We start from the raw sequence: 115,343 nt of genomic DNA on the forward strand, positions 1-115,343 counted from the left end.
TGCGCGATGCGCGTTACAGCATGCTGCGCGGTTATTTCCACGGCGCCGACGACATGGAAGATGACGACGGTCCCGAGCAGGTGCGGCTACAATCGGTGCCGGTCGACGAAAAGGCCGACGCGGTCGGTCGCACGCTCGCGGAGCTTGGCCTGTTCGAACTGGGCGTCGAGGTGACGGCGATTCGCCGGCACGGGATTCGCGGCGTCGAGCCCGACCCCGAAACGCGTCTGCGTGCGAACGACATCGTCGTGCTGCGCGGGCTGCCCGAGGCGCTGGCCGAGGCGGAAGAGCGGCTGTCGAAACATCGGCGCGCGGGCGCAGCGCTCGCCTGACCCGCCGAACTGCCGGGCGGCCAGCTGCCGCCGGACTACACTGAACGGCCACACTGCGGCCATCAAACTGGATTACCGGGAGACATCATGTCCAATGCGCCTGCCAATGCGTCGCTCAACGCGCCCGTCAGCGCGCCGCTCGACGCGGCCGGGTTCGTGAGAAGCCAGATCCGGACGGTGCCTGACTGGCCGCAGCCAGGCGTGCAGTTTCGCGACATCACGCCGCTGCTGCAGCATCCGAAAGCGATGCGAGTGCTGATCGACCTGTTCGTGCTGCGCTACATCGATGCGAAGCTCGACTATGTCGCGGGCCTCGACGCGCGTGGCTTCATCATCGGGCCGATTCTCGCTTACGAACTGAACCTTGGTTTCATCCCGATCCGCAAGCTCGGCAAGCTGCCCTACAAGACGGTATCCGAGTCGTATCAGCTCGAATACGGTTCGGCGACGGTGGAGGTCCATGAAGACGCATGCGGGCCGGGCGACCGCGTCGTGATCGTCGACGACCTGATCGCGACCGGCGGCACGATGATGGCCGGCAAGAAACTGCTGGAGCGTCTTGGTGCGGTGGTGGTGGAGGGCGCGGCGATCATCGATCTGCCGGAACTGGGCGGCGCGCGTCTGTTGCGCGAGGCGGGCCTGCCGCTCTACACGGTCACCGAATTCGGCGGCCACTGACGCACGCTGCGCACATCCAGAACGGAGACTTCGAACGATGCCCAATTTCGTCCTTTTTCTTGCGACGTCGATCGCGATCACGCTGGCGCCTGGCCCGGACAACCTGCAGGTTCTCGCGCGCGGCATCTCGCAGGGGCGCGCCGCCGGCTTCGTGGCCGCACTCGGTTTTGCCGCGGGCGTAACGTTTCACACGACGCTCGCAGCGCTCGGCGTGGCCGTATTGCTGCGTTCGTCGCCCATGGCGTTTCAGGCGATCAAGCTGGCGGGCGCCGCGTACCTGATCTGGATCGGCATCAAGGCGCTGCGCAGCCAGGGGCTCGCGACGGCCCATGAGCGTCCGCCGCAGCCGCTCCTGTCGGTGTTCCGGCAGAGCGTGCTCGGCAACATGATGAATCCGAAGGTGACGCTCTTTTTTATCGTGTTCCTGCCGCAGTTCGTCGACCCGCACGGCGCGCAGGGCGTCACGTTGCAGATGCTAGAACTGGGCCTGTTGTTCATGCTGCAGACGGTCGTCATATTTTCGCTGTTCGGTGTCTGTGCGGGCATGATCGGAAGTTGGCTGCGACGCCGCCCGCGGCTTGGCGTGTGGCTCGACCGCCTCGCGGGCGCGACCTTCATCGCGATCGGCATTCGCGTTGCGTTGCGCGACTGAAGCGGGAGAGCGGCCATGACTTTGCCTTGTATCAGCGCGGCGCGCCGCTTCGACGCACGCGCGCACGAGCCGTTCTGGATCGACGCGCAGCAGGTTGGCTGGATCCGCGCGAGCGACGTGCCGCTGCTCACGCGATGGCCCGATGTATTCGATATCGACGGTGCGGGCGTGACGCTGTCGGCGCGGTTCGATACGGTGGATCTGCGCAGCGCGGCACTGGGCGCCGTGATCGGCGCGCTCGCGGCGGATGGCCGGATTCCCGGCTGGCGCGACGAGACCTATGCGATCCGCAATGCGTTCGATGCACCGCCGCTCGCGTACATCGAGCGCGCGGCATCGCGCTTCTTTGGCACGACGACGTACGCGGTGCACCTGAACGGCGTCGTAGAATATGACGATCGCGCGCCGCAATTGTGGATAGCTCGCCGCAGCGACACGAAGGCGACCGATCCGGGCATGTTGGATAACGTGGTCGCAGGTGGCATCGGTTGGGGCTTCGGTATCGAGGCGACCATCATCAAGGAGTGTTGGGAAGAAGCCGGCATTCCGGAAGAAATTGCCGCTCGCGCGGTGGCGGGGCGCACGGCTCATGTGTTGCAGTCGATCCCCGAGGGCACGCAGGCCGAGCAGATTTTCATCTACGACCTTGCGTTGCCGGTCGATTTCGCGCCGCGCAATCAGGATGGCGAAGTGGGCGAACACCGGCTCGCGCGCATCGACGAAGTGGCGCGCTGGATCGAAGAATCCGCAATGACGGTCGATGCGAGCCTTGCGACGCTCGATTGCCTGCTGCGTCGGCGCTGGATCGACGAGGAAGCCTGTGCGGGTATTGAGGCATTGTTTGTGCCGCCGGTTTTCTAGCGTCCGGCGGCGTGCGCTGCACGGTCACCCTGAGCTGAATTGAATTGAACTGATTACGGATTGAAGAAGGGAGTTACCCAGGTCATGTCGACCGAACACAGCTTTATTCTCAAGCTGTCGTGCGCCGACCGGCCCGGCATCGTCCATGCGGTGTCCGGCTTTCTGTTCGAGCGCGGCAGCAACATTCTCGACTCCGCGCAGTTTGGCGACAGCCATACTGGCGAGTTTTTCATGCGTGTGCATTTCCAGCAGGTCGGCGGCGATCCTGGGCTGGACGTGTTGCGTGAATCGTTCGATCCGCTGGCGGAGCAGTTCGGTATGCGCTGGGAGTTGCACGACGCGTCAGTGAAGCCGCGTGTGGTGATCATGGTGTCGAAGATCGGTCACTGCCTGAACGACCTGCTGTTCCGCTATCGCACTGGGCAGTTGGGAATCGAGATTCCCGCAATCATTTCAAATCACAAGGAGTTTTATCAGCTGGCTGCCAGCTATGACATACCATTTCACCACTTTCCGCTGACCGCGTCGACGCCGGATGCGAAGGCTGCCCAGGAGGCGCGGGTGCTTGAAGTGATCGATGAGCACAAGGCGGATCTGGTGGTGCTTGCACGCTATATGCAGATTCTTTCACCGCAGTTGTGCGACCGGCTGAAGGGGCGGGCGATCAATATTCACCACTCGTTCCTGCCTAGCTTCAAGGGAGCCAAGCCGTACTATCAGGCTTTTGATCGTGGTGTTAAGTTGATTGGTGCGACTGCGCACTATGTGACTACGGATCTCGATGAAGGTCCCATCATTGAGCAGGAAGTCGAGCGCGTTGATCATAGTATGACGCCGGAGCAGCTTACGGCTATCGGGCGTGATGTCGAGTGTGTGACGCTCGCGCGGGCGGTTAAGTGGCACGTCGAGCATCGGATTGTTTTGAATGGCAGTAAGACGGTGGTGTTTCGATAATTGCTGCGCGGGCTTTAGGGGTTGGTTGTTTTGTCTGGTACGTTGGCCTTTCCTTGATTTGCTTGTGGTCTATTAGCGTTGCCCCTGTGCGGGGCAATGCTCTCAACTTAAGCCCCATTCGATCAAGCGAGCTTGTACGCGAGATGGAAATGGGGCTTGGCTTTTCTGGGCGGTCGAGGATAGGAGCGTGCGTGCTGGATGCGGCATCGGTTCTGGTGGATGAGCGCAAGTACCGTGGCGAGGCCATCCAGACAGTGGCGGACGCGCAGAAGGCACGCGCCGAGGATGGGCTTGAGTGCGCCCAGTGCGTACACCCGGTTAGGACGGCTGGCACATTCATCGTCGTGCGAGGCATCAAGGTCGCTGAGCAGTGTGCACAGGTTGTCAGCGAGGATTTTTGCGCCGAGGTCCTGCTGCAATGCCAGGTAATCGAGCCCTGTCACGGCCTCCAGTCGCAGCCGGTGCTTGAGGCGTTTGAACGCTTCCTCGACGCGCCAGCGCTGATGATAGAGCGCCCCGAAACACGCAGCCGGATACCGCTGGCCGTCGAGCAGCGAGGTCATCAGCACACGCACGCGACCGCTGGGCGTGACGTCCCGTATCAGGCGCACGGTGCTCGGCGTACGCGCCAGTTCATAGTCGCGGGCATCCTGCTCGCCGGGCGCATCCAGCGTCACGATGCGCTCGGCTTTACCGCTGCGGGTAAAGTCGGCAACGCACTTCCAGTTGCGTGCATCGACGCGCATGCAGAACGGGATCTCGCGCTGCGCCAGCGTGGCCACCATCGTGTTGCCGATATAGCCCCGATCGAGCAGCAGCAGATCGGTATGCGGCTGCAGCACGTCCAGCGCTTCGAACAGCATCTGCCGCTCGGCGCCGTCGGCGGGATGGAGCGCGGCGTACAGCGTCAGCTCGGGCCCGGGCAGGAACAGCGCAAACGCGAAGTGATCGGCGCGCAGTTCATGGCCGCGACGCGTGCCTACACGCAGGCGGCTACCGTCGGCGGCGACCAGCCTCAGGCCGTTCCAGCGCATCGAATCGATATGGGGTTGGGCCAGCGAAATCAGGTGAGCGCGGGCCAGTTCGAACAGCTCGGCCGACAGTCCCCGACGCGCCTTGCTGAAAGCCTGTGCGCTGACCGCGCGGGTACGGCCGCCGCGCTCGTCCAGTGCGCCAAACAGCGCGTCGAGTTCGGCCTGCACGCTGGCACACATGCCCGACATCATCAGCGCGGCCATGCGCGGCAAGGTCAGTATGCGATTGCGGGTAAAGGCGCGGGGAGAACGACGCACGCGATCGGCGAGCGCCGGGTCGAACAGGAAATCGGAGAACTCAGACAGAAGCCGCGAGGACGCTGGTATTTGAGTTCATATCGTTGATTTATCAGGGAGTTATTGAATGAAGTTTACAGGGCCAATGCCTCGTTTACAAGCTCTTTGAGGCTTAAGTTGAGAGCATTGCCCCGCACAGGGGCGACGCTAATAAACCACTAACAAATCAAGGAAAGGCCAAAAAACAAAAGCAGGCCGCCAGAAAAAGGCCACCGCCTCACACCAACCGAAGATAAATCAGCTCCCGCTTGATGTAGGCATAAAAAATTGGAGCAGCGATCACGCCGGTAATGCCAAAAGCAGCTTCCATCACAAGCATGGCGACGAGCAATTCCCAGGCGCGAGCCTCGATCTGACCGCCAATAATCCGTGCATTGAGAAAATACTCAAGCTTGTGAATCAGGATCAAAAACACAAGCGACATGACAGCAGCCGTAAAGCTTACCGATAAGGCAATCGCAACGATCAGCGTATTGGAGATCAGATTCCCGATCACCGGTAGCAAGCCGACAATGAACGTTACGAGCACAAGCGTCTTCGACAATGGCAGCCGCTGATGAAACAGCGGCAGAACCAGCAGCAGGAACAAGCCAGTAAACGTCGCATTGATTGTCGAAATCTTGATCTGCGCAAAGACAATGCGCCGGAACGCATCGGCAAACCTCGCAACGCGCGTCACAAACGCGGTCGACAGCGGCAAGCGCTGCATCTGCCGCTGGGCACCGACCGCGATGATCGCCCCGATGATCATCCCGATTACGACATGCCCGAAGATGCGTGCAGCGCTCTTGCCGCCCTGTTGCAGCATATTCGCGTGCTCATGCATCAGCATGGTCGCCTTGGTCTTCATCTGCTCGGTGTCGACCGGCAGATAGTCGGCGACAGCAGGCGGAATCCGGCCGCGGGCCTGGTCGACCAGTTGCATCATCTGTTCGAGTAGTTTCTGCACGCTCGGCACGTCCTGCTCGAAATGTTCGATGATGCCGATCGTAAGGCCCGTCAGCCCGCCGACGATCACGGCCGACAGCAGCACGACCGATATCCACCGTGCCCAATGGCTCGACACGCGCCGCTCGATGAGCGGCGATATCGTATGGACAAGCTGGTAGACGAGCATGCCCGCGAGCAGCGCGCCCAGAAGCCCCAGTTCCAGCACGGCCCACATTGCCAGGAGCGCGACCGCGTAGCTGCCGATCTCCACGGCAGACAGCTTCGGCAGGCTCATATCGCTCGTCAGCCTGACCGGGCGCGCGCGCAGATCCTGCACCTGCCCTTTTTCGGACGCCTCATTTCGCTTGGTCATGGCTTTCCCGTCTTCTACCTATGGTGATTCGCAGGCTTTATTTTGTTGCGGCCGCCTGACGCTTGAGCAGCGGCGCCAGATACTTTCCGGTAAAACTTGCCCTCGACCTCGTCACCTGCTCCGGCGTGCCCTGGGCAATGATCTGTCCGCCGCCCGCGCCACCTTCCGGCCCGAGATCGATCACCCAATCGGCGGTTTTGATCACGTCGAGATTATGCTCGATGATGACGACCGTATTGCCCTGATCGCGTAACCGGTGAATCACTTCCAGCAGCAACGCGATATCGTGGAAGTGCAGACCAGTCGTCGGTTCGTCGAGGATATACAGCGTGCGACCGGTATCACGCTTGCTCAGTTCCAGCGAAAGTTTGACGCGCTGGGCCTCCCCGCCCGACAGCGTCGTCGCCGACTGCCCCAGCCGGATGTAGCCGAGACCCACATCCAGCAGTGTTTTCAGCTTGCGCGCCACCACCGGCACCGGCTTGAAGAACTCGTATGCGTTTTCGACCGTCATGTCGAGTACTTCGCTGATGTTCTTGCCCTTGTATTGAACGTCGAGCGTTTCGCGGTTGTAGCGCTTGCCGTGACAGACGTCGCACGGCACGTACACGTCCGGCAGAAAGTGCATCTCGACCTTCAGCACGCCGTCGCCCTGACACGCTTCGCAGCGCCCGCCCTTCACATTGAACGAAAAGCGCCCCGGGTCGTAGCCACGCTCCTTGGCGGCCGGTACACCCGCGAACAGTTCACGGATCGGCGTGAAGAGTCCCGTATAGGTGGCAGGGTTCGAGCGCGGCGTTCGGCCAATCGGCGACTGGTCGACGTTGATGACCTTGTCGAAATGTTCGAGGCCTTCGATGGCCTCGTGCGGCGCCGGTTCGGCGGCCGAGCCATAGAGGTGACGGGAGACCGCGTGATACAGCGTGTCGTTGATCAGCGTCGACTTGCCGGAGCCGGATACGCCTGTGACGCAGGTCAGGAGGCCCACCGGCAGGTCGAGGGTGACGTGCTTCAGATTGTTGCCGTACGCCTCGACGATGCGCAGCCGCCGTTCGTCGGGTTGCTTGCGGTCGTCCGGATACTCGATTCGCCGGGCGCCCGACATGTACTGCCCGGTCATCGACGCCGGGTCGGCCTGCACCTGTCTGGGTGTGCCTTCGGCGATCACCATGCCACCGTGTTCACCGGCGCCCGGACCCATGTCGACCACGTAGTCGGCCATGCGGATCATGTCCTCGTCGTGCTCGACGACGATCACCGAGTTGCCCAGGTCGCGCAGATGCTTGAGCGTCGAAATCAGCCGGTCGTTGTCGCGCTGGTGCAAGCCGATCGACGGTTCGTCGAGGACGTACATCACGCCGGTTAGTCCGGAGCCGATCTGCGACGCGAGACGGATGCGCTGCGCCTCGCCGCCCGACAGCGTTTCCGCGCTCCGTTCGAGCGACAGGTAATCCAGCCCGACGTTATTCAGGAACATCAGGCGCGCGACGATTTCCTTGATGACCTTGTCGGCGATCTCGCGCTTGGCGCCTTCGAGCCGCAATGTCTGGAAATAGCCGAGCGTGTCGCGCAACGGCCAGCCGCTCACTTCGAAAATGCCGCGCGCGTCACCGTCGGCGCTGATGCGCACGAAACGCGCCTCACGACGCAGGCGCGTGCCTTCGCAGGCGGGGCATGCCTGGTTGTTCTGGTATTTGGCCAGTTCCTCGCGCACCGCGACCGAGTCCGTCTCGCGATAGCGGCGCTCCAGATTCGGGATGATCCCTTCGAACACGTGCTCGCGAATCGATGTGCGCCCGCGCTCGTTCATGTACGAGAATGGAATGGTCTCTTTGCCCGAACCGAACAGCAGGATCTTGCGGATCTTTTCCGGCAGGTCTTCGAAGGCGACGTCGATGTCGAACTCGTAGAACGCGGCGAGGCTCTGCAACATCTGGAAGTAAAACTGGTTGCGCCGGTCCCAGCCTTTGACCGCGCCGGCCGCCAGCGACAGCGATGGATGCGCAACCACCCGCTTCGGATCGAAGAAGGTGATCTGTCCGAGACCGTCACATTCCGGACACGCGCCCATCGGGTTGTTGAACGAGAAGAGTCGCGGCTCCAGTTCCTGCAGTGAATATGAACAGATCGGGCAGGCGAACTTCGAGCTGAACAGATGTTCCTTGCTGGTATCCATTTCGAGCGCGATCGCGCGACCGTCGGCGAGGCGCAACGCCGTTTCGAACGATTCGGCGAGACGCTGCTTCATGTCGGGGCGCACTTTCAGACGGTCGACGACGACGTCGATCGTGTGCTTGTCGTTCTTCTTCAGCTTCGGCAGCGAATCCACTTCGTAGATCTTCGCGACACCTTCGTTTGCCGTGCCGCCGCCCGAGCTCACGCGAAAGCGGATGAAACCCTGCGCCTGCATCTCCTCGAACAGCTCGACGTGCTCACCCTTGCGGTTCGCCACAACCGGCGCAAGGATCATCAGCTTCGTTTCCTCCGGCAGCGCGAGCGCGGCATCCACCATCTGCGAGACGCTTTGCACCTCGAGCGGAATTTCGTGGTCGGGGCAGTACGGCGTGCCGACCCGCGCGTACAGCAGGCGCAGGTAGTCGTGAATTTCGGTGACGGTACCCACCGTGGAGCGCGGATTGTGCGACGTGGCCTTCTGCTCGATCGAAATGGCAGGCGACAGCCCCTCGATCAGGTCGACGTCGGGCTTTTCCATCAGTTGCAGGAATTGCCGCGCGTAGGCAGACAGACTTTCGACGTAGCGCCGCTGTCCTTCCGCATAGAGCGTATCGAAGGCCAGCGATGATTTGCCTGAGCCGGACAGGCCGGTAATCACGATGAGCTTGTGACGCGGCAAGTCGAGATTGACGTTCTTCAGGTTGTGGGTGCGTGCCCCACGGATACGGATTTGTTCCATGAACCTGGCGGAAAGTGAAGAAGGCTAAACCTGCTACTATAACGACTTTTCGAGACCGTCGTTACAGCTTCCCGACAGCGTCCGAAAGGCGCGAGGCAGGTTGTAAACACCGCGGTCAGGCGCCGCGGCGAACGGGTTTCAGGCCTCCCATCTGGGGATGTTTCCCGCGACTGCAAGGCAGCAGCGTCGCGCTGTTCGAAGCGCCGCGCCGTATGCTGCAGGCCGCCCGCGTTACGCCACCCGTTCATTCGAATATCGTTCCCGATGTCCAATCCGTCCGCCACATCTTCACGCATGAGCGCGCCTGAACTGCGCGCGACCGTGTCGCTCGCAGGGATTTTCGCGCTGCGCATGCTGGGTCTCTTCATGATCATGCCGGTGTTTTCGATCTACGCGAAAACGATTCCCGGCGGCGACAACGTGCTGCTCGTCGGTATCGCGCTGGGTGCGTATGGCGTCACGCAATCGCTGCTCTACATTTTCTACGGCTGGGTGTCTGACAAGGCTGGCCGCAAGCCGGTGATCGCTACCGGCCTGCTGATTTTCGCGCTCGGCAGTTTCGTCGCGGCGGGTGCGCACGACATGACATGGATCATCGTCGGGCGCGTGATTCAGGGGATGGGCGCGGTGTCGTCGGCGGTGATCGCGTTTATCGCCGATCTGACCGCCGAAGAGCATCGCACGAAGGCCATGGCGATGGTCGGCGGAAGTATCGGCGTGTCGTTTGCCGTGGCGATCGTCGGCGCGCCGATCGTGTTCCACTGGGTCGGCATGAGCGGGCTGTTCGCGCTCGTCGGCGTGTTTTCGATCCTCGCCGTCGGCGTCGTGCTGTGGGTCGTGCCTGATGCGCCGAGGCCCGTGCACGTACGCGCGCCGTTTGCGGAAGTGCTGCATAACGTCGAACTGTTGCGCCTGAACTTCGGTGTGCTCGTGCTGCACGCCACGCAAACCGCGTTGTTCCTCGTCGTGCCGCGCATTCTCGAGGCGGGCGGCTTGCCGGTCGCCTCGCACTGGAAGGTTTATCTGCCGGTGATGGGGCTTGCGTTCGTCATGATGGTGCCGGCCATTATCGCGGCTGAAAAGCGCGGCAAGATGAAAGCGGTATTACTCGGTGCGATCGCGCTTATCCTGATCGGCCAGTTGTTGCTGGGCCTCGCGCCCCATACCATTCTGAGTGTGGCGGCGATCCTTTTCGTCTACTTCCTCGGCTTTAACGTGCTCGAGGCGTCGCAGCCGTCGCTGGTGTCGAAGCTTGCTCCGGGCACACGCAAGGGCGCGGCCGCCGGCGTGTATAACACCACCCAGTCGATCGGGCTTGCAATGGGCGGCATGCTGGGCGGATGGCTGCTGAAAGTGGACGGACAAAGCGCCGTGTTTTTCGCGTGTTCGGCGCTGGTGTTGTGCTGGCTTATAATCGCCGCAAACATGAAGCAGCCGCCACGCAAGGCGTAGCAGAACTTACCCGGCGGATGGCTGCCGCGCAGTTTTCGATCTTCGGTCAGCCGGACCCTACGATGAAAACATGCGCTGCCGCCCCGCCTGAAACGGAATCAACTGGAGAAACTCATGGCATCCGTGAACAAGGTCATTCTCGTCGGCAATCTCGGAGCCGATCCCGAGGTCCGTTATCTGCCGAGCGGCGACGCTGTGGCCAACATCCGTCTCGCGACGACTGACCGCTACAAGGACAAGACATCAGGCGAAATGAAGGAAGCGACGGAATGGCATCGCGTGTCGTTCTTTGGCCGCCTCGCGGAAATCGTGAACGAGTACCTCAAGAAAGGTTCGTCGGTGTACATCGAAGGCCGCATCCGCACGCGCAAGTGGCAGGCGCAGGACGGTACGGACCGGTACTCGACGGAGATCGTCGCTGAGCAGATGCAAATGCTGGGTGGCCGCGGCGGTTCGATGGGCGGCGGCGGTGACGACGGCGGTTATAGCCGTGAGCCGTCGGAACGTAGCGGCGGTGGCGGCGGTCGTGCTGCTGCGGGCGGCGGTGCTCCGCGTGGCGGTGCGGGCGGCGGTGGGTCGAGCCGTCCGAGCGCGCCGGCAGGCGGCGGGTTCGACGAGATGGATGACGATATTCCGTTCTGACTTCTCGTAACCGAAAAGTGTAAAGATCAGCCCCGCTCCACAGCGGGGTTTTTCTTTTATATCCGTTTCCCGCTCTCGCCTATGCGGCCGAGCCGCTCCACCCAAGCCGCGAGTTCACCGTACTCGGATGGCACATCGATCTGCTGAAGCCGGCGAACTGTGCCGCGCGCGCGAGCAGGAAGACCGGCGCATTACCGCGTACGTCGTATCGCTCGATGAGGCGGCGCTGGATGGCGTGATCAGCGATCGGAGGGTGTCGTCACCGGAGGTAAAGGTGCAGGCAGTGGCGCCCGGGCTTGCGCACTGGTTCAATCACCAGACGCATCATCGCGCGCAGGTCCATACGATGCTCACCAGCCTCGCTGGCAAGGCACCGTCACTGGACCTGCTGGTGTATCAGCGGATGTGGGCCGAAGGGCTTAGGTGAAGCGAAGTTCCGGACTGTCGGCGGCGGGCGGAAACACACACCACTGACCGTCTGCATGCCTGAAGAAAAACAGGGCGCGTGACCCGGCGGGCAACGACGTCTCGACACACACGTAACGTCTGCGACCCCGCCGTGTGCGGCTGAACTGGGTCACATGAACCGGAATCGTTGGCCCCGGTGCAAGCCATTTCTCGACCTGTCGGCGCAGGGACAGCTCATTGGAGTTTTTCATGTTGGGCTCCAGCAAACACATCCTGACGCGTACTGCGTGAATCTTCTTGTGGGTCCACAGGTTCCTGCTCTTTTTCATTCAGGACGCGATCCAGTTCTTCGCTGGCCGCCGCCGCCCTGAGCATCCGGCAATGGGCTGAATGCCGCATGTCGGAAAGCAGATGAACAAGTTGCCGCGCTGTTCTGCGTTTCATGGCTACCTCCCCGCACCGCACACCAAACTTAAGAAAGCACTTTAACTATAGGTCCGAACTGGCCGCTGGTGTTAATGTTTGGCGAAATAGCAACAACTGGCGTTGTATCGGGCGCAGACTTTTGTCTGTCCACGCGTCTCCAATGTGCTCGTGCGACGCGTCGCGGTCTGTACGCTCCCGAGCGCACAAACACAGCTGTTGGCTGAAATTTTTGATGCTCAACCGCATTGGGCTGCCCCCTGTCTGTATATCGACAGAACCTTCGTTATCTTTAACAAAGCATGTTTCGTTCCTGCCTTGTTCTCGTCACGACGAGATGTGAAGTCTCGCGCAGCTGCTGCCGCTCCGGCTAACCGGGCGACGCCCGTTACGCTGGAACGTCGTGTACAAGCTAGCGGTTCAGATGCATCAGCGCATCGCGCATCGGCTGACTTGAGATGACGATCGGTCCGGTAAACGGCGTATCGAGATCGACGATTACATAGACCGCCGAAGCAATTGACAGTGCACCGAGTGTGATCGTCACCATTGCGAGCGCATTGCGCGGCGCGATCAGACCGAACGACAGGAAGATCACGAACAGCCAGAAGGTCAAGGTCTTGAAGAACGGTTGCGAAATCGAGCTGTGCGCTTCCTCGATCAGCTTCCAGCGAGCCTGCCTCAGGGCGAGGAATTGCGCGAGACTGTCATCGGCCAGACGCTGGTTAAACGCGTCGTGCGAGCTGAGCCCGCGTATCTCGCGTTCGATCATATCGAGCATGTCTCCGAGGGTGACGCTCTCCAACTGCTCAGGGTTGCCACCCTGCGAGATGTCTTTGGGGTAGTCGTTACCGGGAGGAAGCGGCTCCTGGGGCCACGTCGACGCAATGGCGGCGGCGGTGTATGCGCGCAGCAGAGTGCGTGCCCGATCCGTATCCGGACCGTAGTCACGCAGTCTGACGTTCAGCTGGATCAGGTCGGCGGCGTAGGCGCGGAAATCGTTACTGGCGGTGTCGAAGCTGGCCTTGGCGGAGGCGGTCATCAGACCGAGCACGAGCGCCGCGAACGTCACCAGCATGCCGATCACCAACTGAATCAGCTGTACGGTTTCGTGCGCCTTGTGCTCTTCGGGCAGCATCGGCCGGACGAGAACGCCGACGCCGGTGCCCGCCAGAAGCAGGACGAACACGATCAGTGCGGACACCACCTCGGCCATGCGCGTGGGCTCCAGGGAAAGGACGCGAAAAGCGATGCTTCGCTACTTTCCGCTAACGCGGCGGCGCGGACAAGCCCGGACGCGCCGCCGCGCAAGGACGACGCATCGCGTGCACAGGAGCCAAGAGCGCCGATGGAGAAGCGTCCGCGCGCGGCGCAAAGACCTCGCCCGAAAAACGTTTGCAATCGTCAAATGAGATGGTTATTGTATGCAAAATTCAAAATTACGTGCGGCGGTAAAGAATATGGGGAAACTTCAACGTTCCCACGCTGCCCGGCTCGCTCGCGGGCAGCGAAGCGGGTCTCATCAAGGCAGGCGCGCCACATCGTCCGGGCGGCGCGCAGGCTGCAATCGATTTCCTCGCCAGCAAGGAGGCGTATCACCATGACATCGATGGAATCTCTCGCGGCGCGCTTTATCGAAGCGCGTCGCACGCACACGCTGATCGACAGCCTCCCTGAGGAGCTGAAACCTGTCAGCCCCGCTGACGGGTATCTCGTGCAGCGCCTCACCATCGCCGGCCTCGGCGGCGGCGCGGGCTACAAGATCGGCGCGAAGTCGCCAACCGATGAGCCGCAATGCGCGCCGCTGCCCGCATCGAAGGTGTTCGGCGCCGCCAACGGCGTGCATCGGGCCGACTATGCGCGCACCGGACTCGAACTGGAGATCGCGTTCAGCTTTGCCACCGACATCGACCGCACGTTTGCCGAACGCACCGACGATATTCTCGATGCGATCGACACGATGTCCGTCGTGGTCGAGGTGGTCGACAGCCGCTTCAAGGCGTGGCCGCAGGTAGACAAGCTCGCGCAGCTGGCGGACCTGCAGAACAACGGAGCGCTCGTGACCGGCGACACGGTTCGTTACGACCGCCGCTTCGACTTCGTTGCACCTGAGGTCCGCTTTTATAGCGGCGAGCAGGAAATCTTCAGCGGACGCGCGAGCAATCCGGCGGGCGATCCGCGCCGGCTGATCGTGTGGCTCGTTGGGCGGGCGTTGCAGGGTGGGCAGACGATTCCCGCGCGTTCGATGCTGACCACGGGCTCGTACACCGGAATGTACTTTCCCGAGGGACCGGGCAGGGTGCGCGGCGCGATTGAGGGCATCGGCAGCATCGAGTTCGATCTCACCTGACAGAAACCGCAAACGCAGAAAGTTTTCAGGACGAACCTGCTCGCGACGAGACGACCGCGGAGTATGGGTAAGTTCGCGACCCGTAAAGTTTTTTGCGAACGCGCCGACAACCAGTCATGTTGCGTCCGCTTAACACAAAAGGCGGACGGCGCAGGGCAGCCGGGATGCAGCGCGGCGATCTCGGCGCCGCGCACCTGCGCGCCCGAACCTGCCGGGCGGCACCATGGAGACGAAAGCATGTTGAAGAACCTGTCGATTCGCGCGTACCTGAGCCTGATGATCGCCTTCTTCGGGGTCGTGCTGCTCATCGGCGCGGCAGCCGGCCTGTTGTCGCTGCGCGCCAGCAACGAATCGCTGCAGCAGATGTACACGGTCGATACGCCCGCGGTCGCGGATCTCGAAGGCAGCGCCGGACAGTTGCTGCGTCTTCGGCTGGCGCTTGCGACGTATGCATCGCTGGTCGACCTGAACGACCAGGACGGTGCGAATGCGGTGCTGAAGCGCTTTGACCAGTATCTGAAACTGTCGAACGATCGCCTTGCCCACTATCTGGGCCGCGCGGGTACGGACCCGGATGAGCAGCGCCTCATCAAGGACATGCAGGACAAGCGCGACGCGTTCCTGCACGAAGGGGTCGATCCGGCGCTCGCGGCGTTGAAGTCCGGCGACAAGACTGCCTTCCAGCAACTGCAGGCGCACAAGCTGCCGGCGCTGTACAACGGCTATGAAAAAGCCATGCTCGTGCTGGAGAAGCTGCAGCTCGACCATGGCGAACAACGCTATGAGGACGCGCAGGACCGCTTCAACGTGGTCAGCATTGCCGTCGCGGTGGGCATGTTGCTGACGCTGCTCTTCGCGTGGTTCGGCCGGGTCGCGCTGGTGCGGGCCATCGTACATCCGGTCAACGCCACGATCGCGCAGTTCCAGCGCATTGCGGACGGCGACCTGACGGGCCGCGTCGCGGTGAACGGCGACAACGAAATGGGTCGCCTCGCGGCCGCCCTGCGCAAGATGCAGGACTCGCTGATCGCGACGGTCAACACGGTGCGCAGCGGCACGGAGTCAATCGATACCGGCGTCAGCGAAATCGCCTCGGGCAACACCGACCTGTCGCAACGCACCGAAGAGCAGGCAGCCTCGCTCGAAGAAACCGCTGCGAGCATCGAGGAACTCACTTCGACGGTCAAGCAGACGGCCGAAAACGCGAAGCAGGCCAGCTCGCTCGCGCAGGGTGCATCGACACTCGCGGCGCAGGGTGGCGACCTGACGCAGCAGGTGGTGGGCACGATGAGTCAGATCGTCAGCGACTCGCGCAAGATCGGCGACATCATCGGCGTGATCGAAGGCATTGCGTTCCAGACGAACATTCTCGCGCTCAATGCGGCAGTCGAAGCGGCCCGTGCCGGCGAGCAGGGACGCGGCTTCGCGGTCGTCGCGAGCGAAGTGCGCTCGCTCGCCCAGCGCAGCGCCGCTGCGGCGAAGGAGATCAAAGGCTTGATCAGCCATTCCACGGCGCGCGTCGTCGAGGGCGAGGACCTGGTCCAACGCTCGGGTACGACGATGACGGAGATCGTCAACGCGATCGCCCGCGTCAGCGCAATCATGAGCGAAATTGCCGCGGCGGCGTCGGAGCAGAGCACCGGTATCGATCAGGTCAATCTGGCCGTCGCCCAGATGGACGAGGTGACGCAGCAGAACGCGGCGCTCGTCGAACAGGCTGCGGCTGCTGCCAGTTCGCTTGAAGATCAGGCGCGGCGTCTGACAGCGGCGGTCGCGGTGTTCCGCACCGACGCAGGGTCGGCGGCCAGCGCGCACGCCCGCCTGAAGGAGCGTCCGCGTGGCGCGGCGCGTCTTCCGGTGCCCGCGGCGTCCTGATTGCAACGGACTCCCGCTCAGTGCGCCCGTTCCCGGCGGCGTGCCGGGTCGACTTCCGCGCGGCAGCGCCCGCGCTAGCTGAAAAGCCGGGTGAGCGCGGCACGCGCGTTGGTGACGAGTTCGGTCTCGCCGATCCGGCCCGGCAGCAGATGAAACTCCACGGCCGGTAGCACCGGCAGGCGCACCGTCGGCGGACACGCCGCGAGACCCGCACCGATCGACGACTCGTTCAGACACGAGATTCCGAGGCCCGCCTTCAGCGCGAGCTGAAGCCCCGCTACGCCCGATGCGGAATGTGAAATCAGATACGGCACCTTGCGTTCGTCGAGCAGCTTCACGACAAAGCGCTGCAACTGGCAAGTGCCCGGTAGCAGCACGAGCGGATACGGCGTCGAGATGCGCGGGTCGGCGTCTGCCGACGTGACCCACACCAGCTTTTCGCGCCGGATCACTGAACCCTTCAACCGTCCGCTGCCTGCGGCCGCGCGACGGCTGTCCTGCGTGGCGATCCGCAACGAAAGACCGATGTCGAACGTCGCGCCGTCGCCGGCGTCGCTGTCGATCACCGCGCTCGGCAGCACCGTCACATGCAGACGCAGACGCGGATGCTGCTCCGAAAAGCTCTTCAGCACACGTGCGATTTCGTGCGGGCGATAGTAGTCGGTGATTGCGATGCGCAGTTCGCCGTCGAGCGACCGCCCCTGCAGGTCTTCGAACGCTGCCTCGCTCATCGCGATGATCCGGCGTGCGTGTTCCAGCAGCTTCGTACCGGCGGGCGTCGCGGTGACGCCCTGCTTGCTGCGCACGAAAAGCGGCTGGCCGGCGCGTTCCTCGAGCTTTTTCAGCTGTTCGCTTACCGACGACTGAGACAGGAACACCCGCTCCGCTGCCGCCGAAACCGTGCCGGCTTCCGCGACGGCAACGAAAGTGCGCAACTGGCCCAGATCGAATCCGCGCTGGCTCATGATTCGGAATCTCCGATGGAAGTCATCTTATTTTCCAGCTTTTCCGATACATGGTCCAGCCGTAGCATCACCTCGATTCGATCGCTTGGGGAGGTCATATGGGCAGCAGTTTGTTGCAGGCCGCGCGTGAGCCGCGCGGACCCAGCCATCGGTGGAAGGTGCTGGGTGTCGGCTTTGCGGCGAATGCGAGTTTTTCCGCGGCTTTTTCCGGCATTCCGACGACCGCTGTGTTTATCCGTTCGGGCTATCACGTCGGCAACCACGAACTCGGCATGCTGTTAGGCATGCTCGGGCTGGGCATTGCGGTTAGCGAGTTGCCGTGGGGTTTGCTGACCGATCGCTGGGGTGACCGGCGCGTCCTGCTGCTGGGTCTGGGATTGACGGCGGCAGCGCTCGCCGCGATGGCTGCGTTCGTTTCACCTGGCGCCGCGCATGCGCCGGGCGTCGTAGCGCTGGCGGTGGGGTTGTTGCTGGTCGGCGTGCTCGGCGGCAGCGTCAACGGCTCGAGTGGCCGGGCGGTGATGGCGTGGTTCCGGGAAGGTGAGCGCGGCCTTGCGATGAGCATCCGGCAAACGGCAGTGCCCGCGGGCGGGGGCCTCGGGGCGATGGCGTTGCCGGCGCTGGCGGCGTGGCACGGCTTTACGATGGTGTACAGCGTGCTGGCCGGCCTGTGCGCGCTCACGGCTGCGTTCGCATGGCTCTGGTTGCATGAGCCCGAGCCCCCGGCCGCCGAGCGTGCAGCGGGTGCTGCGACTGCCGACGCGTTGCTAGCGGGCGAGCCAGCTAGCTCGCCACTGCTCGACATCGCTATCTGGCGCATGGCGCTGGGAATGGGCGTGCTGTGCGTACCGCAGTTGTCGGTGATTACGTTTGCCACCGTCTTCCTGCATGACTTCAGTCATGCGGGCGTGTTGATCACCAGCGTGACCATGGCGGCGGTGCAGACCGGTGCGGCGGTGATGCGCGTCTGGAGCGGACACTGGACGGACCGTCGGGGCAACCGCCGCGCCTACATGCGTGCGTGCAGCCTGATTATCGCGCTGGCTTTCGCGCCGCTCGCGCTGCTTGTCGCGGGTGTGCCGGCGCCGCATCCGCTGATGGCGGTCGCGTTCGCAGCGATGATCGTGCTGGGCGGCGTCTGTGCGTCGGCATGGCATGGTGTGGCTTATACGGAGCTTGCGACGCTTGCAGGTACCCATCGCGCCGGCACCGCGCTGGCGATCGGCAACACGTGCGTGTTCATGACGATGTTTCTGACGCCCCTCGCGATTCCGCTGGTTCTGTCGGTCGGCTCCTGGCCGGCTGTCTGGGCGATGGGCAGCCTGTGCGCGCTGATTGCGCTGCCGGTCTTTCCGCGCGCCGTGATCGCGAGGTGCGTGGTGCGGGCCGGTGCATGAGCGTGCATTCGTTCCCGCAAGGGCGTCCCTGGCCGAATGGCCATTTCTCATCCGATTCAGAAATCTCCAATTCCTGGTCTTTGCACGCGGTGGTCTGATTAGGCGCGCCTCTCCTGCCGCGGCTCCCAGAGCGACGCGGCGGGCAGGCTTCCTCGCAGTGCGTTCCCTGACGCGCTGCATACCGGCACCGATATGGAGAGAACATGGTCAACCTTCGAGTCGTCCTGGCGGACGACCATCCTTTCGTCCTGATCGGCGTGCGCGCGGCGCTTGAGCTGCACGACGGCATTACCGTCGTGGGGGAGGCCTCCGGTCCCACGTCGCTGATCGCACTGCTTGGTACCACGGCCTGCGACGTGCTCATTACCGATCTGACAATGCCGGAGCCGGGAGCCTTTGGCGAAGACGGTCTGCGTCTCATACGGCGCGTCCGCCGCGAATGGCCTTCGGTGCGTATCGTCGTGCTGACGGGTCTCACGAACGCGGGCATCCTGCGCTCGATCATGGCCGACGGGGTGCCTGGCGTACTCAACAAGATCGAGTCGATGGAAGAACTGGCCGCAGCGGTCCGCGCTGCGGGACTCGGCCGAACCTACGTCAGCAAGTCGATTCGCGACACGCTCGCGCAGGCGGGCACCGGGGCGACCGCCCTCGCATCCGTGCCGCGATTGTCGCCGCGAGAAACCGAAGTGCTCGGTATGTTTATGCGCGGTCTGACGATCAGCGAGATCGCGCGCAAACTCGACCGTAACGTGCGAACCGTCAGCCGGCAAAAGCGCGATGCGATGGCGAAGCTCGGCGTGAACAACGATCCGGGTCTCTTCGCGTTCGTACGCGCACACGGCATGGGTTGAAACCACATTCGATCACGGCGCCAATCGTGAGAGCACAACGAGACTGAAGCCATTTCAGAGCAATCTTATGTCTGTCGGTTAGCAAATACCTGATTCTCGTCATGTCAGGTCGACTGCCCCGCGAAAGGGCCATCGGCGTGCAAGACCTGCGGAGAAGAGATTCATGACTGCCTGTCACGGTGTCGCTGCACAGATATCACCAATACCACCGATACCACCGATACGCGCCCTCATCGCGGACGACCATCCCCTTATCCTGCTTGCGATGGAAAACCTGCTGTCGGGTTTTCCAAACATGGAAATCGTCGGCCGCGCATCGGATTCGAATGAACTCTTTGCCGAGGCGGAACGTGTTGCGTGCGATCTGGTCGTGATGGATCTGCATATGCCAGGCGGCGCACACGGAGACGGAATCGAGGCGGTCGGACGCTTCAGGGCGCGCTTCCCGCAGCTCGCGCTGGTGGTTCTCACCATGGAGTGCGAAGCCGACGCATTGCAGAAGACGGTTGCTTTCGGCGCGAATGCGGTGATCAGCAAACGCGATCGTATTGACCTGATTCACGTTGCGATCGTCACGGCGCTTGCGCGCGAGAGCTATCTCGGTCCGGCGGTGCGAACGCAACTGGCGGACGCATCGCGGGAGCGGCGTCTCGATCAGGTTCGCCAGTTGCTCTCGCGGCGGGAGATGGAGGTATTCACACACTACGCCGCCGGGCTCGGTGTGACGGAAATCGCCGCGCAGCTGGGGCGCAGCGTCAAGACCATCAGCGCGCAGAAATGCACGGCGATGAAAAAGCTCGCACTGCATAGCGATGTCGAACTGTTCCGCTTCGCAGTGGACCACGGCGTGGTAACCGACGCTCTCTCGCAGAACATGCGCTGACCCGGCGCCTCGGCGCCTCGGTCGATATCCAGCCGCGATCGGGGAACCGCGAGACACGGACTGGGCCGGGGCCGCTGGTGGGCCGAGCCGGGACGCGCAATCACACGAGCACAACGGGATGAAAGACACTATTCGCGTCATCATTGCGGACGACCACAGTTGCGTGCTCCGGGGCGTCGGCAGCCTGTTACAGGCGGCGCCGCACATATCGCTGGTCGGCGAGGCGGCCAGTGCGCAGGCGCTAGCCGAACTGCTCGACAGTCGGCCTTGCGACGTGATCGTTTCCGACATCGGCATGACAGGCATGAACGGCGAGGGTACCGCGGCGTTGTTATTGCGCAGGGTGCTGCGTGGCGGGCGCTATCCATCCGTGGTGGTGCTCACGATGATCCATCACGCGCGCACGCTGATGGGGTTGATGCATCTGGGGGTAACGGCGATAGTCGACAAACGCGACGTTGCAGGTTCACTGACCGAGGCAATCGAATGTGCCTTCTCAGGCACGATCTATCTTTCCGGGCATGCATGCAGGGCCTTGAGCGCAGTGGACCGGATGTCGAACGTCAAGGTGGGCGTTCTGAGTGCCCAGGAATGGAAGGTGTTTCAGATGTATGCGCATGGAATGACCATCCGCCAGATTGCGCAGAATCTCGATCGCAGTGGCAAAACCATCAGTACGCAAAAGCGCAGCGCGATGCGCAAGCTCGGGCTTGAAACGGAGATCGAACTCGCTGACTACGCGCGTCAGATCGGTTTGACCTGAGTTGCAGTGTCAGGCGTCCTTGGAAACTCTGGGTAGGTGGGTCAAGGAAGATGGGACGATTTAAGAATGTTCCGATTAGTCAGATCAACGTTGCGCCCCATACTTTGGGTGTGCACAGTGGTAGGAACTGGTGCGTATCTCTATCTCACTTTAATTTAGATATGCGAATGACGTGAGTGGTGATACAACCCCCCTTCAAGACTGCGTTGAGCGGCGCTGTGACTTCATGCCGACATAAATACATGAGGAGGGCAGACGTGCTGAGCCTGGGTAAGCGATTGGCGGCCAAAGCGCTGCGAGCTTGTGCGCCGCTGCGAAGCGAGGTGGGCTGGTGCGAGTCCACAAGACGGGAATTCGCCGGGCAGTTGAAATTCTGGCAATCAATGGAAAGCGTGCCGTACCCGCTTGTCGCGAAGGATCTCGATGGGCGCTACATCGCCGTCAACCGCGCGTACGAGGAATCAACCGGCCTGCCGCGGGAGGCTGTCATCGGGCGAACGAGTCTCGAGGTACAGGCGTGGGGCGCATTGAATAGCAAGAATCTTGACCTCATTACACGGCGGACTTTGGAAAGCGGGCAGTGGCAACAGGTGGAACTGGAGTTCTCGGGGAACGCAGGAGAGGTTCACCGCGGCGTGTTCTGCTCGTGCATGTGCGCCGGGATCGACGGCATGCCGCCGTATATGCTTGGCGCCGTGGTGGATATCTCTGCCGATGTTTCCGCAATATCCACAGAAGTGGTTGTGCGCGATACGGAGCGTCGTCTGTATGAAATGACCCGGTTTTTGCCTGCCGTGGTGTTCCAGCTGCGCCGCGATCCCGATGGCGCGTATTCATTCCTTTGCATTGGCGGCGACAGGCGAAGCCTGCTGGGTGGCGACTTCGGCGCCCTGAGAAACCCTGGCGTCGATTTCAGCTGGGTGCACGCCGAAGACCTGCCGCTCGTTATGGCAGAGCTCGAGCGCTCGGCAGCTTCGGTGGAACCGGCGCACGTCGATTTTCGCGTCGACGGCGGGGCATCCGGCTTCCGCTGGGTGCGCGCGGAACTGGTGCCGCGCAGGGAGCCTGACGGCGCCGTCGTGTGGAGCGGCTATTGCGTCGACGCGAGCGTCGAGCACGCCCGTGCCGAAGAGCTGGCACGTGCGCGCGACTTCGCCGAGGCGGCATCGCGCGCGAAGGACGACTTCCTTGCGATGATGAGTCACGAAATCCGCACACCGATGAACGGCGTACTCGGTTTGCTCGAGGTGCTGGAGCGGACGCCGCTCAATGCGGATCAGGGTGAAATGCTGCGCATGATTCACGAGTCCGCAGGCGCGCTGCTGCAGATTCTCGATGATCTGCTCGACTACTCGAAGATCGAAGCGGGGCGCCTGACGATCGAATCGGAGCCGATCGACGTGCGCGACCTCGTCGATAACGCTGTGGGTTTGCTCGCGGGTCAAGCGCATGAAAAGGGGTTGAAGGTGCGCGTCGATGTCGAACCGGGCATCGCGGCGTCGCTGCGCGGCGACAGCGTGCGGTTGCGTCAGATCCTGTTCAACCTGCTCGGCAATGCAATCAAATTCACGCCGGCCGGCGCGGTTGACGTGCGCGTGGCGCTCGACGGACAGACCGAGGCGGTCCAGACCGTCACCATCTCCGTCGAGGACACCGGCATCGGCATCGAGCCGCACGTCCAGGCACAGCTGTTCGAGCCTTTCGTGCAGGCGGAGTCATCGACCACGCGGCGCTTTGGCGGCACGGGCCTCGGGCTCACGATCTGCCGCAAGCTGGTCGACCTGATGGGCGGCACCATGGAGTTGCAGAGTCAGCCGGGCGAGGGGACGCGCATCGCCATCCGGCTCGCAATGCCTGTCGAGGCGCGGCACCATACCGCTGGCCGGTTGCGTGGCAGCTATGGCGTCGTCGTGACCGGCGATGCGCATGTCGCGCAGGCGCTCGTGCATTTTGGGCAGGCGCTCGGTATCCGGTTGCGCTTCGTATCGCCGGATGTATTGAGGCGCGGCCCCCATGCGGCACTTGCCGGCTCGGATCTGATTTTTGTAGCCGACGGGCTGGAGATACCTACCGAGGCCCTGCAGCTCAGCCGCGTGATCCGTCTGACGGAAAAGCCGAAGATGACGGGTTATCGCGTCGTGGACGAGACTGTCCGTCTAAGCGTGAACCCGATTTCCTGGCGAGGCCTCGGTGCTGCCTGTGCTGCCGCACTGAGCGGCCTGCCCGCCATCCCGGTGCGCACGGTCGGCAAGCTTGAATCAGGTCTGGCCGCGCCGGATCGCGAGCGCGCAATCGCCGGTGGGCGGCTGGTGCTAGTTGCGGAAGATCACCCCGTCAATCAGGAGCTGATCCGCCATCAACTGGCGCTGCTGGGTTTCGCATGCGACGTGGTGAACGATGGCGCGGAGGCGCTCGTCGCGCTCGGCCGCACCCGCTACGGCTTTCTCATCACGGACTGCCATATGCCGAATCTGTCCGGCTACGAGCTCGCGCGTCAGATCCGTGAGCGGGAAAGCGAGCGTGAACGGGAGCGGCACGATGGGGTGCCCCGTCTCCCGATCCTCGGCATCACGGCGAATACGGCGCCGGAGGATCTGCGGCTATGCCGCGAAGCAGGCATGGACGATTGCCTGGTGAAGCCGACGCGCCTTGCAACGTTGCGCGACCACCTGGCCAGGTGGTTCGGCGGCGACAGTGCGCGGCAGCCGGGTGCGCCAGCCCATACCGGCGGCCAACCGACGGCGGGAGCCACGACGGCGTCCACCTCACGCGGTACGTCAGTTGCAGACACTCGCGCATTCGTTCCTGTCGACCTTCGTCATATGGAACGACTCTGGGGCAGCGAATCGACCGTCAAGGGGCTGCTGGCCGCGTTTGTACTGGCGGTCCGGGACGATCTGCGCGCGTTGCCGCCACTGCTTGCGGGCGTCGAAAACGGCAACGTCGATGCCCTGAGGGCGTGGCATCACCGGGTCGCGGGTGCGGCGGGCGTGCTGCAGTATCCGCCGCTGATCGAACTCCTTGAAGCGTACCGTCGCGGCATGAACGACTGGTCCCCCGGGCAACTGCGCGCCGAGGGGCTATCGCTAGTGGCGAAATGCGAAGCGCTGCTCGACGGCATCGAGGAGCAGTCCGCGCTGATGGCATAGCGAGGTAGCGCGCCTGGCAAAGCGCAAATTCGCTACCGGCTGGCACACATCGACGATGTGGAGTTGCTCGACTCAGCCTCGACAGAGGGAAAAACGCGCGGTGAAAGAGAAGTCAGGACGAAAAAAAACGCGGCCGAAGCCGCGTTAAAGGTTTGGAGACATCCTTCGATGAAGGAGTCGCTTCTCGCTTGTAGAAGCGTACATAATCTGCGCGCAAAAATTGAGATCGAATCGCGCAATTAACTCTTGGCATATACGCAAGGATGCTTGAGCGATGGGCCGCGAGGCGGAGAGAAGCGGCGAACGGCAGCGGGGATTTTGCACTAATATGTGACGGCTCCGCGCGAGCGCTGCTGTCGATCGCTTAACGTGCGTTGCCATACCAAGAGACCAGGAGAACAAAATGATTGCGATTCGCAAGCTGAATCTGGCTTTCGTGCTGTGGGCGCTCGCATCAGGGGCGGCATTCGCGGATACCGTCGCGCTGAAGGCGGATCTGGAACCTTCGAGCGAAGTGCCGCCGCGGGTGAGTCACGGGCACGGCGATCTGAACGCCACTTTCGATACGTCGACGAAGTCGCTGCAATGGACTATCACCTACGAGGGCCTGTCGGGTCCGGTGACGATGGCGCATTTTCACGGTCCCGCCCCGGTCGGTCAGAATGCAAAGGTTCAGGTACCGATCGGCAAGGGCGCACTGGCGAGCCCGATCAAGGGATCCGCGACGTTGACCGATCAGCAGGTGACGGATCTGATGGCTGGCCAGTGGTATTTCAACATCCATACCGCGGAAAATCCGAGCGGCGAGATTCGCGGTCAGGTTTTGCCGGCAAACTGACCTGACGGGCCAACCGGCCGGAGGATCACGGCGGACTACTGGATCGGGGAGGCCGTCGGCTGTTCGACCCAGGCGCGCGACACGGATTAGAAGCTGCCGATCATCAGTTCGAGGGCAATCGAACGTAACATGACAGACTGGTTACCGTTCGTGGAGGTTGCCCCGATGAGCTGGCAAAGTGCGTTTGCGTGCTGGTTCCTGCGCAGGCGGTTCTATCCGCAGACACTCAGCACCACGATCAGCGTGGAACATGCCCGCGAGACGACGGCGAAGCGGATCTGGTCGCCTCGCGTACCGCGCGGTTGGGTGTTGCGGGAGCAATATGGCATCGATGATGCGCCGCTGCGCGGTGAATGGCTCGAACCGCTCGCCGCCCCGAAGCGGCCGGCGCCCGCGCGGACCATTCTCTATTTCCATGGCGGCGGCTACTACTTCTGTTCGCCGCGCTCTCATCGTTCGCTGGTATTCGAGCTGGCACGGCGAGCCAATGTCCGTACCTTCTCGCTCGATTACCGCCTTGCACCGGAGCACCGCTTTCCCGCGGCACTCGACGACTCGGTTGCCGCATACCGCCAGCTACTCGCCGCAGGCACGCCCGCTGAATCAATCGTGATCGCGGGGGATTCGGCGGGCGGCGGACTTGCACTGGCCACGCTTGTCGCGTTGCGCGACGCGGGCGATGCCTTGCCCGCGGGTGGCCTGCTGTTCTCGCCATGGACTGATCTCGCCGCGACCGGCGAGACCATTCGCACCAACGACGGTGTCGACCCGATGTTCAGCGGCCCGGCAATCGCCCGCGCCGCCCAGGTCTATCTAGGCGACACGCCCGCCACGCATCCGTACGCATCGCCGCTGTATGCTGGCCTTCACGGTCTGCCGCCGCTTTTCGTGCAGGCGGGTAGCACCGAGGTGCTGCTCGACGATGCGCGCCGCGTGGCGGAGCGCGCGCGTGCAGCTGGCGTGTCAGTCGAGTTCGAGATCTGGCACAACATGCCGCACGCCTGGCAGATCTTTGCACCATTCATTCCCGAGTCCCGCGAGGCACTCGATGGCGCTGCCGCCTTCGTCAATCAGGTTGCGGCGCCGTGTGCGTCTCAGCCGTCGAGCGAAACGTCGATTGCCTTATAGGCGGATTCGACCGCAGGCTGCCCATAGTGGCGCTCGAGCCGACGCACGGTGAAATGGCCGTGCGCCACCTGCTGGAAATGGTCGATGAATACGGTATTGACCATCGCGCCCAGCACGGCGCCGATCGCCGGAATCGACTTCGCCGCGATCTGTTCGCTCACCTGCACCGAGAAGCGCGCTGCGATCGCGTTGAGTAACCGCAGGAGCGCCGCCGAGCCGTGCGCCGTCACGCCCTTTGTGGTGATTTCCGAGGTCGCTCTCGATACCGCCTGAGCCAGTGCGCCGCGCACGATGAAGTAGCCGAGGTCGGCGTCGTCGTCGGCCTTCGACGCGCCGCCCATCCCGAGTACGGTCAGGCACTGCAGTTGTGTATCGACGCTCGACAGGTCCTCGCCTTCGCTGCGCGCGATATCGCAGATCGAACGGAACATCAGCGTGGTCGTCACGGGCAACTCGACTGGCAGCGCAAACAGGCCGAACGCGCCGCCCGCCGCGCCGGTGGTTGCCACGGCGAACTTGTGCAGCAGGTTGCTCGGTTTGTCCGGTGCAGCGATTGCCTCCCCGCCGTTGTTGCGCCCGAGCGTGCGCAACGCAATCTGCAGACACTTGCGCAGTGCCGCCTGGGTGGCGTCATTCACCTTCTCGCTGGCGATGGCCGGCATTTTCGCGAGCAGCTTCTCGAGCGGCGCGCCGACGATGCTCGCCAGCTTCATCGTCAACGCCGGACTTTCGAGTTCGTGTTTCGCGCGGCGCAGCGCTTTCAGATCCTCGGTCGACAGTTCCTGTGCGGCAAGGGGAATGGATTCCATGGAGCTCCATGACTACGGGTCGATCGGTCGATGAATGAGGCGCTAGCGGCGCCGGCTGAGCCAGTTTAGAGCCTTGCTGCGTGGTATGATTCCCTATTCGTTGACGCGTCAACCATTGCGCCTACAAAAATGGCCGTTCATACCGCTGCTCACCATTCGAGTGGGCAAGTCTTACCTTTCCGGGAATCGCTGATGGCGATGCTCGGCGTGTCCTTTGTGACGATGCTGGTCGCGCTTGACCAAACAGTCGTCGGCACCGCGCTGCCGACCATTGTCTCCGAACTCAAAGGCTTCGAGCTTTACGCTTGGGTCGCGACGTCCTATCTGCTCACCTCGGTAATCACGGTGCCAATCTTCGGCCGACTCGGCGACTACTACGGTCGAAAGCCGTTCGTGATCGCGTCGATCGTTGTGTTCACCGCTGCTTCCGTGCTGTGCGGCATGGCGAACAACATGCTGTTTCTCGTGCTCGCGCGCGGGCTGCAGGGGATCGGCGGCGGCATGCTGGTGGGCACCGCGTTCGCGTGCATTCCCGATCTGTTTCCCGATTCCGTGGTTCGTCTGCGCTGGCAGGTACTGATGAGTTCCGCGTTCGGCATCGCGAATGCCGTGGGGCCGTCGCTGGGCGGCTTTCTCACGCAGTACTACGGCTGGCGCTCGGTGTTCTACGTCAATCTGCCGGTCGGCTTGCTGTCGCTGTTTTTCGTGTGGCGCTTCCTGCCGCATCTGCGGCACGTCGAACACGAAGGCAAGATGAAGCTCGACTGGCCAGGTGCCCTGCTGATCGCGGTGTCGCTCGGCTGTCTGCAACTGTTCGTCGAAAGGCTGCCGAAGCATGGCGTGAGTGTTTTAGCGCTGGGCCTGCTGGGTGTCAGCGTGGCGTCGGCCTGGGCGCTGTGGAACTGGGAGAAACGCTTCCCGCAGCCGATTCTTCCCGTCGACATGTTCCGCAACAAAAGCCTTGCCGCGCTGTTCACGCTGGCCGTGCTCGGCGGTTTCACGATGTTCTCGCTACTCTTCTATGCGCCGCTGTTGTTTCAGGGCGGCTTCGGCATGGCGCCGAAAGAAGCGGGGCTCGTCATTACGCCGCTCGTCGTGTTCATCACGATCGGCAGCATCGCCAATGGCCGGCTCGTGTCGCGGCTGCGCAATCCGAATCTGATGCTGTACGTCGGCTTTTCGCTGCTCGCGGTGGCCTGTCTCGGCGTGGTCATCGCGACCCGCTCGATGCCGCGCGGGCTCCTGATGACGTTCATGATCCTCGGTGGTCTCGGTCTCGGTTTCGTCATGCCGAACCTGACCATCTTCGCGCAGCAGACCGCTGGCCGAGAACATCTCGGCATCGCGACCGCGCTGTTGCAATCGCTGCGGATGATCGGCGGGATGATCGGGACGGCGCTCACCGGCACGCTGATCGGCCATATGTACGCGAGCGGCGTGCGCAGCGCGCTCGAGCGCGCGAGTGCGACGCAGTGGTTCGTCGATCTGAGCGACCCGCAGATCCTGATCAATCGCGACGCCCAGTCGACGCTGGTCAGCCAGTTGTCCCACACCGGTCACGACGGCGCACTGCTGCTCGAAGCGGCGCGCGAGGCGCTGGTTGCGTCGATTCACATGGGCCTTGCGCTTGCAGCAGTGGTGGCGGTCGTCTCGGTCTGGCAAAGCCGTCGTGTACCGCCCATCAAGCTGCAGCGCCGCATCGAGCCGGTTGTGCACGCCGACTGACTTTTCGACCTTCGTATCATCGACACATCATGGAAGAACAGGACCGCGTCGCCATCGTTCAGCAATTCGGCCGCACATACCGGGCGTTCATGTCGGCGTTCGAGGCGCAGGTCGGCCATCCGATGCCACGGTGGCGCATTTTGCTGGCCCTGTACGGGCAAAGCGGGGAGATGTCGCAAAAGAGGCTGGTGGAGCGTCTGCGTGTCGACCCGGGCGCGCTGACACGGCAGCTGAAAACGCTCGAAGGGATGGGATGGATTGCGCGCAGCATGGACGAGCGCGACAACCGCATCACTAACGTCAAGCTGACCGAGGAAGGCCGCGCGGCAATCGAGGCGAGTATGCCGCGCCGCAACGCGTTCCTGCACGAGACCATGGCGAGCCTGCCGGATGACGCACTCGCTGCCCTGTCCAGCGCGTTGACGATGCTCGAAGCGCGCATCGGGGAAGTGGCCGCCACGCTGCCTGCCAAACTGCTGGAAAGCGTGACACGCTAGAAGAAAACGCCGGGCAGTCCCGGCGTTTTGTTCAGGTGCGCGATGCGCCCGAAACCGCGTCAGAAGAATGTCTCGATGACTTCGGTGACGCGATACGACGGATCGAGCACCAGCAGCTGACGCCATTTGTCGAACGTCAGGCACGGATGCGAGATATCGAACGCGATCATGTCGCCGACCTTCAGGTCCGCCCCAGCGGGGATTCGCAGATACGCGTGCTGATCCATCAAGCCGAAGATTTCCCAGCCTTCGCTCGCAGCGATGTCGCGCGGTGCTTCGGTGCCCGGGCGGTAGTGCCTGGCCGGTTCCGGCATGCCGGCATCGAAGGCTGAATCGCGCTTGCCGAGACCGATGATCGCGCGGTCCGGCTCGGGAATCGACTGCACGTAGGCCCACAGTTGCAGTGCTGGCAGTAACCCTTCGCCCATTTTCTTTGCGACGGGGTTGCGGGCGAAGATCTCCGTCTGCGCTTTCTTGTAGATGCCGACGTCGTGCGTCAGATAGCAGCCGGGGCGCAGCACGATTTCGACCTCGCCTGCCTTCGTCGCCTTCGCGAATTCTTCCGCGACCACGTCGTACCAGGCCGAGCCCGCGCCAGACAGGATCGCCGGCGTGCGAGCGAAACGGCCCTCGCTTGCGAGCGTGCGCGTGATGTCGACCGCGCCGCGCAGAAATTCGCGGACTTCACCTTCCTCTTTCAACACGCCTTCGTAGAGTTCGACGCCGGCAAGCTTCAACGCCTCGGGATAGCGTGCGATTGCTTCGAGCACCGCATTGCGTTGCGCGTTGTCACGCACGCCGGTGCGGCCGCCCGGCACGCCGAGTTCGAGCAGCACCTGCAACTCCTTGCGCACCGAGCCGAAGAATTCGCCCAGTTGCTCGACGCCTTCCGCCGAATCCACGAGGCAGAAGAACTCGAACTCCGGGTCGCTCAGCAGTTCGGCGACCATCAGCATGTTGCGCCGACCGACCAGCTGGTTTGCCATCAGCACGCGCTTGACGCCGCCGTGATAAGCCGCGCGTACCTGATGCGCGGTGGCAAGGGTGATGCCCCAGGCCCCCGTTTCCAGCTGACGGCGGAACAGTTGCGGCGCCATCGTCGTCTTGCCGTGCGGCGCGAGTTTGACGCCGTATTCCGCGACGAACGCCTGCATCCATTTCAGGTTGTGCTCGATGCGATCGGCATACAGCACGGCAGCCGGCAGGCTCACGTCTTCATTCAGCAGATTCCACTCAAGGCGTGCGGCGTCCGTTAGCTGGATACTGGCGCCCGGAACCATGCCCAAGCCCTTGCTATAAGGATCAATCGTTGCGCCCTGATAGTTTGTAACTTTCATGTACTTCCACTCCATCGTCCAGTTAAATCGAATCGAAGTTGACTTTCCTATGTTACAGAAAGTAGGATGTTTCAAGAAATGTTATTTAATACCAAGCTGGATCCCAGCCCGGTAGTCATCGGGGGGCTTCCAGGTCGTTCCCCGGCCGTTCCCGGTTTTGCCACGGAACATGCGATATAACGGCACCGTTTGCCGTTCACACAGTTCTTCATGAATTCCACTGCCGAACCGCTCACTTTCGATATCGTCGCCCGCATTGCCGAGTGCGCGCCGGAGTTGCGTTCGGCGGAGCGGAAGGTGGCGGCGTTGATCCTCGACGATCTGACCGGCGCGTCGCGCGCGAGCATCGGGGCGCTGGCCCAGCAGGCTGGCGTCAGCATCGCGACGGTCACGCGCTTTGCAAAGGCGGTCGGTTGCCGTGACGTCCGTGAACTGAAGTTGCGCCTTGCCCAGGCCGCAGCGGTCGGGCAGCGCTTCCTGCAACCCGGCAAGCCCGCGGATGCGCCCGAACCGCTCGCCACCCGCGTTTTCGATGAACTGCAGATGGCCCTCGCGCATAACCATCAACTGCTCTGCCAGGCACCGGTCGCCGGAGCCGCAGCCGTGCTGCGCGACGCGCGGATGATCTATGTGTTCGGCATGGGCGGCGGCTCCACCGCGCTCGCGGATGAAATGCGTTTTCGCCTCGTGCGTCTGGGCCGTCCGGTGGCGAGCTATCAGGATAGTTTGCTGCAGCGCATGGTGGCGAGCACGGTGTCGCGCGACTCCGTGGTGCTCGCGCTGTCGACCACCGGACGCGTGCCGGAGATGGTGGAGAACTGCCGCATCGCGCGCGGCTACGGTGCGACGCTGATTGCGCTGACTGCACCCGCTTCACCGCTCGCGAAGCTGGCCGACTGGGTGATTCCGATCGTCGCCTTCGAAACCGATTTCATCTACAAGCCGTCGTCGTCGCGTTACGCGATGATGATGGCGCTCGATGTGCTTGTTACCGAGCTTGCCGTCAGTCAGGGCGACGAGAGCCGCGAACTGCTGCGCCGCATGAAACACGCGCTCGACACCCACCGTGGTGGCGGCGAACGACAACCGCTAGGAGATTGATCCATGCATTCGCATCCCGAAGCCGCCGATACGCTGATCGTCGGCGCGCAGCTTTACGATGGCACGGGCGCGCCGCCGGTCGAGCGTGACGTCGCGGTGCGCGACGGCAAGATCGTCGCGATCGGCAACCTGTCGAACTGGCTGGCCGAAGAGGTGATCGAGGCGAACGGCCGCGCGCTTGCGCCGGGTTTCATCGATGTCCACACGCACGACGACACCCATGTGATCCGCTCGCCGCAAATGCTGCCGAAGATCACGCAGGGCGTGACGACGGTGATCGTCGGCAATTGCGGGATCAGCGCTTCGCCGGTGGCGCTCAAGGGCGATCCACCCGATCCGATGAACCTGCTTGGCGAGCGCGACGCGTTCAGGTATCCGACGTTCGCGGCGTATGTGGAAGCGGTGAACGCGGCGCGGCCGGCGGTGAACGTTGCCGCGCTGATCGGGCATACGGCGCTGCGCAACAACCACATGGACCGGCTGGACCGCGCTGCGACGTCGACGGAAATCGACGGTATGCGTGTGCAGCTTGAAGAGGCGCTGTCGAATGGCGCGCTTGGGCTGAGCAGCGGGCTTGCGTACGGCTCGGCGTATGCGTCGCCGACAGAGGAAGTGATGGCGCTGGCGGAACCGCTGGCTTTGGCCGGTGCGCTATACACGACGCACATGCGTACCGAGTTCGACGCGATTCTCGATGCGATGGACGAGGCTTATCGCGTTGGCCGGCATGCTCGCGTGCCGGTGATCATCTCGCATCTGAAATGCGCGGGGCCGTCGAACTGGGGGCGCAGCGCCGAGGTGCTGGATTCGCTTGAGGGTGCGCGTCGTTTGCAGCCGATCGGCTGCGATTGCTATCCGTACAACCGCAGTTCGTCGACACTCGACGTGAAGCAGGTGACGGGCGACATCGACATCACGATCACCTGGTCCGAGCCGCATCCGGAGATGGCGGGCATGCTGGTGAAGGACATCGCGGCAGAGTGGGGCGTAACGCAGCAGGAGGCGGGCAAGCGGTTGCAACCGGCGGGCGCGGTGTATCACAACATGTCGGAGGACGACGTGCGGCGCATCCTGTCGCACCCGGCGACGATGGTCGGCTCGGATGGCCTGCCGAACGATCCGTTGCCGCATCCGCGCTTGTGGGGTGCGTTTCCGCGCGTGCTTGGGCACTATGCACGCGATGCGGGCCTGATTCCGCTGGAAGAGGCCGTGCGCAAGATGACGGGGTTGTCAGCGCGGCGCTTCGGGCTAACACAGCGCGGCGAAGTGCATGTGGGTTATCACGCCGATCTGGTGCTGTTCGATCCGGCGCGGGTGCGCGACGCAGCGACCTTCGAGAAGCCCCAGCAAGCGGCGGAAGGTATCGATGCGGTGTGGGTGAATGGCGTGCTGTCGTACCGTGACGGGCAGCCGACTGGCGAGCGCGCCGGGCATTTCGTTGCGCGCGGGGCAGCATCGCGAGGCGACGCGCACGGAGCGTTCTGATTTTTCTGCTTTTGTTTTTGTTGACTGTCGTGCGTTGACGGTCTGGGTTGAATTTCGAGGAGTGAACTGATGAAGCGATATGGCGTAGAAGGTGGTAAGGGTACTGGCGGGCAGCATATGCCTTTTGCACGTGCCGTCGAAGCGGATGGCTGGCTGTTCGTGTCTGGTCAGACGCCGATGGAAAACGGCGAAGTGATTAACGGTGGCATTGTTGAGCAATCGCACAAGGCGATTCAGAATGTGTTCGCTATCCTCAAGGAAGCAGGGTATGGGGCTGAGCACGTCGTTCGATGCGGTGTCTGGCTCGATGATCCTCGCGATTTTGCTTCCTTCAATAAGGTTTTTCGGGAGTACTTTGGGGAGAATCCGCCTGCGCGGGCTTGTGTTGTTTCCAGTATGGTGATTGATTGCAAGGTTGAGGTTGATTGCGTGGCGTATAAGGTGCCGGCTGGCAAAGCTTGATTTTTTGTTTTTTGCGTTGCCGTCCCTTGATTTGCATTTGGTGCAAATCAAGGGACGGCAAAAAACCAGAACCTTATTGCCGCGCAGTGCGCAAATTATCCGGCATAGGCAAATTAAAGTTAGTCCGAAACGGATTGATATCAAGCCCCCCGCGGCGCGTATACCGCGCATAAACCGCGAGCTTCACAGGCTGACATGCCTTCAAGACATCGACAAAAATCCTCTCCACACACTGCTCATGAAACCCGGTGTGATTCCGATAGGAAATAATGTACCGCAGCAGTCCTGCCTGATCGATCTGCGGCCCGACGTAATGAATCTGCACGCTGCCCCAATCGGGCTGCCCGGTCACCGGGCAATTCGACTTGAGGAGATTGGAGAACAGGGTCTCTTCAACCGGAGCCTCATCGAACGCCGCGGTCAAAAGAGAAGGATCAGGGTGATAAACATCCGTATCGAGATCGAGCCGGTCCAGTGACAACCCGTCAAACTCCTCGAGCGCCAACTTGCCAAACTCGGCCGGCGGTGCGAGATGCACGGAAACACTCGCCCCGCTCGCAGCGGAAACGTCGCGCTTGATGGTCTCCCGCACGACATCGATCGATTCAAACGGAGTCTGCGCGAACGACCCAAGATAAAGCTTGAACGACTTGGACTCGACGATATTCGGTGAATCCGCAGGCACAAAAAAAGTCGCCACGGCAATCTGCGGCTTGCCCCGCGCGTTCAGCCACGAAAGCTCGTAAGCATTCCAGATGTCAGTGCCAAAAAACGGCAGCCGCGCTCCGATGCCGATCGCCTCGCGCGCATTGCTGCGTGCGATCGGAAAGAGCAGTGACGCGTCGTACTGTTCGGTGTAAGCGGCGGGTTTGCCAAGCGGCGATTGTTCGGGTGTCATGATGCGTTCACGATGCCACTTACGACGTGCCCGGTCGCCGTAACGACACGGGCCGATTCGCAGTGGCGAATTTGGTCGTCGAAGAAAAAGTCCGGTTCGAACTCGCGCAGGAAATCTCCCTTGTCGAGTCCGCCGAGGAACATCGCTTCGTCGATTTCGATGTTCCAGGCCATCAGTGTCCTGATCGCCCGCTCGTGCGCCGGTGCCGATCGCGCGGTGACCAGCGCGGTCCGGATGTGCATCGGGGCGGCTTCGTCCGCGAGCTTCTGCAGACGGTGCAGCGCTTCGAGCAGCGGCTTTAACGGACCGTCGGCAAGCGGCAGATGCTTGTTGTCGGTCTCGTGACCGACGAATGCACCCAGGCCTTCCTGCTGAAAAATGCGTTCGGCTTCGTCGGAAAACAGCACGGCGTCGCCGTCGAAGGCAATGCGGATTTCGTCCGGATACTTGCTCGCCATTTTCGCCGATTCCGGCAACACGCGCGCGGCGGGAAACCCGGCCGCCAATGCGTCGCGCACGTCTTCCTGGTTGGCGGACAAAAACAGCGCCGCGTTCAGCGGCTTCAGGTAGCTGAACGGCGCACGTCCCCGAGTGAACACGCCGCGCTCGATTGCGAGGCCATGCTCGCGGCAGGAACTGAACGCGCGCAACCCACTGATCGGATCGCTGCGCGACAGGATCACGACTTCCACGCGATGCGCGCCCGCGTTCAGCGCGAGCAGCTTGCGGATCAGCGCAAACGCGACGCCCGGGCGCGCCGGCACATTCAGGCGCTCGCGCTGCAAGGCTTCGTACGCCTGCAGGTCGCCTGTTTCATACACGCGGTTTTCTTCCTCGAAGTCGAACAGCGCGCGCGATGAGATCGCCACGACCAGCTTGTCTTCAAGCGAAAAAGCCATAGGTTCAGTCCGGACGCGTCAGGCGAGGAACAGCCGGTAGACCGGATTCGCGCTTTCTTCCCAGTACGGATAGCCGAGCGTCGTGAGAAAGCGGGCGAATTCGCCGTCTTCCGTGCCGGGCACCTGAATGCCGACCAGGATCGAGCTGTAGTCCGCGCCCTGGTTGCGGTAGTGGAACAGGCTGATATTCCAGTCCGGCGCCATCGACGACAGGAACTTCATCAGCGCGCCCGGCCGCTCCGGGAATTCGAAGCGGAACAGCCGCTCGTCGTGCGCGAGCGGCGAACGGCCCCCCACCATGTAGCGGATGTGCTGCTTCGACAGTTCGTCGTTCGTCAGGTCGACAGTGGCGAAGCCGTGCGCCTCGAACGCCTTCGCGATCTCCGCCGATTCGCCGCGATTGCGGATCTGTACGCCCACAAAGATGTGCGCCGAACGCGCATCGGCGATCCGGTAGTTGAATTCGGTGACGCTGCGGGTGCCGACCACATCGCAGAAGCGCCTGAAGCTGCCGCGCTCTTCGGGGATCGTCACGGCGAACACCGCTTCGCGGGCCTCGCCCACTTCGGCACGCTCGGCGACAAAGCGCATCCGGTCGAAATTCATGTTCGCGCCCGAGGTGACCGCGATCAGCGTCTGGTTTTCGATCCCTTCGCGTTCCGTGTACTGCTTGGCGCCCGCCACCGCCAGCGCGCCCGCCGGTTCGAGCACGCTGCGGGTGTCCTGGAAGACGTCCTTGATCGCGGCGCACAGGGCGTCGGTATTCACCAGCAGCACTTCGTCGAGATACGCGCGGCACAGGCGGAAGGTTTCCTCGCCGACCAGCTTCACCGCGGTGCCGTCCGAAAAGAGGCCCACCTCGGTCAGCGCGATGCGCTCCCCGGCTTTCAGCGACTGCGCCATCGCGCAGGAATCCTCGGTCTGCACGCCGATCACCCTGATCTCGGGCCGCACCGCCTTGACGTAAGCGGCCACGCCCGCCGCGAAGCCGCCGCCGCCGATCGGCACGAAGATCGCGTGGATCGGGCCCTGATGCTGGCTCAGGATTTCCATCGCCACGGTGCCCTGGCCGGCGATCACGTACGGATCGTCGAACGGGTGGACGAAGGCGAGGCCGCGCTCCTCCTGAAGCTTCACGGCATGCGCGTAGGCGTCGCTATACGATTCGCCGGCCTGCACGACTTCGACCGTCGGGCCGCCGTGGGCGCGCACCGCGTCGACCTTCACCTGCGGCGTCGTCACCGGCACCACGATGATCGCCTTCACGCCAAGCCGTGCCGCCGACAGCGCCACACCCTGCGCATGGTTGCCCGCCGACGCGGTGATCACGCCGCGCTGCAGCGCGTCGGCCGGCAGATTCACCATCTTGTTGTAGGCGCCGCGCAGCTTGAACGAGAAAACCGGCTGATTGTCCTCGCGCTTCAGGTACACCGGATTGCGTAGCCGCGCCGACAGATTCGGAGCATGTTCGAGCTCCGTCTCGCGAGCCACGTCATAGACGCGGGCGGTCAGGGTTTTCTTGAGGTAGTCGTGGGAGGCCATGCGGGAGGCGCACGAAGCGCTTTGCGGGACGGAAAAGGTTAATGATAGCGCCAACCGCCTCCGCTCTGGCCGCAGCCATACCTTTGCAGCGCCTTTGCCCGGCTTTTGCCTGTTCGTTTGGCCGACCGTCCGGTTGGCTTTCGCGTCTACGAAATGGATGGTCCGTACCAGTGCTTTATCCGTCGGGAGGGCGGTTGCAGCGCGATCCGACCTCCGGCGCGCACCCGGATCATGCGTTAGAATCCCATTTTGGAACAAGGATCGGAAGATGCACTGGCAGCCCCGGATCGACCATTTGATGCCCGCACCGCGTGAGTCCCGTCCCGCGGCGCAGCGGCACGTCCGGCATGCACGATCGTGTAGCTGCTGAGCGCCGCGAGGCAGCCGATGTGTGTCGCCCGTCGTTCGTGCTTCGCTCACCAACAAAATTTCCAGAATTGCGCCCCACGCGCACCGTCGGCAGGCGCCTCACCTTTGAGCGCGCTTCGCTGACCCACCGAGTCGTCCAAACATGAACGCACCTCAAGTCTTCGATCCGCACGGCGCCGCCGCCGCGGTGTCCCTCGATCTCGAACCGCGCCTGCGCGAAATTCCCTATAACTACACGTCGTTTTCCGATCGCGAAATCGTCATCCGCCTGCTCGGCGACGAAGCGTGGGCCGCGCTGGCCGAACTGCGCGCCGAGCGCCGCACCGGCCGCTCGGCACGGATGCTTTACGAAGTGCTCGGCGATATCTGGGTCGTGCGCCGCAATCCGTACCTGCAGGACGACCTGCTCGACAATCCGAAGCGCCGCGCGCTGCTGATCGAGGCACTCAACCACCGTCTGGCGGAGATCGAGAAGCGCCGCCGCGCCGATCTCGTCGAGCATGGCGACGAAGCCGGCGTGGATCGGGCGGCGAGAGTCGAGACGCTGGTCGCCGCGGCGCGCCGCGCGGTTGCGGATTTCGCCAGCGAGTTCGACAAGACCGCCGACCTGCGCCGCCGCGCGACGAAGGTGCTGGGCCGCCGGACACAAAAGGACAACATCCGTTTCGATGGGCTGTCGCGTGTCTCGCATGTCACGGATGCGACCGACTGGCGTGTCGAGTACCCGTTCGTCGTGCTGACACCGGATACCGAGGCTGAGATCGCCGGCCTGATCAAGGCCTGCTTCGAACTCGGACTGACGGTGATTCCGCGCGGCGGCGGCACGGGCTATACGGGGGGTGCTGTGCCGCTCACGCCGTTCGCGGCCGTCATCAACACCGAAAAGCTCGAACAGCTCGGCGCGGTCGAACTCACGGAACTGCCGGGCGTCCCGCGCAAGGTGGCGACGATTTTCTCAGGCGCGGGCGTTGTTACGCGGCGCGTCACGGAAGCGGCCGAACAGGCCGGCTATGTGTTCGCGGTCGACCCGACTTCGCTCGACGCATCCTGCATCGGCGGTAACGTCGCGATGAATGCAGGCGGCAAGAAGGCTGTGCTGTGGGGCACCGCGCTCGATAACCTCGCCTGGTGGCGCATGGTCGACCCGGAAGGGAACTGGCTCGAAGTCACGCGCCTCGACCACAACATGGGCAAGATTCACGATATTCCGGTCGCGCGCTTCGAACTGAAGTGGTTTGACGGCGAGTACGCGCCGGGCGAAAAGCTCCTGCGCACGGAATGGCTCGACATCGAGGGCAAGCGCTTCCGCAAGGAAGGTCTCGGCAAGGACGTCACGGATAAATTCCTGGCCGGCCTGCCCGGTATCCAGAAGGAAGGCTGCGACGGCCTCATCACGTCCGCGCGCTGGGTGCTGCACAAAATGCCGGCTCACACGCGTACCGTTTGCCTCGAATTTTTCGGCCAGGCGCGCGATGCGATTCCGAGCATCGTCGAAATCAAGGACTACCTGTTCGAAACGTCGAAGCAGGGCGGCGCGATTCTCGCGGGCCTCGAACACCTCGACGAGCGCTATCTGCGCGCGGTCGGCTACGCGACCAAGTCGAAGCGCAATGCGTTTCCGAAGATGGTGCTGATCGGCGACATCGTCGGTAACGATGCGGATGCGGTTGCGCACGCGACGTCCGAAGTCGTGCGCATGGCCAACGGCAAGAGCGGCGAAGGCTTCGTTGCCGTCAGCGCCGAGGCGCGCAAGCGCTTCTGGCTCGACCGCAGCCGCACCGCTGCGATCGCGAAGCACACTAACGCGTTCAAGATCAACGAAGACGTCGTGATTCCGCTCAACCGGATGGGCGAATACACGGATGGCATCGAGCGCATCAACATCGAGCTGTCGATCAAGAACAAGCTGCAGTTGATCGACGCGCTCGAAGCGTTCTTCAAGGGCGGCAAGCTGCCGCTCGGCAAGAGCGACGACGCAAATGAAATCCCGAGCGCGGAGCTCCTCGAAGATCGCGTGCAGCAGGCGCTCGATCTGCTGAAAAACGTGCGCGCGCGCTGGGAATTCCTGCGCGACAAGCTGGATCTGTCGCTGCGCGAGGCGCAGCATTATCTGGTCCAGCTCGGCTACGAGGCGCTCGCGGAGAAATTCGCGGACCGCGTCGATGCGCAGCCGGAAGCAACGGTTTTCCACGTGACGCAGGACCGTACGGTGCGGGTGTCGTGGAAGCAGGAGATTCGCGCCGAGCTTCGGCTGATCTTCAACGGCGGCGAATTCAAGCTGATCCTCGACGAGGCGCAGGCGATCCACAAGCAGGTGCTGCGTGGCCGCGTGTTCGTCGCGTTGCACATGCACGCGGGCGACGGCAATGTTCACACGAACATCCCCGTCAACTCCGACAACTACGAGATGCTGCAGGACGCTCACACGGCGGTCGCGCGCATCATGAAGCTCGCGCGCTCGCTCGACGGGGTGATTTCCGGCGAGCACGGCATCGGCATCACGAAGCTCGAGTTCCTGACCGAGGAAGAAATCGCTGAATTCCGTGCGTACAAGCAGCGCGTCGACCCGCAAGGGCGCTTCAATGCAGGCAAGCTGCTCGCGGGCGCCGATCTGCGCAATGCGTACACGCCGAGCTTTGGGCTGATGGGTTACGAATCGCTCATCATGCAGCAGTCCGATATCGGCGCTATCGCCGATTCGGTGAAAGACTGTCTGCGCTGCGGCAAGTGCAAGCCGGTGTGCGCCACCCACGTGCCGCGCGCGAACCTGCTGTACAGCCCGCGCAACAAGATTCTCGCCACGTCGCTGCTGGTCGAGGCGTTTCTGTACGAAGAACAGACGCGCCGCGGTGTATCGATCAAGCACTGGGACGAATTCAACGATGTCGCCGACCACTGCACGGTCTGTCACAAGTGCGTGACGCCGTGTCCGGTGAAGATCGACTTCGGCGATGTCACGATGAACATGCGCAACCTGCTGCGCAAAATGGGCAAGAAGAAGTTCAATCCGGGCAACGCGGCCGGCATGTTCTTCCTCAATGCGACCAATCCGCAGACCATCAACCTTGCGCGCACCGCGATGATGGGCGTGGGCTACAAGGTGCAACGCCTCGGCAATGACGTGCTGAAGAAGTTCGCGAAGAAGCAGACGGCCCACCCACCCGCGACCACCGGCAAGCCGCCGGTTGTCGAGCAGGTGATCCACTTCATGAACAAGAAGATGCCGGGCAATCTGCCGAAGAAGACGGCGCGCGCACTGCTCGACATCGAAGACAACAAGATCGTGCCGATCATCCGCAACCCGAAGACGACCACGTCCGATTCGGAAGCGGTGTTCTACTTCCCGGGCTGCGGCTCGGAGCGTCTCTTCTCGCAGGTCGGTCTCGCGACACAGGCAATGCTCTGGGAGGCAGGCGTGCAAACCGTGCTGCCGCCGGGCTATCTGTGCTGTGGTTATCCGCAGCGCGGTTCGGGGCAATTCGACAAGGCCGAGAAGATCGTTACGGATAACCGCGTGCTGTTCCATCGCGTGGCGAACACGCTGAATTACCTCGACATCAAGACGGTCGTGGTGTCGTGCGGCACGTGTTACGACCAGCTCGCCGGCTACGAATTCGAAAAGATTTTCCCGGGCTGCCGGATCATCGATATCCACGAATTTCTGCTTGAGAAGGGCATGAAGCTGGAAGGCGTGAGTGGGACGCGCTACATGTATCACGACCCCTGCCACACGCCGATCAAGACGATGGACCCGGTGAAGCTCGTCAACGAGCTGATGGGCGCGGAGCACGACGGCTACCGGATCGAGAAGAATGATCGCTGCTGTGGCGAATCGGGCACGCTTGCGGTGACGCGTCCGGACATCTCGACTCAGGTCCGCTTCCGCAAGGAAGAGGAGATACGTAAGGGCGCAGCGAAGCTGCGCGGTATCCCGCTCGTTGCAGAGGCCCGCGCGAATGCCATCAATCCGGCGAATGCGTCTGCGGGTGCCGCTGGTGCGCCCGATGGCCTGGCGATGAAGGCGGGCGATGGTTCCCGGCCCAATGGCGCGGGCGGTGCGAACGGCGCACCGGTCGTCAAGATCCTGACGAGCTGCCCATCCTGCCTGCAAGGCCTGTCGCGCTACAACGAAGACGCGGGCACCGAAGCCGATTACATCGTCGTCGAAATGGCGCGTCATGTGCTGGGCGAGGACTGGATGGCCGATTACGTCCAGCGTGCGAACAATGGCGGAATCGAGCGCGTGCTGGTTTAATGGCACGGCCGACGTATCCATTCGGGGATGATGATGGGTTGTGTATTTTGCCGTGAGGATGGCGGTGATGTGCTCTGGCAGGATGACACACTGCGTGTCGTCCTCGCCGACGAACACGATTACCCGGGCTTTTGCCGGGTGATCTGGAACGCGCACGTCGCCGAGTTTTCGGATCTCGCCGCGGGCGAGCGCGACCGCGTGATGCGGGTCGTCTACGCAGTAGAGCGAGCGATGCGGCGCGTGATGCAACCGGTCAAGGTGAATCTCGCGAGTCTTGGCAACCAGGTGCCGCACGTGCATTGGCACGTGATTCCGCGTTTTTCCAACGACGCCCATTTCCCGCTGCCGATCTGGGCACCCCGTCAACGCACGGTGTCCGAGGTGCTGCTGTCTTCGCGCCGCGCGCAGGCAACGCTACTGCGCGAAGCGGTGCGCAACGAAATAGAACAGGCTTTGGCCTGAGGTCATCATGAGCGGACTTACTCCCGAGACGCCGGTCCCGACCGGCGTGGTCGTCCACGCGCTGTCGCGCGTGCTCGAACTTCAATATGCCGACGGCAACAGCTACCGCGTGCCGTTCGAATTGCTGCGCGTCTATTCGCCATCTGCCGAAGTGCGCGGGCACGGTCCAGGTCAGGAAACGCTGCAGACCGGCAAGCGGGACGTGACGATCGTGTCGCTGGAAGGCGTGGGTAACTACGCGCTGCAGCCGACCTTCTCTGATGGCCATTCGACCGGCCTTTACTCCTGGGATCTGCTGTACGACATCGCCATCCATCAGGATGAACTCTGGCGCGAGTATCTCGACAAACTTAAGGCGGCAGGCGTCGATCGCGACGCGCCGATGTCTGCCTCCGGCGCGGCGCACCGCGACGGGCACGGACATTGCCACTGAATCTGCATTCCACTGGTACGATGCGGCCCTGACTGCCGCGACATTGCGGCGCAACAAAGAATACGCGAAAGGACGAGCGCGATGAGCAAAACCCACTTCGGCTTTCAGACAGTCGACGAACAGGAAAAAGCGAAGAAGGTGGCGGGTGTGTTCCACTCTGTCGCCACCAACTACGACCTGATGAACGATCTGATGTCGGGCGGGTTGCACCGGGCGTGGAAGATTTTCACGATCGCCCAGGCGAATGTGCGTCCGGGCTTCAAGGTGCTCGACATCGCAGGCGGCACGGGCGACCTGTCGAAAGCCTTCGCGAAGCAAGCCGGCCCGACGGGCGAGGTCTGGCATACCGACATCAACGAATCCATGCTGCGTGTGGGCCGCGATCGTCTGATCGACAAGGGCATCATCACGCCCGCACTCCTGTGCGACGCCGAAAAGATCCCGTTCCCGGACAACTACTTCGATGTGGTGACCGTCGCCTTCGGCCTGCGCAACATGACGCACAAGGACATCGCGCTGGCGGAAATGCGCCGTGTGCTGAAGCCCGCCGGGCGGCTCCTGGTGCTCGAGTTCTCGAAAGTGTGGGACCCACTTAAGAAGGCTTACGACGTATATTCATTCAAGGTGCTGCCATGGCTTGGTGACCACTTTGCGAAGGACGCCGAAAGCTACCGCTATCTGGCCGAATCGATCCGCATGCACCCGGACCAGGAAACTTTAAAAACGATGATGGAAAAAGCTGGCCTCGATGGCGTCAAATATTACAATTTGTCAGCTGGTGTGGTAGCTTTACATGTGGGGACGAAATACTAGCGTCCTAAATTATTGTTTTTAAAGGAAAGTGCAAAATGTCCGATTCAAGTTTGTTATCTTCCCGTAAGAATTCGAGGTCATGGGCAAGGAGAATCGGACTGTTAGCCATGGTCGGCCTGATCATGGCGGGCACGCTCGCTTCTCTTGATGCGGAAGCGCGCCGCATGGGCGGTGGCCGAAGCTTTGGTCGGCAGTCAACTACGGCGCAACGTCAAACGACGCCGCCTGCCCAACCCGCACAACCCACCCAGCAATCCGCGCAGCCTGCGCAGCCGAAGCCGACGCCGGCCGCCGCGCCCACGCCTGCTCCCGCGCGTTCGCGCTGGCTCGGACCGATCGCGGGCCTCGCTGCCGGTCTCGGTATTGCGGCGTTGCTTTCGCATTTCGGCCTTGGCGAAGCGTTCGCCGGCGCGATGGCCAACTTCATCGTGATTGCGCTGATTGCCATGGTGGTGATCTGGCTGATCCGCAAGTTCGTCGCGCGCAGGCGCAACGCCGGCATGCCGGCGTACGCAGGCAGCGCCGGTTCGCCGACGCTCAACGCGGGCGGCACCGGCTACTCTCAGGAGCCGAGTTTCACGGCGCCGCCGTCGGGCCCGTATCTCGCTCCGCAGGGTAATCCGCTGACCACGCCGGACATCGCCGCGGCGCCAGCCGTGCCCGCGAACTTCGACGCGGAAGCCTTCGTGCGCAACGCGAAGGTTTACTTCGTGCGTCTGCAGGCCGCCTGGGACGTCGGCAACATGGAGGACATCCGCGAATTCACCACGCCGGAAATGTTCGCCGAGGTAAAGGTGGACCTCTCTTCGCGCGGTGCAGAGGAGAACCAGACGGACGTCGTGCAACTGAACGCCGAACTGCTGGGCGTCGAAGACCGCGGCACTGAATATCTGGCGAGCGTGCGTTTCTCGGGCCTGATCCGCGAAACGGCCGGTGCAGCGGCCGAGCCGTTCGCGGAAATCTGGAACCTGTCGAAGTCGACACGCACCGGCGAAGGCTGGCTACTCGCCGGTATCCAGCAGGTCGCACAGCACTGAACCGTGATCGCTGGCTGTCCGGCATAGACAGTCATCCAGCGAACGGACGTTACAATAGGAACCCGCGCAGGCACATCGCCGGCGCGGGTTTTTCTTTCCACTTCCGATGACCCTCGCCGCCAAGCCCTTCGCTGCCGCCGTCAACCATCTGCTCGCCCGCGAATCGTGGGCACGCGAGCGCCTCGCTCCCTACGCTGGCAAAACCGCACGACTCTCCTGTCCTCCCGTCACCCTGATGCTCATGGTCCAGCCCGACGGCTGTCTCGCCGCCATCGAGGAACGTGAGGCCCAGCAGTTCGACGTCACAGTCTCGGTGCCGGGCGAGGCGTTGCCGGCCTTCCTGCAAGGCGGCCAGGCCGCGGTCATGAAGCATGTGAAGATCGAAGGCGACGCCGAATTCGCTACGGTCATCGCCAGGCTTGCCGAGCATCTGCGCTGGGAGCCGGAAGAGGATCTCGCGCGGCTGGTAGGCGATGCACCGGCTTCGCGGCTCGCGGCGCTGGCGCGCTCAGCCGGCGACCACGCGCGGCGGACGGGGCGCAATCTGCTCGACTCGGTCGCCGAGTATCTGCTCGATGAAAATCCGCAACTGGTTCGGCGTGCGGCGCTGGAAGATTTCAACGCCGAACTGGCGCGTGCACGCGATGCGCTCGCTCGCGTCGAGAAACGCGTCGAACGTCTTGAACAGAAGGTTGAAGCCCGCGGCGCCGATGCGTCGGGCGGCGCCGCCATGTCGCGCGGCACGCGCTAGTCACCGGGCTTGACCATGCGTTTTCTGCGCTTTCTAAAAATATTCTTTACTGTCATCCGCTTCGGTCTCGACGAGATGATGCTGAGCCGCATCAACGATCGCCGCGTGCGGCTGTTGCTGCGTATCACCACGATTGGACGACGCTTCGATCAGCCACCTGGCGTCCGGTTGCGTCTTGCGCTCGAAAGCCTGGGCCCGATTTTCGTGAAGTTCGGCCAGGTGCTGTCGACGCGGCGCGATCTGTTGCCCGTCGATATCGCCAACGAACTCGCGAAGCTGCAGGACCAGGTGCCGCCGTTCGATTCCGACGTCGCCATTGCGATTGTCGAAAAGGCGCTCGGTGCGCCGGTCGGCGTGCTGTTCGACGATTTCGAGCGGGTCCCGGTGGCGAGCGCGTCGATTGCGCAGGTGCATTTTGCGAAGGTGAAAACCGGGCAGCACGTCGGTAAGGCCGTCGCGGTGAAGGTGCTGCGGCCGAACATGCTGCCGGTGATCGACTCGGACCTCGCGCTGATGCGCGATCTTGCGATGTGGGCAGAGCGTTTGTGGGCCGACGGCAAGCGTCTGAAGCCGCGCGAAGTGGTCGGCGAATTCGACAAGTATCTGCACGACGAACTCGACCTGATGCGCGAGGCCGCGAACGGCAGCCAGTTGCGCCGCAACTTTGTCGGCCTCGATCTGCTGCTCGTGCCCGAGATGTACTGGGAGTTCTGCACGCCCAGCGTGCTCGTGATGGAGCGGATGGTCGGTGTGCCGATCAGCCAGGTCGAGACGCTGCGGACCGCGGGGGTCGATATTCCAAAGCTGGCGCGTGAAGGTGTCGAGATCTTCTTCACGCAGGTGTTTCGCGACGGCTTCTTTCACGCCGACATGCACCCGGGCAACATCCAGGTGAGTCTTGATCCGGTGCATTTCGGACGGTATATCGCGCTGGATTTCGGCATCATCGGTGCGTTGTCGGATTTCGACAAAAACTATCTGGCGCAGAACTTCCTTGCCTTTTTCAAGCGCGACTATCACCGTGTCGCGACCCTGCACCTGGAGTCCGGCTGGGTGCCGGCGACCACGCGCGTCGAAGAACTGGAGAGTGCAATCCGGGCGGTCTGCGAACCCTACTTCGACCGGGCGCTGAAGGATATTTCGCTGGGGCAGGTGTTGCTGCGCCTGTTCTCGACGTCGCGCCGTTTCAATGTCGAGATTCAGCCGCAACTGGTGCTGCTGCAAAAGACGATGCTGAACGTTGAAGGCCTTGGCCGCTCGCTGGATCCGGAACTGGATCTGTGGAAGACAGCGAAGCCTTACCTCGAACGCTGGATGAACGAGCAGATCGGCCTTTCCGGCTGGTACGAGCGGCTTAAGATTGAGGCACCGCAATGGAGCAAGACGCTGCCGCAGCTGCCGCGCCTTATCCATCACATGCTGGCGTCCCGCCACGACGCCCTGCAGCACGGGCACAACGACGACATCATGCGTCTCATCCTGCTGGAGCAGAAGCGGACCAACCGGCTCTTGCAGGGCTTGCTGATGTTCGGCATTGCCGCGGGCGTCGGCGCGGTGCTCGCGCGGTTGTGGCTGGTCATGCTTTACGGCGGCTAGGCTCAGGAAAACTGGCGACACGCGGCAAAGTGCGGCGAAAGACCGCGAGACGTCGCGAAACGCAGTGAGACATATCGATGAATGATCCGACCCGGCCTTCAAGGCCACCAGCGCCATCCGCCCCGGCCGCGCCAGACTTCGCCACGCGCGACCCCAACTCGCCGGCATTCTGGGACGAGCGGTTCGAACGCGGTTACACGCCGTGGGATCAGGCTGGCGTGCCGGCGGCGTTCCAGTCGTTTGCGGCGCGGCACGTCGGCGCGCCGGTGCTCATTCCAGGCTGCGGCAACGCCTGGGAGGCGCTGTTGCTTGCCCGGCAGGGCTGGCAGGTTCGCGCGATCGACTTCGCACTGGGCGCGGTCGCCGCCGCACGCAAACAGCTGGGCGCGCATGGCGACGTGGTCGAGCAGGCGGATTTCTTTGCGTACGAGCCACCGTTCACGCCTGGCTGGATCTATGAACGCGCGTTTCTCTGCGCGTTGCCGGAGACCCGCAGGCTCGACTACGCGCGGCGGATGGCCCGGTTGTTGCCGGCAGGCGGGCTGCTGGCCGGCTTCTTTTTTCTTGGCGCCTCACCCAAAGGGCCACCGTTTGGTATTGACCGTCCAGAACTGGAGGCCCTCCTGTCGCCGGACTTCGAACTGATCGAGGACGAAGCCGTGGCGGACTCGATTCCCGTGTTTGCCGGGCGGGAGCGGTGGCTCACGTGGCGTCGGCGTGGACCGGCGCACGCTTGATCCGGGAACGGGTGCCCCCATTTAGTGACACGGCCGGTGTTGCTGCCGGCGATCCTCAAATCGGGGACGGCAGTCGTTTGCGGCTATAATTCAAGGCTTTGCAAGCGTTTACAAGATTTCTGCAGGGAACAAGGATCATGCCGATCTACGCTTATCGTTGTGAATCATGCGGCTTCGGGAAGGACGTGCTTCAGAAGATGAGCGACGCACCGTTGACGCAGTGCCCGGAATGCGGCAAAGACGCATTCCGCAAACAGGTAACGGCCGCCGGGTTCCAGTTGAAGGGATCGGGCTGGTACGTGACGGATTTCCGTGGTGGCTCAGGCGGCTCCAAGGCGGCCGCCAGTGGCAGCAATGGGGCAGCCGAGGCGAAGACCGCCGAAGGCGGCACGCCCGACGCCGTTTCGTCCGCAGGTGCCACGCCCGCCGCGGCCGCGCCCATCGCGGCAGCGGCTTCGCCCGCTGCGGCCTCGACCTCGGGCGCAGACGGGGCCTAGCGGGACAACTGCCCGAACGGGTAGCGAGTACACCGTGCCGGATGGATCCGGCACGGTTCACTGGCGCGACACATGACGACGAAAAAGACGACGCTCAAATCGGTGTTTTTGACCGGCCTGCTGGTGCTGGTGCCTCTTGCCATCACGCTGTGGGTGCTCGGCCTCATCATCGGCACGATGGATCAGACGCTGTTGCTGCTGCCCGCCGATTGGCGGCCGGAACGGTTCGGATACCGCATACCGGGTCTCGGCGCGGTGCTGGCACTCGCCTTCATTTTTATCGTCGGCCTGTTGACTCAGAACTTCATCGGTCAGAAGCTTGTGCAGTGGTGGGACCTGATCGTGCGCCATATCCCGGTGGTCGGGCCCCTGTATACGAGCGTCAAGCAGGTATCGGACACACTGTTGTCCAGCAGCGGCAATGCGTTCCGCAAGGCGCTCCTCATCGAATATCCGCGTAAGGGTTCCTACACAATCGCGTTTCTGACGGGCACGCCCGGTGGTGACGTGGTCAATCACCTGAAGGAAGAGCACGTGAGCGTGTACGTGCCGACGACGCCGAATCCGACGTCCGGCTTCTTCCTGATGTTGCCGAAGAGCGAAGTGATCGAACTCGATATGACGGTCGACGCTGCGCTCAAGTACATCGTCTCGATGGGCGTCGTGGCACCGTCCGCGCCGGCGCAGCCGGCGCCCGTGCGCCGCACCACCATCGAGCCACCGCTGTAATGCCGGTGCACGTCGCCTGTCGACGCGCTCCGTTCAACCAATGCAAAACGAAAGTCAAACATCATGTCGATGAGATCTGAATACTGCGGTCTGGTGACCGAACACCTGCTGGGCCAAACCGTGTCGCTGTGCGGCTGGGTGAGCCGCCGACGTGACCACGGCGGCGTTATCTTCATCGACCTGCGCGATCGCGAAGGCCTCGTTCAGGTCGTCTGCGACCCGGACCGCGCGGAGATGTTCAAGATCGCCGAAGGCGTGCGCAACGAGTTCTGCGTGCGGGTGCAAGGCGTGGTGCGCAACCGTCCGGAAGGCACGGCCAACGCCGGCCTGAAGAGCGGCAAGATCGAGGTGCTGTGCCACGAACTGACGGTGCTCAACGCATCGGTGACGCCGCCGTTCCAGCTCGACGACGACAACCTGTCGGAAACCACGCGTCTTACGCACCGTGTGCTCGACCTGCGCCGTCCGCAGATGCAGCACAACCTGCGCCTGCGCTACCGCGTGGCGATGGAAGTGCGCAAGTATCTCGACGCGCAGGGCTTCATCGACATCGAAACGCCGATGCTCACGAAGAGCACGCCGGAAGGCGCGCGCGATTACCTGGTGCCGTCGCGTGTGAACGCCGGTCAGTTCTTCGCGCTGCCGCAGTCGCCGCAGCTCTTCAAGCAGCTGCTGATGGTGGCGAACTTCGATCGCTACTACCAGATCGTCAAGTGCTTCCGCGACGAAGACCTGCGCGCCGACCGCCAGCCGGAATTCACGCAGATCGACTGCGAAACCTCGTTCCTCAACGAACAGGAAATCCGCGATCTGTTCGAGGCGATGATTCGTCACGTTTTCAAGGAAACCATCGGCGTTGCGCTGGACGAAAAATTCCCGGTCATGCTGTATTCGGAAGCGATGCGCCGTTTCGGGTCGGACAAGCCGGACCTGCGCGTGAAGCTCGAATTCACCGACCTGACCGACGCGATGAAGGACGTCGACTTCAAGGTGTTCAGCACGCCGGCCAACACCAAGGACGGTCGCGTCGCAGCGCTGCGCGTGCCGAAGGGCGGCGAGTTGTCGCGCGGCGACATCGACAGCTACACGGAATTCGTGCGCATCTATGGCGCGAAGGGCCTCGCATGGATCAAGGTCAACGAAGTCGCGAAGGGGCGTGACGGTCTGCAAAGCCCGATCGTCAAGAACCTGCACGACGCGTCGATTGCCGCGATCCTCGAGCGCACCGGCGCGCAGGACGGCGACATCATTTTCTTCGCGGCAGACCGTGCGAAGGTGGTCAACGACAGCCTCGGCGCGCTGCGTCTGAAGATCGGCCATTCGGAATTCGGCAAGGCGAACGCCCTCGTCGAAGACGGCTGGAAGCCGCTGTGGGTGGTCGACTTCCCGATGTTCGAATACGACGAGGAAGAAGCCCGTTACGTTGCTGCTCACCACCCGTTCACGAGCCCGAAGGACGAGCACCTCGAGTATCTGGAAACGGATCCGGGCCGCTGCCTCGCGAAGGCCTACGACATGGTGCTGAACGGCTGGGAAATCGGCGGCGGTTCGGTCCGTATCTATCAGGAAGACGTGCAGAGCAAGGTGTTCCGCGCGCTCAAGATCGGCGCGGAAGAAGCGCGTGCGAAGTTCGGCTTCCTGCTTGACGCGCTCCAGTACGGCGCGCCGCCGCACGGCGGTATCGCGTTCGGTCTCGACCGTATCGTGACGATGATGGCGCGTGCCGATTCGATCCGTGACGTGATCGCGTTCCCGAAGACCCAGCGCGCGCAGTGTCTGCTCACCCAGGCGCCGAGCGAAGTGGACGAGCGCCAACTGCGCGAACTCCACATCCGCCTGCGCCAGCCGGAGGCGAAGGCGTAAGCACTCGCCGGACGTCCGACGCAGTCAGTCGGCAGCAGCAGTTGAAAAAGGCGCGTCATGCGCCTTTTTCTTTTTTTGCGTTACAGTCGATGCGATGCCCATCGACTGACATGCATCGCGCGTAATCTGCGCATGCGCCGTCCCCCGTCCCACGATCATGCCGAAACCACCGAAGATCCCGGAGTCCGTTCTTGTCATCATTCATACGCCTCAACTCGACGTGCTGATCATCGAACGTGCCGACCGCCCCGAGTTCTGGCAGTCGGTGACGGGATCGAAGGATCATCGCGACGAACCGCTTGCCGAGACCGCCGTACGCGAAGTGGGCGAGGAGACGGGCATCGTGGTCGGCACGGACGAAGTGCCCGCCGAGGCCTTGTTCGACTGGCAGCGTCAGATCGAATACGAGATTTATCCGGTGTGGCGCCATCGCTATGCCGAGGGCGTGACGCGCAACACCGAGCACTGGTTCAGTCTGCAGGTGCCGCGCCGCGTCGACGTGAGGCTGGCGCCACGCGAGCACACGGCCTATCTGTGGCTGCCCTATGAAGAGGCGGCGGCGCGCTGCTTCTCATGGTCGAACCGTGAGGCGATCCTGCAGCTTCCCGCGCGCCTCAAGGGCCGTCTGCAATGACGGGCATAGGCGCGCGACACTTCGCGCGGCTCAGGCAAAGCCTGCCCGGCCGGCGTTACTGGTCGAGATACCGCTTCACGGCCGGCAACGATGTCCGGCTCTTCCGTTCGGGTGACGCCTACTTCGATGCGCTCGTCGAACGGATCGACGCCGCGACCGAAGACGTCGTGCTCGAAACGTACATTTTTTGCAACGACGCCGCCGGCCAGAAGATCTCCGGCGCGTTGCTGCGCGCTGCCGCGCGCGGCGTGCGCGTACGCGTGATCACCGACGGCATCGGCACCGCGAGCTTGCCCCTCTTCGACGACTGGTTGGCGAACGGCGTCGAACATCGCATTTACAACCCGCATCTGTTCGGCCGCTTCGGTTTTTCCCGCACGCATCGCAAGCTCGCGGTCGTCGACGGCCAGTACGCGTATTGCGGCGGGATCAACATCGTCGACGACTTCGACAACAACGGCACGCGCCTGCCGCATCCGCGCTGGGACTTTGCCGTCGAACTGCGCGGGCCGGTGGTCGCCGACGTCCGCCAGGCGTTCGAGTGGCAATGGCGCCGTATCCGGCTCGGACACCGCCCCATCGAATCGCTGCAGCCGGAGCGTGACGCGCCACCCGATCTGGGCGGCGTCTCCCGGTTGCGGCTGCAGCACCGGAACCGGGGCGATCTGAGGGCAGCCGGCGTGCCGTGCGTCGCCTTTGTCGCCCGTGACAACCTCGTCAACAGGCGCGCGATCGAACGGGCCTATCTGACTGCGATCGGCCACGCGAAAACCGAGGTGCTGCTCGCCAATCCGTATTTCATGCCCGGCCGCAGGCTGCGCCGGGCGCTCACCCAGGCGGCGCGCCGAGGTGTCGACGTGCGGCTGATCATTGGCCGCAAGGAGTTCGCGGCGCTCGATTACGCGGTGCCGTTTCTGTACCGGGCGTTGCTGAAAGCCGGCGTGAAGATTGCCGAATTTGAGAAGACCATGCTGCACGGCAAGGTCGCGGTCGTCGACTCGAACTGGGGCACCGTGGGCTCGTCGAATCTGGATGCGCTCAGTCTCCTCCTCAACAATGAGGCCAACGTGGTGCTCGAGCTGCACGACGAAATTCAGGCGTTGCGCGACGCGATCCTGACCGCGTTCGACGATTCCCGCAGCATCGACCCGGCGCATTATGAGGCGCGGCCGATGAGCGACCGATTGCTGAACTGGCTTGCGTACAACACGTACCGGGTCGTGATGAAGCTGCTCACGGTCGGCGGCTACGACTAGCCTCACGCGGCTGTCCGGGGCAATCCGGGAAATTCATCAGATACCTGCCCGCGGCCAGCCGGTAGAACCACAACAGGCGCTCCGGACAGAGGACTCTAAAAATTCGACATCGTCTGGTTGGTGGATGCCTCAAAATTAACGACCGGTTAGAAACCGGTTTCTAATAAAGTCCTTGTTTCGCGGACGGTCGTATCCAATAATAGTACGGCCGTTCGATTTTCTTTCGGTCACATCAGAACGGTATAGAGCTATGCGAAAAGGCGAACAGACGCGGGTCGCAATTCTTGACGCAGCACTCGACCTGGCAAGCCGCGACGGACTGGAAGGTCTGACGATCGGCCTCCTCGCCGAGCGGATGCAGATGAGTAAAAGCGGGGTGTTTGCGCACTTCGGGTCGCGTGAAGATCTGCAGGTCGAGGTAGTCAGGGAATATCACCGTCGTTTCGAAGACGAGGTGTTTTTTCCGAGTCTGCGCGAACCGCGTGGGCTGCCGCGTCTGCGGGCGATGATCTCGCGCTGGATTGAGAAGCGCATCCAGGAGGTCACCACTGGGTGCATCTACATCAGCGGAGCCGTCGAATACGACGACCGCGCGGACAACCCGGTGCGCGAGCAACTGGTGTCGAGCGTGACGACCTGGCGTGCGGCGCTCACGCGAGCCATTTCGCAGGCGATGGAGGAGGGGCATTTGCGGCCGGACACCGATCCGCAACTGATGCTCTTCGAACTGTACAGCTTTACGCTCGGCCTGCATCACGATGCACGCTTCCTGCACCTGCCGGATGCAGTGCGCCTGACATGGGCCGCGTTCGAAAAACTGATTATTTCGTATCAGAGCGAAAGCCGCTAGCAGGGCTGACTGGATCCATCGGGTTCGTCGGCGCGGAAGGGTCCAACTCACGGGCCCGAGCTGGTAGCCAAGCTTCAGCCAACACCTTTGGAGTGGAGAAAGTCATGGGACAGTACGCCGCGCCGCTGCGCGACATGCAATTCGTGTTGCACGAGCTGCTCAACGTCGAAGCCGAGATCAGGCAGATGCCGAAGCACGCCGATCTCGACGCAGAAACGATCAACCAGGTGCTCGAAGAAGCCGGCAAGTTCTGCGCAGAGGTGCTGTTCCCGCTCAACCAGAGTGGAGATCAGGAAGGCTGCACGTACGAAGGTGATGGCGTCGTCGCGACGCCGAAGGGTTTCAAGGAAGCCTATCAGCAATACGTCGAAGCCGGCTGGCCGGCACTCGGCTGCGATCCGCAATACGGCGGCCAGGGCCTGCCCGCGTTCGTCAACAACGCGATGTACGAAATGCTGAACTCGGCGAACCAGGCCTGGACCATGTATCCGGGTCTGTCGCACGGCGCGTACGAATGTCTGCACGCGCACGGCACGCCGGAGCTGCAGCAACGCTATCTGCCGAAGCTGGTCTCCGGCACCTGGACGGGCACGATGTGCCTGACCGAGCCGCATTGCGGCACCGATCTCGGCATCCTGCGTACGAAGGCCGAACCGGACAGCGATGGCTCGTACGCCATCAGCGGCACGAAAATCTTCATCTCGAGCGGCGAACACGACATGGCCGAGAATATCGTCCACCTGGTGCTCGCACGCCTGCCGGACGCGCCCCCAGGCACCAAGGGCATATCGCTTTTCATCGTGCCGAAGTTCATCCCGGACGAAGCGGGCGGTCCGGGCGAGCGCAACGGAGTGAAGTGCGGCTCGATCGAACACAAGATGGGCATTCACGGCAACGCCACGTGCGTGATCAATCTCGACAACGCGAAGGGCTGGATGGTCGGTGAGCCGAACAAGGGCCTCAACGCGATGTTCGTGATGATGAACGCGGCACGTCTGGGCGTCGGCATGCAAAGCCTCGGCCTGACCGAAGTGGCTTATCAGAACTCGCTCACGTACGCGAAAGAGCGCCTGCAAATGCGTTCGCTTACCGGCCCGAAGGCGCCGGACAAGGCCGCGGACCCGATCATCGTTCACCCGGACGTGCGTCGCATGCTGCTCACGCAGAAGGCCTACGCGGAAGGTGCGCGTGCGTTCTCGTACTGGTCCGCGCTGCAGATCGACAAGGAGCTGTCGCATGCGGATGAAGCGGCGCGCAAGGAAGCCGCCGACCTCGTCGCGCTGCTCACGCCGATCCTGAAGGCGTTCCTGTCGGACAACGCGTTCGAGGGCACCAACCACGCAATGCAGATCTATGGCGGCCATGGCTTCATCGCCGAGTGGGGCATGGAGCAGTACGTGCGCGACGCCCGCATCAACATGATCTACGAAGGCACGAACGCGATCCAGTCGCTCGACCTGCTGGGCCGCAAGGTGCTCGGCGACATGGGCGCGAAGATGAAGAAATTCGGCAAGCTCGTCACGGAGTTCATCGACGCCGAAGGCGTAAAACCGGAGATGCAGGAGTTCATCAACCCGCTCGCGGACATCGGTGACAAGGTCCAGAAGCTGACGATGGAAATCGGCATGAAGGCGATGCAGAACCCGGACGAAGTCGGCGCCGCCGCTGTGCCGTACCTGCGTACGGTCGGGCACCTCGTGTTCTCGTACTTCTGGGCACGCATGGCGCGCCTCGCGCTCGACAAGGAAGCTTCGGGCGATCCGTTCTACAAGGCCAAGCTCGCTACGGCACGCTTTTACTTCGCGAAGCTGCTGCCCGAAACGGCCATGACGATCCGCCAGGCTCGTGCCGGTTCGAAGTCGCTCATGGAAGTCGACGAAGCCCTGTTCTAGCGCATCCTGGGCACGCGCTGCGCGGCAGGCCGTGCGGCAAACCGTGTGGCGCGCGCCCCGTCTCACACTCGCGTTTCCACGCGACCCTGCACAACTCCCCCGGAGGAACAACGTGAGCAATCTGATCATTCGCAAGGTAGCCGTACTCGGCGCCGGCGTGATGGGCGCGCAGATCGCCGCGCACCTGATCAACGCCAAGGTGCCCGTACTGCTATTCGACCTGCCTGCGAAGGAAGGCCCGAAAAACGCGATCGCGCTGAAGGCGATCGAGAACCTGAAGAAGCTGTCGCCGGCGCCCTTCGGCATCAAGGACGATGCGCAATACATCCAGCCCGCGAACTACGACGACGACATCGCCAGGCTCGAAGAATGCGATCTCGTGATTGAAGCGATCGCCGAGCGCATGGACTGGAAGCACGATCTGTACAAAAAGGTATCGCCGCATATCGCACCGAACGCGATCTTCGCCACGAACACGTCGGGCCTGTCGATCACCGAACTGTCGAAAGGTTTTGCGGACGAGTTGAAGGCGCGTTTCTGTGGCGTGCACTTTTTCAATCCGCCACGCTACATGCACCTCGTCGAGCTGATTCCGACTGCAATGACGCGCCCGGAAATTCTCGACCAGCTCGAGTCGTTCCTGACGAGCGTCGTCGGCAAAGGCGTTGTGCGTGCGAAAGATACGCCGAACTTTATCGCCAACCGGGTCGGTATTTTCTCGATCCTGGCCGTCATCACCGAAGCCGGGAAGTTCGGCCTGCGTTTCGATGAAGTCGACGATCTGACGGGCAGCCGTCTCGGCCGCGCGAAATCGGCGACCTTCCGTACCGCCGATGTGGTCGGTCTCGACACGATGGCGCACGTCATCAAGACGATGCAGGACAACCTCGCCGACGATCCGTTCTTCCCGGTCTACGAGACGCCTGCCGTGCTCGCCGAACTCGTGAAGAAGGGCGCGCTGGGTCAGAAGACCGGCGCTGGCTTCTACAAGAAGGAAGGCAAGGCGATCAAGGTGCTCGACCCGAAGACGGGTGAGTACGTCGAAGGCGGCGCGAAGGCGGACGAACTGATCGGCCGCATCCTCAAGCGTCCGCCGGCGGAGCGTCTGAAGCTGCTGCGCGAATCGGAGCACCCGCAGGCGCAGTTCCTGTGGGCGATTTTCCGCGACGTGTTCCACTACATCGCTGTGCACCTTGAATCGATCGCCGACAACGCGCGCGATGTCGACCTCGCGATCCGCTGGGGTTTCGGCTGGAACGAAGGTCCGTTCGAAGGCTGGCAGACGGCGGGCTGGAAGCAGGTCGCCGACTGGGTGCAGGAAGACATTTCAGCGGGCAAGGCGCTTTCCAGCGCGCCGTTGCCTTCGTGGGTGTTCGACGGCGCAGTCGCAGAAAAGGGCGGTGTGCATACGAGCGAAGGTTCGTGGTCGCCGGCGTCGAAGTCGTTTGTGCCGCGCTCGTCGCTCGCCGTGTATGAAAGGCAGGTGTTCCGCGCACCACTCGCCGGTGAGACGGGCGTCGATCCGAAGACGTACGGCAAGACGCTGTTCGAAACCGAAGCCGTGCGCGCATGGGTCGACGATCGTGCCGGGGAGAACGACGTCCTGATCGTGTCGTTCAAGAGCAAGATGAACACGATCGGACCGTCGGTGATCGACGGCCTCGTGCAGGCGATCGACCTCGCCGAGAAAGACTACAAGGGCGTGGTGATCTGGCAGCCGACGTCGCTGAAACTCGGCACGCCGGGCGGCCCGTTCTCGGCCGGCGCGAATCTCGAAGAAGCGATGCCCGCGTTCATGATGGGCGGCGCCAAGGGCATCGAGCCGTTCGTGAAGAAATTCCAGCAGAGCATGCTGCGCGTGAAGTACGCGAGCGTCCCCGTGGTGGCTGCCGTGTCGGGCATCGCGCTGGGCGGCGGTTGCGAACTGGTGCTGCATAGCGCGAAGCGTGTCGCGCATGTCGAGAGCTATATCGGTCTCGTCGAAGTGGGCGTGGGCCTCGTGCCTGCCGGCGGCGGCCTGAAGGAAGTGGCGGTGCGCGCAGCGGAAGCGGCGAACGCGGTCGGCGCAACGAACGACCTGCTGCAGTTCGTGCAGAAGTCGTTCGAGAACGCGGCGATGGCGAAGGTTTCGGCCTCTGCGCTCGATGCCCGTGCGATGGGTTACCTGAAGCCGTCCGACACGATCGTCTTCAACGTGTTCGAACTGCTCGACACGGCGAAGAAGGAAGCGCGGGCGCTTGCCGCCGCGGGCTATCGTCCGCCGCTGCGCGCGACGCAGATTCCCGTCGCGGGCCGTTCGGCAATTTCGACGATCAAGTCCTCGCTCGTCAATATGCGCGATGGCCGCTTCATCAGCGAGCACGATTTCCTGATCGCCAGCCGCATCGCGGAAGCGGTGTGCGGCGGCGATGTCGAAGCGGGCAGCCTCGTCGACGAAGAATGGCTGCTGCAACTCGAGCGTCGTGCGTTTATCGACCTGCTCGGCACGCAAAAGACGCAGGAACGCATCATGGGCATGCTGCAGACCGGCAAGCCGGTACGGAACTGAAGCGCGGCGCGGACCGCAACGAGATTGCATGGGACCGGACCAGGCGCTAAAGCGCTAAGTCCGGTCGACAAAGGAGCTTCAAATGACAAAGCAATTGCAGGACGCATATATCGTCGCCGCCAGCCGCACCCCGATTGGCAAGGCGCCGCGTGGGATGTTCAAGAATACGCGCCCGGACGAACTGCTGGTGCACGCCATCAAGTCTGCGGTGGCGCAAGTGCCGGGCCTTGACACGAAGCTGATCGAAGACGCGATCATCGGTTGCGCGATTCCGGAAGCGGAACAAGGACTGAACGTTGCGCGGATGGGCGCGCTGCTCGCCGGCTTGCCGAACACGGTCGGCGGCGTCACGGTGAACCGCTTCTGCGCGTCCGGCCTGACCGCGCTCGCGATGGCGGCGGACCGCATTCGCGTCGGCGAATCGGACGCGATGATCGCGGGCGGCTGCGAATCGATGAGCATGGTGCCGATGATGGGCAACACGCCGTCGCTGTCGCCGCATATCTTCGACAGCAGCGAGAATGTCGGCATCGCGTACGGCATGGGGTTGACCGCGGAGAAGGTCGCCGAGCGCTGGAAGGTGAGCCGCGAAGCGCAGGACCAGTTCTCGGTCGAATCGCACCGCAAGGCGGTAGCAGCGCAACAGGCGGGTGAGTTCAACGACGAGATCGCGCCGTACACGATCGTCGAACGCTTCCCCGATCTCGCCGCCGGTGAGGTGAGGGTGAAGACGCGCGAAATCGCACTCGATGAAGGTCCGCGTCAGGACACGTCGATGGAAGGGCTTGCGAAGCTGCGCGCGGTGTTCGCGAACAAGGGTTCGGTGACGGCGGGCAACAGCTCGCAGACCTCGGACGGCGCGGGCGCGCTGATCGTGGTGTCGGAAAAAATGCTGAAGCAGTTCAACCTGACGCCGCTCGCACGTTTCGTCAGCTTTGCCGTGCGCGGCGTGCCGCCGGAGATCATGGGCATCGGTCCGAAGGAAGCGATTCCGGCCGCGCTGAAGGCCGCCGGCCTCAAGCAGGACGACATCGACTGGATCGAGCTGAATGAAGCGTTCGCGGCGCAGTCGCTGGCGGTGATCCAGGACCTCGGTCTGGATCCGTCGAAGATCAACCCGCTTGGCGGCGCGATTGCGCTCGGCCATCCGCTCGGCGCGACGGGCGCGATCCGTGCTTCGACGGTCGTGCATGGCCTGCGCCGCCGCAACCTGAGGTACGGGATGGTGACGATGTGCGTCGGTACCGGGATGGGCGCGGCAGGCATCATCGAACGCCTGTAAACGGCTCGCCCCGGCAGCGCAATACAGGACGAACGGTTCGCAGGTCGCGTGGCTTGCGAGCCGTTTTTTCCACTCAGGAAGTCCGAAAGGTAACGAGGAGATGGCGATGGATATTCTGGTTGGGTGCGCAGACGGCGTGCTGACGATTGCCTTCAACAGGCCGGAGAGGAAAAACGCGATCACGGCCGCGATGTACCAGACGATGGCCGATGCGCTCGTCGATGCTCAGGCCGACGCGTCGGTGCGCGCGATCCTGATTCGCGGCAGCGCGGGCATTTTCAGCGCGGGCAACGATCTGGAAGATTTCATGAAGGCGCCGCCGATGGGCGAGAACGCGCCGGTGTTCCAGTTCCTGCGCGCGATAAGCTCGGCCGAAAAGCCGGTTGTGGCGTCGGTGGCGGGTGCAGCGGTCGGGGTTGGCACGACGCTGCTGCTGCACTGCGACCTGGTGTATGCCGCGGAAACCGCCACTTTCTCGTTGCCGTTCAGCCAGTTGGGACTGTGTCCGGAAGCGGCCTCGTCGCTACTGCTGCAGCGTGTCGCGGGCTATCAGGGTGCGGCGGAAAAGCTGCTGCTCGGCGAAGCGTTCGATGCGAAGGAAGCGCAGCGCATGGGTTTTGTGAACCACCTGCTGGCGGCGAGCGAAGTAGATGCCTTTGCGCTCGCGCAGGCGGCGAAGCTGGCGGCGCTGCCGGCTTCTTCGCTGCGTGTCACGAAGTCGCTGATGAAGCGCGCGAGTCAGCACGAAATCCAGACGCAGATGAGCGAGGAAGCGGTGCACTTCGGCAAGATGCTGCTTGCGCCGGAAGCGCGCGAGGCTTTCAAGGCGTTCTTCGAGAAGCGCAAGCCTGATTTCCGGCAGTTCGACTGAGGCAGCGCTGTAGCTGTGATGTTTTCGGCGTCAGGGAAGCGTCACAGCCGGCGTCGCCATCACCGCGTACCGTAGTCGACGTAGCTCGTTTCCCGGCAAAAGCTCACCAGCCGCAGATTCGCCTTCTTCGCGATCGCGATTGCGAGCGACGACGGCGCGGAAATCGTCGCGATCATCGGCACACCGACGCGCGCCGCCTTGCGCACCAGTTCATAGCTTGCGCGGCTCGACAGAAAAACGAAGCCATCTCTGGTATCCGCGCGATCGAGCACCAGCTGGCCGATCAGCTTGTCGAGCGCGTTATGGCGGCCGACATCCTCGAACGCATGGCGGATCGCGCCCTGGGCGTCGCACCACGCGGCGGCGTGCAGCCCGCCTGTCAGGCGGGTGAGCGCCTGGTGGGCGGGCAGTTCGCGAGCGGCGCGCGCGATCGCGTCGGGCGCCAGGCGTTCCAGAAAGCCGGTATCCGGCACGACTTCCGGCTGCAGATCGAGCAGATCGATGCTTTCGATTCCGCACACGCCGCAGCCCGTGCGTCCTGCCAGTGCACGCCGTTTTTCCTTCAGCGCGACAAAAGCCTGCTGGACGACGGTCAACTGCACCTCGGCGTGCGGCAGCTCGCCGTCGTACAACGCGACCTCGATGTCCTGAATGTCGCTGCCACGCTCGACGATCCCCTCCGAAATCGAAAAACCGACCGCAAAAGCTTCCAGGTCGCGCGGCGTGCACATCATCACCGCGTGCGAAATGCCGTTGAAAACGAGCGCGACCGGCCATTCCTGGCCGACATGGTCGGCGACGGTTTCGATCGCCTCGCCCCGATGCCGGCGCACCGTCTGTTCGACGGCGCCGGGCTGGCCGGCGGTTTCCAGTTCGTTCAAAAGCAGACTCCTTCGATTTGTCGCGCGGGCGCAGCGGGCCGTGCGCGGTGCCGCTATCTCGCTAATAAGGTTCTAAAATACCTCAAGCCGGCATCGCGCGTTGCCTGTCATTCACGAGGACACTGTTATGGGACTCAACGAGTCGCCCCTCCTGTTTAACTTTGAAATCGCCTCTTCGGAGAATCTCACCTTTATCCCGATGGCCGTGCGCTTCAATCTCGATCGCTTCGGCCTGCGCATTTCGCTTGCCCAGTGGCAGATGTTGCCGCTCGAAGACCGCAAGTTGCTGGCGCGCTTTCCGGTCGACGAAGACACCACCATCGAGCCGAATTTCGACCACGCGCTGTTTGAAATGCTGCGCACCCACGCGAACGTCGAGCCGGAGTGGTTCTCGCCCGACGAGGCACCCGCCTGGCGTGACACGGCCGCGGTGCCGGACGGCGTGGTGCACCAGGCCATGGTCGCCCGGCTACGGGCGCCGACGCAGGAGCAATGGGCGCAACTCGATCCGTTCCAGCGTTACGTACTTGCCAAACTTTCGCGCAAACCGGAAGAAAATCACGATTTCGTCCCGGCGATGAGTGAATTCGGGCTCGCGATCTCCGGACACACACTCAGCTAGGGAACAGTCTTTTCGTCCTGGCCCTCAACTTTTTCCGGGCGCCGCCGTTATCCATGGGTTAGCGCGTATAAGAGCCGCGTTCGTGCCGCTGCATCCCACGAAGAGCGGGCCTGCCGGGCGCACCGCCCGCGGAACGATCCGACGTTCGGAACCCATGACTCCTTTTTTCTCGAAGCGGCTGCTGATCAATCTGGCAGTCGTCGCCGCGGCGGTCGGCGCGAACGCGTTCGTCGCCTACACGCAGATCTGCGGCCAGCGAGCGGCGGATGCGCGGACGATACGCTCGATGAATATCAAGCGGGATCTCGACGCGTGGCGCGAGACGCTGGATCTCGAACTGGCCGCGCTCGGCCGCTTCGAGGCATCCGGCGCAATCGAGCCCGAGGCTGCCGCGGCGGTTCGGTCGGCCGAGGTGTCCCAACTGGAAGGCGCATTGCGCGCCGCGTTTCGGGACGAGCCACCCATGATCGCCGCGCTCGAACAACTCGCGCCATCCGCGCACGTGTTGCAGCGGGACGTGGCGGCGGCGCTTGCCCGCAGCGCGAAGCTTCCGCCCGACGCGCCGCGGACGTGGGCCGCCGCGGAATACACGCGGATCGACATGCAGCTTGGCGCGTTCGAGCATGACCTCGCGGCGATGCGGCATGAGGAGGATCGCTCGCTGGAGGCCGCGCTGACCGAATCGGCGAAAGCCACCCAGGTCGCGATGCTGCTCCTCTTCGTGACGACGCTTGCCGGCGGCGCGCTGCTGATCTTCACGTTCGGCGTGCGCGAGAGCGCCGCGCGCGAAAAAATCCGGGTCGTGCGGGCGCTGCGCCGTAACGACGAGCGCTTTCGCGGGCTGTTCGACGCCCATCCGGTACCGATGTACATCTTCGACCGCGAAACGCTGCGCTTTCTCGCGGTGAACGCGGCGGCAATCCAGCAGTACGGGTACTCGGAAGCGGAAATGCTGACGATGACGATCCGCGCGATCCGTCCGGTCGCCGAAGTGGCGCGGCTCGAGTCGCATCTGCAGCGCAGCGACGCCGTGCCGCGTAGCGGCCGCACGATGGCGGGCATCTGGCATCACCGCCGCAAGGATGGCACGCAGATCAGCGTCGATATCTCGTATCACGCGCTGACCTTCACGGGACGTCCCGCGCTCTTCGTGCTGGCTGACGACGTCACCGACCAGATCAACGCCGAAGCCGAGGCGCAGCGCTCGAACCAGATGCTCGAGACGGTTATCGACAACATCCCGCAGCGCATCTTCTGGAAGGATCTCGAATCGCGCTATCTCGGCTGCAATATGGCGTTTGCGCGCGATGCGGGGCTCGCGTATCCGGAGCAGGTCGTCGGCAAGACGGATTTCGATCTGCCGTGGCGGGAGTTCGCAGCTCAGATGCGCGAGCACGATCACGATGTGATGGCGTCGAGCGTGCCGAAGATGAACTTCGAGTTCGACATGACGCTCGACAGCGTGCACCGGACGACGATCACGAGCAAGCTGCCGTTTACCGACAGCGACGGCACTGTGATCGGCGTGCTCGGCTCGTACACGGACGTCACTGATCGCAAGCGCTCGGATCTGGCGCTGCGCCTGCAAAGCCGCGCACTCGACGCGAGCGTGAACGCGATCTTGATCACCGGGCCGGTATCGGGCAGCGGCAATCTGATCGAATACGTGAATCCGGCGTTCAAGCGGATCACAGGCTACGATCCGGCCGAAGTGATCGGTCAGGATTGCCGCCTGCTGCAGCGGGACGACCGCGATCAGGAAGGGCTGGAGGCGATCCGTCTCGGGCTTGCCGCCAATCGCGAGGTGAGTGCGGTGCTGCGCAATTACCGCAAGGACGGTGCGCTGTTCTGGAACCAGCTGTTCATCGCGCCGGTGCCGAATGCCGACGGACAGACGACGCATCACATCGGCATCATCAACGACGTGACCGAACTGATCCGCTATCAGGAGCAGCTCGAATATCAGGCGAACTACGACAGCCTCACGCGCCTGCCGAACCGCAACCTGCTGCGCGACCGGCTGCAGCACGCGCTGATCGCCGCGCAGCGGCGCGAGCAGGGCGTCGCGGTCGTGTTCATCGACCTCGACGGCTTCAAGAACGTCAACGACAGCCTTGGGCACAGCGTCGGCGACCGGTTACTCGGCGTGGTCGCAGAGCGGCTCGCACGCTGCGCGCGGGCGAGCGACACCGTGGCGCGCCATGGCGGCGACGAGTTCGTGATCGTGATGACCGATACCGTCGACGAACAGTCGCTGATCGCGTGGATGGAGCGCGTGCGCGTGTCGATCTCAGAGCCGGTGTGGCTCGACGGCACCGAGCTCTACGTGGGCTGCAGCATGGGCGCGAGCCTTTTCCCGCAGGACGGACACGACGCCGAAACGCTGCTGAAAAAGGCCGATGTCGCGATGTATCGCGCGAAGGACCTGGGCCGCAACACGTTCCAGTTCTTCCAGCCGGAGATGAACGCGAGCGCGAGCGCGCGGATGAACATGGAGCGCCGCCTGCGGCGTGCGCTGCGCGATAGCGAGTTCCTGCTGCATTACCAGCCGCAGGTGGACATCGTGACCGGCCGGATCGTCGGCATGGAGGCGCTGGTGCGCTGGCGCGATCCGGAAGTCGGGTTGGTTCCGCCTTCGTCGTTCATTCCGGTCGCGGAAGAGAGTGGGCTCATCGGACAGCTGACCGAATGGGTGCTGCGCGAGGCGTGCGGGCAGAACAAGGCGTGGCAGGACGAAGGCTTGCCGCCGGCGCGCGTGTCGGTGAACCTGTCGGCGCGGGAATTCCATCAGCGCAACATCGCCGAGCTCGTCACGCGGGTGCTGGAGGAAACCGGGCTCGCGCCGCAGTATCTCGAACTCGAACTCACCGAAAGCACGATCATGCGCAACGCCGAAGAAGCCGTGACGATGCTCAACGATCTGCACGCACTTGGCATCGGCCTTGCAATCGACGACTTCGGCACCGGCTACTCGAGCCTCAGCTATCTGAAGCGCTTTCCGGTGGATCGCCTGAAGATCGACCGCTCGTTCGTGTCGGATATCGGTGCTTCGAACGACGACGAGACGATCACGTCGGCGATCATCGCGCTCGCGCATTCGCTGGAATTGCAGGTGATCGCGGAAGGCGTGGAGACGTCGGCGCAGCTCGACTTCCTGAGAGCGCGCGCCTGCGACGAGATGCAGGGTTACTATTTCGCGAAGCCGATGCCGCGCGATGCCATTCGGGCGCTGCTGACGCACGGCGGGTCACCCGTGGCGGCGACGGCCGAAGCGTGACCTGCAGCTGGAGTGGCGATAGCCGCTGCCGTGGCCATCCCGCGGCAGGTGCTGAGGGTCAGTCCAGCGCGGGCAGCGCGCGCGGACGGCGCTCGCTATCGGTCGCGACATAGGTGAGCGTCGCTTCGGTCACCTTGACGACTTCTTCGGTGAGGCTCATGCGCTGCGCGTACACCTCGACCGATACGGTGATTGACGTGTTGCCGGTCTTCACGATATCGGCGTAAAAGCTCAGCAGATCGCCGACGAAAACCGGCTGCTTGAAAACGAACGAGTTGACGGCGATCGTGGCCACGCGGCCGTTGGCGCGACGGCTCGCGGGGATCGAGCCCGCGATGTCGACCTGCGCCATGATCCAGCCGCCGAATACGTCGCCATGAACGTTTGCGTCCGATGGCTGCGGCATCACACGCAGGGCCGCGGACTTTTGCGGAAGCTGGAGGTTTTCGGTCATCGGGACATCCTTGGGGAACAGGTTGGCTTCGCGTGCAGACGCGTCGGTTCAGGCGCTCGGCATGACGTTGCCAGGCCAGCGCGTGGAAAGCGGCGCCAGCCGGCTTCTGCGACAATACGAAAGATCAGGAATTGTACGGGAAAGCGCGCAAACCGGAAGGCACGGCCAAAAGCGCACCGATACATCCGCCCCTCCCCACAGCCGACCTTCATGCGCCGTTATTCCGCCTCCTCCGAGCCTTCGCCGATCTCGACCCAGCCGCGCAACGACTGGCAGACGATCGTGTCATTGCTGCCCTACCTCGCCACTTATAAATGGCGTGTGATTTTCGCGCTCAGTTGCCTGATCGGCGCGAAGGTGGCGAACCTCGGCGTGCCGGTGGTGATGAAGCGGATCGTCGACAGCCTCGCGTCGGTCCAGCATCTGACGGCACTCGGCCGGGCCGACCACGCGCCGGGTATCGTGTTGCTCAGCGGTGTCGGGCTGCTGGTGGTCTCGTACGCGGTCGTGCGGCTGTCGACCTCGCTCTTCACCGAGCTGCGAGAAATCCTCTTTTCGAAGGTTACCGAAAGCGCGGTGCGTCAGCTGGCGTTGAAGGTGTTCCGGCATCTGCACGCGCTGTCGCTTCGGTTCCACCTCGACCGGCAGACCGGCGGCATGTCGCGCGACATCGAGCGAGGTACACGCGGCATCACGCAACTGATCTCCTATTCGCTGTATAGCATCCTGCCGACGCTCGTCGAAGTCGGCCTCGTGCTTGGATTCTTTGTCGTCAAGTACGAGGCGTATTACGCGATCGTCACGTTCATTGCGCTCGCTGCGTACATCACGTTTACGGTGAAGGTGACTGAGTGGCGCACGCATTTTCGCCGCACGATGAACGATCTCGATTCGCGCGCGAATTCGCGCGCGATCGATTCGCTGCTCAACTACGAGACCGTCAAGTATTTCGGCAACGAAGAGTGGGAAGCGCAGCGCTACGACGAAAACCTCAAGCGCTACCGCGCGGCGGCGATCAAATCGCAGAACTCGCTGTCGGCGCTGAATTTCGGACAGCAGGCGATCATCGGCACAGGGCTCGTGTTCATCCTGTGGCGCGCGACGCAGGGAGTGATGGCAGGGCGGCTCACGCTTGGCGATCTCGTGCTGATCAACACCTTCATGTTGCAGCTGTATATTCCGCTGAATTTTCTCGGTGTGGTGTATCGCGAGCTGAAGCAGAGCCTCACCGACATGGACCGCATGTTCACGCTGCTCGGCGCGGCGCGCGAAGTGCCCGACGTCGAGAATGCGCCGGCGCTCGCGGTGACCGGCGCGCAGGTGCGCTTCGAACGCGTGAACTTCGCTTACGAACCCGCGCGGCAGATCCTGCATGACGTGAGCTTCACGATTCCGGCTGGCACAACGACGGCTGTCGTTGGGCACAGCGGCTCAGGTAAGTCGACGCTCGCGCGCCTGATGTTCCGCTTCTACGATCTGGACCGTGCGACGGGTGGCGCGATCACGATAGACGGCCAGGATATCCGCGATGTGACGCAGGATTCATTACGCGCTTCGATCGGTATCGTGCCGCAGGACACGGTGCTGTTCAACGATTCGATCTACTACAACATCGCCTATGGCCGCCCGAGCGCGACACGCGACGAAGTGATTGCCGCGGCGCGTGCGGCGCACATTCACGACTTCATCGAAGGTTTGCCGAAGGGTTATGACACGCCGGTTGGCGAGCGCGGGCTGAAGCTGTCAGGTGGCGAGAAGCAGCGCGTCGCGATTGCGCGCACGATCCTGAAGAATCCGCCGCTGCTGATTTTCGACGAAGCCACCTCTGCGCTCGATTCGCGTTCGGAGCGGGCGATCCAGCACGAACTCGATCAGATTGCGCGCGAACGGACCACGTTGATCATCGCGCACCGTTTGTCGACGGTCGTGCATGCCCAGCAGATCATCGTGATGGATCGCGGGCGGATCGTCGAACGCGGGACGTACGCCGAGCTGATTCTTGCCGGCGGACATTTTGCGCAGATGTGGGCGCTGCAACAGCAGCGCGCAGCACTGGCCGATGATGCGCAGGAGCCCGCCGTCGCGGCAGGGCACGAGGACAAATGATGTCGGCTGGTGGCGGGTTGCCGTGGCTGGTTTCAGGGACATTTCATGCGCGCCTCGCCTAAGCAATCCGGATACTTCGCGCGATAGCGGGTGATAGCGGGCGACGCCGCCACCCGCCGCACCTTGAGCATGATGGGCGTCTAGCGGCCCGCGCCGAGCCGTTCGTCGAGCGCCTTTAGCTGTGCCGGTGTACCGACGTTCTCCCACAAACCCTGATGCAGCTCGCCGGTCACCTTGCCACGCGCGATCGCGTCGCGGTAGTAAGGTGTGAGCGCGCGCCGCGTGCCAGACGGCAGAGCACCGAACATGCGCGTGTCATACAGGCCGATGTTGCCGAACGTATAGCGCGGCTCGCCTTCGAGCGACAGCACGCCGTCGACGAGCGCAAAATCCCCGGACGAATGAAACGGCGGGTTGGGCACCATCACAAGATGCATGCCGGGTTCGGGCAGGTCCCGGAGCCGAGCGGCATGCGCATGTAGCGTGCCGTAGTCGAAATCCGCATACACGTCGCCGCTAACGGCAACGAAGACTTCCGGCGCACCCGCGTCTTCGAGCAAAGGCCGGGCTTGCGCGATGCCGCCGGCCGTCTCCAGTGCCTCGTCTTCCGGCGAATACCGCAGCGAAACGCCCCAGCGCGAGCCGTCGCCGAGCGCGTCTTCGATCTGCTGGCCGAGCCACGCGTGATTGATTACGATGGTGCGCAAACCGGCCTGCGCGAGCCGTTCGATCTGCCACACGATCAATGCCTTGCCGCCGGCTTCGAGAAGGGGTTTCGGGCGTGAATCGGTCAACGGACGCATCCGCTCGCCGCGTCCGGCGGCAAAAATCATCGCTTTCGTCAGGCAATTCGCTGGCGTGTTCATCGGTGTACTGGCCCGCTCAGAAGGTGTAACCGACGTCGGCAGCACGGCCTTCGAGCTGGTCGAGCAACTTCGCGAACGGCGCAAGCGGCCGGTAGCGTTCCGCGACCTTGCGCGCATAGGCGATAAATCGCGGCAGATCGGCAAGATAGTGCGGCTTGCCGTCGCGGTAGTTGATCCGGCAGAAGAGCCCAAGCACCTTGATGTGCCGCTGCAGGCCCATCCATTCGAGCTGCCGGTAAAACTCACCGAAATCGGGATCGACCGGCAGCCCGGCTTTCTTCGCGCGTTCCCAGTAGTACACGAAGCAGTCCAGCTCGAACTCTTCGTCCCAGCCGAGGAACGCGTCGCGCAGCAACGAGGCGACGTCGTACGTGATCGGACCGTACACGGCGTCCTGGAAATCGAGCACGCCTGGATTCGGGCTTGCCACCATCAGATTGCGTGGCATGAAATCGCGCAGCATGAAAACCTGAGGCTGGGCTCGCGCGCTCGCCACCAGCAACGCAAAAGTCCGGTCGAGCACGGAACGGGTTTTTTCGTCGACAGGCTGATTCAGATGCCGGCCGATGAACCACTCCGGCATCAATTCCATTTCGCGGAGAAGGAACACTTCGTCGAACGGCGGCAGGACGTCTTCGCGCGATGTGCGCTGCCAGCGGATCAGGGCATCGAGCGCATCGCGCATCAGCGTGCGGGGTGTGTGTCCGTCGGTGCTCCCGCCATCCGTCAGCGCGCGCAGGTAGGACGCTGTCCCGAGATCGGTGACGAGCATGAAACCCGCCTCAAGATCGACCTCCAGCACCCGCGGGACGTGGACGCCAGCGGTTTCCAGCAGCTGCGCGACCTGCACGAACTCGCGGCACTTCTCAGGTGGGGGTGCATCGACGGCAATCAGCGTCGGGCCGTGCGGGCCGCTCGCGGCGAGCCGGAAATAACGGCGAAAACTGGCGTCCGACGAGGCAGACGCGAGCGAGGCGACGTCAAGGCCGTAGCGGTCGGCGTGGGTGCGAAGCCAGGCGGTGAGCAGTTCGAGACGGGTATCGGGGGTGTCGGGGGCGGCAGGTAAGGTCATGAAAACCAGAGGCAAAATCTTGGGGGCAACGTCTTGCCATATAATACCCCACGACTTTTTTGACGCGACCCGCGCCCGCTTTCACACGTCCCGTCTGACCGCCCGCCTTATTGATCGACAGATTGCAGTTTTTTGCGTGTACCCCGGTTGTCGCAGCCCGGTTGCGCAGGCAGCGGACTGTGATGAAGAAGGCCGGCGGCCGGGTCGATTCGCCAAACGATACATGCCGCTAAGACAGCTTTCCCAAACGACTCCTTCTTGCGACGGCGTGCCGCGCAAAAGGCGGCTCGTCGCGGCCTTGATCGCCGTGCCGGGCCTGATGCCCGCGTTGACGCACGCCCAGTTGGTGGGCGAGGCGGCGCAGGCGCAACCGGTCGATGTGCCGTGGGGCCTGCGGCTCGCCCCCCAACTCGAAGAGCGCCCGCTGCAGAGCGGTCAGCGGCCCGCGACGTTCGTGCTCGGCGATACCGTGACCGCCACCGGCGACCAGGACATGGCCGCCAAGGGCTCTGCCGAAGTGCGGCGCAATACGGCGGTCATCAAGGCCGACGCGCTGCATTACGAGCAGGACACCGACATGGCCGACGCGTACGGCCAGGTGCGCGTGATCAGCAACGGCGTTCTGTTCGCCGGCCCCGAGGCGCATCTGAGGGTCGAAGCAAGCGAAGGCTACATGCCGGCGCCGAAGTATCACTTCAACGTGACGGGCGGCTCGGGCAGCGCAGAGCGGGTCGATATGCTCGACAGCGAGCGCTCGATCTTTACCAACGGCACGTATACCGCGTGCCAGTGCGCGACCGATCCGGCGTGGTACATCAAGGGCTCCGAATTCAGCTTCGATACAGGTGCTGACGAAGGTGTCGCGCACAATGGCGTGCTGTTTTTCCAGGGTGTGCCGATCTTCGCGAGCCCCTGGCTGTCGTTCCCGCTCTCGGGCGAGCGACGCAGCGGCTTTCTGCCGCCGACGTTTTCGGTGAGTTCGACCAACGGTTTCGAACTGGCGGTTCCGTACTACTTCAACATCGCGCCGAACCGCGATCTGACGTTGACGCCGCAGGTCATCTCGAAGCGCGGGCTGTTTACGGAAGCGACGTTCCGTTATCTGTCGCCGACCTATACCGGCACGATTACGGGCCAGTTTCTGCCGAACGACGCGATCACGAAGACGAATCGCTACGCGATTTACCTGCAGCACAGTCAGAACTTCGGTAACGGGTTCGGCGGGTACATCTATTACAACAAGGTTTCGGATAACACCTATCCTGGAGACCTGGGGTCGACCGCCAACCAGTTCGTCAACGGCACGCAGCTGCTCTACCAGCAGGAAGCCGGGCTGACGTACAACAACGGTCCGTGGTCGGTGCTCACCCGCGTGCAGCACTGGCAGACGCTCGAGCCTTCGACGCCGCCGTACGCCCGCGAACCGCAGTTGAACGTGAAATACGCGAAGTACAACGTCGGCGGTTTCGACTTCGGTGCGGAAACGGACTACACCCGTTTCACCATTACCCAGGCCGACGCGACCGAAGGTCAGCGTTTCGTCTTCAATCCGTACCTGTCGTATTCGCTCGTCGGACCGGGTTACTTCGTCACGCCGAAGGTGCAATGGCACTTTGCGTCGTACGACCTGGACCATATTTCGTCGACGGCGCCGATCGGTCAGCCGAAGAATTTCACCGAGTCGATTCCGACATTCAGTTTCGACAGCGGCCTGATCTTCGAACGTTCGGTCCGACTCTTCGGCGATGATTTCATCCAGACCCTCGAGCCAAGGCTCTATTACGTCTACACGCCGTTTCGCAATCAGGACTTTGCGCCGCTGTTCGATACCGCGGAGTCGGACTTCGGGCTGGCGGAAATCTTCAGTCCGAACACGTTCGTCGGCAACGACCGGATCGCCGACGCGAACCGCATTACCGCGGCACTCACCACGCGCTTCATCAATCCGGCCACCGGCGACGAACGCGCGCGCTTCGTCATCGCACAGCAGTATTTCTTTCAGGACCAGCGCGTCACGCTGTTACCTGGGCAAGCCAATGCGCAGGCGACTCACTCGGACCTGATCGCCGGTGCATCGGTGAAGCTCGGCGCCGGTTTCGCGTCGGAAACTGCGTTCCAATATAATGCGGACAACAATCAGCTGACGAAAGCCAGCGTGGGCTTCGGCTTCAGTCCGGCGACGGGCAAGGTGATCAACGTCGCGTATCGTTACACGCGCTCGAACACGACGCTGACGTTCGAGCCGATCAACCAGATCCTGATCTCGGGGCAGTGGCCGCTGGGGCATCGGGTGTATAGCGTGGCGCGCCTGAACTATGACGTGAGCGGGCATCGCCTGGTCGACGGTCTGCTCGGGCTGCAATACGATGCCGACTGCTGGACGCTCGGTGTCGGACTGCAGCGCTACGCCAACGGAGCCAACTCGTCAGGCAGCCCGACGTCGAGTTCGCGGATCCTCGCCCAGCTGACGCTCAAGGGGCTTTCGAGTGTCGACAACGGGCTCATCGCCGCGTTCCGCGCCGGCATACCGGGCTACACGCCGTTGCCGGCCGCGCCGCCGCCGCAGTCGCGTTTCACCAATTACGAATGACCGTCGCCCGATGATTAACAAAATGCGAAAAGACGGGCCAGGCGCGCCCGACCTCAATGGAGTATCTGTGGCAATCATGAAAAAGCTTCGCTTGGCAACGCTCGTGGCAGGTCTTGCTGCCGCCGCGTCCTTTCTGCAGGTTGCGCCCGCTCAGGCACAGGCCCTGGGCGGCGGCAGCAGCCAGACGGTCGATACCATTGCAGCCGTGGTGAACAACGGGGTCATCACGCAACGCGAACTCGATCAGCGCGTCGGGATGATCTCGCATCGCCTGACCCAACAGAACGCGCCTATTCCGCCGGTGGACCAGCTTCGCCAGCAGGTGCTGAACCAGATGGTGCTGGAGCGCATCCAGCTGCAAAAAGCGAAAGAAGATGGCATCACCGTCGACGACGCCACCTTGCAAAGGACGCTGGAACGCCTCGCCCAGTCGAACAACATGACGCTCGACGTCTACCGCTCGCGGATCGAGGCTCAGGGCGTGCCCTGGTCCGTGTTCACGAACGATGCGCGCACTGAGTTGACCTTGTCGCGTCTGCGCGAGAAGGAAGTGGACAGCAAGGTGACAGTGAACGACGCCGAAGTCGCGAACTACATCGCGAGCCAGCGCGGACCGAACGCCGGGGTGACGAGCGACCTGCACTTCGAACACATCCTGCTGAAGGCGCCGCTCAACGCTGCGCAGACGGACATCGAGGCCGCCCAGCAAAAAGCCGACTCCCTTCTTAAGGAAGCGACGGGAGGGGCGAATTTCGAAAAGCTCGCGAAGGCGAATTCGCAGGCAGCCGATGCATCCAAAGGCGGCGACATGGGCTTCCAGGCGCAATCGAAGCTGCCGCCCGAGTTCGTGACGGCGGCGGCGACGCTGCGTCCGGGCCAGGTGAATCCGTCGGTGATCCGCACGAATGACGGTTTCGAGATCGTCCGTCTCGTCGAGCGCCGCAGCGGCCAGAGCGCAACTTCGGCTGATGCGCCGAAGCTCGTGCAGACGCACGTGCGCCACATCCTGCTGCGCGTCGGCGACGGCATGTCTGAACCGGCTGCGCGCGAGAAGCTGCTCGAAATCAAGCGCGAGGTGCTGGCCGGCGGCGACTTCGGCAAGTTTGCCCGCACCTACTCGCAGGACGGTTCGTCGTCGCAGGGCGGCGACCTCGGCTGGATCAGCCCGGGTGAGACCGTGCCCGAATTCGAGCGCGCCATGAACGCGCTGCAGGACAACCAGATCAGCGAACCGGTGCGCAGCGAGTACGGCTACCACCTGATCCAGGTGCTCGGCCGCCGCGACGCCGAAGGTTCGATTTCACAGCAGATGGATCTCGCGCGTCAGGCGATCGGTCAGCGCAAGGCCGAACAGGCCTACGCCGACTGGCTGCGGCAGTTGCGCGACACGGCCTACATCGACTACAAGCTCGGCACGCCTGTCGTGCAATAACCGATCATGAATCCTACCGCCCGCCCGCAAGGTGTACCGCTGCAGATTGCCATCACGACCGGCGAACCCGCTGGGGTCGGCCCGGAACTGACGGCACAGGCGCTGGCGGGCGCGGCGGCGCATTGGCCCGACGCGCAGTTCACGGTGCTGGGCGATGCGGACCTGCTCGCCGGGCGGGCGAGGGCCGTCGCCGTCGACTGGGCGCACCTTCCCAAAGACCGCGTGCGCATGCAGCACGTGCCGCTCGGTGTGCCCTCGCAGGCGGGGCGGCTCGACGCAGCGAATGGCCGCTACGTGCTGACGCTGCTCGACGAGGCGATCGACGGCGCAGTATCAGGTGCGTTCGACGCCATCGTTACTGCGCCCCTGCAAAAAAGCACGATCAACGACGCGGGTGTTCCGTTCACCGGTCACACCGAATATCTGGCGGAGCGTACGCATACGCCGCGCGTCGTGATGATGCTGGCCGGCAGCGGCCCGCGGCCGCTGCGTGTGGCGCTTGCGACGACCCATCTGCCGCTGAAGGACGTTTCGGCGGCGCTGACGATCGACGGCCTTGTCGAAACGCTGCGCATCATCGATCACGATCTGCGTCATCACTTCGGCCTGCCGGCGCCGCGTATTCTTGTCACCGGCCTCAATCCCCATGCCGGTGAAAACGGCTATCTGGGTCGTGAGGAAATCGACGTCATTACGCCTGCGCTCAAAGAGGCGAACGGGCAGGGCATCGATGCGCGCGGCCCGTATCCAGCCGATACGCTGTTCCAGCCGCGTTATCTGAAAGACGCCGACTGCGTGCTCGCGATGTTCCACGACCAGGGGCTGCCGGTCCTGAAATATGCAACCTTCGGCGAAGGCATCAACATTACGCTCGGACTGCCGATCATCCGTACTTCGGTCGACCACGGCACCGCGCTCGATCTCGCGGGCACTGGCCGCGCCGACTCGGGCAGCCTGATCGCCGCTATCGACACCGCCGTTTCGATGGCGCGCCATCGTCGCGCGACCTGAATCTTTTTTATTGTCTTTCGATGTCTAACAGCTCCAGCAGCCGGCAGCACCAGGGCCATTTCGCGCGCAAGCGGTTCGGACAGAATTTTCTGGTCGACATGGGTGTGATCGATTCGATCGTCGATGTGATCCGTCCGCAGCGCGGCGAACGCATGGTCGAGATCGGGCCGGGCCTCGGCGCGCTCACCGGGCCGCTGATCGAGCGTCTCGCGACACCCGACGCGCCGCTGCACGCAGTCGAACTCGACCGCGACCTGATTGTGCGTCTCACGAAGCAGTTCGGTGAACTGCTCGAACTGCACGCGGGCGACGCGCTCGCCTTCGACTTCGGCTCGCTCGCCGCGCCCGGCGACAAGCCGTCGCTGCGAATCGTCGGCAATCTGCCGTACAACATTTCGAGCCCGCTGCTGTTCCACCTCACGACGTTCGCACCTGTCGTGATCGACCAGCATTTCATGCTTCAGGATGAAGTGGTCGAGCGGATGGTGGCCGAACCTGGCAGCAAGGCATTCGGCCGGCTCTCTGTGATGCTGCAGTACCGCTACGTGATCGACAAATTGCTCGACGTGCCGCCCGAATCTTTCCAGCCGCCGCCGAAGGTGAATTCGGCGATCGTGCGCATGATTCCGTACGCGCCGCATGAGCTTGCCGATGTCGATGTGCGTGTCCTCGGCGAGGTCGTGACCGCCGCGTTTTCGCAGCGTCGCAAGATGTTGCGCAACACGCTGTCCGCATATCGCGATACGGTCGACTTCGAGGCGCTCGGATTCGATCTGCAGCGCCGCGCGGAAGACGTGCCGGTCGACGAGTACGTGCGGGTTGCGCAAGCCGTGGTGGCTGCATCTTCATCCGCCAGCCCCGGCGCAGACGCGGCAGGCTAGCTGGCGAGGCCAGCCTGCGACCAGGGGTCGCGAGGCCGCACCAGGTGTCGCTGGCTCCGGGCCAGGCGTTCGCAGCATGGGTTGTCAGGCTCGTACTTCGCTTCGTCGGGCCGGCGCATTGACGAGCGCGATGCCGGCCAGCACGAGCCCGGCCGCCATCAGAAACCGCAGGCTGAACGACTCGCCAAGCAGCAGTACACCAAATGTCACCCCGAAGAGCGGCGTCAGAAACGAGAAGACCGACAGTCTCGATGCCATGTAACGCGTCAACAGCCAGAACCAGATCAGATAGCTGACAAACGCGACCACCACCGCCTGATACGCGAGACTCACCACGGCGAGCGGCGTGACCACCTCGACTCGCACCTGCCCGAGCAGCGCCGCGAGCGCCAGCAACACTACCGCAGATACCGCCAGCTGATAAAACAGCGTCTTGCTCGCGCTCGATTGTGCAAGGCGCGTCGAACGCACGACGACAGTCGTGGCGGCCCACGCGATCCCGCCCAGCACACCGAGCGCGTCGCCCGCGATGCCTGTCAGCATCGACTGGTGACTTGCTCCACTGGCGCGCGTAAAGCCGTCCGCGAACGCGAGCGCCATGCCGCTGAAGGCGACGAGCACGCCGATCCATTGTGTGCGCCGTATGTGCTCGCCTTCGACGAACCAGTGCAGTCCGAGTGCGGTGAAGCACGGCGCGGTGTACAGGAAGATGGCCATGCGCGATGCGCTGGTGAGCGTCAGGCCGAGAAAGATGCAGACAAACTCGCCGGCAAACAGGACGCCGGCCAGCAGACCCGCGCCGAGCGTGCCGTCGTTGCGAAACAGTGGCGTGCCACGCAGGCCTGCCCAGCCGTACACGAGCAGCGCGGCAATCGCTGAGCGTAGCCCCGCCTGAAAGACCGGTGCAAGTGCGGCGTTGGTGCTTTTGATGGCGACCTGCTGCAGGCCCCAGATTGCGCACAGCACGATCATCAGGACGATAGCAAAGGTATCGGGCGCACGACGTGCGGACAGGGTGGCGGTACTCATGGCGTTACCGCGAGCGAACAGAACGATGGGCGCACTGTAAGGGTTCGACAGGAACTGTTGTGAGTGAGGCCCATACCATATCAAAACGCCGCAGCCGTGGCGATGACTCCGGCTGCGACGGGTGCCCATTGTGAGGGTCGGCTGGACCGCAGGACTCTGAAGTCCTATGCGTACTGGATATGCATTCACACCACACCGCGCTTGCGAACGCGTGACGCCGCGAGCACTGGCGCGCCATAATCCCCGCTGCACGAGATGTTGGAACGGAATCGCCATGGCAACGCAACGGCTGCGCCGCAACGCGACAGGCTCGCGGCTCGCTACCAGGAGACTGTATGACGACGTCGAGCAGGTGGAGAGTTGCAGCATGGCTGCCCATCGCGCTGGTCTGCCAGACAGTGCGCGCGCAGTCGAGTGTCACGTTGTATGGGATTGTCGACGAAAGCATTCGCTACATGACCAACGTCAATCAGGCCGGCGATTCGAAAGTGGGCCTGGGCGTCGGCGGGATAAGCCAGAGCCGGTGGGGCCTGAAAGGCGTCGAGGATCTCGGCGGTGGCTGGTCCACCTTCTTCAAGCTCGAAAACCGCTTCTTCGTCAACACAGGCCAGAGCGATCCGACGCTGCCGTTCTTCAACGAGGCGCAGGTCGGCGTGCGTTCCACGACGTACGGCCAGATCATCATGGGGCGCCAGGTCAACGTGATGATCGAAGGGATCACGGTCGGCGGCTATGGCAGCAACCCGTGGATTCCCTACGATTTCAGCTTCCAGCCTGAAGTGACGATGTCGGGCGGCATCTGGACCAGCAATCAGGTGCAGTATCAGGCGCGTGCGCACGACTTCCTGTTCTCGGCGGGCTACGCGTTCGGTGGTGTGGCCGGCCACATGTCATACGGCAGCCAGTACGGCGCGGCGGCCGCCTATGCACCCGCCGGCGGCCCGATCAACGTGGGCGGCGCGTATCAGGTGTCGAGAGACTCGATCAACGGCAGCAGCGCGAAGGCGTGGACGATCGGCGGCTCCTATACATGGGCGAGGACGCGTTTCGCAGTCGGCTATATCGTCAATCAGAACGATGCCGCATTCTCGACTTTCGCCAATGGTCCCTTCACGGCGCCCGTTCTGGCGGCGCTCAAGTACACCGACTTTTCGCGGCGCAGGATGATCATGGGCGGCATCACCCAGGCGCTCGACAATACCTGGCATTTCGCCGCGAACGTCTGGCGCACACTGCAGGACGGCAAGACGCCCGCGCAGGACGGTTCCGCCTGGCAGTACCAGCTGGTGGCCGATTACAGTCTGTCGAAACGCACCGATGTTTACCTCGAAGGCGACTGGTCGAAGTACGACGGGGGCTTGATCGGCGCGCAGTTGCAGGGCGTCAACAGCATCGGGCTCGCGCAGAAAAGCACGCAACCGGGTGTGATGGCCGGGCTGCGGCATCAGTTTTGAGACGACGCGACGCTCGCCCGGAAATGGCCCTGCTTCCTGCACAGGCATGGGATTCCGGGTACATTTACGTCCTCGACTTCAAGCAACAGGGAGTACACCATGCGCCTGCTACACACCATGCTCCGGGTTGGCAACCTGGACCGTTCGATCGCCTTCTACACGGAGCTGCTTGGCATGAAAGTACTGCGCCGCGACGACTTTCCGGATGGCAGGTTCACGCTGGCATTCGTCGGCTACACCGACGAGCGCGACGGCACCGTGATCGAACTCACGCACAACTGGGACACGGAATCGTACGATCTCGGCACAGGCTTCGGCCATCTGGCGATCGAAGTCGATGACGCCTATGCAGCCTGCGAAAGAATCAAGACGCAGGGCGGCAACGTGGTTCGGGAAGCTGGTCCGATGAAACACGGCACGACCGTGATCGCGTTTGTCACCGACCCGGATGGCTACAAGATCGAATTCATCCAGAAGAAGAAATAAGGCCTGTCTGAAGGGCTTTTCTGAAGACCTCGCCAGCGGTCTTCGTTCAGCGCGGTGGACGATGTCTTCGTCGCCGCGCACCCAGGCATCAAAGCGTCGGCAGCAATTCCGGCGGATGATGTTTGAGCGTCTGCCGCGCCTCGCGGAATTCCGGAAAGATCGATTCGACCGTCTCCCAGAAACGTGGACTGTGGTTCATTTCTCGCAGATGTGCGAGTTCGTGAGCGACCACGTAGTCGATGATGGACAGCGGAAAATGAATCAGCCGCCAGTTCAGACGGATCTTGCCGTCGCTTGAACAACTGCCCCAACGCGTCGCCGCCGACGACAGCGCATACGCGCGATAGCTGACCCCCAGCTTCTCAGCATAGATCGTGAGCCGCTCGCCGAAAATGCGCGTCGCTTCGCCCTGCAACCAGCCCTGCACGCGATCCTTGATCTGCTGGGGATCGGCGTGCGGCGGCAGGGGCAATGCGAGCGCCGCGCGCGCTGCATCGAACGTCAGCGCGCGGTGCGACGCGGCCAGCATCACGCTGACAGGACGGCCAAGATACGGCACCTGCGCGCCATCTTTCCAGTCGATGCGCGGCAACGCGCGCTGCTCGACGCGGTTCTGCCATTCGTTGAGCTTCGTGAAAATCCAGCGCTGCTTTTCCGTGATCGCGGTTTCAATGTCCGCAAGCGTGACCCATCGCGGAGCAGTAATCGTGAGGCCGGTGCTGTCGATGGCAAAACCGATCGAACGACGTGCCGAGCGTTTCAGAACATAGTGCAGCGTCTGCGAACCGAGCGTGAGGCTGCGCAGCTTCGTGCCGTCCGGTGCGCGAAGCGCGTCCGGCTTCGGTGGCGAAGGCGTTGAAGGTGTTGAAGAGGGCGATACGGGGGACGAGGAGGGCGGCGTAGGGACAGCCGGCTCGGCGAAGAGCGGCAGATCGAGTTGCCGGCTATCGAGCGCCGCAGCGGGCTGCGGCGTGGGAGACTTCTGCATCGGATTCGGCTTCGCGCAATACGCCGCGTGCGGCGTGCGCGTCAGATTCGGGCAGTGGCAGGCGTGCTTTCCGCCGCACGGTACGCGGCAGGGTCGATGCGGCGCATTTCTGCTTCGATCCACGTTTCGACGCGCGTGTTCACTTCATCGGGCGTGAGCCCCTTCGTTTCGATCGGCTTGCCAATCGAAACTGTGACTATACCCGGATATTTGGTGAACGAGTTGCGCGGCCACACGCGCCCTGCGTTGTGCGCGATCGGTACGACCGGCGCGCCCGTTGCGATGGCGAAGCGCGCGCCGCCAGTCTTGTACTTGCCTTGCTTGCCGGTCGGCGTGCGCGTGCCCTCCGGGAACATGATGACCCACGCGCCTTCTTCCATGCGCGCCTTGCCCTGCTTCGTCACGGACTCGAATGCGTACTTGCCTTCCTTGCGGTCGATGTGAACCATCTTCAGCATGCCGAGCGCCCAGCCGAAGAAGGGCACATAGAGCAGTTCACGCTTGAACACATAGCAAAGGGGGCGCGGCATCAACGCCGGAAACGCGAGCGTCTCCCACGCCGACTGATGCTTCGACAGCAGCACCGCGGGCCCCTCGGGCAGATTCTCCCGGCCTTCGACCCGGTAGCGGATGCCGTTCAACCAGCGCACGACCGTGAGCGTCGCGCGGCACCAGCCGGCCGCCATCCAGTACCGGCTATCGGCTTTCATGAACGGGAACGCGACAAAGCACGCGATTGCGTACGGCACCGTGAAGACGACGAAGTAGATCAGCAGCAACAGTGATCGAAGGAAGCGCATTGGGGGTGGTCGTTCAAAAAAAGGAATGCGCTGGCCGCATCACTCGTGTTCTTCAGAAAGGAAATCCAGCGCGAAGGCGCGCAGGTCCGCATGCACCTGCGTGCCCTCGGGCAGGCCGCCGGCGGCGAGCGTCTTCCGGCCTTTGCCGGTCAGCACGAGGTGGGGGATAAAGCCAAGCACAGCGCCTGCCTGCAGATCGCGCAGCGAATCGCCGACGACCGGCGTTTCCGCCGGATCGATCTCGAACCGTTCAGCGATCATCTTCAGCATGCCGGGTCTCGGCTTGCGACATTCGCACTGGTCTTCCGATGTGTGCGGGCAGAAGAACACGGCATCGATTCGTCCGCCGACATGCGCCGCCATCTTGTGCATCTTCAGATGCATCGCGTTCAATGCGGCCATGTCGAAAAGACCACGACCGATGCCCGACTGGTTCGTGGCGACCGCCACGCGATAGCCCGCCTGGTTCAGGCGAGCGATCGCTTCGAGCGCACCGGGCAGGGCGACCCATTCGTCTGGCGATTTGATGTACGCGTCCGAATCGACGTTGATCACGCCGTCGCGGTCGAGGACCACGATCTTCCTATGGCTGGTCGGCATGGCGCGGTGCTCAGGCAGCAAGCCTGGAGATGTCGGCGACGCAGTTCATCTGCTGATGCAGCGCGCCGAGCAAGGCCAGACGGTTCGCACGCAACGCGGGATCTTCCGCGTTGACCATGACGTCATTGAAGAACGTATCGACCGGTTCGCGCAGCGCCGCGAGCGCGGTGAGCGCGCCCGTGTAGTTGCGTTCCGTGAGTTGCGATTGCACGCTCGGCGCGACCTGTTCCAGTTGCGCATAGAGTGCCTTCTCCGCCGGCTCGACGAATAGCGCAACCTCTACATTGCTTGCCGTCGCGCCGTCCGACTTCTTCAGGATGTTCGAGATCCGCTTGTTCGCCGCCGCGAGCGATGCCGCCTCGGTGAGCGCTGCGAATTCGCGAACGGCGTCCAGACGCGCGACGATGTCGTCGAGGCGCGTCGGGTTCAGGGCCAGCACGGCGTCGATTTCACCCACGGCGTAGCTGCGTTCGCGCAGCAGGCCACGCAGACGGTCCATACAGAATTCGTAGATCGCAGCCGTCGAATCCGCAACACTCGGCACCGAGGCGAACGTTGCGTACGCCACTTTCAGCAGTTCGACGAGGTCAACCGGCAACTGCTTCTCGACGAGGATACGCAGTACGCCCAGCGCATGGCGACGCAGTGCGAACGGATCTTTTTCGCCGCTCGGTTGCAGGCCGATGCCCCAGATACCGACGAGCGTCTCGAGCTTGTCGGCCAGCGCGACGGCCGTGCCAGTGGCAGTGGCCGGCAGCGCATCGCCGGAAAAGCGCGGCTGATAGTGCTCCGAGCAGGCGAGCGCCACTTCTTCCGGCTCGCCGTCGTGGCGCGCGTAGTACGTGCCCATCGTGCCTTGCAGTTCGGGGAATTCGCCGACCATGTCGGTAATCAGATCCGCCTTCGCCAGACGCGCGGCACGCTGGGCCAGCGCAACGTTGGCGCCCATCATCGCGGCGATCGCACCGGCTAGCGCTTCGACGCGTTCGGTGCGTTGCAGGGCCGAGCCCAGCTTGTTGTGATACACGACGTTTGCGAGCAGCGGCACGCGCTCGGCGAGCGGCTTCTTCTTGTCATGTTCGAAGAAGAACTTCGCATCGGCAAGACGTGGTCGCACGACGCGCTCATTGCCTTCGATGATGTCGCGTGGTGTCTTCGTCTCGATGTTCGACACGATCAGAAAGCGCGAGCGCAGCTTGCCGGCTTCGTCGGTGAGTGCGAAGTATTTCTGGTTGGTCTGCATCGTGAGGATCAGACACTCCTGCGGCACCTGCAGGAACTCGTCTTCGAAACGGCACGAGTAGACGACCGGCCATTCGACCAGCGACGTCACTTCATCCAGCAGGGCCTCGGGCATGACGACCTTGTCGCCATTGGCCTGTGCGAACAGATGCGTGCGGATCATTTCCTTGCGGTCGGCGAAATTCGCGATCACGTGACCCTTGTGCATCAGCGTCTCGGCGTACAAGTCGGCGTGCTGGATATTCACGAGGCCGTCCGACAGGAAACGATGGCCGAGCGTCGTATCGTCTGCGTCGATGCCGAGCGTCGTGATGGGCACGACCTGCTCGCCATGCAGTGCGGTCAGACGGTGCACCGGGCGCACGAACTGCACGCTGGTGCCGTCGGGGCGCTGGTACGTCATGGGCGTCGGGATCGGCAGTTTCGCTAGCGTCTCGTCGAGCGCTGCCTGCAGTCCTTCGGTCAGCGTCGCGCCGGGCGCCGCGTAGCGCAGGAAGAACGCTTCGGCCTTGCCGTCGGAGGCGCGTTCGAGGTCGCTCACCGAGAAATCGGGGAAGCCAAGCGCCGCGAGCTTCTTCGCGAGCGGTGCGGTGGGCTGGCCGTTCGCGTCGAGTGCCACCGACACCGGCAGCACTTTTTCGCGCACATGCTTTTCGGGCGCAACGGCGCGCACGTTCTTGATCACGATCGCGAGCCGGCGCGGCGTCGCATAACGCTCAAACGACGGCTCGCCATCGATCAGGTCGCGCGCCGCGAGGCGCTGGGCGACGCCCTCGGCGAACGCATCGCCCAGGCGCGCGAGCGCTTTCGGCGGCAGTTCCTCGGTCAGCAGTTCGACGAGCAGGGTGTGTTGGGGATGAGTCATGTGTTCGTGGTCTCGTCAGTCCTGGTCGATCTTGCGTTCGACTTTGAGCGGCGGTGCCCAGGCAGGCATTGCGGCGTCCTGTGCATCGGTCGTGAGGCCGGGCACGCCGTGCACTGGATTGCCGAGCATCGGGAAGCCGAGCTTCTCGCGCGAATCGTAGTAAGCCTGCGCGACAAGGCGCGACAGCGCGCGGATGCGGCCGATGTAGGCGGCGCGTTCGGTCACGGAGATCGCGCCGCGCGCATCGAGCAGGTTGAACGTGTGACCGGCCTTAAGCACCAGTTCATAGGCGGGCAGCGCGATCTGTGCTTCGATCATGCGCTTCGCTTCCGCTTCGTAGCTGTTGAAGAACGTGAATAGCAGATCGACGTTCGCCTGTTCGAAGTTGTACGTCGACTGTTCGACTTCGTTCTGGTGGTACACGTCGCCGTAGGTCAGGCGGCGCAGCTCCGGACCGTTCGGCCCTTGCTCTTCCCACTCGGTCCAGATGAGGTCGTAGACGTTCTCGACCTTTTGCAGATACATCGCGAGACGCTCGAGCCCGTAGGTGATTTCGCCGAGCACCGGCTTGCAGTCGAGGCCGCCGACCTGCTGGAAATACGTGAACTGCGTGACTTCCATGCCGTTCAGCCACACTTCCCAGCCAAGACCCCATGCGCCGAGGGTCGGGTTTTCCCAGTCGTCTTCGACGAAGCGCACATCGTTCTGCTTCAGGTCGAAGCCGAGCGCTTCGAGTGAGCCGAGGTACAGGTCGAGGATGTTTTCCGGCGCCGGCTTCAGTACGACCTGGTACTGGTAGTAGTGCTGCAGGCGGTTCGGATTCTCGCCATAGCGGCCGTCCTTCGGGCGCCGCGACGGTTGCACGTAGGCGGCGCGCCACGGCTCGGGACCAATGGCGCGCAGGAACGTATGAACGTGGGACGTGCCCGCGCCGACTTCCATGTCGATCGGCTGGAGCAGCGCGCAACCCTGCTTGTCCCAATAGGATTGCAGCGTCAGGATGATTTGCTGAAACGTGAGCATGAAGTGCCTTTCAGGCAGGAGGCCGCGCCGCAGGCGCCTGGACGCGCGGGGCAGCCGTGGAGCAAAGTGCTAAACGTTGGATTTTAACGGAAAGGGCGCGGGGTGCGTCCTTTTTGGGGGCAGGAATCGGCGGCGGCGGCCGGGCGGTATGAGGTTACTGACCGCCGTTCCTGCGTCGCGCTTCAGTGCGCGCTGGCGAAAACGCAAAACCAAACGCAAGCAGCAGCAGTGAAACCGCGAGCGCCGTATTGTTGCCGCTGACCAGATACGGCGTATTGCCCGACGTCCCCTGCACCGTGACGTCGAGCGAGCCGGTCGTGAAGGGCGGCAGGCGCCCGATCACGTTGCCTTGTGCGTCGATGGCGGCGGTCGTGCCGGTGTTCGTCGCGCGCAGCATCGGGCGGCCGGTTTCGAGGGAGCGCATGCGTGCGATTTGCAGGTGCTGATCGAGCGCGATCGTATCGCCAAACCAGGCCAGATTCGTCGTATTGACGAGCACGCCGGCTGGCGTGTCGCTCTCGCGTATGGTGCGGGCGATCTCTTCGCCGAAGATGTCTTCGTAGCAGATATCCACCGCAATCGGCTGGTTATGCACGAGGAACGTCTTCTGCACCGGCCCGCCCCGTGCGAAGTCGCCGAGCGGAATATTCATCAGGTTGACGAACCAGCGGAATCCCCAGGGCACGAACTCGCCGAACGGCACCAGATGATGCTTGTCGTAGCGGAATACGTCGCGCGAACCCGGTGTGACGCCGAACAGGCTGTTCGTATAGTCGACGACGTGGCCTTCCGGCGTGATCGTGCCACCGACGGCGCCGAACAGGATCGATGACCCGGTGGAATCGGCGAACTCACGAATGGCCACCGCGAACGATTGCGGGATTTGCTGCGCAAGGACGGGAATCGCGGTTTCCGGCGTGATGATCAGGTCGGCGGGCCTGGCGGTGATCATCTGCTGAAACTCGGAGATCGCCGCCATGACGCCTGCTTCTTCGAACTTCATGTCCTGTTTCACATTACCCTGCAGCAGACGCACCGTGAGCGGCGCGTTGGACGGCACCGTCCATTGAACGAGCGCCAGCAGCATGCCGGATACAAGCAGGATCACCGCGACTGCGGCAGGGGTGCCTGCGCGCAGAACGCGTCCGCTGTTTCGCTTGCCTTCGGATGCGACGGGCTCGCGCGCCTGTGCGAGCGCCTGAACGACCAGCGCAGCGACAAGCGCGACCATCCAGCCGACGCCGTAGACGCCCGCCACGGGCGCAAAGCCGGAGAGCGGGCCATCGACCTGGGCGTAACCGGTCGCAAGCCACGGAAAGCCTGTGAACACGGTGCCGCGCAGCCATTCGCCGATCGCCCAGGCGCTCGCGAACGCGAACGCGCCGTGCCATGTCGGCGAAAAAGGCTGGTCGCTGAGTTTGCCGTTGCTTGCGTGGCCGGCGCAAAACGACCACACGCCAGCCGCCAGCGCCGGATAGAGCGCGAGGTACAGCGAGAACAGCACGAGCGCGGCGCTTGCGAGCGGCGCCGCCATCCCGCCGTAGAAATGCATGCTGACGTACAGCCACCACACGCCGGTGACGAAATTGCCGAAGCCGAACGCGCCGCCTGTCAGCGCCGCGCTCTTCCAGCCGGTCGTGCGCGTGAGCCACGCAAACAGGAACACGAAGATCGCAAGCTGAAGCCAGCCGCCATGCGGTGTCGGTGCAAAGGAAAGCGTGTTCGCCGCGCCGGCAACCAGCGCAACGAGGTAGTGCCAGCGCGGCAGCGTGCGTCCGCCCGCTTCTGCGGGTGCGGACGTCACGCCACGGCGCAGACGGGAGGAGATCGGGTCGGCCATCGGTACGCGGTCGGCGGGAAAAGTGATAGGAAGTCAGGTCTGGACGTGCTGGGCGTCGCGCTCGCGCTGGCCCGCCATCGGATCGCGGCGCACGAGCAGCATGTGGATCTGCCGGGCGTCGCCGCGCAGGATCTCGAAAATCAGGTCGTCGATGCGCACCTTTTCGCCGCGATGCGGCACGCGCCCGAAATGATGCGTGATGAGGCCGCCGATCGTGTCGACTTCCTCGTCCGGGTAGTGCGTGCCGAACGCTTCGTTGAACTGCTCGATCTCGGTCAGCGCGCGCACGCGGTAGCGCCCGTCCGGCGACGCGATGATGTTGCCGCTTTCCTCGTCGAAATCGTATTCGTCCTCGATGTCGCCGACGATCTGTTCCAGCACATCTTCAATCGTGATGAGGCCCGCGACGCCGCCATATTCGTCGACGACGATCGCGATGTGATTGCGGTTCACGCGGAAGTCGTGCAGCAGCACGTTCAGGCGTTTCGATTCAGGAATGAACACGGCGGGGCGAAGCATGCCGCGCACGTCGAATTCTTCCTCGGCGTAATAACGCAACAGATCTTTCGCGAGCAGCACGCCGATGATGTTGTCGCGATTGCCTTCGTACACCGGATAGCGCGAGTGCTCCTTGTCCAGCACGTAAGGAATGAATTCGGCAGGGGTTTCCGCGATGTTGATCGCGTCCATCTGGGCGCGCGGGACCATGATGTCGCGCGCGCAAAGCTCAGAAACCTGGAACACGCCTTCGATCATCGACAGCGAGTCCGCATCGATCAGGTTGCGTTCGTGCGCGTCCTGCAGGATTTCGAGGAGTTCGCCGCGGGTGTCGGGCTCGGGCGAAATGAAGTCGGTCAGTCGCTCGAGGAGCGAGCGCTTTTCAGTTGGTTTGCCGGTTTGGCGTCGACTGGGATACGTGTCGTTCATGGTGGTGCGCCCGGCAAGACTGGGCGCGCTGTGGCAGAGCATTAAGGATACACCACGCACATGGCGGCTCCGTGTCCGGCCGCACCTGGTCGGTCAGGTGGCGTGGTTGCGGACGTCCGGACGGCACCGCTGGAAGCGGGCCCATGTGCGAGGCTGGCTACCATCCTATCGCAGATCGGATGGCGCGGGGTTTCCGGCCAAAAATGGGTGTGTTCACAGGTGCGCCAGCGGGCAGCGCGTGAGAGGGACGGTGAGTGTGCGCGCCGTGCGGGCCGCCGAGGGCCTCAGATGCCCCGTCGGCAGCGCTCGAGCAGCGCTTCCAGTGCGCGGTCCGGCATGCCGCTTTCACGCAGCGCGGCGACCGTGCGGCTCACGTAGTCGAGCGTCGTGCCGTAGCGGCCGCTCGCGCAGCCAAGCACGGCTTTCACGACCTCGTCGTGCAGCTTGCCGGTGTAGCTCGGCACATCGCGCCTCATCACGAACGCGAGCGCATCGACGCGGCGGCCGTCGGTGAGCACGCACGGCAGCCATGCGGGCCGGTACGAGCCCATCGCCATCTCGCGGCGCCAGAGCGCCTGCAGATGCGGCATCGCGCCATCGGCGGCGAGCCGGAACGCGATGCCGATGCACGAACCGCCGCGGTCGAGCGCAAGCACGAGACCGGGCTGTTCAGGCGTGCCGCGATTCACACGCGACCAAAGGTAAAGCCCGCGGTGATAGCCGTGCACCTTCGAGCGCATCGCTTCCAGCGTCGGCAGGCCGGGATTCCAGATGAGCGACCCATAACCAAAGAGCCACAGGTCGGTGGTCCGGTCCCACGAACGCAACGTGCATTCCAGCGACGCGTTCAGCTCCTCGTCCGTCAGAAGCCGCGATTCGCCGAGCGACGGCGGATAGTCGGGGCAGGGGGCGTAGCGGCGGTCGGCGGGGTCGGAACAGGGGGCGTTCACGGTCTGGTTCGGGGCGTATTGAGGCCGGTCAGTAAGGGTTCGGGAAGCCGAGTCTTGTCAGGATTTCCGTTTCGATGCCTTCCATTTCCTGCGCTTCTTCCTCGACCTCGTGATCGTAACCCTGCGCGTGCAGCGTGCCGTGGACCAGAAGATGCGCATAGTGGGCTTCGAGCGGCTTGCCCTGTTCGGCGGCTTCTTTCTCGACCACCGGACAGCACAGGATCAGATCGCCCGTTACCGGATCGTCCTCGGATTCGGCGTAGGCGAACGTGAGCACGTTGGTTGCGTAATCCTTGCCGCGATAAGTGCGGTTCAGCGTGCGCCCTTCTTCGGCATCGACGAAGCGTATCGTCAGTTCGGCATCCGCGAAGAGCGCGGCCTTGATCCAGCCGGCGACAGTCGCGCGCGGCAGGATCGCCTTGTGCCCGGGCCAGGCTTTCGAAGCCGGAAATTGCAGGTTCAGCGTCAGTTTGGGGGCGCGGCTCATGCGAATGCGTGGGTCGTTGGAACTAGCGGGCGTCGGACGGGGCTTCGTCCTTCTTCGAGTGGGCATCGTACGCCTCGACGATCCGCGCAACGAGCGGATGCCGCACGACGTCCACGCTGGTAAAGCGCGTGAGCGCAATGCCGCGCACGTTCGACAGCACCTGCTGCGCCTCGATCAGCCCGCTCTTGTGGCCGCGCGGCAGGTCGACCTGGGTCGTGTCGCCGGTCACCACGGCCTTCGAGCCGAAGCCAATCCGCGTGAGGAACATCTTCATCTGCTCGGGCGTGGTGTTCTGCGCCTCGTCGAGAATGATGAACGCGTGATTCAGTGTGCGGCCGCGCATGTACGCGAGCGGCGCGATTTCGATCATCTGGCGCTCAAACATCTTCGCGGTCTTGTCGAAACCGAGCAGGTCGTACAGGGCGTCATAGAGCGGGCGCAGATACGGATCGACCTTCTGCGCGAGATCGCCCGGCAGAAACCCCAGCCGCTCACCCGCTTCGACCGCGGGACGCGTCAGCACGATGCGCTTCACCTGGTCGCGCTCCAGTGCATCGACCGCGCAGGCGACGGCCAGATAGGTCTTGCCCGTGCCCGCCGGTCCGACGCCGAACGTCACGTCGTGCGACACGATCTGCTTCAGGTACTCGCGTTGCGCCGGCGTGCGGCCGCGCAGATCGGCGCGGCGCGTGTACAGCTTGGGACCGAGTTCTTCGAGATCTTCGTCGCCGGTGTCCGCCGGTTCGTCGAACGGGTGATCCGGGTCGTGACGAAAGCGCACATCGGCGTCGTTTGCGCCATTCCCACGAACCCGCGCCGGATGACGCGCTTCGACGAGCGCAAGCTGGATATCGTCGACAGACAGCGGCTCGCGCGCGCTGTTGTAGAAGTTCTCGAGTGCCGTGAGCGCGACTTTCGCGCCGCGTCCGCGAATGCTGATGCGATCGCCGCGGCGTTGCAGCGTGACGTCGAGCGCCTGCTCGATCTGCCTCAGGTTTTCGTCGAGCGGGCCGCAGAGGTTGGCAAGCCGCGCATTGTCTTCGCGCGGCGCGGTGAATTCCAGATGCTGGGTGGTCTTCAAGGCGGGGGGTCGATCCTGTCGGTAGTCGGAGCGCTTAATGAGCGGTTTGCGGCGCGCTGTCGTGCATCAGCACGAGTTCGCCGCGCAGCGAATGCGGATAGGCGTGATTGATCTTCACGTCGATCATCTGGCCGATCAGCCGCGCGTGCGACGCGGGCGGCGCCGGGAAATTCACCACGCGGTTGTTCTCGGTACGGCCGGCGAGTTCGGACGGGTCCTTGCGCGACGGCCCTTCGACCAGAATGCGCTCGACCTTGCCGACCATCGACTGGCTGATCCGCGCGACGTTTTCCTCGATCGTCGCCTGCAGGTGCTGCAGACGTTTCAGCTTCACTTCGCGCGGCGTATCGTCGTGCAGGTTCGCGGCCGGCGTGCCGGGGCGCGGGCTGTAGATGAATGAGAAGCTCGTGTCGTAGCTCATCTCGTGGATCAGCGTCATCATCCTGTCGAAGTCTTCTTCGGTCTCGCCGGGGAAGCCGACGATCATGTCCGTCGACAGCGACAGGTCCGGGCGGATCGCACGCAGCCGGCGGATCACCGACTTGTACTCGAGCACCGTATAGCCGCGCTTCATCGCCATCAGGATGCGATCGGAGCCATGCTGCACCGGCAGATGCAGGTGGTTCACGAGCTTCGGCACCTTCGCATACGTGTCGATCAGGCGCTGCGTGAATTCTTTCGGATGCGACGTCGTGTAGCGGATCCGTTCGATGCCCGGAATATCGGCGACGTATTCGATCAGCGTCGCGAAGTCGGCGATGTCCGACGAGCCGATGGTGAGCGCGCCGCGATACGCGTTCACGTTCTGGCCGAGCAGCGTCACTTCGCGCACGCCCTGATCGGCGAGACCGGCGATTTCGGTCAGCACGTCGTCGAGCGGGCGCGACACTTCTTCGCCGCGCGTGTAGGGCACGACGCAGTAGCTGCAGTACTTGCTGCAGCCTTCCATGATCGACACGAACGCGCTCGGGCCTTCGACGCGCGCCGGCGGCAGGTGATCGAACTTCTCGATTTCGGGGAACGAAATGTCGATCTGCGCGCGACCGCTGGCGCGGCGCTGGTCGATCATCTGCGGCAGCCGGTGCAGCGTCTGCGGGCCGAACACGAGATCGACATACGGCGCACGCGCCACGATCGATGCGCCTTCCTGGCTCGCCACGCAGCCGCCGACGCCGATGATCAGATCCGGTTTCGCTTCCTTCAGCTCGCGCACGCGGCCGAGGTCGGAGAAGACTTTTTCCTGCGCCTTTTCGCGCACGGAGCAGGTGTTGAAGAGAATGACGTCCGCGTCTTCCGGGGAGTCGGTCTTCACGAGGCCTTCAGCCGCACCGAGCACGTCGATCATCTTGTCGGAGTCGTACTCGTTCATCTGGCAGCCAAAGGTCTTTACATAAACTTTCTTGGTCATCGAGGGTTCGCCGTTCGCAGTGGTTAACCTGGGGGCGCAGTAAAAAGGGGGATACGGAAAATCATGTGGGACGCCGGGCCGCTTTTCACAGGCGGGCGACTCACATACGGTAGCCCATTATTATAGCCCTTTGCCGCGTATGGTTTTGCCCGCCGGGCCTGCTGACGGCAGGCCGAGCAATGCTTCCAGTTCGTCCGAAACCTGCGTGAAACGCACGCTCAGGAAGTCGAGCAGCGCCCTCACACGCGGCGCCATGAATCGGTTGCGATGATAGAGCGCGTGCAGCGGCGCATCCGGATAGCGCCACTCCGGCAGAAGGATGCGCAGACCGTCGTCGCGCAGGTCAGCCTCGACGTCCCACATCGACTTCACGACGATTCCGTAGCCGCGCAGCGCCCATTCGCGGGCAATCGCGCCGTCGTTGGTTTCGCGGGCCGTATCGAGCGGGACCGTGTAGTGCTGGACTTCATCGCCGCGCGTGAAGCGCCATTCGTTGATCGGGCCCGAAGCCGTTCCCAGCACGATGCAGTCAAAGCGTGCCAGATCATGCGGGTCTTTCGGTTGGCCATGTTTCGCGACATAGTCGGGCGACGCGCACAGCACGCGACGGTTCGGCGCAAGCGGCCGGGCGACGAGCGAACTGTCGGGCGGCGAGCCAAAGCGGATCGCGAGATCGATATCGTCCTGCAGCAGGTTCGACAGCGAATCGGACAGCGTCAGTGCGAACGTCACCTCCGGGTACTGCTCGTTGAACGCGTCGAGCCAGTGCATCAGCAGATTGCGGCCGAAGTCAGAAGTCGCGGAAATACGCACCTTGCCGCGCACGACGTTCTGCCCGGCGTGCAGGGCGGCTTCGGCGTCGTCGAGCGATTGCAGCGCCTGACGGCAGCAGTTCAGGTACAGCCGGCCCTCGTCGGTGAGCCGCAGCCGGCGCGTGGTGCGCTCGAAGAGGCGGGCGCGCAGGCCGGTTTCGAGCTTGGTCAGGCGCGCGCTCGCGGCGGCCGGTGTCAGGCCGAGCTTGCGCCCGGCAGCCGACAGGCTGCCCAGCTGCGCCGCTTCGACGAAGAGACGGATATCCCCAAGATTGTCCATCGATCTTTCAAAATAATTTGATAATGATTCAAATGCTACGCCAATTCTCAAATTGACGCGTCGCCGGGACAATGCGCTCCTCTGAAAGCGTTTTATGGCCGGAGGCCGTTGTTCCATGAACCTCGATCGCGCGACGATCGTTACCCCCGATCTGGAAGGCGCACGACGGTTTTTCGTCGACGTCGTCGGCCTGACGGAGGGCTGGCGGCCGCCGTTCGGGGTCGCCGGTTACTGGCTGTGCAGCAACGATCGACCGGTGATCCATCTGCTCGACTCGACCGTGCCGGGCCACGCGGGCCGTGCCGTGCCGCGCATCGATCACATCGCGTTCCGGATCGAGACCCCCGCCGAATGGCTCGCGCTGCGGGAACGGCTGCAGGCTGCCGATGTGCCGTATCAGCTCGCCGACGTGCCGCTGTCGGGCGAAACGCAACTCTTCGTCGCGCCCGGCGCGGGCGTTGTCATCGAATTTGTGATGGCCTCGCGCGGCGCGCAAACCTGACTCTGGAGCTTCCTATGCCCATTCCGTTACTGGCGCTGGCGATCAGCGCGTTCGCCATCGGCACCACCGAGTTCGTGATCATGGGGTTGCTGCCCCAGGTCGCGCAGGATCTGGCGGTGTCGTTGCCGTCCGCAGGTTTGCTGGTCAGCGGTTATGCGCTCGGCGTGGCGGTCGGTGCGCCGCTCCTCGCCGTGGTGACCAGCAAGATGCCCCGCAAGGTCGCGCTGCAACTGTTGATGGTCGTGTTCATCGTGGGCAATGTGCTCTGTGCGGTGGCGGGGAACTACACGCTGCTGATGATGGCGCGCGTCGTGACGTCGTTTGCGCACGGCTCGTTCTTCGGCATCGGTGCGGTGGTCGCGGCCTCGCTCGTGCCGCAGGAAAAGCGCGCCAGTGCGATCGCGCTGATGTTCACCGGGCTGACGCTCGCAAATGTGCTCGGCGTGCCGTTCGGCACGTTCATCGGACAGGAATTCGGCTGGCGGATGGCGTTCTGGATCGTCGCCGGCCTCGGTGTGCTGTCGCTTGGCGGGGTGGCGGCACTGGTTCCGAACCGGCATGATTCCGGGCCGACGGGCTTGGGCCACGAAGTGCGCGTGCTGAAAGAGCCGCAGGTGTGGCTTGCGCTCGCGATGACGGTTCTCGGTTTCGGCGGCGTGTTCGTCGTGTTCACCTACATCGCGCCGATCCTCGAACAGGTGAGCGGCTTCACGCCGCGCGGCGTGACGCTGATCCTCGTGATCTTCGGTGTGGGCCTGACGGTCGGCAACACGATCGGCGGCAAGCTCGCGGACCGCGCGCTGATGCCCTCGCTGATGGGCATTCTGGTTGCGCTGGCCGTCGTGATGGCGATCTTCGCGAAGACCAGCCATTCGCAGATCGCCGCGGCGGTGACGGTATTCGTCTGGGGCATCGCGGCGTTCGCGACGGTGCCGCCGCTGCAGATGCGGGTCGTCGAGAAGGCGACGGCGGCGCCGAATCTCGCGTCGACGCTCAACATCGGCGCATTCAACGTCGGCAATGCAGGGGGCGCCTGGCTCGGCGGCCTCGTCATCGGCCACGGCTACGCGCTCGACATGCTGCCGTGGGTGGCAGCCGCCGTCGCGGTCGTCGCGCTGTTGCTGACGTGGTTTGCGGCCCGCCTCGACGCGCCGTCGATCGTGCCGCAGCGGATATGACAAAAGCGCACAAGCAATCCACCAGGCGCCCTCCACGATGGTGATAACAGTGTGAAGATAACTTCGTTGGGCGTGGCGAAAACGAATGCTAGTCTTGCCTCCACTCATGCTCGCCCGCCTTCCGGCGGCGCTCCTGGAGGCAACCATGCATTCCCCGCTTGCTTTGGTTCGTGATCCCGCGACTGATTCGCCCGACGGCCCGGGCGCCGCAGATTTTTCCCCTGAAGCGCTGGACGCGCTGGAACATCTCGTCGGCGTGAATCTCGCCCGGCTGCGCGCGGAGCGCCAGCTATCGCTCGACGCGCTGGCGCGTGCCTCCGGCGTGTCGCGGGCGATGCTCGCGCAGATCGAGTCCGGGCGCAGCGTGCCGTCGATCAAGGTGCTCTGTAAGGTCGCAGCGGCGCTGAAGGTCTCGGTGGCGGCGTTTTTGCGACGCCATGCGGTCAACGGTTTCGAGCATCTGCCTGCCGATCGGGCGACGCGTCTCGTCAGTTCGAACGGGCGGTATACGGCACGCTCGCTGTATCCGGACGCGGAGCGGGCGGCGGCCGAGTTCCACGAGTTGCGCATTGCGCCGCTGCATACCGAAGCGGGAACGCGCCGCGCGCCCGGGACGACGGTGAATCTCGTCGTCAGCGAAGGGACGCTCGAAGTCAGCGTGCACGATCGGCGGCAGCTGCTTGCGACGGGCGACGCGATCGTCTTCGATGCCGACCAGCCGCATAGTCTGCGCAATCCCGGTGATACCGAGGCGCGGGCGTTCCGCGTGACGCTGAACGCGGAGGCGCCGCCGCGCTGGGATGTGGCGCCGCACGACAGTGCGCGCCACACGGTGTCCTGAGTGCCACGTCGCTACACGAGGCGATGGTCTGATCGAAGTCGCCGTGCTGCATGATTGGCGCGGCTGTTGTATGCTTTGCCCGCCGGTTCGAGCCGGCAATCAGTGCGTCTTCAGGGCGGGGTGCAATTCCCCACCGGCGGTATGCAGGCCATGCAGTCTGGCCAGCGAGCCCGCGAGCGCCCGCGCGGTACGTGGTAGCGGGGTCAGCAGATCTGGTGCGATGCCAGAGCCGACGGTCATAGTCCGGATGGAAGAAGATGTGCAGATAGTCATGGTCCATCCCATGCGTGCTGCCCGTGGTTCGAGGCGGCGTGTGGACGTGTCTTCTTGCCCGGTCTGCGGTTAGCGCGGATGTTGGCGAGCGAGGCGCGTGGTTCTGTCTGTTTGCAATGCCCTGAAACGTTTTTCGCCCAACTTTTGCGATGAGCGTTTCACATGTCCTTTACAACTTTTCCCGCACCGGCCACGTTCGTTGAAAGTGCGTTCGCCGATCTCCCGCTGCTTGCCACCGAAGCTGTCCCGCCCCGTATCGCCGCTGCGCTGCAGGCGATGCGCGACGGCCGCGCTGTCGTCCTGCAGGACGATCACGACCGCGAGAACGAAGCCGACCTGATTGTCTCCGCCGAGCGTCTCAGCAACGAGACCATGGCGCTCCTGATCCGCGAATGCAGCGGCATCGTGTGTCTGTGTCTGCCCGACGAGACGATCCGCGCGCTCGAACTGCCGCCGATGGCGGTCAACAACGAAAGCCGTCATGGCACGGCGTTCACGGTGTCGATCGAGGCGCGCGAGGGCGTATCGACAGGCGTATCGGCTGCCGACCGCGTGACGACGATCCGCGCTGCGATTGCCGACAACGCGAAGGCGGCCGACATCGTGCGTCCGGGCCACGTGTTCCCGTTGCGGGCGATGCCGGGTGGCGTGCTTGCGCGCCGCGGCCATACGGAAGGCACCGTCGATCTGGCGATTCTGGCGGGGCTGAAGCCGGCTGGCGTGCTGTGCGAGCTGATGAATCCGGACGGCACGATGACGCGCGGCGCGGATGTGGAGCGCTTTGCCGAGCAGCACAAGCTGCCGATGCTGACGATCGCGGAACTGGTCGAGTTTCGTGAAGCGCTCGCTGCGGCGCGTGAGTACTGCACAGACGCGGCGTGAACCGTCACAGGCTCGCGCACGACGATGCGCGCGGGTCCGTGTCACCGATGTTTGGGGAAGGGCGGCGCGCCCCGCGAAGGCTCTTTTAATCAGGGGAACGTGCCTTTCCGCCCGCATTGCGGCGTCGGGCGGCGCTTCTCTGGCTCGGCCAGGCGGCGCTCCTTCCTCCTTGCATAGCACTCGCGCCGGCCAACATCTACATGGTTCAATTGCGCGATTTCGCCAATTGTTTTGTGTTCTGCGCAACACTCAATGGGGGTTGGCCGACGTCGAACGGTCCGCTTGTCATCTGCGGACATAAAGGGACGAGACGGCTTCCGACATAAAGGAGCCGTCGAGTTTTCACGGGGGCGCTCGCGTTATACGGTCGACGCAAGCCCGCGGCACTGAGCAGGTTGGGAGAGTAGCGCGGCAGGCTCGATCTTGATGCCTCGTTACCTGAAGACGCCGGGATCGCGCTGCTGCACTCGGGCCTTCTCTGGCGCCGCGGCTGCGCGAGTGGCGCATCACGATCAACGCCGTCGCGCCCGGCTTTATCGAAACTCAGATGACGGCGGCGACAGCGGCGATGCAAGCACTACGACTGCACGTCGCAGAATTCTCCACGCAGGCCCGCCTCGACGAGCGCGGGCAGTTCGTCCATGTGTTCCATGATCCGCGAGATGCCCATGTTGCGCAGCACGTCCGCGTAACCATCGGGGATATGGCTTGCGCCGACGAACGCGATCGTCTTCATGCCTGCCGCACGCGCGGCATTCAGCCCCGCGATGCTGTCCTCGACGACGAGGCAACGCGTCGGCTCGACGCCAAGCTGCTGGGCTGCCAGCAGATACACATCGGGATAAGGCTTCGGCCGCGCGACCTGCTCGGCGCTGAAGATGCGCCCAGCAAAAATCTCCGTCAGACCCGCGCGCCGCACCGATGCCGTGACACGCGTCATCCGGCTGTTCGACACGACCGCCGCCGGCAGCGCGACGCGTTGTAGCGCCTCGCGCACGCCATGAACCGCGCTGAGCGACGAGGCGAGCGCAAGCTCGACGTTGTGCTCGACGGTCTCGAGGAAATCCGCCGGCAGCATCACATTGAAACGGGATTGGACGCCTTCGAGAAAGCGCGAGGTCTGCTGGCCGAACGCCGTCTTCACGACGGGCTGGAAATCGATGCCAGGGAAAGTGGTCGAAAGCGTATCGAGCAGGACGTGGTCGGCGATGACTTCACTGTCGACGAGGACACCGTCGCAGTCACAGATAAGATGGTCGAGCATGCAGAAAACAGGAACGCAGGGCAGGTTGGCGAACCTCGCCGGTATCCGGAGACAGACAAGGTTTTGATTGCGCCATGATACGTGCTTTTGCGAGCCGCACCTGGCAATGGGCTGCGGCGTTACTTCATACGCTCGCCGCGCTTTCGTTCAATGCGCCGTCGCATCATCGGCCCAGGCTTTGGCGGCGCGCACCGCGCGATGCCACCCGTCGAGGCATCCTTCCACCTCGTTCGCTTGCATTGCGGGCGAGAAGCGGTGATCGAGCTTCCACTGGCTCCTGAGTTCGTCGACATCCTTCCAGTAGCCGACCGCAAGACCGGCCAGATAGGCCGCGCCGAGCGCCGTCGTTTCGCTGATCTTCGGACGCACTGCGTCGACGCCAAGAATATCGGCCTGGAACTGCATGAGCAGGTTATTCGCGCAGGCGCCGCCGTCGACGCGCAGTTCGCCGACCCGTATGCCCGAGTCCGCTTCCATTGCCCGCAGCACATCGACCGACTGGTACGCGATCGAATCGAGCGCTGCGCGTGCAATATGCGCGGACGTGGTTCCGCGCGTGACGCCGAACAGTGTGCCGCGTGCGCGCGCATTCCAGTGCGGCGCGCCGAGCCCGGCAAACGCAGGCACGAGATAGACGCCATCGCAATGCGGCACGCCGCGCGCAAGCGATTCGATTTCCGCTGCGCTGTGGATGATGCCGAGCCCGTCGCGCAGCCATTGCACGACCGCCCCCGCGATGAAAATGCTGCCTTCGAGCGCGTAGTTGATCTGGTCGCCAAGCTGCCAGGCGATGGTCGTGATCAGGTTGTTCTTCGACTCGATCGGTTCGTCGCCGGTGTTCATCACGAGGAAACAGCCGGTGCCATAGGTGTTCTTCACCATGCCCGACTGCGTGCACATCTGGCCGAAGAGCGCCGCGTGCTGGTCGCCCGCGATGCCCGCGAGCGGAATGGTCGAGGCGAATACCGTGGTTTTGGTCGGTCCGTACACTTCCGAGGAAGGGCGCACTTCAGGCAGCATGCTGCGTGGGATATCGAGCGCATCGAGCAGTTCGTCATCCCATTGCAGCGTATGGATGTTGAAGAGCATGGTGCGCGATGCGTTCGTGACGTCGGTGACATGCAGGCCGTGCCGCGTGAAGTTCCACACGAGCCAGCTGTCGACCGTGCCGAATGCGAGCTTGCCCTGGCGCGCCTTTTCGCGGGCGCCTTCGACGTTATCGAGGATCCAGCGGATTTTCGTGGCCGAGAAGTAGGAGTCGATCGGCAGACCGGTTTTCGCGCGCACTTTCGCTTCAAGGCCCTGTGCTTTCAGCTGGTCGCAGAAGTCCGCCGTGCGGCGGTCCTGCCAGACGATTGCGTTGTAGATCGGGTGCCCGGTTTCTCGATCCCAGACGACTGTGGTTTCGCGCTGGTTCGTGATGCCGATTGCCGCGATGGACGTGCCGTTCAAGCCGGCCCGCGTGACCGCTTCGGCGGCGACGCCGGCCTGGGTCGACCAGATCTCCTGCGGATCGTGTTCGACCCAGCCCGGCCGCGGATAAATCTGCTCGAACTCCTTCTGCGCCATCGACACCACACTACCGTGACGGTCGAACAGCATCGCGCGGGAACTCGTTGTCCCTTGATCGAGCGCGAGGATGTACTGGTCCTGCATGTGTCTCTTCTCCATGTTCGTCGTGACTCGCCGGGACGCTGGTTCAGCGACAGGCGAGTGAATGGCGTTGCCTACAGCATGCCGCAACGATCGCGATCCGGCCATCGTCCCGTAACGGTGCGACGTCAGGCACGCGAGGCGCCGCCTGTCGCTGGGTAAGTCGCGCGGGCCTTAGGCGTCGGGCGTGACGGACTCGTGTTCGAACCATGCGTCGATGTCGCAACTCACTGCTTCGCGCATGCCTGGCTCGGCGAGATGCAAGCCAAGTTTTGAGCGGCGCCACAGGACGTCGTACGCGGTGCAGGCCCATTCTGTATCGCGAAGATAACGCAGTTCGGCCTCGTAAATTCCGGGCGCGAAAGCCTGCCCGAGGTCGGCCACCGAGCGCGCAGCACCTGTGATCTGTGTCGCGCGCGTCCCATAGGACCGGGCATAGCGGCGCGCAAGCTCCGGTGGCAGCCATGCATGCTGTTGCTGGAACTGCGCGGCGAAGCGTTCGAAATTCGCGTTCGCGATGTCACCGCCGGGCAGCGAAGCGCCTGCGGTCCACGCAGGCGCCGACAGGGCGAGCGCGCGGGCAAGTATGTCGACGGCTTCTTCAGCCAGCTTGCGAAAGGTCGTGATCTTGCCACCGAACACCGACAGCAGCGGCGCTTCGCCCGCTGGCGCGTCGAGTTCGAGCCGGTAGTCGCGTGTGACTGCCGACGGGTTGTCCGCGCCTTCTTCCTCGAGCAGCGGCCGCACGCCGGAATAGGTCCAGCGCACGTCGCGCGGCGTGATCTTCTGCCTGAAGTAGCGGTTGATCGAATCGCACAGGTACTGCGTTTCGTCCTCATTGATCGCTACCTTCGCCGGATCGCCGCGGTACTCGATGTCGGTCGTGCCGATCAGCGTGTAGTCGTGTTCGTAGGGGATCGCGAAGATGATCCGCTTGTCCGGGTTCTGGAAGATGTACGCGTGATCGTGCTCGAAGAGGCGCCGCGTGACGATGTGGCTTCCCTTCACGAGCCGTACGGAGTGCGTCGCGCCTCGCCCCAGCGCACCCTGCAGCAGTTCGCTGACCCACGGGCCGGCGGCGTTGGCGATCGCGCCGGCGCGCACGTCGATGACCCTGCCGTCCGCTGATTCGAGCCGCGCCTGCCATTCGCCGCCCGCCCGCACTGCATTCACGAGTTTCGTGCGCGTCAGGATCGCCGCGCCACGTTCGCTTGCGTCGAGTGCGTTCAGCACGACGAGGCGCGCATCGTCGACCCAGCCGTCCGAGTAGACGAAGCCTCGCCTGATCGAATCGATGAGCGGCGCGCCGGCCGGATGGCGGCGCATGTCGATACCGCGCGAGCCTGGCAGCAGTTCGCGTCGCGCGAGGTGATCGTAAAGAAACAGGCCGGCCCGGATCAGCCACGCGGGCCGCAGGTTCGGCATGTGCGGCATCACGAAGCGCAGCGGCCACATGATGTGCGGTGCGGCGCGCAGCAGTGTCTCGCGCTCCTGCAGTGCCTTGCGCACGAGACCGAACTCGCGGTACTCGAGATAGCGCAGGCCGCCGTGAATCAGTTTCGTGCTGGCCGACGACGTGTGCGACGCGAGATCGTCCTGCTCGCACAGCAACACGGAAAGGCCGCGCCCGGCGGCATCGCGGGCGATACCGGCACCGTTGATCCCGCCGCCCACGACGAGTAAATCGTATCTCGCGCCTTGTGTCACCTGCTGTGTCCCCTGAAGACTGAAGGAAAATACCTCGAACTGATAATGTTCGTTTTCGAACTCTAATGAACATATTCGAAAAAGTAAAGTTCAGACCTCGGCTGGCCGATCGGACGAGGTGACACGGGCTACGCTAGCAGACGATACTCATGTCACGGGCTATCGAGAGGTGAAAAATGCGTGGACTTTTGATGATTGGTGCCGCGGCGTTTCTCGTGGGGTGCGTGAGCACACCGAGTCTTACTGGAACGACGGGCACGCGTTCGTTTGCGGCGCTGCAGGAGATGTGCGGCGCGCAGCGAGTCGACTATGGTGAAGACGCGCAATCCGTCTATACGGTGCTATTCGATGCGCATGTCGCAAACCGGCGCGGGAGGATATCGAACGAGGAGTTCTGTGCTTTCCAGGCTGCCATGGCGCAGCAGTATGTGAAGCTGGGCAGGAGCAGCGATCCGCAGATGCGCAATCAGTGGGTGACATTCTTCAACACCCAGCGCGTGACGGCGTTGAGCTGGCGCGCAGCGGTGGATCCTACCTTGCGTTCTGGCTAACGGAATCGAGCAGAGCGCGGGTGGTATGGGCGTGCGTGAACCGCACGCCGCGTACCGGACGTCGACCGGGACTGTTCCGGCCTGACTATGAAAACCGTTTGATGGCTCTGAGGGCTGAATCGCCGACCTCGGTAAGGCGCCACTGCTGGAGGCCCGAGGCAAGTTTTTCGAGTTGTACAAGCTGGCGCTCGAGCAGGGCGTCGAGTTCGCCGCGCTCCATGTCGGCCTGGTTGGGGGAGTCTTTCACGAGCAACAACGTGGCGAATTCATGCGGACTCAGCATCGTTCTCTCCATGTCAACGAACGCGAACTGTGCTCCGGACCGTGAACCAGCGTGGATTGCTGGCTGGGCTGGACGTCACTGAAACAGTCCTGGCCGACGCGGCACGATACGGACGTCGGGACCTGCAGTGTAGTCAACCGCACACAGAACCCCAAACCGTCCCCCGAAAATTTTCCATTTGACATACGGACTCTCGAGAGGCGGTTAGCACCGCGCGCCAGATCCTTGATTTCACTCGAAGTTTTGCGTGCGGTGCAGCAAACGCAATACGCGTGCCCGGTGCTATGACATTGGGCGGGTCGATCAGTCGGCGATATAGACCTGCGTAGCCGCTGTCGCGAGGGTTTCGGCCATGTCGGCGGGCGGGGCGGCGTCGGTGAAGAGTGCGTCGATCTGGTTCAGATGCCCCTGGCGGACAAGTGCAGGGCGGCCGAATTTCGAGTGATCGGCGGCGAGGAAGACGGTGCGTGCATGCTCGATGATCGCCTCGGCGACGCGCACTTCGCGGGTGTCGAAGTCGCGCAGCGTGCCGTCCGTCTCAATGCTCGACGTGCCGATGATCGCGAAATCGACTTTGAACTGGCGGATGAAATCGATCGCGAGTTCACCTACGATCCCCTTGTCCCACGGGCGCACGATCCCACCAGTTACGAGCACCTCGCTGTCCGGATAGCCGCTCATCATGCTGGCGACGTTCAGGTTGTTCGTGATCACCCGCAGCCCCCGATGGCGGTTGAGCGCGCGTGCGACTTCTTCGGTTGTGGTGCCGAGATTGATGAAAAGCGAAGCCTGTTCAGGAATGTGAGTGGCCACTAACGCAGCGATACGACGCTTCTCGTCGTGAAACATCCTTTGCCGAGCGGTGTACGAGACGTTTTCGGAGCTGGTCGGCAAGCTCGCGCCGCCGTGATAGCGGCGTAGCAGATTCATGTCCGCGAGCCAGTTCACATCGCGCCGGATCGTCTGCGGCGTCACGTCGAAATGCGCGGCGAGATCGTCGACGGTAACGAAGCCGTCGCGTTGCACCCATTCGAGCAATTCCTGTTGACGTGCGTTCAGGGTCAGGCGGGGATCTCGGGTCATGGTTTTATGGATCGATTGGCGCGCGGCGCCGGGACGCCTCAGGCAGGCGAGTGTTGGGGTGGTCGTATTGTAAGACCTCCAGCCGGGTTCTCAGCCGACGACGCGGGACGTCGCGTTGGAGCCGATCGATTCCTGCTTGTTCTCGATGGATCCGCAGTCGCCGAACGTCGTCGAAGGCGGCAAGCGGCTGTTCCATACGATCGTTCCGGCGTTCCTCAAGCAGCAGGTCGAGGGGCGGCAGGAGGCAAGTGGTGAGCTTCGTCGTGATGGGCGGCGACATGCAGCCGCAAGGCCCCCGCAGTCGGTGGTGCGGATGCTTGACTACGGGCGGCAGCCGCAGGCCGCGTGCGATGCGCCGCGCTGGAAGGTGAACCGCGACATCACGATCGACATCGAGGCGACGCTCGATCGAAACACCGCGCGTGTGCTTGAAGAGAGGGGCCACACGATCATATTTCGCGACCATCATCGCCCGGCAGTTCTTCCCGATGCAAGACGAGTGGCTGTCGACGCTGCTTGCCATCGGCACGCAAACAGGAACGTGCGAAGGTGGGCGCAGGCAAGGCCAATGACCCGGGCGTATCGTTCAGCAACCAGTGGCTGAATCTGATACTCGCCATCGGTATAGTCGCGCAATCGACAGTCGGCGGGTATATGCTCCAGCTCCACATGCCGATGTATGCCGTGAAGCAGTTGCATATGCCGGTGGCCGCGACGTTCGGCGTGGTCGTGCTCAACAGTGGCCTGCAATTTCTGCTGTCGCCGGTGATGGGTGCGTTGTCGGATCGCATCGGCCGCATCCGCATCATGCTGACAACGTCGGTCTTAATCGGCATTTGATCTATCCGATGTTCGCGTTGCTGCAGAGTCATCCGACGATTGGCGGGCTGTTGTTGCTGCAGGGCACCGCAGGCATCTTCAGGGCGGCTTACTCGGGACCCGTGCCGGCGTCGCACCGAGCTACTATGTGTTGATTGCTGCGGTGTTGTCGGGCGTATCGCTCGCGATCGTTGCGATGCGAATGCGCCGTCCGCGCAGCGTGTAAGCGGACGTAATGAAGCGGACATTGCTGCCTGGATAAGACCGCGCGATACATGGTGTCCCACCCGCAGGCAGCCTCTACGGGCTGCCTGCATTTTTCTTGCGCTTGCGCCTTGTCATGGTCTGCGTGCTTTCCCTAGCCATGAACGGAACTGGCTGGTGCGGGCACGGTCTGTGCTGTGGTATCTGCACGTTTCTGGAACACCAGCTAAGATGCAGGATAGAAGGTTAAATATTTCAAGGCGCTCTATCTGACAACGGTGGGCAGCCGGGCCAGGCACACGCGCTCAGGCATGCTCCATTCGTCGATATGGCTTTGGGAGCACGACACAATGCAAAAAGCCTCCATGCACGTGATGCCCTGGCGGATCGAAGATATTGATCTCAGCCGCATCGACCGGCAGCGCGCGGTCGTCAATGAAGATCTGCTATTGCTGCTGTGTGCGGCGTCGTTCATCGAAAGCGGCACCGACCTTTACACCAGCAATCTCAGCACGTTTTTCAACGGCGACCCCGAAGTTTCAGCGTGGCTCAACAATGAATGGGAGCCCGAAGAAATGCAGCATGGCCGGGCACTAAAGGCCTATATTGCTCACGTGTGGCCGGAATTCGACTGGGATACGGCCTTTCAAAACTTCTTTGAAGAGTATTCAAAAACCTGTTCGGTCGAGGACTTCGAAAAGACGCGTGCGCTTGAAATGGTGGCGCGCTGTGTGGTCGAAACAGGTACGGCGACGCTGTATCGGGCGATCGGCGAGTGTTCCGATGAGCCTGTGCTCAAGCAGATCACAGACAACATCCGCACTGACGAAGTCCGTCACTACAAGCATTTTTTCAAATACTTCAAGAAGTACAACAAGATCGAGGGCAACGGCCGTCTGGCCGTGCTAGGCGCACTGATGCGCCGCGTGATGGAAATCAAGAACGAGGATTCGGAGATCGCGCTGCGTCATGTATTCGCGATCCGCTATCCTGAACGCGTGAACGATCCGGTCTACAACCGCGAACGCGCGGCGCGCATCAATACTCTCGTGCGTCGCAACCTGTCGGCGGACATGTGTGTGAAGATGCTGCTGAAGCCACTGGATCTGCCTGCGAAGATTCAACCGGGCGTGCACTACCCGCTCGCGAAGATCACGCAACACGTGTTCTTTCGCTGATCCTTCGCAGGCGTTGCGCAGTCTGTCCCGGATACCGCGACAATGACCCGATGGCCCGCCTGCGCGGGCCATTCTTTTTCGACTACTGACCGGAGCGATGCGATGACAGCTTCATCTGATCGCGAGAGAGCACTCGAACAGGACGTCTTCGACGAATGGCCACCTCAGCTGCGTGCGGCATTCGACGGCACGTCGCTCGAAACGAAGACCGGCTTTACGGCATCGCTTGTGACGCTCGATGCGAATGGCCATTTACGGACATCGCTCGTTGGCGTCGGTGAGCTGTATGCGCCTGATTCGCGAACGGTGTGTATCGCGCTGTGGCCGCAGTCGCGGGCGGCGCGAGCGCTGGCTCGTGGCGGACGGGCGGCGCTCACATTCGTTTTCGACGATGCGTTCTATCAGGTGCAGCTGGACATCCAGCGTTTGCCTGATGCCGGAGTCGGCCTTGCGTGCTTCGCCGGTTCGATCGATACAGGCGAGGCGCGGCGCGTGCGTTATGCGCGCCTGACTGGCGGCATTACGTTCGAGCTTGAAGGGGAGGGGGAGACGGTGCTCAATCGATGGAAACAACAGATCGAGCACCTGAAGAAGGCGGCCGGAGCAGTGCCCGGCCGTTAGATAGTCCATCCGCGCTCGAGCGCGGTTGGGTTGCCGTTGTGCTCAGCGACCCCGTTGGCCGCCGTTGCGCGGCGGATGTGCGCTACGCGGCGCGTCGCCGCGGGGCTTGCCGCCCAGCAGCGCGCCGGGGCCGCCACCTTGCGGCTTGCGCGGTGCGCGGTTAGCGGCGCCGGCCTCGTGCGTGGCGGCACGCGGCTTGTCGTGGTGACGGGTCGTTTCGTGACGGGGGTTGTCCTTGCGTACCTGAGCTTGCCCGCTACTACCGGGCTTCGCGGCTTGAGGCCTCGTCTGCGGTTGCTGTTGCGACGTGCCGCTGCGCGAACCGGAACGCGGCTGCGCCGCGCCCTCACGCTTCGGTGCGCCTTGACCTTGACGCGGCTGACGACCGCCACCGCCGCCCTGACCGCGCCGCAGGATCGGTTCCGGCTTGGCGTCCGGATCAGGCTCGAAGCCTGCGATCACTTCCTGAGGCACTGGCCGCTTGATGAGCTTCTCGATGTCCTTCAGCAGTTGCAGTTCGTCGACGCAAACCAGCGACACCGCCTCGCCCGTTGCACCGGCGCGGCCCGTGCGGCCGATACGGTGCACATAGTCTTCCGGCACATTCGGCAGGTCGAAGTTGACGACATGCGGCAACTGGTCGATGTCGATGCCGCGCGCGGCGATATCGGTGGCAACCAGCACCTGCAGCGTGGCGTCCTTGAACTCAGCCAGCGCGCGCGTACGCGCCGACTGGCTCTTGTTGCCGTGAATCGCGAGCGCGCTGATGCCGTCCTTTGTCAGCTGTTCGGCGAGGCGGTTCGCGCCATGCTTCGTGCGCGTGAACACCAGCACCTGGAACCAGTTGTGCCGGCGGATCAGGTGCGTGAGCAGTTCGCGCTTCTTGTCGCGATCGACCGGGTGAATCTTCTGCGCAACCGATTCCGCCGTCGTGTTGCGACGAGCCACTTCGATCAGCGCCGGCGCGTCGAGCAGATTGTCGGCAAGCGTCTTGATTTCGTCGGAGAAGGTGGCCGAGAAGAGCAGGTTCTGGCGCTTCGGCGGCAGCTTCGCGAGCACGCGCTTGATGTCGTGAATGAAGCCCATGTCGAGCATGCGGTCGGCTTCATCGAGCACGAGAATGTCGAGTTGCGACAGATCGATCGTCTTCTGCTGCATGTGATCGAGCAGACGGCCAGGGGTCGCGACGACGATATCGACGCCGCGCCTTAACGCATCGATCTGCGGATTGATGCCGACGCCGCCGAACATCACGGTCGACTTCAACTTCAGGTATTTGCCATACTGGCGCACGCTTTCCTCGACCTGCGCCGCGAGTTCGCGCGTCGGCGTGAGGATCAGCGCACGCACCGCGCGCTTGCCCGATGCGTTGTTGACGGGTTGCATCGTCGTCAGGCGCTGCAGGATCGGCAGCGTGAAGCCGGCGGTCTTGCCGGTTCCGGTCTGCGCGCCGGCGAGCAGGTCGCCGCCGTTAAGGACGGCAGGAATCGCCTGGGTCTGGATAGGTGTAGGGGAGGTGTAGCCCAGTTCGTGAACAGCACGGACCAGCGGTTCGGACAAGCCGAGGGAATCAAAAGACATAGATACTCTTTGCAAATGCAGATGTGGCGACCCGCGCCTGTGCAGCCAGGAGGCGCGACTAATGTCTCAGCGCCGAAGCCGGACTGAGGCGGAGGCTGATCGCCGGGAAATCGGCGGTACGCTCGCAGGCGCACCGAATGCATCAACGCGCTATCAAGACACGTTGACTGGCGTTAAGTTGCATTTCGCCGTCGTGGAATGTCACGCGACATAGCGCGCAACACTGACGAATTGACACAGACTGCCGGCCAGCACGAACAGGTGCCAGATGCCATGTCCATGCCGGATGCGCTCGTCGTTGATGAAGAAATAGATACCGACACTGTAGATGATGCCGCCGGCCACGAGCCATGCGGTGCCCGCAGGAGGCAATGCCTCCACCAGCGGACGAATGGCAACGAGCGCGAGCCATCCCATCAGGACATACAGCACCATCGAAACGCTGCGGGTGCGTCGCCCGAGCGTCAGTTCCTGCACGATACCGAGGGCAGCAAGCCCCCAGCTCACGCCAAACAGCGACCAGCCCCACGGACCACGCAACGTGACCAGCGTGAACGGCGTATAGCTGCCGGCGATCAGCAGGTAGATCGCCGAATGGTCGCATTTCTGCAGGATCGCCTTGAGACGCGGATTGCGAACACTGTGATAAAGCGTGGAGATAGCATACAGCACGAACAGCATTGCGCCGTACACCGCGAAGCTCACGACCTTGTACGGATCGCCGGCAAGCGCGCCCATCGTCACAAGCGTCGCCAGTCCCGCAACCGACAGCACCGTGCCGACGAGGTGGGTCACGCTGTTGAAACGCTCACCGATATGCACGGCTCTTTCTCCTGCCTGCCTCATGCGCCTCATCGCGCGCCCTCATGCTACACGCGTCGGGCACCGGCCAAAAAACAAGGGGCGCGGCCGCGATGCTCCGCTGACCGCGCCCCGGTGCATCCGACATCGCTTAATCGAGCGGCGCCGAACGCAGATCGCTCACCTGTTGCGGCGACACCGCCGTGCCGTGGTTGCCCCACGACATACGAATGTATGTCACAACCGCAGCGACTTCCTGATTCGACAGCGCCTGCGCGAACGGCGGCATGCCATAAGGCGACGGGTTGCCATCCGTGCTCGGCGGATAACCACCGTTGAGCACCATGCGGATCGGGTTGACTGCCGATGGCATCTGGATCGACTGGTTGTTCGCGAGCGGCGGGAAATGCGGCGGCCGGCCGAGACCATTTGCTTCGTGGCACTTCGCGCAGTTGTCAGCGTAGATCTTCTGACCTTGCTTCAACAGTTCGCCACCGAACTGTTCCGAAGTCTCGAGCTGCAGGTGTTCCGGTGCTTCGCTCTTTTGCGGAATCGTCTTCAGGTACGTGGCCATCGCCTGGATGTCTTCGTCCGACAGGTACTGCAGGCTGTTGTGGACGACTTCAGCCATCGGACCGAACACCGCGCCGCGATTCGACACACCGGTCTTCAGCAGATCGGCGATGTCCTTCGGATCCCAGTCGCCGAGACCCGCTTCCCTGTTCGACGTCAGCGACGGCGCAAACCAGTTTTGCAGCGGAATCAGGCCGCCTGCAAATGCAGCCGAATTCACCGGGCCACCCATCGCGTTGATCGACGTGTGGCACATGCCGCAGTGGCCGAGGCCTTCGACCAGGTAAGCGCCGCGGTTCCATTCGACCGATTTGGTCGGATCCGGCTTGAACTCGCCTTCGCGGAAGAAGAGCGTGCGCCAGCCGATCAGCAGGTTGCGGTTGTTGAACGGGAATTTCAGTTCGTGCGGACGACTCGGCACGTTCACCGGCGTCACAGAGCGCAGGAACGCATAGATTGCGTCCGAATCGGCGCGGGTGACCTTCGTGTAGCTCGTGAACGGGAAGCCCGGGTACAACAGGCTGCCGTCCTTCGAGCGACCCGTGTGCATCGCGCGGTAGAAGTCATCCGCGGTCCACTTGCCGATGCCGAATTCGTCGTCTGGCGTGATGTTCGGCGTGAACATCGTGCCGAACGGAGTAGCCATCGGCAGACCACCGGCGAATTGCTTGCCGCCACGCACCGTGTGGCATGCAATACAGTCGCCGGCGCGGGCGAGGTACTCGCCCTTCTTGATCAGGGCGGCCTGATCAGCGGGCGTTGCCGCGACGGCCGAACCGTTGTGCAGGTTGTCGCCGCCCGACCAAAGGACGGGAACAAGCGCGGCAGCCGCCGCGACGACGACTGCCGAAAGTGCGAACAGGGACTTGCGTTTCATTTGAATATCTCTCCCGGTGCCTTATTGCGGTTCGCTGCCGCAGGCAAGCGGAGTCTTCATCGAGCGGGCTGGAGCCGGCACGGGGTTTTGCGGTGCCGATTGCGTGGAAAGCCACACAGCGACGGCGTTCACGTCTTCATCGGTAAGGCGCGTGGCGATGGTGTGCATGCAGTCAGGCTCGATGGCATGGCGCGAACCCGAACGCCATGCGCCGAGCTGCGCGCTGATGTAGTCGGCATGCAGGCCCACGAGACCTGGAATCGCCGGTTCCATGCCGGTCAGCTTCTGGCCGTGGCAGGCCGCGCAGGCCGGGATGTTTCGCGAAGGATCGCCGTTAAAGACGATCTGTTTGCCGTGCTCGACCACCGAGGCTGGCACGGTCGGCTTTGCCGGCGTCGGATACGGCGGACGCTGTTGCGAGAAGTACGTCGCGATCTGATGGAGATAGTCGTCCGAAAGATACGTGACGAGGTAGTTCATCGGCGGGTACTTGCGGCGGCCTTCGCGGAAGTTCTTGAGCTGGTTGAACAGATAGTCAGCCGGCTTGCCAGCGAGACGCGGGAAGTAGTCGTTGTCCGAGCCCTGACCGTGGGAGCCATGGCATGCCGTACACCCTTGCACGCGCGCTTCCATCGTGTCCGGGGCTTTCGGCTGGGTCTGCGCTTTCGCAGCGCTGAAGACGCCTGCACTGCCGATCAATAGAACGGCGAGCAATAGGCGGAAAATGCGTCTTGAAGACACGCGTAACTCCATCAAAATCGGGGACCAGACCGAACTTCGAACGGCTCGGTGTTGAAGGCAGCCGGCGCTGCGGCGACGCAGCATTCTATCATCGATGGGTGATGGTGACCATTTGGCATGTTGTCCATGGTCCATCAGTAGACGTCCGTGCGGCAGTTTGACGCAGAGGCAATCGGTGCCCTCATCGGACGGACTTTTGTCAGGCATGTTGAACCGTCGCGCACGAGTCAAATCGAAGCGTACACTCGCGGTCTTGCCGGCTAACTGCCGCGCCGTCTGCGTTCCTTTCCGTTTTCATTTTCTGACCTGTCGAATCCATTCATGAAGCCAATCGATTCCTCCCGTCTCTCGCCGCGCGCGTCGCGTGCTGCGCGTGTGGCGGCGGCGTGCGCCACCGCACTCGCGTTCTCGTCCATCGCGTTTGCCCATGCGTTACCGACCTCGCGCGAGCCCGCGCCGAACGCCACCGTCAGCGCACCGAACCAGGTGACGATTCACTTCAGTGAGCCCCTCGAACCCGCATTCAGCAAGATCACGCTGACCGATGCGAACAGCGGCGCGGCTGTTGCCGGTACCTCGGAAGTCGACCCGCAGGACAAAAAGACCATGCATCTCGCGGTTCAGACGCTCGCGCCCGGGCGCTACACGGTGCATTGGAATGTGGTGGCGAGCGACGGCCATCGCACCCACGGCGACTATGCCTTCACCGTGAAATGAGGGTCGACGGGCTGTGGATCGGGCAGGTCGCAATGGCCGCGCTCACGAACGTCGCGTTCGCGTTTGCCGTCGGTTCGGCGCTGCTGGGCGCGTGGCTCGCGAAAGATGGCATACAGACCGTGTCGCCGGCGCGCGCCGCCTGGTTGCGTGCGCAACGGTCGCTGGTGACGGGGGCGACCGTGCTCGTGCTTGCCGACGTCGTCTGGCTGCTGTACCAGAGCGCTTCGATGAGCGGCGTGGGATTGCCGGAGGCGATCGGCATCGTACCGACCGTGCTGTCGCAGACGCACGTCGGCTATGCGTGGAGCCTCGCCTTCGGGGGGGCGGTGGTCTTGTTGCTGACTTCGCTTGCCGGCCATCAGGGCACGCTTCGCAATGCCTTGCTGTGGCTCGCGGTGATCGCGGTCGCAGCCGGCAAGGCCTCGCTTGGGCATGCGGCTGACGCGGGTCCGGCGTCGGCGGCGATCGGCATGCACACGTTGCATGTGCTTGTGACGAGCGTCTGGGGCGGCCTCGTGCTGGCGGGCGGCCTGGGTGTGGTGCCGGCCCTCGGTACCTCGACGGCGCGCGGTGTGATGATCCGCACGGCGGGGCAGCTGTCGAACGTGTCACTCGTGGCGGTCGTGTTCGTGTTGCTGACAGGTGCGTTCAATGCGGCGCGTGGCGCGGGCGGCTCGTTCGAGGCGATCGAGGTCAGCACGTGGGGTCACATTTTGACGCTCAAGCTGATCCTGGTCGCGCTGGCGCTCGTGCTCGGGGGGCTCAACCGCGTGTCGGCGCTGCCGCGCCTGCGCCGGACCGCCTCGACGATGGATGCGCACACGTTCACCAACGTGCTGTATCTCGAAGCGCTTGCGATGCTTGGCGTGTTTGTAGCGGCGGCGGTGCTGGCGCACAGCATTCCGGGGTTCGCCGCCCTCGGCTGACCGGCGCAGGGACGCGTCCCACGCACGAAGCGTCGCACGGCAAGCCTCTGCGGCACAAACATACGGACGACCCGGCGGCGAGCCGGCGATTCCGTAGCTGTTCTCGATGCCCGTCAGGAAGCGAGCGCGTCGTGCGCCCGCTTCAGCATCGCTTCCGAAAACATCCCCTGGCGCAGTTCGCCGTCGCAGCCGGTCTAACGGCAGATCAGCCAGGTTCCCGGAGCAAACATTACTGGACCGACCCAGGTGGCCGTCATCGGGCGGTCGCTGAAATTCGAGGTCAGGACTTCGCCGGTCCGGTAATTTCTGATGGGGGGCGTTAGCATCGTGAGCGTTTCATCGATGAACAGGGGGCGTTACTCGTAGCCCAACTTATGGGCGAGGATCGGCGCAAAGAAGAGTGCGATCGCGGCGCCGGCAACCTTGCCTTCGAGTTCGGCGGCCGCGGCGCGCGAGCCGTAGACGTGCGTCAGCAGTTCGAACAGCTGCGGCACGCAGTACAGCGCTGCAGCGGCGATGAAGCATTTCTCGACGAGGGAAATCTGCCAGCCGCGATCGTACGCGACTGCCGCGAAAATGATCCGCAGCACCCCGAAGACGACCAGTGCGCCTACCGCTGCCTGCTCGCGAATCAGATAGTCCGGAACAAACTCACCCATGTCAGCCTCTAGCTTTTGTCGTTTGCCTGCGATCTCGCAAGGAGCGGGCCAGAAGTGACAGCGGGTGCAAGTGTCATGTGCAAAGCCTTGTGCGGTGAGGCTTCGCGAAAGGTGGGCGGGCCATGGCCGCGCAGTTACCGATGGTTCTTCAGCAAAATGCACCTTGAACGATACGAAACTGAAACGGCTCCGACGCCGCGTCACGTAATGTCGGAGTCCGGCATGTGTCAAGAATGAAACTCGGGCGATCCGACCGCCTTGTTCGACGAGGCGCTGCCGTCACGTCGACCTTCAGGGGATTTGCCCAGGCAGGCGGGGCTGCCGGGTGCAGCAGCAACCTCAAGCGAAGAGGTCGCCTCGCAGGCGGCGTCTTCGCTCATGGTGGGATTACCACTCCGCGACGCTGCCGTCCGCGTGACGCCACACCGGATTGCGCCAACGATGGCCGACCTTCGCCATCTCGCGCACCTTTTCTTCGTTGACCTCGATGCCGAGACCCGGACCCTGCGGAATCGACACAAAGCCGTCGTCGTATTTGAAGACTTCCGGATTCTTGATGTAGTCGAGCAGGTCGTTGCCCTGGTTGTAGTGAATGCCGAGGCTTTGCTCCTGGATGAACGCGTTGTAGCTGACAGCGTCGATCTGCAGGCAGGTGGCCAGCGCGATCGGGCCGAGCGGGCAGTGCAGCGCGAGGGCGACGTCGTACGCTTCGGCCATCGAGGCGATCTTGCGGCACTCTGTGATGCCGCCCGCGTGCGACGCATCGGGCTGGATGATGTCGACGTAGCCACCCGCCAGAATGTGCTTGAAGTCCCAACGCGAGTAGAGGCGTTCGCCCAGCGCGATGGGCGTGTTCGTCTGGTTGACGATGTCGCGCAGTGCTTCGGCGTTTTCCGATAGCACCGGCTCCTCGATGAAAAGCAGCTTGTACGGGTCGAGTTCCTTCGCGAGCACCTTTGCCATCGGCTTGTGCACGCGGCCGTGGAAGTCGACGCCGATGCCGATGTCCGGCCCGACTGCTTCACGCACTGCCGCGACGTTGTTGATGACGCCCTGAACCTTGTCGAAGGTGTCGATGATCTGTAGCTCTTCCGAGCCGTTCATCTTGACTGCCTTGAAGCCGCGTTCGACGACCGCGCGGGCGTTGTTCGCGACGTCGCTCGGACGATCGCCGCCGATCCACGAATACACCTTGATGCGGTCGCGCACCTGGCCGCCGAGCAGCGCATGCACCGGCACGCCGTGATGCTTGCCCTTGATGTCCCACAGCGCCTGGTCGACGCCGGCGATCGCGCTCATCGTGATCGGGCCGCCGCGGTAGAAGCCGGCGCGGTACATCACCTGCCAGTGATCTTCGATCAGCAACGGGTCCTTGCCGATCAGGTAGTCGGAAAGCTCATCGACCGCTGCCGCAACTGTGTGCGCACGACCTTCGACCACCGGCTCGCCCCAGCCGACAATCCCTTCGTCGGTCGTGATCTTCAGGAAACACCAGCGTGGCGGGACGATGAAGGTTTCGAGCTTCGTGATTTTCATGGCGAGAGTCTCCTGATTGCCGCGTCGGGCTGATCGTGAATCGATCCGGATCCGGGGAGCCACATCGTACAACAAAATCGCCTTTAAGTATTATTAATAGTACTATTGGTGGAGATTGTTCCGCTTCCAGCATGGCGGTTCGCCGACGGGATGCCGGATAATCGCGGTCGTTCGAACAATAGATAGCGCCGCAAGGCGTGGTGGAGAACAGCCATTCAGCACGATCTGCACGGGCGCGTCGCCCATCTGCTCGCGACGTCCATCCTGCGTGGCGACTACGCGCCCGAATCCATCCTCCCCCGTGAGGCGGAGTTGATGGAGACGTTTGGCGTGAGCCGCACGGTGCTGCGTGAGGCGTTGCGGACGCTGACGTCAAAAGGGTTGATTGAATCGCGTCCGCGGGTGGGCACCCGGGTGCGGCCAAAAAGTGCGTGGAATCTGCTCGATGCTGATGTGCTCGACTGGTACTCGCGCGTCGCGCCACCTATGGAATTCGCGCTCAAGCTGCAGGAAATGCGCGAGATGATCGAGCCTTATGCCGCCGCGCTCGCCGCCTCATCCCACACTGAAGAAACATTCGATTCGCTTGAGGCCGCCCATTCAGCAATGGTGATGGCGCGAAATGTCGACGAATGGGTGCGCGCGGATCTTCGCTTCCATCTCGATGTATTAACGGCGTGCAGCAACGAATTGCTGATTCCGCTTGGGACGTTGATCGAACGCACGCTCGAAGCCCAGTTGAGGCTCAATGCGAAGCGGGCGGATGTGTTCAATGCGTCGCTGGCCGAACACACGGCGGTGTTCGAAGCGATCCGCGATCGCGACGCGGACGCTGCGCGACATGCGATGGCGAGTCTTCTGGGTGTGACGCGGGGAAGGATCGAGGCGTGAGCCCCGGACCATTGGCCTCAGGCTACTTCGTATAGGGCTGGACGAGCTCGAAGCATCCGAAAAGTGCAGTCGGTGTTCTCGGTTTCGGCTCGAACGCGTGCTGTTCGACACACTTGAACGCGCTCTGGTCCCGCTGGAGGTAGAACGTCTCGACTGAGCCGGCCTTGCCGTGGGGTTCGCCAATCACTGAGACAATCCGGTAACCGTCTTGCAGCAGCGTCGAAAGGGTGGTGGGATTGGCTTGCCACTGACTGTCGGCGGCCTCGCCAGCGTGAGCGGCGAACGTGACCGTCGTGAGCAGAAGGACGAAAGGACGGAGTTTCATCAGCGGATTTCCCTCTGGTTTGTGAGCGCGCCGCAGCGGTGCCTTCCTGCAGAACACGAAGCGCCCTGCAATTTCAATCGTTCGACTACGCTCAATGGAGACGGGTTCAGACGATGCTATTGCCCGCGGCTTTTTTTGGTCGGGATCAGTAGTGAGGTTTCGTCGGCAACCTCGTAGCGCCCGACTGCACCCCTCTTCAGCCGGATTGACGTAGAAGGCCGTCAAGGCGAGAAAAAACGTCACACGTTTCTTGCTGACAAGACTGCTGATCCTGACGGCGACAGGTGGCTACGCTAGTAGTTCGTTCCATCAATACAGTTACTAAATAAGCGATAATAGCCTCGTTTCGTTCGCAACTCTTGACGGAGGTGACGATGGCGAGGAAGTCCAAACGTGCGGCGCTGGTGCTTACACCGGAGCAGACGACGACGCTCAAGGAACTTGCTGGATCGAGGACAGCGCCCGCGCGCGAAGTCGAACGGGCGAAGGTGCTGTTGGGCTACGCCGCGGGCACTTCGATCACGGAGCTGCAACGCCAGCTCGGGTTCAGTCGTCCGATGATCTATCGCAGCGTTGACAAGGCGCTGGCAGCAGGTGTGCAAGCGGGTTTGAAAGACAGGTACCACCGGCCGCATGAACCCGAGATCAGCGATGAAGCCAAAGCCTGGGTGGTGAGCATCGCGTGCACCAAGCCCAAGGATCAGGGCCTGGCGGCCGAGTTGTGGAGCATCTCCGCACTGGCGCGGTTTGTATCTGAAGGAGCCGAGGCCGCTGGATTCGCTCGCCTGGCCAACGCTGGCAAGAGCACCGTGTGGCGCATCCTCAACGAGAACGAGATCAAGCCCCACAAGATTCGCTACTACCTGGAAAAACGGGACCCGGAGTTTGACCGCAAGATGCAGGAAGTCCTGATGGTCTACCGGGATGTCTCGATCTACCGGGAGGGCGCCGTTCATGATGCGCGACCCAACCCCATCTATACCGTCAGCGTCGACGAGAAGCCGGGTATTCAGGCGATCGGATTGACCGCGCCGGATCTGCCCCCGGTACCGGGCAAGGCATCAACCGTCGGGCGCGACTACGAGTATGTGCGTCGGGGCACGGTATCGATTCTCGCCGGAATCGACTTGCACTCGGGTCACATCTTCGCCAACGTCGAGGACCGCCACCGCAGTGTGGAGTTCATCGCGCTGCTCAAGCGCCTGGACGAGTACTATCCGAGCGAGGCCATCATCCGCGTGGTGCTGGACAACCATTCGGCCCACATCTCCAGGCAGACCATGGCCTATCTCGCCTCGCGCCCCGGGCGCTTCGAGTACGTTCACACACCCAAGCATGGCTCCTGGCTTAATCTGGTCGAATGCACCTTCTCCAAAATGGCCCGCACTTTCCTTCGCCACATCCGGGTCAAATCGATCGATGAACTGAAGG

General features: G+C 63.1%; 101 protein-coding genes, 4 pseudogenes and 1 riboswitch (2 of these 106 cut by a window edge). Of the genes and pseudogenes, 62 read left to right on the forward strand and 43 right to left on the reverse strand.

The genetic code is table 11. The features are described 5' to 3' along the window. The 5 genes from B0G77_RS08545 to purU all read left to right on the forward strand — a co-directional run. Positions 1–332 carry the 3' portion of a monovalent cation:proton antiporter family protein gene (locus tag B0G77_RS08545; RefSeq protein WP_133661740.1) on the forward strand. The gene continues 1,672 nt to the left of window position 1, outside the view, so the window shows 332 of its 2,004 coding nt (coding positions 1,673–2,004); its start codon lies off the left edge, out of view; its stop codon occupies positions 330–332. An 87-nt stretch (positions 333–419) separates the two neighbouring features. Further along, positions 420–1,010 (forward strand): adenine phosphoribosyltransferase, encoded by a 591-nt coding sequence (locus B0G77_RS08550; protein ID WP_133661741.1) that lies wholly within the window; start codon positions 420–422, stop codon positions 1,008–1,010. A gap of 37 nt (positions 1,011–1,047) precedes the next feature. Next, positions 1,048–1,662 carry a LysE family translocator gene (locus tag B0G77_RS08555; protein ID WP_133661742.1) on the forward strand — a complete coding sequence of 205 codons (615 nt, stop codon included), beginning with the start codon at positions 1,048–1,050 and terminating at the stop codon, positions 1,660–1,662. Between the two features lie 15 nt (positions 1,663–1,677). After that, positions 1,678–2,523, forward strand: coding sequence for a DUF4743 domain-containing protein (locus tag B0G77_RS08560; RefSeq protein ID WP_133661743.1), 846 nt, complete (start codon positions 1,678–1,680; stop codon positions 2,521–2,523). A gap of 84 nt (positions 2,524–2,607) precedes the next feature. Further along, positions 2,608–3,477, forward strand: coding sequence for a formyltetrahydrofolate deformylase (purU, locus tag B0G77_RS08565; protein WP_133661744.1), 870 nt, complete (start codon positions 2,608–2,610; stop codon positions 3,475–3,477). A 122-nt stretch (positions 3,478–3,599) separates the two neighbouring features. Here purU and B0G77_RS08570 read toward each other — a convergent pair whose 3' ends face one another. The 3 genes from B0G77_RS08570 to uvrA form a co-directional block, all read right to left on the reverse strand. After that, complete coding sequence (locus tag B0G77_RS08570) at positions 3,600–4,838, reverse strand: IS4 family transposase (RefSeq protein ID WP_347814176.1); 1,239 nt, start codon at positions 4,836–4,838, stop codon at positions 3,600–3,602. Between the two features lie 187 nt (positions 4,839–5,025). Next, entirely contained in the window at positions 5,026–6,111 is a 1,086-nt protein-coding gene (locus B0G77_RS08575; RefSeq protein WP_133661746.1) for an AI-2E family transporter, read from the reverse strand. Positions 6,112–6,148: 37 nt separating this feature from the next. Next, positions 6,149–9,025, reverse strand: a complete 2,877-nt coding sequence (gene uvrA / locus B0G77_RS08580) for an excinuclease ABC subunit UvrA (protein WP_133661747.1) — start codon at positions 9,023–9,025, stop codon at positions 6,149–6,151. A gap of 264 nt (positions 9,026–9,289) precedes the next feature. Here uvrA and B0G77_RS08585 point away from each other — a divergent pair, with 264 nt between their 5' ends. The 3 genes from B0G77_RS08585 to B0G77_RS08595 all read left to right on the forward strand — a co-directional run bounded on the left by B0G77_RS08585 (position 9,290) and on the right by B0G77_RS08595 (position 11,546). Then, on the forward strand, positions 9,290–10,477 hold the full coding sequence (locus B0G77_RS08585) for an MFS transporter (protein ID WP_133661748.1): 1,188 nt from the start codon (positions 9,290–9,292) through the stop codon (positions 10,475–10,477). A 114-nt stretch (positions 10,478–10,591) separates the two neighbouring features. After that, complete coding sequence (locus B0G77_RS08590; protein ID WP_133661749.1) at positions 10,592–11,119, forward strand: single-stranded DNA-binding protein; 528 nt, start codon at positions 10,592–10,594, stop codon at positions 11,117–11,119. A gap of 127 nt (positions 11,120–11,246) precedes the next feature. Continuing rightward, positions 11,247–11,546 carry a DinB family protein gene (locus B0G77_RS08595; RefSeq protein ID WP_133661750.1) on the forward strand — a complete coding sequence of 100 codons (300 nt, stop codon included), beginning with the start codon at positions 11,247–11,249 and terminating at the stop codon, positions 11,544–11,546. Here B0G77_RS08595 and B0G77_RS08600 read toward each other — a convergent pair. The 3 genes from B0G77_RS08600 to B0G77_RS08610 form a co-directional block, all read right to left on the reverse strand. Continuing rightward, positions 11,539–11,778, reverse strand: coding sequence for a hypothetical protein (locus B0G77_RS08600; protein ID WP_133661751.1), 240 nt, complete (start codon positions 11,776–11,778; stop codon positions 11,539–11,541). The genes B0G77_RS08595 and B0G77_RS08600 overlap by 8 nt on opposite strands. Beyond that, positions 11,762–11,971 (reverse strand): hypothetical protein, encoded by a 210-nt coding sequence (locus tag B0G77_RS08605; protein ID WP_133661752.1) that lies wholly within the window; start codon positions 11,969–11,971, stop codon positions 11,762–11,764. The genes B0G77_RS08600 and B0G77_RS08605 overlap by 17 nt, the downstream gene beginning before the upstream one ends. Before the next feature lie 391 nt (positions 11,972–12,362). Then, entirely contained in the window at positions 12,363–13,166 is an 804-nt protein-coding gene (locus tag B0G77_RS08610; RefSeq protein ID WP_133661753.1) for a DUF4239 domain-containing protein, read from the reverse strand. Between the two features lie 384 nt (positions 13,167–13,550). On the opposite strand from B0G77_RS08610, the gene B0G77_RS08615 reads away from it, so the two are divergent. Next, positions 13,551–14,300 carry a hypothetical protein gene (locus B0G77_RS08615; protein ID WP_133661754.1) on the forward strand — a complete coding sequence of 250 codons (750 nt, stop codon included), beginning with the start codon at positions 13,551–13,553 and terminating at the stop codon, positions 14,298–14,300. A gap of 237 nt (positions 14,301–14,537) precedes the next feature. Next, complete coding sequence (locus B0G77_RS08620) at positions 14,538–16,175, forward strand: methyl-accepting chemotaxis protein (RefSeq protein WP_133661755.1); 1,638 nt, start codon at positions 14,538–14,540, stop codon at positions 16,173–16,175. A 74-nt stretch (positions 16,176–16,249) separates the two neighbouring features. Here B0G77_RS08620 and B0G77_RS08625 read toward each other — a convergent pair whose 3' ends face one another. Beyond that, positions 16,250–17,140: a LysR family transcriptional regulator gene (locus B0G77_RS08625; RefSeq protein ID WP_133661756.1), complete on the reverse strand. Its 891-nt coding sequence runs from the start codon at positions 17,138–17,140 to the stop codon at positions 16,250–16,252. Between the two features lie 98 nt (positions 17,141–17,238). On the opposite strand from B0G77_RS08625, the gene B0G77_RS08630 reads away from it, so the two are divergent. From B0G77_RS08630 to B0G77_RS08660, 7 genes and pseudogenes are all read left to right on the forward strand, one after another. Beyond that, entirely contained in the window at positions 17,239–18,537 is a 1,299-nt protein-coding gene (locus tag B0G77_RS08630; protein ID WP_133661757.1) for an MFS transporter, read from the forward strand. Positions 18,538–18,740: 203 nt separating this feature from the next. Continuing rightward, positions 18,741–19,391 (forward strand): response regulator transcription factor, encoded by a 651-nt coding sequence (locus B0G77_RS08635; protein WP_133661758.1) that lies wholly within the window; start codon positions 18,741–18,743, stop codon positions 19,389–19,391. Between the two features lie 163 nt (positions 19,392–19,554). Further along, positions 19,555–20,274, forward strand: a complete 720-nt coding sequence (locus B0G77_RS08640; protein ID WP_133661759.1) for a response regulator transcription factor — start codon at positions 19,555–19,557, stop codon at positions 20,272–20,274. A 118-nt stretch (positions 20,275–20,392) separates the two neighbouring features. Then, positions 20,393–21,037, forward strand: coding sequence for a response regulator transcription factor (locus tag B0G77_RS08645; protein WP_133661760.1), 645 nt, complete (start codon positions 20,393–20,395; stop codon positions 21,035–21,037). A gap of 362 nt (positions 21,038–21,399) precedes the next feature. After that, positions 21,400–24,186: pseudogene (locus B0G77_RS08650) on the forward strand (ATP-binding protein); the annotation flags it as partial. Positions 24,187–24,589: 403 nt separating this feature from the next. Then, positions 24,590–25,024, forward strand: coding sequence for a CHRD domain-containing protein (locus B0G77_RS08655; RefSeq protein WP_133661762.1), 435 nt, complete (start codon positions 24,590–24,592; stop codon positions 25,022–25,024). 165 nt (positions 25,025–25,189) lie between these two features. Continuing rightward, on the forward strand, positions 25,190–26,152 hold the full coding sequence (locus tag B0G77_RS08660) for an alpha/beta hydrolase (RefSeq protein WP_133664076.1): 963 nt from the start codon (positions 25,190–25,192) through the stop codon (positions 26,150–26,152). Here B0G77_RS08660 and B0G77_RS08665 read toward each other — a convergent pair. Further along, positions 26,119–26,961 (reverse strand): EcsC family protein, encoded by an 843-nt coding sequence (locus tag B0G77_RS08665; RefSeq protein ID WP_133661763.1) that lies wholly within the window; start codon positions 26,959–26,961, stop codon positions 26,119–26,121. The two genes, B0G77_RS08660 and B0G77_RS08665, sit on opposite strands and share 34 nt — an antisense overlap. 93 nt (positions 26,962–27,054) lie before the next feature. Between B0G77_RS08665 and B0G77_RS08670 the strand changes: the two are divergent. Further along, positions 27,055–28,686: pseudogene (locus B0G77_RS08670) on the forward strand (MDR family MFS transporter); the annotation flags it as partial. 29 nt (positions 28,687–28,715) lie between these two features. Then, positions 28,716–29,183, forward strand: coding sequence for a MarR family transcriptional regulator (locus B0G77_RS08675; RefSeq protein WP_133661765.1), 468 nt, complete (start codon positions 28,716–28,718; stop codon positions 29,181–29,183). Positions 29,184–29,242: 59 nt separating this feature from the next. Here B0G77_RS08675 and B0G77_RS08680 read toward each other — a convergent pair whose 3' ends face one another. Then, positions 29,243–30,520 (reverse strand): amino acid deaminase, encoded by a 1,278-nt coding sequence (locus B0G77_RS08680; protein ID WP_133661766.1) that lies wholly within the window; start codon positions 30,518–30,520, stop codon positions 29,243–29,245. A 210-nt stretch (positions 30,521–30,730) separates the two neighbouring features. Between B0G77_RS08680 and B0G77_RS08685 the strand changes: the two genes are divergently transcribed. From B0G77_RS08685 to B0G77_RS08695, 3 genes are all read left to right on the forward strand, one after another. Continuing rightward, complete coding sequence (locus B0G77_RS08685) at positions 30,731–31,621, forward strand: MurR/RpiR family transcriptional regulator (protein ID WP_133661767.1); 891 nt, start codon at positions 30,731–30,733, stop codon at positions 31,619–31,621. Between the two features lie 3 nt (positions 31,622–31,624). Continuing rightward, complete coding sequence (locus B0G77_RS08690) at positions 31,625–33,106, forward strand: D-aminoacylase (RefSeq protein ID WP_133661768.1); 1,482 nt, start codon at positions 31,625–31,627, stop codon at positions 33,104–33,106. A gap of 69 nt (positions 33,107–33,175) precedes the next feature. Further along, positions 33,176–33,568, forward strand: coding sequence for a RidA family protein (locus tag B0G77_RS08695; RefSeq protein WP_133661769.1), 393 nt, complete (start codon positions 33,176–33,178; stop codon positions 33,566–33,568). Positions 33,569–33,641: 73 nt separating this feature from the next. On the opposite strand, the gene queF is transcribed toward B0G77_RS08695, so the two are convergent. The 3 genes from queF to ilvA are packed head-to-tail and all read right to left on the reverse strand — an operon-like array spanning position 33,642 to position 36,907. After that, positions 33,642–34,466: an NADPH-dependent 7-cyano-7-deazaguanine reductase QueF gene (gene queF / locus B0G77_RS08700; RefSeq protein WP_133661770.1), complete on the reverse strand. Its 825-nt coding sequence runs from the start codon at positions 34,464–34,466 to the stop codon at positions 33,642–33,644. Beyond that, positions 34,463–35,365: a 5'-nucleotidase gene (locus B0G77_RS08705; RefSeq protein ID WP_133661771.1), complete on the reverse strand. Its 903-nt coding sequence runs from the start codon at positions 35,363–35,365 to the stop codon at positions 34,463–34,465. The genes queF and B0G77_RS08705 overlap by 4 nt, the downstream gene beginning before the upstream one ends. 18 nt (positions 35,366–35,383) lie before the next feature. Further along, complete coding sequence (gene ilvA / locus B0G77_RS08710; RefSeq protein WP_243750958.1) at positions 35,384–36,907, reverse strand: threonine ammonia-lyase, biosynthetic; 1,524 nt, start codon at positions 36,905–36,907, stop codon at positions 35,384–35,386. A gap of 511 nt (positions 36,908–37,418) precedes the next feature. Between ilvA and B0G77_RS08715 the strand changes: the two genes are divergently transcribed. The 18 genes from B0G77_RS08715 to B0G77_RS08800 all read left to right on the forward strand — a co-directional run bounded on the left by B0G77_RS08715 (position 37,419) and on the right by B0G77_RS08800 (position 59,782). After that, positions 37,419–41,531, forward strand: a complete 4,113-nt coding sequence (locus B0G77_RS08715; RefSeq protein WP_133661773.1) for an FAD/FMN-binding oxidoreductase — start codon at positions 37,419–37,421, stop codon at positions 41,529–41,531. A 33-nt stretch (positions 41,532–41,564) separates the two neighbouring features. Further along, the gene (locus B0G77_RS08720) at positions 41,565–41,993 is read left to right on the forward strand and encodes an HIT family protein (RefSeq protein WP_133661774.1); all 429 of its coding nucleotides are present in this window, start codon (positions 41,565–41,567) and stop codon (positions 41,991–41,993) included. Between the two features lie 7 nt (positions 41,994–42,000). After that, positions 42,001–42,426: a DUF971 domain-containing protein gene (locus B0G77_RS08725; RefSeq protein WP_133661775.1), complete on the forward strand. Its 426-nt coding sequence runs from the start codon at positions 42,001–42,003 to the stop codon at positions 42,424–42,426. An 81-nt stretch (positions 42,427–42,507) separates the two neighbouring features. Further along, positions 42,508–43,239 carry a bifunctional demethylmenaquinone methyltransferase/2-methoxy-6-polyprenyl-1,4-benzoquinol methylase UbiE gene (ubiE, locus tag B0G77_RS08730; RefSeq protein ID WP_133661776.1) on the forward strand — a complete coding sequence of 244 codons (732 nt, stop codon included), beginning with the start codon at positions 42,508–42,510 and terminating at the stop codon, positions 43,237–43,239. A 35-nt stretch (positions 43,240–43,274) separates the two neighbouring features. Continuing rightward, positions 43,275–44,276 carry a TIM44-like domain-containing protein gene (locus tag B0G77_RS08735; protein ID WP_133661777.1) on the forward strand — a complete coding sequence of 334 codons (1,002 nt, stop codon included), beginning with the start codon at positions 43,275–43,277 and terminating at the stop codon, positions 44,274–44,276. Positions 44,277–44,382: 106 nt separating this feature from the next. After that, entirely contained in the window at positions 44,383–45,027 is a 645-nt protein-coding gene (locus B0G77_RS08740; RefSeq protein ID WP_133661778.1) for an SCP2 sterol-binding domain-containing protein, read from the forward strand. 15 nt (positions 45,028–45,042) lie between these two features. After that, positions 45,043–46,623 carry a ubiquinone biosynthesis regulatory protein kinase UbiB gene (ubiB, locus tag B0G77_RS08745; RefSeq protein ID WP_133661779.1) on the forward strand — a complete coding sequence of 527 codons (1,581 nt, stop codon included), beginning with the start codon at positions 45,043–45,045 and terminating at the stop codon, positions 46,621–46,623. Positions 46,624–46,700: 77 nt separating this feature from the next. Further along, a complete protein-coding gene (locus B0G77_RS08750) occupies positions 46,701–47,360 on the forward strand; it encodes a methyltransferase domain-containing protein (RefSeq protein WP_133661780.1) in 660 nt (219 codons plus the stop codon). A 137-nt stretch (positions 47,361–47,497) separates the two neighbouring features. Continuing rightward, complete coding sequence (locus B0G77_RS08755) at positions 47,498–47,857, forward strand: FmdB family zinc ribbon protein (protein WP_133661781.1); 360 nt, start codon at positions 47,498–47,500, stop codon at positions 47,855–47,857. 72 nt (positions 47,858–47,929) lie between these two features. Then, on the forward strand, positions 47,930–48,586 hold the full coding sequence (locus B0G77_RS08760) for a DUF502 domain-containing protein (RefSeq protein ID WP_133661782.1): 657 nt from the start codon (positions 47,930–47,932) through the stop codon (positions 48,584–48,586). Positions 48,587–48,649: 63 nt separating this feature from the next. Continuing rightward, positions 48,650–50,449: an aspartate--tRNA ligase gene (gene aspS / locus B0G77_RS08765; RefSeq protein ID WP_133661783.1), complete on the forward strand. Its 1,800-nt coding sequence runs from the start codon at positions 48,650–48,652 to the stop codon at positions 50,447–50,449. A 157-nt stretch (positions 50,450–50,606) separates the two neighbouring features. Next, positions 50,607–51,083 (forward strand): dihydroneopterin triphosphate diphosphatase, encoded by a 477-nt coding sequence (nudB, locus tag B0G77_RS08770; RefSeq protein WP_133661784.1) that lies wholly within the window; start codon positions 50,607–50,609, stop codon positions 51,081–51,083. Next, positions 51,080–52,339, forward strand: a complete 1,260-nt coding sequence (clsB, locus tag B0G77_RS08775) for a cardiolipin synthase ClsB (RefSeq protein WP_133661785.1) — start codon at positions 51,080–51,082, stop codon at positions 52,337–52,339. Before nudB ends, clsB begins: the two co-directional genes overlap by 4 nt. Before the next feature lie 250 nt (positions 52,340–52,589). Then, the gene (locus B0G77_RS08780) at positions 52,590–53,189 is read left to right on the forward strand and encodes a TetR/AcrR family transcriptional regulator (RefSeq protein ID WP_133661786.1); all 600 of its coding nucleotides are present in this window, start codon (positions 52,590–52,592) and stop codon (positions 53,187–53,189) included. A 104-nt stretch (positions 53,190–53,293) separates the two neighbouring features. Beyond that, the gene (locus tag B0G77_RS08785) at positions 53,294–55,081 is read left to right on the forward strand and encodes an acyl-CoA dehydrogenase C-terminal domain-containing protein (protein ID WP_133661787.1); all 1,788 of its coding nucleotides are present in this window, start codon (positions 53,294–53,296) and stop codon (positions 55,079–55,081) included. Positions 55,082–55,193: 112 nt separating this feature from the next. Next, positions 55,194–57,629 (forward strand): 3-hydroxyacyl-CoA dehydrogenase/enoyl-CoA hydratase family protein, encoded by a 2,436-nt coding sequence (locus B0G77_RS08790; protein ID WP_133661788.1) that lies wholly within the window; start codon positions 55,194–55,196, stop codon positions 57,627–57,629. An 82-nt stretch (positions 57,630–57,711) separates the two neighbouring features. Continuing rightward, positions 57,712–58,911, forward strand: a complete 1,200-nt coding sequence (locus B0G77_RS08795) for an acetyl-CoA C-acyltransferase (protein WP_133661789.1) — start codon at positions 57,712–57,714, stop codon at positions 58,909–58,911. Between the two features lie 100 nt (positions 58,912–59,011). Next, entirely contained in the window at positions 59,012–59,782 is a 771-nt protein-coding gene (locus B0G77_RS08800) for an enoyl-CoA hydratase (protein WP_133661790.1), read from the forward strand. A 59-nt stretch (positions 59,783–59,841) separates the two neighbouring features. On the opposite strand, the gene fdhD is transcribed toward B0G77_RS08800, so the two are convergent. After that, entirely contained in the window at positions 59,842–60,663 is an 822-nt protein-coding gene (gene fdhD / locus B0G77_RS08805; protein ID WP_133661791.1) for a formate dehydrogenase accessory sulfurtransferase FdhD, read from the reverse strand. Positions 60,664–60,790: 127 nt separating this feature from the next. Between fdhD and B0G77_RS08810 the strand changes: the two genes are divergently transcribed. After that, on the forward strand, positions 60,791–61,285 hold the full coding sequence (locus B0G77_RS08810) for a nitrate reductase associated protein (protein ID WP_133661792.1): 495 nt from the start codon (positions 60,791–60,793) through the stop codon (positions 61,283–61,285). A 154-nt stretch (positions 61,286–61,439) separates the two neighbouring features. After that, the gene (locus B0G77_RS08815) at positions 61,440–64,562 is read left to right on the forward strand and encodes an EAL domain-containing protein (RefSeq protein ID WP_133661793.1); all 3,123 of its coding nucleotides are present in this window, start codon (positions 61,440–61,442) and stop codon (positions 64,560–64,562) included. Between the two features lie 58 nt (positions 64,563–64,620). Here the strand turns inward: B0G77_RS08815 and B0G77_RS08820 are convergent, their stop codons facing one another. Beyond that, positions 64,621–65,016 (reverse strand): acyl-CoA thioesterase, encoded by a 396-nt coding sequence (locus B0G77_RS08820; RefSeq protein ID WP_133661794.1) that lies wholly within the window; start codon positions 65,014–65,016, stop codon positions 64,621–64,623. A gap of 210 nt (positions 65,017–65,226) precedes the next feature. Between B0G77_RS08820 and B0G77_RS08825 the strand changes: the two genes are divergently transcribed. Further along, positions 65,227–67,122 carry an ABC transporter ATP-binding protein/permease gene (locus B0G77_RS08825; protein WP_133661795.1) on the forward strand — a complete coding sequence of 632 codons (1,896 nt, stop codon included), beginning with the start codon at positions 65,227–65,229 and terminating at the stop codon, positions 67,120–67,122. A gap of 140 nt (positions 67,123–67,262) precedes the next feature. Here the strand turns inward: B0G77_RS08825 and murU are convergent, their stop codons facing one another. Both murU and B0G77_RS08835 read right to left on the reverse strand, forming a co-directional pair. Further along, the gene (gene murU, locus B0G77_RS08830; protein ID WP_133661796.1) at positions 67,263–67,988 is read right to left on the reverse strand and encodes an N-acetylmuramate alpha-1-phosphate uridylyltransferase MurU; all 726 of its coding nucleotides are present in this window, start codon (positions 67,986–67,988) and stop codon (positions 67,263–67,265) included. Positions 67,989–68,004: 16 nt separating this feature from the next. Next, entirely contained in the window at positions 68,005–69,060 is a 1,056-nt protein-coding gene (locus tag B0G77_RS08835; RefSeq protein WP_133661797.1) for a phosphotransferase, read from the reverse strand. A 223-nt stretch (positions 69,061–69,283) separates the two neighbouring features. Between B0G77_RS08835 and B0G77_RS08840 the strand changes: the two genes are divergently transcribed. The 4 genes from B0G77_RS08840 to rsmA all read left to right on the forward strand — a co-directional run bounded on the left by B0G77_RS08840 (position 69,284) and on the right by rsmA (position 74,974). Continuing rightward, on the forward strand, positions 69,284–71,650 hold the full coding sequence (locus B0G77_RS08840) for an LPS-assembly protein LptD (RefSeq protein WP_133661798.1): 2,367 nt from the start codon (positions 69,284–69,286) through the stop codon (positions 71,648–71,650). 67 nt (positions 71,651–71,717) lie between these two features. Continuing rightward, entirely contained in the window at positions 71,718–73,082 is a 1,365-nt protein-coding gene (locus B0G77_RS08845; RefSeq protein WP_208116409.1) for a peptidylprolyl isomerase, read from the forward strand. Positions 73,083–73,088: 6 nt separating this feature from the next. Further along, complete coding sequence (gene pdxA / locus B0G77_RS08850; RefSeq protein ID WP_133661800.1) at positions 73,089–74,093, forward strand: 4-hydroxythreonine-4-phosphate dehydrogenase PdxA; 1,005 nt, start codon at positions 73,089–73,091, stop codon at positions 74,091–74,093. A 20-nt stretch (positions 74,094–74,113) separates the two neighbouring features. Next, positions 74,114–74,974 carry a 16S rRNA (adenine(1518)-N(6)/adenine(1519)-N(6))-dimethyltransferase RsmA gene (gene rsmA / locus B0G77_RS08855; protein WP_133661801.1) on the forward strand — a complete coding sequence of 287 codons (861 nt, stop codon included), beginning with the start codon at positions 74,114–74,116 and terminating at the stop codon, positions 74,972–74,974. An 84-nt stretch (positions 74,975–75,058) separates the two neighbouring features. On the opposite strand, the gene B0G77_RS08860 is transcribed toward rsmA, so the two are convergent. Beyond that, positions 75,059–76,003: a DMT family transporter gene (locus B0G77_RS08860; RefSeq protein ID WP_133661802.1), complete on the reverse strand. Its 945-nt coding sequence runs from the start codon at positions 76,001–76,003 to the stop codon at positions 75,059–75,061. Positions 76,004–76,338: 335 nt separating this feature from the next. Between B0G77_RS08860 and B0G77_RS08865 the strand changes: the two genes are divergently transcribed. Together B0G77_RS08865 and gloA are read left to right on the forward strand one after the other, a co-directional pair. Further along, entirely contained in the window at positions 76,339–77,457 is a 1,119-nt protein-coding gene (locus B0G77_RS08865) for a porin (protein WP_133661803.1), read from the forward strand. 99 nt (positions 77,458–77,556) lie between these two features. Continuing rightward, a complete protein-coding gene (gene gloA, locus B0G77_RS08870) occupies positions 77,557–77,943 on the forward strand; it encodes a lactoylglutathione lyase (RefSeq protein WP_133661804.1) in 387 nt (128 codons plus the stop codon). 88 nt (positions 77,944–78,031) lie between these two features. Here gloA and B0G77_RS08875 read toward each other — a convergent pair whose 3' ends face one another. The 12 genes from B0G77_RS08875 to B0G77_RS08930 form a co-directional block, all read right to left on the reverse strand. Beyond that, complete coding sequence (locus B0G77_RS08875; protein WP_133661805.1) at positions 78,032–78,931, reverse strand: SprT family zinc-dependent metalloprotease; 900 nt, start codon at positions 78,929–78,931, stop codon at positions 78,032–78,034. A gap of 41 nt (positions 78,932–78,972) precedes the next feature. Further along, on the reverse strand, positions 78,973–79,731 hold the full coding sequence (locus B0G77_RS08880; protein ID WP_133661806.1) for a lysophospholipid acyltransferase family protein: 759 nt from the start codon (positions 79,729–79,731) through the stop codon (positions 78,973–78,975). A 39-nt stretch (positions 79,732–79,770) separates the two neighbouring features. After that, complete coding sequence (gmhB, locus tag B0G77_RS08885; protein ID WP_133661807.1) at positions 79,771–80,331, reverse strand: D-glycero-beta-D-manno-heptose 1,7-bisphosphate 7-phosphatase; 561 nt, start codon at positions 80,329–80,331, stop codon at positions 79,771–79,773. 10 nt (positions 80,332–80,341) lie between these two features. Further along, the gene (glyS, locus tag B0G77_RS08890) at positions 80,342–82,438 is read right to left on the reverse strand and encodes a glycine--tRNA ligase subunit beta (RefSeq protein WP_133661808.1); all 2,097 of its coding nucleotides are present in this window, start codon (positions 82,436–82,438) and stop codon (positions 80,342–80,344) included. A 15-nt stretch (positions 82,439–82,453) separates the two neighbouring features. Continuing rightward, complete coding sequence (glyQ, locus tag B0G77_RS08895) at positions 82,454–83,461, reverse strand: glycine--tRNA ligase subunit alpha (RefSeq protein ID WP_133661809.1); 1,008 nt, start codon at positions 83,459–83,461, stop codon at positions 82,454–82,456. Between the two features lie 154 nt (positions 83,462–83,615). Then, entirely contained in the window at positions 83,616–85,301 is a 1,686-nt protein-coding gene (gene lnt, locus B0G77_RS08900) for an apolipoprotein N-acyltransferase (RefSeq protein ID WP_133661810.1), read from the reverse strand. Between the two features lie 33 nt (positions 85,302–85,334). Then, the gene (locus B0G77_RS08905; RefSeq protein ID WP_133661811.1) at positions 85,335–86,228 is read right to left on the reverse strand and encodes a transporter associated domain-containing protein; all 894 of its coding nucleotides are present in this window, start codon (positions 86,226–86,228) and stop codon (positions 85,335–85,337) included. A 284-nt stretch (positions 86,229–86,512) separates the two neighbouring features. Further along, complete coding sequence (locus B0G77_RS08910; protein ID WP_133661812.1) at positions 86,513–87,178, reverse strand: gamma-glutamylcyclotransferase; 666 nt, start codon at positions 87,176–87,178, stop codon at positions 86,513–86,515. Between the two features lie 28 nt (positions 87,179–87,206). After that, positions 87,207–87,665 carry an rRNA maturation RNase YbeY gene (gene ybeY, locus B0G77_RS08915; RefSeq protein WP_133661813.1) on the reverse strand — a complete coding sequence of 153 codons (459 nt, stop codon included), beginning with the start codon at positions 87,663–87,665 and terminating at the stop codon, positions 87,207–87,209. A gap of 22 nt (positions 87,666–87,687) precedes the next feature. Further along, the gene (locus B0G77_RS08920; protein WP_133661814.1) at positions 87,688–88,746 is read right to left on the reverse strand and encodes a PhoH family protein; all 1,059 of its coding nucleotides are present in this window, start codon (positions 88,744–88,746) and stop codon (positions 87,688–87,690) included. 34 nt (positions 88,747–88,780) lie between these two features. Next, positions 88,781–90,154, reverse strand: a complete 1,374-nt coding sequence (miaB, locus tag B0G77_RS08925; protein WP_133661815.1) for a tRNA (N6-isopentenyl adenosine(37)-C2)-methylthiotransferase MiaB — start codon at positions 90,152–90,154, stop codon at positions 88,781–88,783. A gap of 120 nt (positions 90,155–90,274) precedes the next feature. Next, positions 90,275–91,246 (reverse strand): LysR family transcriptional regulator, encoded by a 972-nt coding sequence (locus tag B0G77_RS08930; RefSeq protein WP_133661816.1) that lies wholly within the window; start codon positions 91,244–91,246, stop codon positions 90,275–90,277. A gap of 115 nt (positions 91,247–91,361) precedes the next feature. On the opposite strand from B0G77_RS08930, the gene B0G77_RS08935 reads away from it, so the two are divergent. The 4 genes from B0G77_RS08935 (at position 91,362) to ribB (ending at position 94,922) form a co-directional block, all read left to right on the forward strand. Next, on the forward strand, positions 91,362–91,748 hold the full coding sequence (locus B0G77_RS08935; protein ID WP_133661817.1) for a VOC family protein: 387 nt from the start codon (positions 91,362–91,364) through the stop codon (positions 91,746–91,748). Between the two features lie 14 nt (positions 91,749–91,762). After that, positions 91,763–92,926 (forward strand): MFS transporter, encoded by a 1,164-nt coding sequence (locus B0G77_RS08940; RefSeq protein ID WP_133661818.1) that lies wholly within the window; start codon positions 91,763–91,765, stop codon positions 92,924–92,926. A 145-nt stretch (positions 92,927–93,071) separates the two neighbouring features. Next, positions 93,072–93,767, forward strand: a complete 696-nt coding sequence (locus B0G77_RS08945; protein ID WP_133661819.1) for an XRE family transcriptional regulator — start codon at positions 93,072–93,074, stop codon at positions 93,765–93,767. A gap of 102 nt (positions 93,768–93,869) precedes the next feature. After that, positions 93,870–94,030: riboswitch (FMN riboswitch) on the forward strand. A 172-nt stretch (positions 94,031–94,202) separates the two neighbouring features. After that, positions 94,203–94,922, forward strand: a complete 720-nt coding sequence (ribB, locus tag B0G77_RS08950; protein WP_133661820.1) for a 3,4-dihydroxy-2-butanone-4-phosphate synthase — start codon at positions 94,203–94,205, stop codon at positions 94,920–94,922. A 577-nt stretch (positions 94,923–95,499) separates the two neighbouring features. Here the strand turns inward: ribB and B0G77_RS08960 are convergent. From B0G77_RS08960 to glpD, 3 genes are all read right to left on the reverse strand, one after another. Further along, entirely contained in the window at positions 95,500–96,186 is a 687-nt protein-coding gene (locus B0G77_RS08960; RefSeq protein ID WP_133661821.1) for an HAD family hydrolase, read from the reverse strand. Between the two features lie 147 nt (positions 96,187–96,333). Further along, positions 96,334–97,842 carry a glycerol kinase GlpK gene (glpK, locus tag B0G77_RS08965; RefSeq protein WP_133664077.1) on the reverse strand — a complete coding sequence of 503 codons (1,509 nt, stop codon included), beginning with the start codon at positions 97,840–97,842 and terminating at the stop codon, positions 96,334–96,336. A 171-nt stretch (positions 97,843–98,013) separates the two neighbouring features. Next, on the reverse strand, positions 98,014–99,546 hold the full coding sequence (gene glpD / locus B0G77_RS08970) for a glycerol-3-phosphate dehydrogenase (RefSeq protein WP_133661822.1): 1,533 nt from the start codon (positions 99,544–99,546) through the stop codon (positions 98,014–98,016). A 176-nt stretch (positions 99,547–99,722) separates the two neighbouring features. On the opposite strand from glpD, the gene B0G77_RS08975 reads away from it, so the two are divergent. Then, positions 99,723–100,097 (forward strand): hypothetical protein, encoded by a 375-nt coding sequence (locus B0G77_RS08975; protein WP_208116410.1) that lies wholly within the window; start codon positions 99,723–99,725, stop codon positions 100,095–100,097. A gap of 85 nt (positions 100,098–100,182) precedes the next feature. Here B0G77_RS08975 and B0G77_RS08980 read toward each other — a convergent pair whose 3' ends face one another. Both B0G77_RS08980 and B0G77_RS08985 read right to left on the reverse strand, forming a co-directional pair. Continuing rightward, positions 100,183–100,380, reverse strand: a complete 198-nt coding sequence (locus B0G77_RS08980) for a hypothetical protein (protein ID WP_166656125.1) — start codon at positions 100,378–100,380, stop codon at positions 100,183–100,185. Positions 100,381–100,683: 303 nt separating this feature from the next. Further along, positions 100,684–101,463, reverse strand: a complete 780-nt coding sequence (locus tag B0G77_RS08985) for a DeoR/GlpR family DNA-binding transcription regulator (RefSeq protein ID WP_133661824.1) — start codon at positions 101,461–101,463, stop codon at positions 100,684–100,686. A 139-nt stretch (positions 101,464–101,602) separates the two neighbouring features. On the opposite strand from B0G77_RS08985, the pseudogene B0G77_RS08990 reads away from it, so the two are divergent. The 4 genes and pseudogenes from B0G77_RS08990 to B0G77_RS09005 form a co-directional block, all read left to right on the forward strand. Next, positions 101,603–101,914, forward strand: a pseudogene (locus B0G77_RS08990) (gamma-glutamyltransferase); the annotation flags it as partial. A 131-nt stretch (positions 101,915–102,045) separates the two neighbouring features. Then, positions 102,046–102,508 (forward strand): annotated as a pseudogene (locus tag B0G77_RS08995) (MFS transporter); the annotation flags it as partial. A gap of 352 nt (positions 102,509–102,860) precedes the next feature. After that, positions 102,861–103,664 carry a ferritin-like domain-containing protein gene (locus B0G77_RS09000; protein WP_133664079.1) on the forward strand — a complete coding sequence of 268 codons (804 nt, stop codon included), beginning with the start codon at positions 102,861–102,863 and terminating at the stop codon, positions 103,662–103,664. A gap of 102 nt (positions 103,665–103,766) precedes the next feature. After that, a complete protein-coding gene (locus tag B0G77_RS09005) occupies positions 103,767–104,285 on the forward strand; it encodes a hypothetical protein (protein WP_133661826.1) in 519 nt (172 codons plus the stop codon). A gap of 42 nt (positions 104,286–104,327) precedes the next feature. Here B0G77_RS09005 and B0G77_RS09010 read toward each other — a convergent pair whose 3' ends face one another. From B0G77_RS09010 to B0G77_RS09025, 4 genes are all read right to left on the reverse strand, one after another. After that, on the reverse strand, positions 104,328–105,866 hold the full coding sequence (locus tag B0G77_RS09010) for a DEAD/DEAH box helicase (protein ID WP_133661827.1): 1,539 nt from the start codon (positions 105,864–105,866) through the stop codon (positions 104,328–104,330). 201 nt (positions 105,867–106,067) lie between these two features. Further along, complete coding sequence (locus tag B0G77_RS09015) at positions 106,068–106,688, reverse strand: hemolysin III family protein (protein ID WP_133661828.1); 621 nt, start codon at positions 106,686–106,688, stop codon at positions 106,068–106,070. A 130-nt stretch (positions 106,689–106,818) separates the two neighbouring features. After that, a complete protein-coding gene (locus B0G77_RS09020; protein ID WP_133661829.1) occupies positions 106,819–108,117 on the reverse strand; it encodes a cytochrome c in 1,299 nt (432 codons plus the stop codon). A 21-nt stretch (positions 108,118–108,138) separates the two neighbouring features. Beyond that, positions 108,139–108,870, reverse strand: coding sequence for a c-type cytochrome (locus tag B0G77_RS09025; RefSeq protein ID WP_133661830.1), 732 nt, complete (start codon positions 108,868–108,870; stop codon positions 108,139–108,141). A 309-nt stretch (positions 108,871–109,179) separates the two neighbouring features. Here B0G77_RS09025 and copC point away from each other — a divergent pair, with 309 nt between their 5' ends. Next, a complete protein-coding gene (copC, locus tag B0G77_RS09030; protein ID WP_133661831.1) occupies positions 109,180–109,575 on the forward strand; it encodes a copper homeostasis periplasmic binding protein CopC in 396 nt (131 codons plus the stop codon). Beyond that, entirely contained in the window at positions 109,572–110,501 is a 930-nt protein-coding gene (locus tag B0G77_RS09035) for a CopD family protein (RefSeq protein ID WP_133661832.1), read from the forward strand. Before copC ends, B0G77_RS09035 begins: the two co-directional genes overlap by 4 nt. A gap of 194 nt (positions 110,502–110,695) precedes the next feature. On the opposite strand, the gene B0G77_RS45235 is transcribed toward B0G77_RS09035, so the two are convergent. From B0G77_RS45235 to dgoD, 4 genes are all read right to left on the reverse strand, one after another. Further along, positions 110,696–110,827, reverse strand: coding sequence for a DUF2158 domain-containing protein (locus B0G77_RS45235; RefSeq protein WP_279571292.1), 132 nt, complete (start codon positions 110,825–110,827; stop codon positions 110,696–110,698). 30 nt (positions 110,828–110,857) lie between these two features. Continuing rightward, on the reverse strand, positions 110,858–111,160 hold the full coding sequence (locus tag B0G77_RS09045; protein ID WP_133661833.1) for a hypothetical protein: 303 nt from the start codon (positions 111,158–111,160) through the stop codon (positions 110,858–110,860). Positions 111,161–111,387: 227 nt separating this feature from the next. Next, positions 111,388–111,540, reverse strand: a complete 153-nt coding sequence (locus B0G77_RS43100) for a hypothetical protein (protein WP_166656126.1) — start codon at positions 111,538–111,540, stop codon at positions 111,388–111,390. A gap of 7 nt (positions 111,541–111,547) precedes the next feature. Next, positions 111,548–112,696 carry a galactonate dehydratase gene (gene dgoD, locus B0G77_RS09050; protein ID WP_133661834.1) on the reverse strand — a complete coding sequence of 383 codons (1,149 nt, stop codon included), beginning with the start codon at positions 112,694–112,696 and terminating at the stop codon, positions 111,548–111,550. Positions 112,697–112,909: 213 nt separating this feature from the next. Here dgoD and B0G77_RS09055 point away from each other — a divergent pair, with 213 nt between their 5' ends. Further along, complete coding sequence (locus tag B0G77_RS09055) at positions 112,910–113,587, forward strand: FadR/GntR family transcriptional regulator (RefSeq protein ID WP_133661835.1); 678 nt, start codon at positions 112,910–112,912, stop codon at positions 113,585–113,587. Between the two features lie 22 nt (positions 113,588–113,609). Here the strand turns inward: B0G77_RS09055 and B0G77_RS09060 are convergent, their stop codons facing one another. Beyond that, positions 113,610–113,912: a hypothetical protein gene (locus tag B0G77_RS09060; protein WP_133661836.1), complete on the reverse strand. Its 303-nt coding sequence runs from the start codon at positions 113,910–113,912 to the stop codon at positions 113,610–113,612. A gap of 374 nt (positions 113,913–114,286) precedes the next feature. Between B0G77_RS09060 and B0G77_RS09065 the strand changes: the two genes are divergently transcribed. Beyond that, positions 114,287–115,343, forward strand: the 5' portion of a protein-coding gene (locus B0G77_RS09065) for an IS630 family transposase (protein WP_133660551.1). The gene runs 83 nt beyond the window's last position; 1,057 of the gene's 1,140 nt are visible here — the first part of the coding sequence; it begins with the start codon at positions 114,287–114,289; the stop codon falls past the right edge of the window.

It is taken from the genome of Paraburkholderia sp. BL10I2N1, from assembly GCF_004361815.1.
In the GTDB taxonomy this organism is placed as follows: domain Bacteria; phylum Pseudomonadota; class Gammaproteobacteria; order Burkholderiales; family Burkholderiaceae; genus Paraburkholderia.

Coding starts and splice junctions, on each gene's coding strand:
- B0G77_RS08550 (WP_133661741.1), top strand. CDS start 420: ATGTCCAATGCGCCTGCCAATGCGTCGCTCAACGCGCCCGTCAGCGCG.
- B0G77_RS08555 (WP_133661742.1), top strand. CDS start 1,048: ATGCCCAATTTCGTCCTTTTTCTTGCGACGTCGATCGCGATCACGCTG.
- B0G77_RS08560 (WP_133661743.1), top strand. CDS start 1,678: ATGACTTTGCCTTGTATCAGCGCGGCGCGCCGCTTCGACGCACGCGCG.
- purU (WP_133661744.1), top strand. CDS start 2,608: ATGTCGACCGAACACAGCTTTATTCTCAAGCTGTCGTGCGCCGACCGG.
- B0G77_RS08575 (WP_133661746.1), bottom strand. CDS start 6,111: ATGACCAAGCGAAATGAGGCGTCCGAAAAAGGGCAGGTGCAGGATCTG.
- uvrA (WP_133661747.1), bottom strand. CDS start 9,025: ATGGAACAAATCCGTATCCGTGGGGCACGCACCCACAACCTGAAGAAC.
- B0G77_RS08585 (WP_133661748.1), top strand. CDS start 9,290: ATGTCCAATCCGTCCGCCACATCTTCACGCATGAGCGCGCCTGAACTG.
- B0G77_RS08590 (WP_133661749.1), top strand. CDS start 10,592: ATGGCATCCGTGAACAAGGTCATTCTCGTCGGCAATCTCGGAGCCGAT.
- B0G77_RS08595 (WP_133661750.1), top strand. CDS start 11,247: ATGGCACATCGATCTGCTGAAGCCGGCGAACTGTGCCGCGCGCGCGAG.
- B0G77_RS08600 (WP_133661751.1), bottom strand. CDS start 11,778: ATGAAAAACTCCAATGAGCTGTCCCTGCGCCGACAGGTCGAGAAATGG.
- B0G77_RS08605 (WP_133661752.1), bottom strand. CDS start 11,971: ATGAAACGCAGAACAGCGCGGCAACTTGTTCATCTGCTTTCCGACATG.
- B0G77_RS08610 (WP_133661753.1), bottom strand. CDS start 13,166: ATGGCCGAGGTGGTGTCCGCACTGATCGTGTTCGTCCTGCTTCTGGCG.
- B0G77_RS08615 (WP_133661754.1), top strand. CDS start 13,551: ATGACATCGATGGAATCTCTCGCGGCGCGCTTTATCGAAGCGCGTCGC.
- B0G77_RS08620 (WP_133661755.1), top strand. CDS start 14,538: ATGTTGAAGAACCTGTCGATTCGCGCGTACCTGAGCCTGATGATCGCC.
- B0G77_RS08625 (WP_133661756.1), bottom strand. CDS start 17,140: ATGAGCCAGCGCGGATTCGATCTGGGCCAGTTGCGCACTTTCGTTGCC.
- B0G77_RS08630 (WP_133661757.1), top strand. CDS start 17,239: ATGGGCAGCAGTTTGTTGCAGGCCGCGCGTGAGCCGCGCGGACCCAGC.
- B0G77_RS08635 (WP_133661758.1), top strand. CDS start 18,741: ATGGTCAACCTTCGAGTCGTCCTGGCGGACGACCATCCTTTCGTCCTG.
- B0G77_RS08640 (WP_133661759.1), top strand. CDS start 19,555: ATGACTGCCTGTCACGGTGTCGCTGCACAGATATCACCAATACCACCG.
- B0G77_RS08645 (WP_133661760.1), top strand. CDS start 20,393: ATGAAAGACACTATTCGCGTCATCATTGCGGACGACCACAGTTGCGTG.
- B0G77_RS08655 (WP_133661762.1), top strand. CDS start 24,590: ATGATTGCGATTCGCAAGCTGAATCTGGCTTTCGTGCTGTGGGCGCTC.
- B0G77_RS08660 (WP_133664076.1), top strand. CDS start 25,190: ATGAGCTGGCAAAGTGCGTTTGCGTGCTGGTTCCTGCGCAGGCGGTTC.
- B0G77_RS08665 (WP_133661763.1), bottom strand. CDS start 26,961: ATGGAATCCATTCCCCTTGCCGCACAGGAACTGTCGACCGAGGATCTG.
- B0G77_RS08675 (WP_133661765.1), top strand. CDS start 28,716: ATGGAAGAACAGGACCGCGTCGCCATCGTTCAGCAATTCGGCCGCACA.
- B0G77_RS08680 (WP_133661766.1), bottom strand. CDS start 30,520: ATGAAAGTTACAAACTATCAGGGCGCAACGATTGATCCTTATAGCAAG.
- B0G77_RS08685 (WP_133661767.1), top strand. CDS start 30,731: ATGAATTCCACTGCCGAACCGCTCACTTTCGATATCGTCGCCCGCATT.
- B0G77_RS08690 (WP_133661768.1), top strand. CDS start 31,625: ATGCATTCGCATCCCGAAGCCGCCGATACGCTGATCGTCGGCGCGCAG.
- B0G77_RS08695 (WP_133661769.1), top strand. CDS start 33,176: ATGAAGCGATATGGCGTAGAAGGTGGTAAGGGTACTGGCGGGCAGCAT.
- queF (WP_133661770.1), bottom strand. CDS start 34,466: ATGACACCCGAACAATCGCCGCTTGGCAAACCCGCCGCTTACACCGAA.
- B0G77_RS08705 (WP_133661771.1), bottom strand. CDS start 35,365: ATGGCTTTTTCGCTTGAAGACAAGCTGGTCGTGGCGATCTCATCGCGC.
- ilvA (WP_243750958.1), bottom strand. CDS start 36,907: ATGGCCTCCCACGACTACCTCAAGAAAACCCTGACCGCCCGCGTCTAT.
- B0G77_RS08715 (WP_133661773.1), top strand. CDS start 37,419: ATGAACGCACCTCAAGTCTTCGATCCGCACGGCGCCGCCGCCGCGGTG.
- B0G77_RS08720 (WP_133661774.1), top strand. CDS start 41,565: ATGGGTTGTGTATTTTGCCGTGAGGATGGCGGTGATGTGCTCTGGCAG.
- B0G77_RS08725 (WP_133661775.1), top strand. CDS start 42,001: ATGAGCGGACTTACTCCCGAGACGCCGGTCCCGACCGGCGTGGTCGTC.
- ubiE (WP_133661776.1), top strand. CDS start 42,508: ATGAGCAAAACCCACTTCGGCTTTCAGACAGTCGACGAACAGGAAAAA.
- B0G77_RS08735 (WP_133661777.1), top strand. CDS start 43,275: ATGTCCGATTCAAGTTTGTTATCTTCCCGTAAGAATTCGAGGTCATGG.
- B0G77_RS08740 (WP_133661778.1), top strand. CDS start 44,383: ATGACCCTCGCCGCCAAGCCCTTCGCTGCCGCCGTCAACCATCTGCTC.
- ubiB (WP_133661779.1), top strand. CDS start 45,043: ATGCGTTTTCTGCGCTTTCTAAAAATATTCTTTACTGTCATCCGCTTC.
- B0G77_RS08750 (WP_133661780.1), top strand. CDS start 46,701: ATGAATGATCCGACCCGGCCTTCAAGGCCACCAGCGCCATCCGCCCCG.
- B0G77_RS08755 (WP_133661781.1), top strand. CDS start 47,498: ATGCCGATCTACGCTTATCGTTGTGAATCATGCGGCTTCGGGAAGGAC.
- B0G77_RS08760 (WP_133661782.1), top strand. CDS start 47,930: ATGACGACGAAAAAGACGACGCTCAAATCGGTGTTTTTGACCGGCCTG.
- aspS (WP_133661783.1), top strand. CDS start 48,650: ATGTCGATGAGATCTGAATACTGCGGTCTGGTGACCGAACACCTGCTG.
- nudB (WP_133661784.1), top strand. CDS start 50,607: ATGCCGAAACCACCGAAGATCCCGGAGTCCGTTCTTGTCATCATTCAT.
- clsB (WP_133661785.1), top strand. CDS start 51,080: ATGACGGGCATAGGCGCGCGACACTTCGCGCGGCTCAGGCAAAGCCTG.
- B0G77_RS08780 (WP_133661786.1), top strand. CDS start 52,590: ATGCGAAAAGGCGAACAGACGCGGGTCGCAATTCTTGACGCAGCACTC.
- B0G77_RS08785 (WP_133661787.1), top strand. CDS start 53,294: ATGGGACAGTACGCCGCGCCGCTGCGCGACATGCAATTCGTGTTGCAC.
- B0G77_RS08795 (WP_133661789.1), top strand. CDS start 57,712: ATGACAAAGCAATTGCAGGACGCATATATCGTCGCCGCCAGCCGCACC.
- B0G77_RS08800 (WP_133661790.1), top strand. CDS start 59,012: ATGGCGATGGATATTCTGGTTGGGTGCGCAGACGGCGTGCTGACGATT.
- B0G77_RS08810 (WP_133661792.1), top strand. CDS start 60,791: ATGGGACTCAACGAGTCGCCCCTCCTGTTTAACTTTGAAATCGCCTCT.
- B0G77_RS08815 (WP_133661793.1), top strand. CDS start 61,440: ATGACTCCTTTTTTCTCGAAGCGGCTGCTGATCAATCTGGCAGTCGTC.
- B0G77_RS08820 (WP_133661794.1), bottom strand. CDS start 65,016: ATGACCGAAAACCTCCAGCTTCCGCAAAAGTCCGCGGCCCTGCGTGTG.
- B0G77_RS08825 (WP_133661795.1), top strand. CDS start 65,227: ATGCGCCGTTATTCCGCCTCCTCCGAGCCTTCGCCGATCTCGACCCAG.
- murU (WP_133661796.1), bottom strand. CDS start 67,988: ATGAACACGCCAGCGAATTGCCTGACGAAAGCGATGATTTTTGCCGCC.
- B0G77_RS08835 (WP_133661797.1), bottom strand. CDS start 69,060: ATGACCTTACCTGCCGCCCCCGACACCCCCGATACCCGTCTCGAACTG.
- B0G77_RS08840 (WP_133661798.1), top strand. CDS start 69,284: ATGCCGCTAAGACAGCTTTCCCAAACGACTCCTTCTTGCGACGGCGTG.
- pdxA (WP_133661800.1), top strand. CDS start 73,089: ATGAATCCTACCGCCCGCCCGCAAGGTGTACCGCTGCAGATTGCCATC.
- rsmA (WP_133661801.1), top strand. CDS start 74,114: ATGTCTAACAGCTCCAGCAGCCGGCAGCACCAGGGCCATTTCGCGCGC.
- B0G77_RS08860 (WP_133661802.1), bottom strand. CDS start 76,003: ATGAGTACCGCCACCCTGTCCGCACGTCGTGCGCCCGATACCTTTGCT.
- B0G77_RS08865 (WP_133661803.1), top strand. CDS start 76,339: ATGACGACGTCGAGCAGGTGGAGAGTTGCAGCATGGCTGCCCATCGCG.
- gloA (WP_133661804.1), top strand. CDS start 77,557: ATGCGCCTGCTACACACCATGCTCCGGGTTGGCAACCTGGACCGTTCG.
- B0G77_RS08875 (WP_133661805.1), bottom strand. CDS start 78,931: ATGCAGAAGTCTCCCACGCCGCAGCCCGCTGCGGCGCTCGATAGCCGG.
- B0G77_RS08880 (WP_133661806.1), bottom strand. CDS start 79,731: ATGCGCTTCCTTCGATCACTGTTGCTGCTGATCTACTTCGTCGTCTTC.
- gmhB (WP_133661807.1), bottom strand. CDS start 80,331: ATGCCGACCAGCCATAGGAAGATCGTGGTCCTCGACCGCGACGGCGTG.
- glyS (WP_133661808.1), bottom strand. CDS start 82,438: ATGACTCATCCCCAACACACCCTGCTCGTCGAACTGCTGACCGAGGAA.
- glyQ (WP_133661809.1), bottom strand. CDS start 83,461: ATGCTCACGTTTCAGCAAATCATCCTGACGCTGCAATCCTATTGGGAC.
- lnt (WP_133661810.1), bottom strand. CDS start 85,301: ATGGCCGACCCGATCTCCTCCCGTCTGCGCCGTGGCGTGACGTCCGCA.
- B0G77_RS08905 (WP_133661811.1), bottom strand. CDS start 86,228: ATGAACGACACGTATCCCAGTCGACGCCAAACCGGCAAACCAACTGAA.
- ybeY (WP_133661813.1), bottom strand. CDS start 87,665: ATGAGCCGCGCCCCCAAACTGACGCTGAACCTGCAATTTCCGGCTTCG.
- miaB (WP_133661815.1), bottom strand. CDS start 90,154: ATGACCAAGAAAGTTTATGTAAAGACCTTTGGCTGCCAGATGAACGAG.
- B0G77_RS08930 (WP_133661816.1), bottom strand. CDS start 91,246: ATGGACAATCTTGGGGATATCCGTCTCTTCGTCGAAGCGGCGCAGCTG.
- B0G77_RS08935 (WP_133661817.1), top strand. CDS start 91,362: ATGAACCTCGATCGCGCGACGATCGTTACCCCCGATCTGGAAGGCGCA.
- B0G77_RS08940 (WP_133661818.1), top strand. CDS start 91,763: ATGCCCATTCCGTTACTGGCGCTGGCGATCAGCGCGTTCGCCATCGGC.
- B0G77_RS08945 (WP_133661819.1), top strand. CDS start 93,072: ATGCATTCCCCGCTTGCTTTGGTTCGTGATCCCGCGACTGATTCGCCC.
- ribB (WP_133661820.1), top strand. CDS start 94,203: ATGTCCTTTACAACTTTTCCCGCACCGGCCACGTTCGTTGAAAGTGCG.
- B0G77_RS08960 (WP_133661821.1), bottom strand. CDS start 96,186: ATGCTCGACCATCTTATCTGTGACTGCGACGGTGTCCTCGTCGACAGT.
- glpK (WP_133664077.1), bottom strand. CDS start 97,842: ATGCAGGACCAGTACATCCTCGCGCTCGATCAAGGGACAACGAGTTCC.
- B0G77_RS08975 (WP_208116410.1), top strand. CDS start 99,723: ATGCGTGGACTTTTGATGATTGGTGCCGCGGCGTTTCTCGTGGGGTGC.
- B0G77_RS08980 (WP_166656125.1), bottom strand. CDS start 100,380: ATGCTGAGTCCGCATGAATTCGCCACGTTGTTGCTCGTGAAAGACTCC.
- B0G77_RS08985 (WP_133661824.1), bottom strand. CDS start 101,463: ATGACCCGAGATCCCCGCCTGACCCTGAACGCACGTCAACAGGAATTG.
- B0G77_RS09000 (WP_133664079.1), top strand. CDS start 102,861: ATGCCCTGGCGGATCGAAGATATTGATCTCAGCCGCATCGACCGGCAG.
- B0G77_RS09005 (WP_133661826.1), top strand. CDS start 103,767: ATGACAGCTTCATCTGATCGCGAGAGAGCACTCGAACAGGACGTCTTC.
- B0G77_RS09010 (WP_133661827.1), bottom strand. CDS start 105,866: ATGTCTTTTGATTCCCTCGGCTTGTCCGAACCGCTGGTCCGTGCTGTT.
- B0G77_RS09020 (WP_133661829.1), bottom strand. CDS start 108,117: ATGAAACGCAAGTCCCTGTTCGCACTTTCGGCAGTCGTCGTCGCGGCG.
- B0G77_RS09025 (WP_133661830.1), bottom strand. CDS start 108,870: ATGGAGTTACGCGTGTCTTCAAGACGCATTTTCCGCCTATTGCTCGCC.
- copC (WP_133661831.1), top strand. CDS start 109,180: ATGAAGCCAATCGATTCCTCCCGTCTCTCGCCGCGCGCGTCGCGTGCT.
- B0G77_RS09035 (WP_133661832.1), top strand. CDS start 109,572: ATGAGGGTCGACGGGCTGTGGATCGGGCAGGTCGCAATGGCCGCGCTC.
- B0G77_RS45235 (WP_279571292.1), bottom strand. CDS start 110,827: ATGCTAACGCCCCCCATCAGAAATTACCGGACCGGCGAAGTCCTGACC.
- B0G77_RS09045 (WP_133661833.1), bottom strand. CDS start 111,160: ATGGGTGAGTTTGTTCCGGACTATCTGATTCGCGAGCAGGCAGCGGTA.
- B0G77_RS43100 (WP_166656126.1), bottom strand. CDS start 111,540: ATGAGCGAAGACGCCGCCTGCGAGGCGACCTCTTCGCTTGAGGTTGCT.
- dgoD (WP_133661834.1), bottom strand. CDS start 112,696: ATGAAAATCACGAAGCTCGAAACCTTCATCGTCCCGCCACGCTGGTGT.
- B0G77_RS09060 (WP_133661836.1), bottom strand. CDS start 113,912: ATGAAACTCCGTCCTTTCGTCCTTCTGCTCACGACGGTCACGTTCGCC.